Source organism: Flavobacterium sinopsychrotolerans (assembly GCF_900110375.1).
In the GTDB taxonomy this organism is placed as follows: Bacteria; Bacteroidota; Bacteroidia; order Flavobacteriales; family Flavobacteriaceae; genus Flavobacterium; species Flavobacterium sinopsychrotolerans.
On sequence record NZ_FODN01000004.1, the window covers coordinates 173,015 to 288,357 of the forward strand.

At 34.2% G+C, this 115,343-nt stretch carries 97 protein-coding genes and 1 pseudogene (1 of these 98 cut by a window edge); 66 read left to right on the top strand and 32 right to left on the bottom strand.

The window, feature by feature from the left end; all coding sequences use genetic code 11:
• Positions 1-1,405, bottom strand: the 5' portion of a protein-coding gene (gyrA, locus tag BMX64_RS09325) for a DNA gyrase subunit A (RefSeq protein ID WP_091170761.1). The gene continues 1,238 nt to the left of window position 1, outside the view; 1,405 of the gene's 2,643 nt are visible here — the first part of the coding sequence; its start codon is at positions 1,403-1,405; the stop codon falls past the left edge of the window.
• A 256-nt stretch (positions 1,406-1,661) separates the two neighbouring features.
• On the opposite strand from gyrA, the gene BMX64_RS09330 reads away from it, so the two are divergent.
• The 8 genes from BMX64_RS09330 (at position 1,662) to BMX64_RS09365 (ending at position 9,554) form a co-directional block, all read left to right on the top strand.
• Positions 1,662-4,208 carry an ATP-dependent Clp protease ATP-binding subunit gene (locus BMX64_RS09330; RefSeq protein ID WP_091170764.1) on the top strand — a complete coding sequence of 849 codons (2,547 nt, stop codon included), beginning with the start codon at positions 1,662-1,664 and terminating at the stop codon, positions 4,206-4,208.
• Between the two features lie 139 nt (positions 4,209-4,347).
• A complete protein-coding gene (gene rimK, locus BMX64_RS09335) occupies positions 4,348-5,730 on the top strand; it encodes a 30S ribosomal protein S6--L-glutamate ligase (RefSeq protein ID WP_091170767.1) in 1,383 nt (460 codons plus the stop codon).
• A gap of 83 nt (positions 5,731-5,813) precedes the next feature.
• Positions 5,814-6,329, top strand: coding sequence for a DUF421 domain-containing protein (locus BMX64_RS09340; protein WP_091170771.1), 516 nt, complete (start codon positions 5,814-5,816; stop codon positions 6,327-6,329).
• 60 nt (positions 6,330-6,389) lie between these two features.
• Entirely contained in the window at positions 6,390-6,986 is a 597-nt protein-coding gene (locus tag BMX64_RS09345; RefSeq protein ID WP_396180374.1) for a Crp/Fnr family transcriptional regulator, read from the top strand.
• A gap of 89 nt (positions 6,987-7,075) precedes the next feature.
• Positions 7,076-7,954, top strand: coding sequence for a pirin family protein (locus tag BMX64_RS09350; RefSeq protein ID WP_091170776.1), 879 nt, complete (start codon positions 7,076-7,078; stop codon positions 7,952-7,954).
• A gap of 32 nt (positions 7,955-7,986) precedes the next feature.
• Positions 7,987-8,874: a pirin family protein gene (locus BMX64_RS09355; RefSeq protein WP_091170780.1), complete on the top strand. Its 888-nt coding sequence runs from the start codon at positions 7,987-7,989 to the stop codon at positions 8,872-8,874.
• Positions 8,874-9,266 carry an OsmC family protein gene (locus tag BMX64_RS09360; protein WP_091170787.1) on the top strand — a complete coding sequence of 131 codons (393 nt, stop codon included), beginning with the start codon at positions 8,874-8,876 and terminating at the stop codon, positions 9,264-9,266. The genes BMX64_RS09355 and BMX64_RS09360 overlap by 1 nt, the downstream gene beginning before the upstream one ends.
• Before the next feature lie 6 nt (positions 9,267-9,272).
• Positions 9,273-9,554: a GNAT family N-acetyltransferase gene (locus BMX64_RS09365; protein ID WP_091170791.1), complete on the top strand. Its 282-nt coding sequence runs from the start codon at positions 9,273-9,275 to the stop codon at positions 9,552-9,554.
• A 71-nt stretch (positions 9,555-9,625) separates the two neighbouring features.
• Here BMX64_RS09365 and BMX64_RS09370 read toward each other — a convergent pair whose 3' ends face one another.
• The 3 genes from BMX64_RS09370 to hutH are packed head-to-tail and all read right to left on the bottom strand — an operon-like array spanning position 9,626 to position 13,150.
• A complete protein-coding gene (locus BMX64_RS09370; RefSeq protein ID WP_091170796.1) occupies positions 9,626-10,909 on the bottom strand; it encodes an inorganic phosphate transporter in 1,284 nt (427 codons plus the stop codon).
• Positions 10,910-10,940: 31 nt separating this feature from the next.
• Complete coding sequence (locus BMX64_RS09375) at positions 10,941-11,585, bottom strand: DUF47 domain-containing protein (protein WP_091170799.1); 645 nt, start codon at positions 11,583-11,585, stop codon at positions 10,941-10,943.
• A gap of 50 nt (positions 11,586-11,635) precedes the next feature.
• Complete coding sequence (gene hutH, locus BMX64_RS09380) at positions 11,636-13,150, bottom strand: histidine ammonia-lyase (protein ID WP_091170803.1); 1,515 nt, start codon at positions 13,148-13,150, stop codon at positions 11,636-11,638.
• Positions 13,151-13,873: 723 nt separating this feature from the next.
• On the opposite strand from hutH, the gene thrA reads away from it, so the two are divergent.
• The 4 genes from thrA to BMX64_RS09400 all read left to right on the top strand — a co-directional run bounded on the left by thrA (position 13,874) and on the right by BMX64_RS09400 (position 20,649).
• Positions 13,874-16,321 carry a bifunctional aspartate kinase/homoserine dehydrogenase I gene (gene thrA / locus BMX64_RS09385; RefSeq protein ID WP_091170807.1) on the top strand — a complete coding sequence of 816 codons (2,448 nt, stop codon included), beginning with the start codon at positions 13,874-13,876 and terminating at the stop codon, positions 16,319-16,321.
• 107 nt (positions 16,322-16,428) lie between these two features.
• Complete coding sequence (locus BMX64_RS09390; protein ID WP_091170810.1) at positions 16,429-17,355, top strand: homoserine kinase; 927 nt, start codon at positions 16,429-16,431, stop codon at positions 17,353-17,355.
• Between the two features lie 128 nt (positions 17,356-17,483).
• Entirely contained in the window at positions 17,484-18,773 is a 1,290-nt protein-coding gene (thrC, locus tag BMX64_RS09395) for a threonine synthase (protein WP_091170813.1), read from the top strand.
• 466 nt (positions 18,774-19,239) lie between these two features.
• Positions 19,240-20,649 carry a hypothetical protein gene (locus BMX64_RS09400; protein ID WP_091170816.1) on the top strand — a complete coding sequence of 470 codons (1,410 nt, stop codon included), beginning with the start codon at positions 19,240-19,242 and terminating at the stop codon, positions 20,647-20,649.
• A 107-nt stretch (positions 20,650-20,756) separates the two neighbouring features.
• Here BMX64_RS09400 and BMX64_RS09405 read toward each other — a convergent pair whose 3' ends face one another.
• Entirely contained in the window at positions 20,757-21,665 is a 909-nt protein-coding gene (locus BMX64_RS09405) for an SH3 domain-containing protein (RefSeq protein ID WP_091170820.1), read from the bottom strand.
• Positions 21,666-22,375: 710 nt separating this feature from the next.
• Here BMX64_RS09405 and BMX64_RS15775 point away from each other — a divergent pair.
• The 3 genes from BMX64_RS15775 (at position 22,376) to BMX64_RS09420 (ending at position 24,060) form a co-directional block, all read left to right on the top strand.
• Complete coding sequence (locus BMX64_RS15775; RefSeq protein ID WP_262987365.1) at positions 22,376-22,807, top strand: potassium channel family protein; 432 nt, start codon at positions 22,376-22,378, stop codon at positions 22,805-22,807.
• Positions 22,808-23,077: 270 nt separating this feature from the next.
• The gene (locus BMX64_RS09415; protein WP_143056072.1) at positions 23,078-23,416 is read left to right on the top strand and encodes a hypothetical protein; all 339 of its coding nucleotides are present in this window, start codon (positions 23,078-23,080) and stop codon (positions 23,414-23,416) included.
• Positions 23,417-23,574: 158 nt separating this feature from the next.
• Positions 23,575-24,060 (top strand): hypothetical protein, encoded by a 486-nt coding sequence (locus BMX64_RS09420; RefSeq protein WP_091170828.1) that lies wholly within the window; start codon positions 23,575-23,577, stop codon positions 24,058-24,060.
• Between the two features lie 69 nt (positions 24,061-24,129).
• On the opposite strand, the gene BMX64_RS09425 is transcribed toward BMX64_RS09420, so the two are convergent.
• Complete coding sequence (locus tag BMX64_RS09425) at positions 24,130-24,669, bottom strand: lipid-binding SYLF domain-containing protein (RefSeq protein WP_091170831.1); 540 nt, start codon at positions 24,667-24,669, stop codon at positions 24,130-24,132.
• 235 nt (positions 24,670-24,904) lie between these two features.
• Here BMX64_RS09425 and BMX64_RS09430 point away from each other — a divergent pair, with 235 nt between their 5' ends.
• The 3 genes from BMX64_RS09430 (at position 24,905) to BMX64_RS09440 (ending at position 27,494) form a co-directional block, all read left to right on the top strand.
• Positions 24,905-25,414 (top strand): GNAT family N-acetyltransferase, encoded by a 510-nt coding sequence (locus tag BMX64_RS09430; RefSeq protein WP_091170835.1) that lies wholly within the window; start codon positions 24,905-24,907, stop codon positions 25,412-25,414.
• A 148-nt stretch (positions 25,415-25,562) separates the two neighbouring features.
• Positions 25,563-26,066 (top strand): SRPBCC family protein, encoded by a 504-nt coding sequence (locus tag BMX64_RS09435; protein WP_091170838.1) that lies wholly within the window; start codon positions 25,563-25,565, stop codon positions 26,064-26,066.
• 237 nt (positions 26,067-26,303) lie between these two features.
• On the top strand, positions 26,304-27,494 hold the full coding sequence (locus BMX64_RS09440; RefSeq protein WP_091170842.1) for a BaiN/RdsA family NAD(P)/FAD-dependent oxidoreductase: 1,191 nt from the start codon (positions 26,304-26,306) through the stop codon (positions 27,492-27,494).
• A 264-nt stretch (positions 27,495-27,758) separates the two neighbouring features.
• On the opposite strand, the gene BMX64_RS09445 is transcribed toward BMX64_RS09440, so the two are convergent.
• The 7 genes from BMX64_RS09445 to nadC all read right to left on the bottom strand — a co-directional run bounded on the left by BMX64_RS09445 (position 27,759) and on the right by nadC (position 34,785).
• Entirely contained in the window at positions 27,759-28,142 is a 384-nt protein-coding gene (locus tag BMX64_RS09445) for a DUF3037 domain-containing protein (RefSeq protein WP_091170846.1), read from the bottom strand.
• Complete coding sequence (locus BMX64_RS09450; RefSeq protein ID WP_091170850.1) at positions 28,120-28,914, bottom strand: HipA family kinase; 795 nt, start codon at positions 28,912-28,914, stop codon at positions 28,120-28,122. Before BMX64_RS09450 ends, BMX64_RS09445 begins: the two co-directional genes overlap by 23 nt.
• Before the next feature lie 77 nt (positions 28,915-28,991).
• A complete protein-coding gene (locus tag BMX64_RS09455; protein WP_091170853.1) occupies positions 28,992-29,846 on the bottom strand; it encodes an NAD(P)H-hydrate dehydratase in 855 nt (284 codons plus the stop codon).
• Positions 29,847-29,931: 85 nt separating this feature from the next.
• A complete protein-coding gene (priA, locus tag BMX64_RS09460; RefSeq protein ID WP_091170856.1) occupies positions 29,932-32,397 on the bottom strand; it encodes a replication restart helicase PriA in 2,466 nt (821 codons plus the stop codon).
• A gap of 76 nt (positions 32,398-32,473) precedes the next feature.
• Positions 32,474-32,902 (bottom strand): DUF2147 domain-containing protein, encoded by a 429-nt coding sequence (locus tag BMX64_RS09465; RefSeq protein WP_091170860.1) that lies wholly within the window; start codon positions 32,900-32,902, stop codon positions 32,474-32,476.
• Between the two features lie 120 nt (positions 32,903-33,022).
• Positions 33,023-33,931: a YihY/virulence factor BrkB family protein gene (locus BMX64_RS09470; protein ID WP_091170864.1), complete on the bottom strand. Its 909-nt coding sequence runs from the start codon at positions 33,929-33,931 to the stop codon at positions 33,023-33,025.
• The gene (gene nadC / locus BMX64_RS09475) at positions 33,928-34,785 is read right to left on the bottom strand and encodes a carboxylating nicotinate-nucleotide diphosphorylase (protein ID WP_091170867.1); all 858 of its coding nucleotides are present in this window, start codon (positions 34,783-34,785) and stop codon (positions 33,928-33,930) included. The genes BMX64_RS09470 and nadC overlap by 4 nt, the downstream gene beginning before the upstream one ends.
• Positions 34,786-35,068: 283 nt before the next feature.
• Here nadC and BMX64_RS09480 point away from each other — a divergent pair, with 283 nt between their 5' ends.
• The 5 genes from BMX64_RS09480 to rlmH all read left to right on the top strand — a co-directional run bounded on the left by BMX64_RS09480 (position 35,069) and on the right by rlmH (position 37,399).
• A complete protein-coding gene (locus BMX64_RS09480) occupies positions 35,069-35,554 on the top strand; it encodes a hypothetical protein (RefSeq protein ID WP_091170873.1) in 486 nt (161 codons plus the stop codon).
• Positions 35,555-35,693: 139 nt separating this feature from the next.
• On the top strand, positions 35,694-36,185 hold the full coding sequence (locus BMX64_RS09485) for a CIA30 family protein (protein WP_091170878.1): 492 nt from the start codon (positions 35,694-35,696) through the stop codon (positions 36,183-36,185).
• A 101-nt stretch (positions 36,186-36,286) separates the two neighbouring features.
• Positions 36,287-36,514 (top strand): hypothetical protein, encoded by a 228-nt coding sequence (locus tag BMX64_RS09490; protein ID WP_091170881.1) that lies wholly within the window; start codon positions 36,287-36,289, stop codon positions 36,512-36,514.
• Positions 36,511-36,831, top strand: coding sequence for a type II toxin-antitoxin system PemK/MazF family toxin (locus tag BMX64_RS09495; protein ID WP_091170886.1), 321 nt, complete (start codon positions 36,511-36,513; stop codon positions 36,829-36,831). Before BMX64_RS09490 ends, BMX64_RS09495 begins: the two co-directional genes overlap by 4 nt.
• Before the next feature lie 94 nt (positions 36,832-36,925).
• A complete protein-coding gene (rlmH, locus tag BMX64_RS09500; RefSeq protein WP_091170890.1) occupies positions 36,926-37,399 on the top strand; it encodes a 23S rRNA (pseudouridine(1915)-N(3))-methyltransferase RlmH in 474 nt (157 codons plus the stop codon).
• Positions 37,400-37,442: 43 nt separating this feature from the next.
• Here rlmH and BMX64_RS09505 read toward each other — a convergent pair whose 3' ends face one another.
• Both BMX64_RS09505 and folP read right to left on the bottom strand, forming a co-directional pair.
• On the bottom strand, positions 37,443-38,075 hold the full coding sequence (locus tag BMX64_RS09505; protein ID WP_091170895.1) for a hypothetical protein: 633 nt from the start codon (positions 38,073-38,075) through the stop codon (positions 37,443-37,445).
• 2 nt (positions 38,076-38,077) lie between these two features.
• Positions 38,078-38,902, bottom strand: coding sequence for a dihydropteroate synthase (gene folP, locus BMX64_RS09510; RefSeq protein WP_091170898.1), 825 nt, complete (start codon positions 38,900-38,902; stop codon positions 38,078-38,080).
• A gap of 88 nt (positions 38,903-38,990) precedes the next feature.
• Between folP and BMX64_RS09515 the strand changes: the two genes are divergently transcribed.
• From BMX64_RS09515 to BMX64_RS09550, 8 genes are all read left to right on the top strand, one after another.
• The gene (locus BMX64_RS09515) at positions 38,991-39,539 is read left to right on the top strand and encodes a DUF1599 domain-containing protein (RefSeq protein ID WP_091170902.1); all 549 of its coding nucleotides are present in this window, start codon (positions 38,991-38,993) and stop codon (positions 39,537-39,539) included.
• A gap of 101 nt (positions 39,540-39,640) precedes the next feature.
• Positions 39,641-40,741, top strand: a complete 1,101-nt coding sequence (locus BMX64_RS09520) for a BT_3928 family protein (RefSeq protein ID WP_091170907.1) — start codon at positions 39,641-39,643, stop codon at positions 40,739-40,741.
• Positions 40,742-40,970: 229 nt separating this feature from the next.
• Entirely contained in the window at positions 40,971-41,465 is a 495-nt protein-coding gene (locus BMX64_RS09525) for a TlpA family protein disulfide reductase (RefSeq protein WP_091170910.1), read from the top strand.
• A gap of 57 nt (positions 41,466-41,522) precedes the next feature.
• The gene (gene tpiA, locus BMX64_RS09530; RefSeq protein ID WP_091170914.1) at positions 41,523-42,275 is read left to right on the top strand and encodes a triose-phosphate isomerase; all 753 of its coding nucleotides are present in this window, start codon (positions 41,523-41,525) and stop codon (positions 42,273-42,275) included.
• Between the two features lie 109 nt (positions 42,276-42,384).
• Positions 42,385-43,218 carry a 50S ribosomal protein L11 methyltransferase gene (gene prmA, locus BMX64_RS09535; protein ID WP_091170917.1) on the top strand — a complete coding sequence of 278 codons (834 nt, stop codon included), beginning with the start codon at positions 42,385-42,387 and terminating at the stop codon, positions 43,216-43,218.
• Between the two features lie 45 nt (positions 43,219-43,263).
• Positions 43,264-43,539 carry an ATP-dependent Clp protease adaptor ClpS gene (locus BMX64_RS09540; RefSeq protein ID WP_091170920.1) on the top strand — a complete coding sequence of 92 codons (276 nt, stop codon included), beginning with the start codon at positions 43,264-43,266 and terminating at the stop codon, positions 43,537-43,539.
• Between the two features lie 95 nt (positions 43,540-43,634).
• On the top strand, positions 43,635-44,906 hold the full coding sequence (locus tag BMX64_RS09545; protein WP_091170924.1) for a sterol desaturase family protein: 1,272 nt from the start codon (positions 43,635-43,637) through the stop codon (positions 44,904-44,906).
• Between the two features lie 9 nt (positions 44,907-44,915).
• Positions 44,916-45,587 carry a lysoplasmalogenase gene (locus BMX64_RS09550; RefSeq protein WP_091170928.1) on the top strand — a complete coding sequence of 224 codons (672 nt, stop codon included), beginning with the start codon at positions 44,916-44,918 and terminating at the stop codon, positions 45,585-45,587.
• Positions 45,588-45,631: 44 nt separating this feature from the next.
• On the opposite strand, the gene BMX64_RS09555 is transcribed toward BMX64_RS09550, so the two are convergent.
• The gene (locus tag BMX64_RS09555) at positions 45,632-46,048 is read right to left on the bottom strand and encodes a DUF6691 family protein (protein ID WP_091170931.1); all 417 of its coding nucleotides are present in this window, start codon (positions 46,046-46,048) and stop codon (positions 45,632-45,634) included.
• Between the two features lie 36 nt (positions 46,049-46,084).
• Entirely contained in the window at positions 46,085-46,645 is a 561-nt protein-coding gene (locus BMX64_RS09560) for a YeeE/YedE family protein (RefSeq protein ID WP_091170935.1), read from the bottom strand.
• Between the two features lie 443 nt (positions 46,646-47,088).
• On the opposite strand from BMX64_RS09560, the gene BMX64_RS09565 reads away from it, so the two are divergent.
• The 4 genes from BMX64_RS09565 (at position 47,089) to BMX64_RS09580 (ending at position 50,741) form a co-directional block, all read left to right on the top strand.
• Positions 47,089-47,538, top strand: coding sequence for a 2-dehydro-3-deoxyphosphooctonate aldolase (locus tag BMX64_RS09565; RefSeq protein ID WP_091170938.1), 450 nt, complete (start codon positions 47,089-47,091; stop codon positions 47,536-47,538).
• Between the two features lie 211 nt (positions 47,539-47,749).
• A complete protein-coding gene (gene kdsA, locus BMX64_RS09570; RefSeq protein ID WP_091170943.1) occupies positions 47,750-48,568 on the top strand; it encodes a 3-deoxy-8-phosphooctulonate synthase in 819 nt (272 codons plus the stop codon).
• An 18-nt stretch (positions 48,569-48,586) separates the two neighbouring features.
• Positions 48,587-49,432, top strand: coding sequence for a hypothetical protein (locus tag BMX64_RS09575; RefSeq protein ID WP_091170946.1), 846 nt, complete (start codon positions 48,587-48,589; stop codon positions 49,430-49,432).
• 214 nt (positions 49,433-49,646) lie between these two features.
• Positions 49,647-50,741 (top strand): PAS domain-containing sensor histidine kinase, encoded by a 1,095-nt coding sequence (locus tag BMX64_RS09580; protein WP_091170950.1) that lies wholly within the window; start codon positions 49,647-49,649, stop codon positions 50,739-50,741.
• 36 nt (positions 50,742-50,777) lie between these two features.
• Here the strand turns inward: BMX64_RS09580 and BMX64_RS09585 are convergent, their stop codons facing one another.
• From BMX64_RS09585 to corA, 5 genes are all read right to left on the bottom strand, one after another.
• Positions 50,778-52,157 carry a M28 family peptidase gene (locus tag BMX64_RS09585; protein ID WP_091170955.1) on the bottom strand — a complete coding sequence of 460 codons (1,380 nt, stop codon included), beginning with the start codon at positions 52,155-52,157 and terminating at the stop codon, positions 50,778-50,780.
• A 139-nt stretch (positions 52,158-52,296) separates the two neighbouring features.
• Positions 52,297-54,393 (bottom strand): glycoside hydrolase family 97 protein, encoded by a 2,097-nt coding sequence (locus BMX64_RS09590; protein WP_091170958.1) that lies wholly within the window; start codon positions 54,391-54,393, stop codon positions 52,297-52,299.
• A gap of 216 nt (positions 54,394-54,609) precedes the next feature.
• The gene (locus tag BMX64_RS09595) at positions 54,610-55,809 is read right to left on the bottom strand and encodes an acetate/propionate family kinase (RefSeq protein WP_091170961.1); all 1,200 of its coding nucleotides are present in this window, start codon (positions 55,807-55,809) and stop codon (positions 54,610-54,612) included.
• 1 nt (position 55,810) lies between these two features.
• Complete coding sequence (pta, locus tag BMX64_RS09600; RefSeq protein ID WP_091170965.1) at positions 55,811-57,904, bottom strand: phosphate acetyltransferase; 2,094 nt, start codon at positions 57,902-57,904, stop codon at positions 55,811-55,813.
• A gap of 54 nt (positions 57,905-57,958) precedes the next feature.
• Positions 57,959-59,029, bottom strand: coding sequence for a magnesium/cobalt transporter CorA (corA, locus tag BMX64_RS09605; RefSeq protein ID WP_091170969.1), 1,071 nt, complete (start codon positions 59,027-59,029; stop codon positions 57,959-57,961).
• A 308-nt stretch (positions 59,030-59,337) separates the two neighbouring features.
• Here corA and BMX64_RS09610 point away from each other — a divergent pair, with 308 nt between their 5' ends.
• On the top strand, positions 59,338-61,899 hold the full coding sequence (locus BMX64_RS09610) for a zinc-dependent metalloprotease (protein WP_208858968.1): 2,562 nt from the start codon (positions 59,338-59,340) through the stop codon (positions 61,897-61,899).
• 301 nt (positions 61,900-62,200) lie between these two features.
• On the opposite strand, the gene BMX64_RS09620 is transcribed toward BMX64_RS09610, so the two are convergent.
• Positions 62,201-62,926: a bacteriorhodopsin-like gene (locus tag BMX64_RS09620; RefSeq protein ID WP_091170976.1), complete on the bottom strand. Its 726-nt coding sequence runs from the start codon at positions 62,924-62,926 to the stop codon at positions 62,201-62,203.
• 111 nt (positions 62,927-63,037) lie between these two features.
• Between BMX64_RS09620 and BMX64_RS09625 the strand changes: the two genes are divergently transcribed.
• Positions 63,038-63,967, top strand: coding sequence for a Brp/Blh family beta-carotene 15,15'-dioxygenase (locus tag BMX64_RS09625; protein ID WP_091170981.1), 930 nt, complete (start codon positions 63,038-63,040; stop codon positions 63,965-63,967).
• A gap of 56 nt (positions 63,968-64,023) precedes the next feature.
• Here the strand turns inward: BMX64_RS09625 and BMX64_RS09630 are convergent.
• From BMX64_RS09630 to dnaK, 3 genes and pseudogenes are all read right to left on the bottom strand, one after another.
• Positions 64,024-64,443: pseudogene (locus BMX64_RS09630) on the bottom strand (Hsp70 family protein); the annotation flags it as partial.
• 14 nt (positions 64,444-64,457) lie between these two features.
• A complete protein-coding gene (locus BMX64_RS09635; RefSeq protein WP_143056073.1) occupies positions 64,458-65,057 on the bottom strand; it encodes a hypothetical protein in 600 nt (199 codons plus the stop codon).
• 170 nt (positions 65,058-65,227) lie between these two features.
• Positions 65,228-67,114 (bottom strand): molecular chaperone DnaK, encoded by a 1,887-nt coding sequence (dnaK, locus tag BMX64_RS09640; protein WP_091170992.1) that lies wholly within the window; start codon positions 67,112-67,114, stop codon positions 65,228-65,230.
• A gap of 436 nt (positions 67,115-67,550) precedes the next feature.
• Here dnaK and BMX64_RS09645 point away from each other — a divergent pair, with 436 nt between their 5' ends.
• From BMX64_RS09645 to BMX64_RS09655, 3 genes are all read left to right on the top strand, one after another.
• On the top strand, positions 67,551-69,122 hold the full coding sequence (locus BMX64_RS09645; RefSeq protein ID WP_091170997.1) for an SIR2 family protein: 1,572 nt from the start codon (positions 67,551-67,553) through the stop codon (positions 69,120-69,122).
• A gap of 188 nt (positions 69,123-69,310) precedes the next feature.
• Positions 69,311-70,384 (top strand): ligand-binding sensor domain-containing protein, encoded by a 1,074-nt coding sequence (locus BMX64_RS09650; RefSeq protein WP_091171001.1) that lies wholly within the window; start codon positions 69,311-69,313, stop codon positions 70,382-70,384.
• Positions 70,385-70,423: 39 nt separating this feature from the next.
• Positions 70,424-71,938 carry a serine hydrolase gene (locus tag BMX64_RS09655; RefSeq protein ID WP_244273276.1) on the top strand — a complete coding sequence of 505 codons (1,515 nt, stop codon included), beginning with the start codon at positions 70,424-70,426 and terminating at the stop codon, positions 71,936-71,938.
• 95 nt (positions 71,939-72,033) lie between these two features.
• Here BMX64_RS09655 and BMX64_RS09660 read toward each other — a convergent pair whose 3' ends face one another.
• Positions 72,034-72,414: a hypothetical protein gene (locus BMX64_RS09660; RefSeq protein ID WP_143056074.1), complete on the bottom strand. Its 381-nt coding sequence runs from the start codon at positions 72,412-72,414 to the stop codon at positions 72,034-72,036.
• Positions 72,415-72,675: 261 nt separating this feature from the next.
• Here BMX64_RS09660 and BMX64_RS09665 point away from each other — a divergent pair, with 261 nt between their 5' ends.
• From BMX64_RS09665 to BMX64_RS15710, 11 genes are all read left to right on the top strand, one after another.
• Complete coding sequence (locus BMX64_RS09665) at positions 72,676-73,113, top strand: acyl-CoA thioesterase (protein ID WP_091171170.1); 438 nt, start codon at positions 72,676-72,678, stop codon at positions 73,111-73,113.
• Positions 73,114-73,117: 4 nt separating this feature from the next.
• Positions 73,118-73,432, top strand: coding sequence for a hypothetical protein (locus tag BMX64_RS09670; protein ID WP_091171008.1), 315 nt, complete (start codon positions 73,118-73,120; stop codon positions 73,430-73,432).
• Positions 73,433-73,590: 158 nt separating this feature from the next.
• Positions 73,591-74,175, top strand: coding sequence for a cytochrome b/b6 domain-containing protein (locus tag BMX64_RS09675; RefSeq protein WP_091171011.1), 585 nt, complete (start codon positions 73,591-73,593; stop codon positions 74,173-74,175).
• Between the two features lie 107 nt (positions 74,176-74,282).
• Positions 74,283-74,843 carry a helix-turn-helix domain-containing protein gene (locus BMX64_RS09680; RefSeq protein WP_091171014.1) on the top strand — a complete coding sequence of 187 codons (561 nt, stop codon included), beginning with the start codon at positions 74,283-74,285 and terminating at the stop codon, positions 74,841-74,843.
• A gap of 75 nt (positions 74,844-74,918) precedes the next feature.
• A complete protein-coding gene (gene chrA / locus BMX64_RS09685) occupies positions 74,919-76,049 on the top strand; it encodes a chromate efflux transporter (protein ID WP_091171018.1) in 1,131 nt (376 codons plus the stop codon).
• 117 nt (positions 76,050-76,166) lie between these two features.
• Positions 76,167-77,849, top strand: a complete 1,683-nt coding sequence (locus BMX64_RS09690; RefSeq protein ID WP_091171021.1) for a Na/Pi cotransporter family protein — start codon at positions 76,167-76,169, stop codon at positions 77,847-77,849.
• Between the two features lie 165 nt (positions 77,850-78,014).
• The gene (locus BMX64_RS09695) at positions 78,015-82,988 is read left to right on the top strand and encodes a translocation/assembly module TamB domain-containing protein (RefSeq protein WP_091171025.1); all 4,974 of its coding nucleotides are present in this window, start codon (positions 78,015-78,017) and stop codon (positions 82,986-82,988) included.
• Positions 82,989-83,068: 80 nt separating this feature from the next.
• Entirely contained in the window at positions 83,069-85,363 is a 2,295-nt protein-coding gene (gene tamL / locus BMX64_RS09700) for a translocation and assembly module lipoprotein TamL (protein ID WP_091171028.1), read from the top strand.
• Between the two features lie 262 nt (positions 85,364-85,625).
• Entirely contained in the window at positions 85,626-87,053 is a 1,428-nt protein-coding gene (locus BMX64_RS09705) for an L-serine ammonia-lyase (protein ID WP_091171175.1), read from the top strand.
• A gap of 234 nt (positions 87,054-87,287) precedes the next feature.
• On the top strand, positions 87,288-88,118 hold the full coding sequence (gene lgt, locus BMX64_RS09710) for a prolipoprotein diacylglyceryl transferase (protein WP_091171032.1): 831 nt from the start codon (positions 87,288-87,290) through the stop codon (positions 88,116-88,118).
• A 190-nt stretch (positions 88,119-88,308) separates the two neighbouring features.
• Positions 88,309-88,479: a hypothetical protein gene (locus BMX64_RS15710; RefSeq protein WP_167543047.1), complete on the top strand. Its 171-nt coding sequence runs from the start codon at positions 88,309-88,311 to the stop codon at positions 88,477-88,479.
• A gap of 90 nt (positions 88,480-88,569) precedes the next feature.
• Here BMX64_RS15710 and BMX64_RS15840 read toward each other — a convergent pair whose 3' ends face one another.
• Together BMX64_RS15840 and BMX64_RS15845 are read right to left on the bottom strand one after the other, a co-directional pair.
• Positions 88,570-88,716: a hypothetical protein gene (locus BMX64_RS15840; RefSeq protein ID WP_244273277.1), complete on the bottom strand. Its 147-nt coding sequence runs from the start codon at positions 88,714-88,716 to the stop codon at positions 88,570-88,572.
• 26 nt (positions 88,717-88,742) lie between these two features.
• Entirely contained in the window at positions 88,743-89,012 is a 270-nt protein-coding gene (locus BMX64_RS15845) for a hypothetical protein (protein WP_244273278.1), read from the bottom strand.
• Positions 89,013-89,114: 102 nt separating this feature from the next.
• Between BMX64_RS15845 and panB the strand changes: the two genes are divergently transcribed.
• The 11 genes from panB (at position 89,115) to BMX64_RS09770 (ending at position 103,735) form a co-directional block, all read left to right on the top strand.
• Positions 89,115-89,933: a 3-methyl-2-oxobutanoate hydroxymethyltransferase gene (gene panB / locus BMX64_RS09720; protein WP_091171036.1), complete on the top strand. Its 819-nt coding sequence runs from the start codon at positions 89,115-89,117 to the stop codon at positions 89,931-89,933.
• A 93-nt stretch (positions 89,934-90,026) separates the two neighbouring features.
• Positions 90,027-90,716 carry an RluA family pseudouridine synthase gene (locus BMX64_RS09725; RefSeq protein WP_167543048.1) on the top strand — a complete coding sequence of 230 codons (690 nt, stop codon included), beginning with the start codon at positions 90,027-90,029 and terminating at the stop codon, positions 90,714-90,716.
• Between the two features lie 64 nt (positions 90,717-90,780).
• Positions 90,781-92,121 (top strand): hypothetical protein, encoded by a 1,341-nt coding sequence (locus BMX64_RS09730; RefSeq protein ID WP_244273279.1) that lies wholly within the window; start codon positions 90,781-90,783, stop codon positions 92,119-92,121.
• A gap of 27 nt (positions 92,122-92,148) precedes the next feature.
• On the top strand, positions 92,149-93,477 hold the full coding sequence (locus tag BMX64_RS09735; RefSeq protein ID WP_091171047.1) for an aldehyde dehydrogenase: 1,329 nt from the start codon (positions 92,149-92,151) through the stop codon (positions 93,475-93,477).
• Positions 93,468-94,205 carry a nitroreductase family protein gene (locus tag BMX64_RS09740; RefSeq protein ID WP_091171050.1) on the top strand — a complete coding sequence of 246 codons (738 nt, stop codon included), beginning with the start codon at positions 93,468-93,470 and terminating at the stop codon, positions 94,203-94,205. The genes BMX64_RS09735 and BMX64_RS09740 overlap by 10 nt, the downstream gene beginning before the upstream one ends.
• Before the next feature lie 28 nt (positions 94,206-94,233).
• On the top strand, positions 94,234-95,016 hold the full coding sequence (locus BMX64_RS09745; protein WP_091171053.1) for a DUF2189 domain-containing protein: 783 nt from the start codon (positions 94,234-94,236) through the stop codon (positions 95,014-95,016).
• 183 nt (positions 95,017-95,199) lie between these two features.
• Positions 95,200-99,168 (top strand): PAS domain S-box protein, encoded by a 3,969-nt coding sequence (locus BMX64_RS09750; protein ID WP_244273280.1) that lies wholly within the window; start codon positions 95,200-95,202, stop codon positions 99,166-99,168.
• A gap of 79 nt (positions 99,169-99,247) precedes the next feature.
• Complete coding sequence (ypfJ, locus tag BMX64_RS09755) at positions 99,248-100,108, top strand: KPN_02809 family neutral zinc metallopeptidase (RefSeq protein ID WP_091171059.1); 861 nt, start codon at positions 99,248-99,250, stop codon at positions 100,106-100,108.
• 166 nt (positions 100,109-100,274) lie between these two features.
• On the top strand, positions 100,275-101,564 hold the full coding sequence (locus BMX64_RS09760; RefSeq protein ID WP_091171063.1) for a DEAD/DEAH box helicase: 1,290 nt from the start codon (positions 100,275-100,277) through the stop codon (positions 101,562-101,564).
• Between the two features lie 445 nt (positions 101,565-102,009).
• Positions 102,010-103,095 carry an SMEK domain-containing protein gene (locus tag BMX64_RS09765; protein ID WP_091171067.1) on the top strand — a complete coding sequence of 362 codons (1,086 nt, stop codon included), beginning with the start codon at positions 102,010-102,012 and terminating at the stop codon, positions 103,093-103,095.
• A gap of 160 nt (positions 103,096-103,255) precedes the next feature.
• A complete protein-coding gene (locus BMX64_RS09770; RefSeq protein ID WP_091171071.1) occupies positions 103,256-103,735 on the top strand; it encodes a hypothetical protein in 480 nt (159 codons plus the stop codon).
• Between the two features lie 223 nt (positions 103,736-103,958).
• Here BMX64_RS09770 and BMX64_RS09775 read toward each other — a convergent pair whose 3' ends face one another.
• Positions 103,959-104,657 carry a pseudouridine synthase gene (locus BMX64_RS09775; RefSeq protein ID WP_091171074.1) on the bottom strand — a complete coding sequence of 233 codons (699 nt, stop codon included), beginning with the start codon at positions 104,655-104,657 and terminating at the stop codon, positions 103,959-103,961.
• Positions 104,658-104,807: 150 nt separating this feature from the next.
• Complete coding sequence (locus BMX64_RS09780) at positions 104,808-106,343, bottom strand: YifB family Mg chelatase-like AAA ATPase (RefSeq protein WP_091171077.1); 1,536 nt, start codon at positions 106,341-106,343, stop codon at positions 104,808-104,810.
• Between the two features lie 234 nt (positions 106,344-106,577).
• Between BMX64_RS09780 and BMX64_RS09785 the strand changes: the two genes are divergently transcribed.
• From BMX64_RS09785 to BMX64_RS09800, 4 genes are all read left to right on the top strand, one after another.
• Positions 106,578-109,568 carry an amidohydrolase family protein gene (locus BMX64_RS09785; RefSeq protein WP_091171080.1) on the top strand — a complete coding sequence of 997 codons (2,991 nt, stop codon included), beginning with the start codon at positions 106,578-106,580 and terminating at the stop codon, positions 109,566-109,568.
• A gap of 72 nt (positions 109,569-109,640) precedes the next feature.
• On the top strand, positions 109,641-110,948 hold the full coding sequence (locus BMX64_RS09790; RefSeq protein ID WP_091171083.1) for an amidohydrolase family protein: 1,308 nt from the start codon (positions 109,641-109,643) through the stop codon (positions 110,946-110,948).
• Between the two features lie 9 nt (positions 110,949-110,957).
• Positions 110,958-111,335, top strand: coding sequence for a PH domain-containing protein (locus BMX64_RS09795; protein ID WP_091171087.1), 378 nt, complete (start codon positions 110,958-110,960; stop codon positions 111,333-111,335).
• 328 nt (positions 111,336-111,663) lie between these two features.
• Complete coding sequence (locus tag BMX64_RS09800; RefSeq protein ID WP_091171091.1) at positions 111,664-112,980, top strand: ammonium transporter; 1,317 nt, start codon at positions 111,664-111,666, stop codon at positions 112,978-112,980.
• A gap of 247 nt (positions 112,981-113,227) precedes the next feature.
• Here the strand turns inward: BMX64_RS09800 and BMX64_RS09805 are convergent, their stop codons facing one another.
• Positions 113,228-115,075 carry a CocE/NonD family hydrolase gene (locus tag BMX64_RS09805; RefSeq protein WP_091171094.1) on the bottom strand — a complete coding sequence of 616 codons (1,848 nt, stop codon included), beginning with the start codon at positions 115,073-115,075 and terminating at the stop codon, positions 113,228-113,230.
• Positions 115,076-115,343 lie beyond the last annotated feature (268 nt).

The following is a 115,343-nucleotide window of genomic DNA, read 5'->3' on the forward strand; positions in this document are numbered from 1 at the left end:
ACTCTTCTTTAATCAAAGCTATTCTCAAGTTTACATCCGCTAATAAAGCTTTCAAATGCTCAATTAACTTCATGATTTCGTCGTATTCCGTTCTTAACTTATCTTGTTCCAGACCTGTTAATTGACGTAAACGCATTTCTACGATAGCACGAGATTGAATATCTGATAATTTGAATCTTTCGATTAATTTTTCTCTTGCTTCTTCAGTACTTTTTGAAGCTTTGATTAAAGCAATTACTTCATCAATATTATCCGAAGCGATAATCAAACCTTCTAATATATGCGCTCTTGCTTCCGCTTTTTTCAATTCGAATTGCGTTCTGCGAGTTACCACATCATGACGGTGTTCGATAAAATAATGAATCAGTTCTTTCAGATTCAACATTTGCGGACGCCCTTTTACAATGGCAATATTGTTTACACTAAATGAAGACTGTAATTGTGTAAATTTATAAAGTGTGTTCAAAACTACGTTTGGTGTTGCATCACGTTTTAAAATATAAACGATACGCATTCCATTTCTATCCGATTCATCACGAATATTTGCAATTCCATCAATTTTTTTATCATTCACCAAATCAGCTGTACGCTTAATCATGTCAGCTTTATTGACTTGATAAGGAATTTCGGTAACGATAATACATTCTCTTCCATCAACTTCTTCAAAACCAACTTTGGCACGCATCACAATACGCCCTCTACCTGTTTTGAATGCTTCACGAACGCCTTCATATCCATATATAATTCCACCAGTAGGAAAATCCGGGGCTTTAATATGCGTCATCAACTCGTCAACCTCAATGTCATTATTATCCATGAAAGCTAACGTACCGTTAATCACTTCCGTTAAGTTGTGAGGTGGCATATTAGTCGCCATACCTACTGCAATTCCTGTTGCCCCATTTATTAATAAGGTAGGAACACGCGTTGGCATAACCGTTGGCTCTTCTAGAGTATCATCAAAATTTAATTTAAAATCAACCGTTTCTTTATCTATATCCGCTAAGATTTCTTCCGAAATCTTACGCATTCTAGCCTCCGTATAACGCATCGCTGCAGGACTATCACCATCTACAGAACCGAAGTTACCCTGACCGTCTATTAATAAATAACGCATACTCCATTCCTGCGCCATACGAACCATGGCATCATAAACAGAGGTGTCACCGTGAGGGTGATATTTACCAAGAACTTCCCCAACAATTCTTGCAGACTTTTTGTGGGCTGATCTGGAGTTAACTCCTAAATCATGCATTCCAAATAGTACTCTTCGATGTACTGGTTTCAAGCCATCTCTAACATCTGGAAGTGCTCTTGATACAATTACTGACATCGAATAATCGATGTAAGCCGTTTTCATTTCATCTTCTATGTTAATAGGAATTAACTTTTCTCCTTCAGACATAAGTTGTTATATTAAATAATTATATTAGTTTCAAAACGTGCCAATATACGCTTTTTTGAAATTTTTAAACCAATTTTAAAATACTTATTTCAATGATTTATTAACAAATTAAACTTCGCTTTTAGTTAATAATTTAAGGGAAATTTAACTTTAATATTATGATTATTTTTGTCTCTTAGCTGACACGACTTCTTATAGGAATGGTTTTTGTTTTTCTATCACTAATTCACTAAATTTACGATATCAAATATATATTATGGATGATAATTTTTCACCAAGAGTAAAAGACGTTATTACTTACAGCAAAGAAGAAGCTTTGCGACTCGGGCATGACTTCATAGGAACTGAACACTTAATGTTGGGTATTTTAAGAGACGGAAATGGAAAAGCAATTCAAATATTGAATAACCTAGATGTTGATTTAGACCATTTACGCAGAAAAGTGGAAATCCTAAGCCCAGCAAGTCCAAGCCTGGAAGTAAATGTTGAAAAGAAAAACCTACACTTGACACGACAAGCAGAAAGAGCCTTGAAAACCACTTTTCTGGAAGCTAAAGTATTTCAAAGTTCTTCCATCAGCACCGCACATTTATTGTTGTGCATATTAAGAAACGAAAACGATCCAACAACCAAGCTATTGAATAAACTGAAAATTGATTATGACGTAGCTAAAGAACAATATCTAAACATGACTCCAAACGAAGAAGATTTTATAGAAAACTTGCCACGAAATGAATCGTATAATGACGATTCAGGACAAGATGACAGTCTCAAAGAAGGTACTTTTAACAATCCGGCCAATAAATCAAATAAAAAATCTAAAACACCAGTTTTAGATAATTTTGGAAGGGATTTAACTGAAATGGCCGAAGAAGGAAAACTAGACCCTGTTGTAGGACGTGAAAAAGAAATCGAACGTGTTTCTCAAATTTTGAGCCGTCGTAAAAAGAACAACCCTTTACTTATTGGAGAACCTGGAGTGGGAAAATCAGCCATTGCCGAAGGTTTAGCGTTGCGAATTATTCAGAAAAAAGTATCGCGTACTTTATTCAATAAACGTGTCGTTACCTTGGATTTAGCGAGTCTTGTTGCAGGTACAAAATACCGTGGACAGTTTGAAGAGCGTATGAAAGCAGTAATGAATGAACTGGAAAAAAATGATGATATCATTCTTTTCATAGATGAAATTCACACTATTGTGGGTGCTGGTGGCGCAACAGGTTCACTGGACGCTTCTAATATGTTTAAACCAGCATTAGCTCGTGGAGAGATTCAATGTATTGGTGCAACAACATTAGACGAATACAGACAATACATAGAAAAAGACGGCGCATTAGAAAGACGTTTTCAAAAGATAATTGTGGAACCAACATCTGTTTCCGAAACAATTACTATTTTGAATAACATCAAAAACAAGTACGAAGACCATCATAATGTTACCTACTCGCAAGAAGCAATTGAGGCGTGTGTAAAATTAACGGATAGATATATGTCGGAACGTTTCTTACCAGACAAAGCCATTGATGCATTAGACGAGGCAGGTTCTAGAGTTCACATTACCAATATTGAAGTTCCTAAACAAATTTTAGATCTCGAACGTCAATTAGAAGACGTACGTGAATTGAAGAATGTTGTGGTAAAAAAACAAAAATACGAAGAGGCTGCTAAACTTCGTGATGATGAAAAACGCATTGAAAAAGACTTAGCTATTGCTCAAGAACAATGGGAAGAAGACGCTAAGAATAACCGAATTGAAGTTACTGAAGACAATGTAGCCGATGTCGTTTCGATGATGAGCGGAATCCCCGTAAATCGTATTGCTCAAACAGAAAGTAACAAACTGGCTAAACTTCCAGAACTAATAGAAGGGAAAGTTATTGGACAAAAAGAAGCAGTAATGAAAATTGCTCGTTCTATCCAAAGAAATCGTGCCGGATTGAAAGATCCGAATCGTCCAATTGGTTCTTTTATTTTCTTAGGACAAACAGGTGTTGGTAAAACCCAATTAGCCAAAGTATTAGCTAAAGAATTATTCGATTCTGAAGATGCATTGATTCGTATTGACATGAGTGAATACATGGAAAAATTTGCAATCTCTCGTTTAGTTGGAGCGCCTCCGGGATACGTAGGATATGAAGAAGGTGGTCAATTAACGGAAAAAGTTCGCAGAAAACCATATTGTGTTGTTTTATTGGATGAGATTGAAAAAGCCCATCCTGATGTTTTCAATATGCTATTGCAAGTTTTGGATGATGGTTATTTGACAGACAGTTTAGGTCGCAAAATTGATTTCAAAAACACTATAATTATCATGACTTCGAATGTTGGAGCCAGACAATTAAAAGATTTTGGACAAGGTGTTGGTTTTGGAACTGCTGCCAAAGTCGCTCAGGCTGACGATAATTCGAAAAGCATTATTGAAAACGCATTGAAAAAAACTTTTGCTCCTGAATTCCTTAACAGAATTGACGATGTAATTGTTTTCAATGCTTTAGAAAAACATGATATCGATTTGATTATCGAAATCGAATTGAAAAAATTATTTGCTCGTGTTGCTGAATTAGGCTACCAATTGAATCTTTCTGATAAAGCAAAAGCTTTTATTGCAGAGAAAGGTTTCGATAGACAATTTGGCGCAAGACCACTAAAAAGAGCTATTCAAAAATATGTTGAAGATGCGCTTGCCGAAGAAATCATCACTTCGAAAATTAGTTCCGGAGATGAGATTTTCATGGATATTGAGGAAGGCTCACAAGAGTTAACAGTGCAAATTCATAAAGCTGGAGAGCCTACAAATCCTTAAATTCATTAAACAATTATAGTAAAATAAACCCGTTACGTTTTTATAACATAACGGGTTTATTCTTTACAGCAAACATACTTTTTTTGAAAACAAATATTTACATTTGGTCTTTATAAAAAAGGTTAAACAAAATTAATTTATGTCAGATAACAAAGTTATTCTAGGTAGTGAAGAATGGTGTTCTTTTCCAGAATTAGGGATCCCTACCATTAAAGCCCGAGTAGATTCGGGTGCAAAAACATCCGCTTTACATGCTATAAACATTGCTCCGTTTATCAAAAATGAAAGCAACTGGGTGAAATTTGACATTAACCCAATTCAAAATAATTTAAAAACGGTAATTCATTGTGAAGCACCATTAATTGATAAACGCATCGTTAAAAGTTCGAGTGGTTTTAGAGAACAACGCTATGTAATTCAAACAAATCTACAAATTGGAACTTCTCAGTGGCCAATAGAAATGACGTTGACCAATCGAGATTCAATGGGTTTCCGAATGCTTTTAGGTCGTGAAGCCATGAGCGGAAGAGTTCTGGTTGATCCGGAACAAAAATATCTTTTGGGACAGCCTACTTCTGATAGTTTAAAAGAATTATATAAAAATTCCGAGAAAGCAAGTTCTGGTTTACGAATCGGACTTTTGGCAAGTAATCCTGAATTGTACAGCAACAAGCGTATTATGGAGGCAGGCGAAATGCGTGGTCACGAAATGCATTTTCTGAACATCAAGGAATGCTATATGAAACTGGATGCAAAAACGCCAGAAATTCATTATCGTGGCGGTAAAATACTAAATCAATTTGACGCCATTATACCAAGAATCAGGCCTAGCATTACATTTTACGGTTGCGCATTGACCAGACAATTTGAGGCATTAAAAGTCTATTGCTTGAATTCATCGAACGCCATTACGCAATCACGCGATAAATTATACTCTTTACAATTACTGCTGAATCACGGTGTAGAAATTCCTACTACTGGTTTTGCCAATTCTCCTTTGGATACCGATGACTTGATAAAAATGGTTGGCGGTTCTCCATTAATCGTAAAATTACTGGAAGGAACACAAGGGAAAGGTGTCGTCTTAGCCGAAACAAAAAAAGCCGCAGAAAGTGTAATCAATGCATTCAAAAGCTTAAATGCCAATATATTAGTTCAAGAATTTATCAAAGAAGCTAACGGAAAAGATATCCGTTGTTTTGTAATTGACGGAAAAGTAGTTGCCGCCATTCAGCGTGAAGCGATGCCCGGCGAATTTAGAGCCAACATCCATCTTGGAGGAACAGCATCAGTTATAAAGGTAACCGCAGAAGAAAAACGTATTGCCATAAAAGCTACGAAAGCTATGGACCTCAAAGTGGCAGGTGTAGATATCATTCGTTCCGCTAAAGGCCCGTTATTATTGGAAGTAAATTCATCGCCAGGATTAGAAGGAATTGAAGGAGCTACCAATAAAGATATTGCCGGTGAAATGATAAAAGCAATTGAAAAGAATTTTAAACAAAAAACAGATTTAAAATAACCAATAATTCGGCATTACTGTACTACAATATATTTAATTATTGACAGTAAAGTAGTTTAGCAAATGTATTAAACCTAAAAAAAATGAACGAATATCTTGATATAATTCTTCGAAGTATTACCGTTTATTTTTTTATGGTTATTGCATTACGCCTTTTTGGCAAGAAAGAATTGTCTCAACTGAACACTGCTGATGTAATATTAATTCTACTCATCAGTAACTCCGTTCAAAATGCAATGGTAGGAAACGATACCAGTTTATTGGGAGGTTTAGCTGCGGCAACTGTATTGTTTAGCATCAATTTTATTTTAAAGAAATTGATGTTTAAGTACCCAAAATTCAGTGATTTCATGCAAGAAAAACCAGAAATTCTTATACACAACGGCAATTTGGATTTTAAGACTCTTAGTAAATTAAACATCACTTCTGATGAATTAAAAGAAGCCATGCGGGAACATGGAATTGAATATTTTAAAGATGTAAAATTAGCAATGCTAGAAATAGACGGAAATATTAGCATTATATCTGGAGACACCAATTTAAAACAAACCCATTACAAACGCAGACGCATTCATAAAAATTTAGGTGGAATAAATTAGACTTAAAGAACTCAAAATATAGCTAAAGGGTTTTAAAAACAAACGAATTGCATCAAAATAATTATGCTCGATTCTTTCAAAACATACTTTCAATCCAAAACGAATCTAACGGACGAACAGTTTCTTTCGATTACAGATACATTGCAATCCAAAAAAGTAGAAAAAGGAACAGTCCTACTCCATCAGGGCGATATTTGTCAACACTCTTTTTTTGTTTCCAAAGGTTTATTACGTTCGTACACCATTGATGAAAATGGAAAAGAACATATCATTCAGTTTGCGGCTGAGAATTGGATTATTTCGGATAGAAGTAGTTCTTATTTCAATGAACCTTCTGAATTATTTATTGATGCTATTGAAGATACTGAAATTGTGTTCATCGACAAAAAATTCATTAATGCTGCTGCAGAAATAAGCATTTCTTTTCGAGAACAAGACAATACTGCGCTACACAATCACATTCGACAACTTCAAAAACGAGTCAACTTATTATTAGGAGCTACTGCTGAACAACGCTATTTAGATTTCATAACCATTTACGCAAGTCTTACTTTACGAATTCCACAATGGATGATTGCTTCCTATCTAGGTATTACGCCTGAAACTTTGAGTAGGGTTCGCAAAGAATTAGCTAAAAGGAATTTTAAGCCGTATTAATTCTTAACAAATTCATTTCTTATCCTACATCAATGCATCTGATTTTAATCCATAGTAAATTTGTACTATAATTAAAATAAGACATCACAATGAAAACAAAAAATATTGAATTAGTATTGGCTCCACCTCCACCACACATGGTTGGTGACGGTTTTAGAGTACACAATTTTATCCCGAGCGGATATCATTTAGACATGAAAAGAATGAGTCCATTCATCATGATGGATTATAATTCTAAATTTTATTTTCCGCCAACGGACCAACCCAGAGGCGTAAGTGTCCATCCACACAGAGGTTTTGAAACCGTTACGATTGCCTACAAAGGAAAAGTAGCGCATCATGACAGTTCCGGAAACAGTGGCATTATTGGTGAAGGAGATGTACAATGGATGACTGCAGCTTCGGGAATTTTACACAAAGAATACCATGAAGAAGAATTTAGCAAAAATGGTGGTGATTTTCAAATGGTACAGCTTTGGGTCAACCTTCCGGCAAAAGACAAAATGTCAATACCAAAATACCAGGGAATTACTAACGACCAAATCAATAAATTGGAACTTCCTGATAATGGCGGCGTGATTGAAGTGATAGCTGGAGAATATGAAAATGCAAAAGGTTCTGCTTCTACTTTCACACCCGTACATTTACTAAATGCCAAATTAAGTAAAGGAGCAAAAGCATCTTTTCATTTTCCGGCAAATTACAACACTGCTTTACTTGTTATTGAAGGAAGCATAAAAGTGAATGATAGCAAAAATGTTCCTGCTGACCACTTTGCATTGTTCGAAAATGAAGGCGAAGAATTTACCATTGAAGCAACTGAAAATGCAATCGTTTTAATTTTAAGCGGTGAACCTATCAATGAACCTATTGCAGCACACGGTCCGTTTGTAATGAATACCCAAGCCGAAATCATGCAAGCATTCAATGATGTGAATATGGGGAAATTCGGTTATTTAGAAGAATAATTCGTTATTTTTATATTTTAAAATACATCAAAATGTCAAACATCAAACTGATAATAGAAGAACGCCCGAGTAATATTGGTAACTTTATGGTTGGGCGATTGCTTCCCTTTCGTGAAAAAAGAATGGTTGGACCATTTGCATTCATCGATCATATGGGACCAACCTGTATGAGCGATTACGAAAATCTTGATGTTCCGACACATCCACACATTGGGCTTTCCACTTTAACCTATTTGTTCGAAGGAAGCATTATGCACAAAGACAGTTTGGGAACTGAAATGGAAATCAAACCCGGGCAAATCAATTGGATGACTGCAGGAAAAGGAATCGTTCACTCGGAACGAACGCCTGAGTATTTGCGTAGTTCTAATAAAATGTTGCACGGACTTCAAATTTGGGTGGCATTACCGAAAGAATTGGAAGAAATGGAGCCTTCTTTTTTTCACGTTCCTGAAAATCAAATACCAGAATGGGAAACGGATGATATTGCCTATAAACTTATAGCTGGCGAAGTACTTGGTAAAAAATCACCTGTCCCGGTTTACAGTCCGCTGTATCTTTTAGAACTAAAAAGCACTACGAGTCAAACCGTTACAATAGGCGAGTATTTATTTGGAGAAAGCGCTTTATACATTTTAGAAGGCAGTATTGAAAGTGAAGGAAATGTATTTGGTCCAAAGCAAATTTTGATTGCCAAAGACAGCAAACTCTGTACTTTTGACATGGTAGCAAACACCACAATTTATATTTTTGGAGGAGAACCCTTTCCAGAAGAACGAATTATCTATTGGAATTTTGTCGCTTCAACTAAAGAACTGATTGAAAATGCAAAAGCAAAATGGTTGACACAAACGTTTGATACAGTTCCTGGCGAAACTGAATTTGTTCCACTTCCGGAGCAAAATAAAAAAGACAAATAATGGGTAAGATAACAGCAAGCATTGGTACTGAACTTTACAAAACGGAAATAGAATCCGAAACAAATTTGATCATTTCTGATGAACCTGAAAGTAGCGGAGGAAAAGATTTAGGCTTTGAGCCAAAAGAATTACTGGCTTCTTCCCTAGCTGCTTGCACGTGTATTACTTTGCGCATGTATGCCAACCGAAAAGGTTGGAATTTAACCGATGCAAAAGTTGAAGTCACTTTTGAAACTGATTCAGTGGAAAATAAATTCAAAATAGTACGTAACATTCAGTTATTCGGAGCTTTAGACAATGATCAAAAAACCCGTTTATTAAACATTGCTGATAAATGTCCGATACACAAAATTTTAACCAACCCGATCGAAATAACAACAGCATTAAATTAGAAATTCATGACAATTGAACAAATAAATGAAATAAAAAACGGCTACTTTAGAGCCGTTGATAACGACATCGAAGCTGGAAGAATGACCTATACCTTGGCAGGAACTGATAAATTTATTATTGACCACACCGAAGTAAATCCTGATTTTGCTGGACAAAGTGTAGGCAAAAAAATGGTAATGGACGCCGTACAATATGCCAGGAAAAACAATCTTAAAATTTTACCATTATGTCCTTTCGCGAAAAGCGTATTTGATAAAACGAAGGAAATACAAAATCTTCTATTTTAGAAAATTCAATTTTAGAGCATAAAAAAAACCATTCTCAGTAAGAATGGTTTTTTATGATTGTTATCTTAGTATTAAATAAAAATACTAAAGATATAGTAAATGATTGCTGCTAATATTGCTGAAATTGGAATAGTCAAAACCCAAGCCCATAATAAACTTACGGTCATTCCCCATCGTACTGCAGAAACTCTTTTAGTAAGTCCAACTCCAATGATAGATCCAGTAATAGTATGCGTTGTACTTACAGGCACTTTAAAATGCTCTGTAAAATATAATGTCAATGCTCCAGCAGTTTCTGCGGCAACACCTTCAAAAGAAGTCACTTTCGTGATTTTTGATCCCATTGTTTTCACAATTTTCCATCCTCCACTTAACGTTCCAGCTGCAATAGCAGAATAACATGCTAAAGGAATCCAAGCGGGCATTTTGAATGCTCCTTCGTCATTTGGCAGAACAACATCTAACCAAGCTGGAAGCGATTCTTGAGCAACTCCACTGGTGTGAATGTAAACAGCAACAGCAGCTGCAATAATACCCATAACTTTTTGGGAGTCATTTCCACCGTGTCCTAAACTAAAGGCTGCAGAAGATAGTAATTGCATTTTTTTCAACCATGCCGTAGCTTGATTTAAATTTAAACTACTAAATATCAAACAGAATGTGCTTATGGAAAGAACAATGAATGCTACCAAAAACCATTTAATATTGTGTGCTTCAAAAGCAACACTCCAAAAAGGAGAATCAAAACGAGGTTTTTCGATTTGATCGTAATAAATCATTTGGCTTTCTACAAACCAAATTGTCAAAATCATTAAAGAAGCTGTGAATATTTTTGGATAGATGCTTTTTTTAGAAGCATTAAGTAGCCAAATCGATATTAAATAAGATATTAATGCTCCTAACAATGGGGCCAATATAATAAAAGCAACAATGATTAAAACCCCTGAAGGCATTCCTCCATCTTTTCCTTCTTTGTACCAAGAAACAACACCAAATCCTGCATGAGCTATTGCTGCTCCTGCAAATCCTCCAATTAGGGTATGGGAGGAACTGGAAGGAATTCCTTGCCACCAAGTAAATAAATTCCAAATAATTGCAGCGATTACACCTGCAAGGATTACAACTAAATTAATATCCATTGTGTTAGCCGTTTTTGCAACAGTATCTGCCACACCAAAACCAAAAACCCAATAGGCCAAAAAGTTAAAAAACGCTGCCCAAACTACTGCTTGAAAAGGACTTAATACTTTTGTGGCAACAACGGTTGCTATAGCATTGGCTGCATCATGAAAACCATTAATGTAATCAAAAATTAAGGCCAGAACTATAATAACTATAAGCAGAGTAAATTCCATAAATTATAATTTCAGAATGAAATGGATTAAATTAAGAGTGTTTTACAGAAATTGATTCTAAAACACTGGCTACACTTTTACATTTATCCGTTGCCGTTTCTAAAACTGACAATACTTCTTTGTATTTGATAATGTTTTTAGCATCCGTTTCATTTTCAAATAAATCAAGAACTGCTTTATCATAAACATTATCAGATTTATTTTCTAACTTATTAATTCGAAGACAAGCATCTGTGATGTTCTTCATTTTTTTCAAATCTCTCAATTCTCTTACCGCAACATCAATGTTCTGACATGCTTCAAGATTAATTTCGGTCAGTTTTCTGATAGATTTTGTAATTTTATCCACTTGATACAATCGCATTCTACTCGCAGCACCATGAAGATTACCAGCAACATTATCTATTGATGTTATTAATGAGTAAATATCTTCTCTATCAAACGGAGTAATAAAATTTCTACTCAACTCAAGATTAGTCTGACGAGCTATATCCTCCCCTTTTTGTTCTAAGACATCAATTTTTTGAAAAAGAGCCTCACGTTCCTTTAAAGGAAGATTTACAGCTTCGTGCAAATTTGTTGCAATATCAATTAAGTTGCTTGATGCTTCTTCAAAAAGTGGAAAGAACTTTTTGTCTTTAGGAACCAAAAATTGGAAAAAATTATTTATGTTCATTTTATTTTAAATTTAGAAGTGCAAAATTAGTTCATTATTTTACGCTAATGTTAAGCTATTGTTAACAAATCGTCTTCGATTTGAAAACTGTTTAAAAAAGAAACTGTCTTTTCAATATCATAATGCAAAATTCGGTCTTCTTTAATCAAAGGAACTTCTTCGCGATACGCATTTAAAAACATTTCAATAAAATCACTGGACTGCAATGGTCGTCTGTATTCTATGGCTTGAGAAGCATTCATTAATTCGATTGCTAAAATTCGTTCCAAATTATCCAAAACACGTAATGCTTTTGTAGCGGCATTTGCGCCCATACTTACATGATCTTCCTGCCCGTTACTGGAAACAATACTATCAACACTGGCGGGAGTTGCCAGTTGTTTATTTTGGCTGGCAATACTGGCAGCTGTATATTGCGGAATCATCAAACCAGAATTCAATCCTGGATTATCTACTAAAAATGCCGGAAGATTTCTAGTTCCTGAAATCAATTGATAGGTTCTTCGCTCCGAAATACTTCCCAATTCAGCTAAAGCAATGGCCATAAAATCTAAGGCTAAAGCCAAAGGTTGTCCGTGAAAATTCCCTCCGGAAATGATTTGGTCACTTTCAATAAAAATATTAGGATTATCTGTAACTGAATTGATTTCAGTCTTGAACACTTTTTTGACATAATCAATCGCATCTTTAGAGGCGCCATGCACTTGTGGCATGCATCGGAAGGAATACGGATCCTGAACGTGGTTTTTTGGCTGTTCGATAATTTCACTACCTTCCAAAAATCCTTTTATGCGGTTGGCTGTTACAATCTGTCCTTTGTGAGGTCGTATAAAATGGATCAATTCATTGAAAGGTTCAATTCTTCCATCAAAACCTTCAAGTGAAATTGTTCCTATCAAATCAGCCAAATAAGAAAATTTGCTGACTTTCATCAAAATATGCGCTCCATACGCACTCATAAACTGCGTTCCGTTCAACAAAGCTAATCCTTCTTTTGACTGCAAAACAATCGGTTCCCAATCAAAATGTTTCAAAACTTCGCTGGAATGCACTTTTTTCCCTTCAAAATGCACCTCGCCTTCTCCTAATAAAGGTAATGATAAATGTGCCAAAGGCGCTAAATCTCCCGAAGCTCCCAGTGAACCTTGTGTGTAAATTACCGGAAGAATATCATTGTTATAAAATGCAATTAAACGTTCCACAGTTTGCAATTGAATTCCGGAATGTCCATAACTGAGCGACTGGATTTTAAGCAACAACATCAGTTTCACAATTTCGGTTGGTACCTCCTCACCTGTACCGCAAGAATGCGATTTCACTAAATTTTCCTGAAGTTTTGATAGATTCTCGTTGGATATTTTTACATTACAAAGTGATCCGAAACCTGTATTTATACCATAAATTGGATCCGAATGGGAAGCCATCTTTTTGTCTAAATAATCGCGACATTTTTGAATATTTATTTTCGCCTCATCAGACAAAGCCAATGATTTATGATGAGAAACAATTTCCTCCAGTATTTCCAGACTAAGTAATTCAGTACTAATATAATGCGTATTATCCATTTTGATAGTGTTTAAAAGGTAAAATTGAATAAATCTTTATAATTACACAACATTTATTGACAATAATTTAAATTTCATAGTTAAACAAAACCAAATAATAGATTTCATGCAAATATTCTTATACGCTTACAATACTTTATTTGTAATTATCATATTTGTTCTCCTAAATAAGTAAACAAAATTTTTACGTACCAAAACAAACTGATTCTATGCAATTTTAATTTGATTAAGAACGAATTACACCATTCATACCTGATAAAATTATACTTCAATACTCATAATTATTTGAAAAATTTAGCGAATATTACGAATAGCTTTATTAGAGACTTGATATACCATACAATATTTCATAATCCGCAAATAGCCTCTACTATTTTCAAATATTCGCAAAAACGCCATTGAAGGCTTTATTTTTTTATAAAAAACTGTACTTTTGGAATATCAAAATGGTAAACAATAAAGCTACATATCACTCTTCGATAACAACTCAAATCTGGGTTGGCACTGCTGTTACGTTTACTGCAACAACTACAACTACCCCTTTGGGGTAAACATTCAACATATAATCCTATTCATTATATTTTTTTCTCAAGAAAAGAAAGTCCTTGGGTATATAATAAACATTACATTTTTCAAAAAAACAGCACACACTATTACATCGCCCGCGCTCCATTAATCAAGAAATGGCGATTTCCTATTACATTAAAAACAAATAACTTCGTTATGAAAGTATTAAAATTTGGCGGAACTTCGGTTGCCAATGCACAAAATATAAAACTGGTTTTAGACATCGTTAGTAACAAAGCCAAAGAAGAAAAATTAATCGTTGTGGTTTCTGCTTTCAGCAAAGTCACTGATTTGCTTCAACTTGCTTCGCAAAAAGCAGCCGCTGGAGACGAAAGCTTCAAAGATATTCTTGCCGACATAGAGAAAAAACATTTAGACGCTTTAAAAGAACTTATTCCTGTAAGCGAACAAAGCAGTCTTTTGAGCCATATCAAAAGAATCATCAATCATCTAGAAACCTTACTGGACGGCTGTTACCTTTTGGGCGAATTATCTCCTCGAACTTCGGATACTATTTTGAGTTTTGGTGAATTGCTGTCTTCTTATATAATAGCAGAAGCTTTAAAACAAAACCTAAAAAACAGCAGTTATAAAGACAGCCGCGAACTGATAAAAACCAACAACCATTTTGGGAAAGCAGTTGTTAATTTTGATGTTTCCAATGAATTAATTATCGATTTTTTTGCTTCGAATGAGAATCAGGTGGTAGTGATGCCGGGATTTATAGCTGCTTCGCTTGACGGAATCAACACTACTTTGGGACGCGGTGGATCGGATTATACAGCCGCTATTCTTGCAGGCGCTCTTGATGCAAATGACTTGGAGATTTGGACTGACGTCAACGGAATGTTTACTGCCAATCCAAAAATTGTAAAACAAGCACAACCTATCGCCTACATTTCCTATCAGGAAGCGATGGAGTTGTCTCATTTTGGTGCCAAAGTTTTATATCCGCCGACAATCCAGCCGGTATTGAGAAAAAATATTCCAATTCTGATCAAAAATACTTTTGAACCAGCAGCTGAAGGAACGTATATTTCCAATCAGGTTTTTGCGCAATCTAATCCCGTAAAAGGAATTACACATATTGATGCAATCACATTGATTACGCTTGAAGGCTCAGGAATGATAGGTGTTTCCGGTTCTTCCAAAAGACTTTTTGAAGTTTTATCCAATAAAAATATCAACGTAATTTTCATCACTCAAGCCTCATCAGAGCATTCTATTTGTATTGGAATTCTAAATTCGGATGCTGATGTGGCGGAAGAGGCCATCAACAAAGCTTTTGAAGTGGAAATTTCACAAAATAAAATAGAACCTTGCATTGTTGAGAAAAACCTTTGCATTATTGCTTTGGTGGGCGAAAACATGAAAAACCATCAAGGTTTAAGCGGAAGAATGTTTAGCACTTTGGGTAAAAATAATGTCAATATACGAGCGATTGCACAAGGTGCTTCCGAAAGAAATATTTCGGCAGTAATCAACGAAAGAGATGTAAAAAAGGCATTGAATACGCTACACGAAAACTTTTTCGAAGAAAATACCAAACAGTTGAACCTATTTGTGATGGGCGTTGGAAATGTAGGAGAAAAATTCATAGAGCAAATTCACCAACAAAAGAAATTCCTGAAAGAAAATCTAAAAATAAACCTGCGCGTTATTGCATTGTCCAATTCCAGAAAAATGTACTTTGATGAAGATGGAATCGCTTTAAAAGAATGGCAGTTCTTATTAGAAACTGGAGAACCAGCTGACAAAGAAAAGTTTATTTCTAATGTAAAAGAACTCAATTTACGAAACAGTATTTTTGTGGATATAACAGCGAATGAAAGCGTCTCTAAAACCTACGAACAGTATTTAAAACGAAACATAGCTGTTGTAACTTGCAACAAAATTGCGTGTGCTTCCGAGTACGATAATTACAAAAAACTGAAGAAATTATCCAGACAGTTCAATGCGCCTTTTCTATTTGAAACGAATGTTGGAGCGGGATTACCAATTATTGATACCGTAAAAAACCTGATTGCTTCCGGTGATAAAGTGAATAAAATTCAAGCGGTTTTATCCGGAAGTTTGAACTTTATCTTCAATAATTTTGACGAAAACAATACTTTTCATGATGTTGTAAAAGAAGCAGGAGTACAAGGATTTACAGAACCAGATCCTAAGATTGATTTAAGCGGAATTGACGTTGCCAGAAAGATATTAATCTTGATTCGTGAAAGTGGCTATAAAATGGAAATTGACGAAATCACAAACGAATCGTTTATGCCTGCAGAGTGTTTGAATACGACTTCAAATGAAGCATTTTTCGAATCTTTACAGACACATGCCGCTCATTTTGAAACTATTTATAAAGAAGCGTTAAGCAAAGAATCTCGTTTGAAATACGTAGCGCAATTCGAAAACGGAAAAGCAAATGTTGGTTTAAGATTCATTCCGAAAGACCATTCGTTTTACAATTTGGAAGGAAAAGACAACATCGTATTATTCTTCACAGATCGTTATGTGGACCAACCTTTATTGATAAAAGGTGCCGGTGCCGGAGCTGCGGTTACCGCTTCAGGAATATTTGCTGATGTAATTAGAATTGGAAACGTATAAATTAGTCGTAAGGTCAAATGTCATAAATTCTGAAAGTTAACCACTTGATTTTATGTTCATTCCTAAGACTTTACCACTTTATGACTTTAGACTTTAAGACTACTATTATGAACGAAATAAAAATATTTTGCCCTGCTACAATCGCTAATCTTTCCTGCGGATTTGATGTCCTTGGACTGTGTTTAGAAACTGCGGGAGACGAAATGATTATTCGAAAATCAGATATAAAAGGGATTCGCATCACTAAAATTGTGGGTGCCAACTTACCTTTGGAAACCGAAAAAAATGTTGCCGGAGTATCCGCTTTAGCGATGTTGGAAGCGATAGAAACCGAATTTGGATTCGAAATCGAAATCTACAAAAATATCAAAGCCGGCAGCGGAATTGGAAGCAGTGCCGCAAGTTCAGCCGGAGCTGTTTTTGGAATCAATGAATTATTGGGACGACCATTCACGAGAAAAGAATTGGTTTTATTTGCGATGCAAGGCGAAAAATTAGCCAGTGGAAATGCCCATGCCGATAACGTTGCTCCTGCCCTTTTGGGTGGTTTTACGCTGGTGAGAAGTTCGAATCCTTTAGATATTATCAAAATAGAAAGTCCATCTGAATTGTACGCTACCGTGGTTCATCCTCAAATTGAGTTGAAAACATCTGATGCACGTTCCGTATTAAAACAAACCGTTTCCTTGAAAAGTGCTATCACACAATGGGGAAATGTAGGTGGATTAATCGCTGGACTATATACCAAAGATTATGATTTAATCGGGCGTTCGTTGCATGATGAAATCGTGGAACCGTTACGAAGTGTTTTGATTCCCGGATTTGATTTAATCAAGCAAACGGCTTTAGAAAACGGGGCTTTAGGTTCCGGGATTTCGGGCTCAGGCCCTTCTATTTTTGCCTTAAGCAAAGGAAAGGAAACCGCTGATAAAATCGCCAAAGCCATGAGCGCCGTGTACGACGAAATGAATTTACCGTATGAAATTCACGTTTCTAAGGTGAATGATGAAGGGATAAAAATAGTATCCCCCTAACCCCCGAAGGGAGAATAAAAGGAATAAGATTATTGATTTTAAAATTACAACAACACATTCTGAATCCAGTTTCGTCTCCCTTCCCTTTGGGGAGGGTTGGGGTGGGGATTCTACAATTACTAAACACAATGAAATATTACAGTTTAAACCATAACGCACCCAAAGTTTCTTTTCAAGAAGCCGTAATACAAGGATTAGCCACTGATAAAGGATTGTATTTCCCGGAAGAAATTACACCATTACTACAAGAGTTTTTTGACACTATCGAAAATTTAAGCAATGAAGAAATTGCTTTTAAAGCGATTCAACAATTTGTGGGTGACGAAATCCCGGAAGCCACTTTAAAACAAATCATTGCCGAAACCTTATGTTTTGATTTCCCTGTTGTCGAAGTCGAAAAAGGCATTTATTCCCTTGAATTGTTTCATGGCCCAACGATGGCTTTCAAGGACGTAGGCGCGCGATTCATGTCACGTTGTTTGGGTTATTTCAATAAAGACAAAAAAGACAGCAAAAACACGGTCCTTGTAGCGACTTCCGGCGATACTGGCGGTGCTGTTGCAAGTGGTTTCCTTGGTGTAAAAGGCGTGGAAGTGATAATCCTATATCCATCCGGAAAAGTGAGCGATATTCAGGAACGACAATTGACCACTTTAGGACAAAATATTAAAGCGCTTGAAGTAGACGGCGTTTTTGATGATTGCCAAGATATGGTGAAGAAAGCATTTTTAGATGAAAGTTTAAAACATAAAAACCTGACTTCGGCAAATTCGATAAATATTGCGCGCTGGTTGCCGCAAATGTTTTATTTCTTCTTTGCGTACAAAGCATTAAAGAAACAAAACAAACCGTTAGTTTTCTCTTGTCCAAGTGGGAATTTCGGGAATATTTGTGCAGGTATCATTGCTAAAAAAATGGGATTGCCTATTGAACATTTTGTAGCTTCAACGAATGTAAATGATACGGTTCCGAGGTTTTTAGAAAACGGAATTTACGACCCAAAACCTTCTATCGCTACGATTTCAAATGCGATGGATGTGGGAAATCCAAGTAATTTTATCCGAATTCAGGAAATGTATCACAATGATTTAGAGCAATTCAAAAAAGATTTTTCTTCGTTTACGTTCTCTGATGCAGAAACGATTGAAGCCATGAAAACCATTTATAATACCGATGGCTACATCGCAGAACCGCACGGAGCTGTTGGTTATTTGGGTTTGAAAAAAGAATTACAAAATCACCCGAATGCGATTGGTGTTTTCTTAGAAACTGCCCACCCAATTAAGTTTTTGGATACGGTTGAACCAACATTAAACGTAAAACTGCCGATTCCTACCCAAATTGAAAGTGTTTTAGGAAAGGAAAAAGTGAGCGTAAAAATTAAAACATATGAGGATTTGAAAGCTTTTCTGGAATAAAAAATGTCTTTCCAATCAAATAAAAAAACGACTGAGAATCTCATTTTAGTCGTTTTTTTTTGTGGCTAAGCAAGTCTATTTATAAAGTAGTTCTAAACTTGTATTTTGGAACCACAAAACAATTCTACGCATTTTAGACTTCCATTTTAAATATATAATTATGAGTATTTTACAGAGAAGCAAAACAATACATTACGCCACAAAAAAATAAAATTCCATATCTGAAAATATAGCTTGAATATGATTTAAATTATACCTAGTTTTGCAAAAAAATTGAGTTATCTCTATTCAGGTCTTTTGCGAGTGAAAAAACAAACCTGAACCCCATTAAAAAAACAACTAAGTATTTAAGAAACTGTTTGAATCTTAACTAAAATCAACCGATTAAAAAATACTTCAAAAAAACTACCTGATAAAGTAGCTTCCCATATCAACATAATTTATTAAAAGAAGGAGAAAAAAGTTTATGACGGATCATAGCATGAATGCTGTTAGTTTTGAAATTGAATTATTGGATAAGCACAAAGATTATAGGAATCAATATAAGTCAAATGATTTGTATTGGGGCGTAGGAATCGAGAATGAATGTTATTTAGAATTTGAAAACCATCGTGTGGTAGACAAAGATTTTTTGCTAACTAAAGGACTTCATGAAAAGTATAGTGTCAATCATTTTAAGAATTACAAAGAAAACATATATCAGAATTCATTACTAAAAATATTATCCGATAAAGAATATTATTTGCCTGTATTGATGAATTCCCATTCGTTTACAAAAACGGACATCAACAACCAGCATAAGACTTTTGACCCCATAGACAATGAACCAAATCCTGAATATTCAGGGGAAAGTATCTTTGAAAAATTACAAAAAAACAATCCTTATTTTATAGACGAGCTTCAAAAAGAATTCATTTTTGACGGTGACACAGTTGAATTTGTTACGCAAAAATTTTACAAAACAGATATTGACTCCGCCATTGCTGAACTAGCAAAAATAAAACAAGGTTTTATAAATAACTTACAAAGCGCCTTTGATAAAGATAAAATCTTTACGGAATATGGCGCCATAAAAATATGCTCTAAAAACCATCCTTTTGCCATTTTTATTTCAAACAATACTAATTATTCTGTTTTTAATAATATGACCTATCATTTCAATTTAACTATTCCTACTGAGTTAAATAAGGACGGTGAAATTAAGGACAAAATAGGTTTTATAAAAAAACACCAGAGAGCCATTCGATTATTCCAATGGTTGAGTCCATTATTTATGATAAAATTCGGTTCTTCTGATTATTTATCGCATAATGACAGCAGCGTCAATTTAACAAAAGCATCACAACGATGTGCCATGTCAAGATACATTGGGGTAGGAACCTATGACACCAATGTGATGAAAACCGGAAAAATCGTCCAGATGAATTTTGACGAACACCCGATGCACGATAATCCGTTGTGGTGGGTGAACCGTTATTCTGAAATATCAGATTATGAAAAAATTGATAAAATTGGGCTTGACATCAATTTTCACAAGCACAAAAATCATGGCATTGAGTTTCGAATATTTGATTATTTCGACGAAAAACACCTACAGGAGGTTTTGAATTTTCTTGTTTTTATTATGGATCATGCCCTGTTAAACGAAATCGAAAATCCGATTTGCGATTTGGAATGGAATAATTTTGTGTACGAATCTATTATCCATGGCAAAGAAACACATGTACCATCAAAATTCATCGGCTTTTTAGAAAACATATTATCTATTACGATAAAATCGAATGATCCTTTAGAAATTTACGATCAAATATACAGCAGTTTACACGCTACCTATTATGAAAAAGGCTTTTGTAGCTCTTTACTAATTAAAAAATAAACATGCATCACAAATGCAAGGTGTCTTTTTAGAATACCCTCTATATAATTACCCTTCTTGTTGACAGTAGCCCGCAAGAAGGGTATTTATTTATATGTTTTTTTAAACTACTCATGGTAATAAAAGATAGCAGCCGCATATCCTTTTTCCGGATCTTTATTGTCCCACCAATCTTTTCTGATTTCTGAAAAATAATTATAATTATCAGCTCCTGCTTGGGACTGCAACGGATAAATGACTTTGCCGTCTTTCCTAAAGGCTTTATCAGTATCCGTTTCCGGAACGACCACTACAATATGTCCTGATTTATTCAGGATAAATCTTTTGGCACAGATGATTCCTACTCCTCCGGTAGCATTTACTTTCTTTTGAAGTTCATCAACATCATCGATTCTTTCCCAACCAAACTCACTCCCCGATTGTAAAAACCAATCATAGATATAATTGGAATAAAAAGGCCTTACTGTTTCATCAAAAACCAATGCTACTTCGTTCCCTTTCTCCAGTTGCTCGATTGCCGTATCAGTCCATCTTAATCTGGGGATATAGACCTTGGCAAAAAAACAATAATCAAAAGTATAAATATTACAGTAGGTATCCGATGCGTCTTTCTGATATCGGAAACTTTTTGAAACATCCAGCGCCTTGATGATGTTTTGAATTGACGTAAATTTAGACTCTAGACTCGTTAAATCTCTAAACGGAATTGAAGGATCGCCAATAGGTTTGTACGTTTCCTCTTTACTGTCCAGACTTGCTTTTGTACCTGGCTCAAAATTGGGCACTTCAATATCCATACTTTTTTGATTCGTTTCATCAACAAGCTCGATATCTTTTGAAAACACAAAACCTTCTTTTTCAGTGTTCAAAAGTTTTACTTTCCACCAATCTGATGCTGTTTTTTCAATTAATTTAACAGTATGCCTAAAAGGTATTTGTATTAAAATTTTGGAATTATCCTGCGTTGCCGGAAAATCTCTTAGATTTAATGACGGAGTAGCGACTCTATATTTCATACTAATCAGTTAATTATAAATGATTCTACTGCCAAAATACTAAAAAACAACCAAGAAAGCATCACAGGAAACCATTATTTTTTAGATTATTTTTAAACAAATTCTAAAAAATAATAGCCCCAAATAGCATTAATGAGTACTATTTAGCCTGAAGAAAAAGGGAGTTTGCACATTAAGATTTAGAAGGAATTGAAAGTCTATTGGTATTGGATTTAAAGGTATATTCTAAAAAGCAAACCGACTGGAAAGTAATTTTTAGTCGGTTTTTATGGAAATAATTTGATTCAATGTCAAATCGATCGCAGTCGAGATTCTTTTTATTCTAAATTAGTTTTCTGTAAGTAAAGTCATTAATTTTGCTGAACGTAAAAAACAAATTACAGCACGAATTCACCAAAACATGGGTGTATTTAAGCTACTTTGTAAAAAATATATAAAAGTAACCAATTAACACAATCGATAAAATGACAAATGAAAAACCCAAAAGCTTAGAGAAACTTGGATTATTAAATTTGATTGTATTAATTTTATCAATTTATGTTTTAGGTGCATTAATTGTCGATTCTGTATATATTCTGCCTACTGAAACTTCTCTCCTATTAAATTATATTGACTATTCGATTTGCATATTTTTCTTTGTTGAATTTTGTATTCGTTTTAGAAAAGCGGAAAACAAATTAAAGTTTATGCGCTAGGGTTGGATTGATTTAATTTCATGTATTCCAATGATCGAAACTCTACGTCCAGGACGTTTATTACGACTTATTCGATTATTACGAATTATAAGAGCATTCAAAACAACAAAAAATATTGTCGATCATATTTTTGCAAATAAAGCAGAAGGCGCTTTTACTTCAGTTTCAGTTATCGCAATATTATTGGTAATCTTTTCAGCAATTGGAATTTTACAGGTTGAAAACGATCCAAATAGTAATATTAAAACTGCCGAGGATGCAATTTGGTGGGCTTATGTTACCATTACAACTGTCGGTTACGGAGATAAATTTCCAGTTACAACCGAAGGTAGGATAATTGCGGCTATTTTAATGACTGCAGGTGTTGGGCTATTTGGTACATTTACTGCATTCGTTGCTTCTTGGTTTGTCATTGATAACAAACAAAATATAGAATCTGAAAAATAATTAAGTTCGTGACAGGTAACAGTTATTTTGTTTGATTACTGGGTTTGTTTTGTGTTTGAAGATTCTATAAACTTTATAAAAGAATTATGTAGTTGTACTCTTTTCAACAAAATTTATTTAATCCCACAAAACTTCAAGATGTTGTTCATAATGCAAAAAAAAGAATAGCATAAACAAGAAATATAAATTATTTAAATTACTATTATGAAAAAATTATTACTCCTTTTGACATATGTCCTATTTACTTCATGTGTTACAAATTATTATTTTGTGAATATTGAGGAAGACACACCAATTTATGAAAATACTAATGGTGGTAGCGAATCGATTATTGTAATTCCAAAAGGCAATAGTGCATTTATAGCTTCCGGTACAAAAAGACACAGAAAAGTCAAATGGAAAACATATAAAGGTTGGGCAATAAATCCTATATATAGTAGTCCAACAAATTCTAATTATTCTAGCAAGTCTAATTCATCAAGTACAAATTACAATAATCCTTCAACAAGAAGTTCTTCTGGCGGAACAGTCCACGTAAAAGGATATACAAGAAAAGATGGAACTTATGTTAGGCCTCATACCAGAAGTGCTCCAAAAAGAAAACATTAACATAATTACTCGGATATACACAATATCTATTAGTTTGATAGTACGGAAATGTTTTCCGTGCCCACAACAACAAGATAAAAAAACAAAATAAGCTACTGACTTAAAATGATATAGCTTTTTTTATACCTTGGCTAAAATAAAAACCAAACAGAAAAATTATGAATACAACAGAGCAAGCGCCACTAAAGCAGAAGCCATCAAAGTTCAGTATCAAAAACATTTTTGTTCCGGACTACGAAAACTACGAAGGAGTTCGCAAAATCAATATTTATGTGATGCGGCTGTTTTTCGCTTTAATGTTTGTTTTTGTTGCCACTGATTCCTGGACCGTTATTCTTACCCATGAAGGTGCTTGGGATCCTACAAGGGCGGTTGCTTGGTGCACTTGGGCTGCTTACTCAACACTGGCGCTTTTAGGCATGTTTCATACGTTGCGTATGCTACCTATTATGCTTTTTATGATTTTTTATAAAGGACTTTGGCTTGCGGTAGTGGCTTATCCCTTATGGTCCGCAGGAACGCTAAAAGGTTCACCGGCCGAAGAAATGGCGTATATGTTCTCCGGAATTATCATACCAATACTCTTTGTGCCTTGGAAATATGTATTCAAAAAATACATTTTATTCGAAACTAAAAAGAAATAATTATAGCATTTCAATATACCTATTAAAAACCAAAACGGCTGAAAAATTTTTCAGCCATTTTGGTTTTTATCACAATTTATTAAATTTAAACTTCTGTCCGCCAACTGATGCCTCGTACATGAGTCCGCCTTTTTGCATGGTAAACACCATCACGCCATCCGTGTATTTTACATTTGCGGAGGCGCCCTCGGTTACCGCTACTGCGGAGGCTTGTGCGGAAAACTCGAATCGGCTTTCTTTAAACCGGTCCATTTCATTTTTTGTTTCAAAAAATATCACCTCCCGATACGCTTGTCCACCGGCCTGAAATCCTATACTCACTTGCGACAACTTGGCCATGCCCACTCTCTTGTTCTGTTCATAGGCTACTCCGTTACCAGCCGCTCCTCCAATACCCAGTCCTCCCTTGCCTACATTAGGAAAAATAACATAACCGTAGGCTTTATCAAAAAGTGCTTTCATCAGCGGGTCACTTTTGATGAACTCAGCCTTTGCAGTCTGGCTGTCCGCAATAATTTTATTCTTTTTGGCAGTCGATTGCCCATACATTGGCGCTATGCTTAATAAACAAGCCAACACTATTACCCAAATATTATTTAAATTTTTCATAATTTTACCTATTAAATTGTTTGTTTAATTTCTATATCCAAAGTTAAAAAAAAATTGTCATTAAAATCATATAATATTGATTATCAGTATTTTATTTTATCATTGAAATTAACTCCTAACGCAAATGCTACTTGTTTTGATGACAATTTAGACCGAAACAAGAACCCGATAGAAATGCTATGGTGTATTCCTTTTTTCTACCTTTGAAAAAGACAAAAACACAAGACAAATTCGCATGATTACAAAAGCAACACTGGAGAACATTTCACAATTAAACACCTTAATCAATTCAGCGTACCGCGGGGAATCTTCTAAAAAAGGATGGACTACTGAGGCGAACATTTTGGAAGGACTCCGAACTACTGAACAAGAACTGACTGAAGTCCTTCAAGACCCTAAAAATACGATTCTAAAATTTACGGACAACAACCGGATTATAGGTTGCGTATTATTGGTAGAAAAAGAGCAACAATTGTATTTAGGCATGCTGACTGTTTCACCTGAATTACAAAACAGTGGCGTAGGGAAACAATTATTGCAACAGGCAGAACTTCATGCCCAAGCATTAGGATTACCGAAAATTGTTATGACTGTAATTTCCGTTCGGGAGGAATTAATTGCTTGGTACAAGCGCAACGGTTATATCGATACCGGCGCAAGAGAACCCTTTCCGGCAAGTGTTGTTCATATTCCAATTACGGAAGAGCCCTTGGAATTTATTGTTATGGAAAAAAGTATTAATTAACTTAAACAATTGATTTGTATTTAATTATATTTTTAAAATAAAATTAATTAACTTTATTAATTCCTTTTCATTACCAACAGAAAAGCAATAATAACTTCAATCTATTAGTATTCCTATTCTCAATTTATAAATCTTAAATCAAAATAAGATGGCAACTACTCCCAAAACACTTGTTATAAAAGATTTAGAAGAAAAATCAATTTTGGTTTCCAGAACATTTTCTGCTCCGCTAGAAAAAGTTTGGCGTGCCTATACGGAAAGTGAATTATTAGAACAATGGTGGGCACCAAAACCTTGGAAAGCCGAAACCAAAACGATGCAATTTTCGGTTGGCGGTCATTGGCTTTACGCCATGGTGGGTCCTGAAAATGAAAAACATTGGGGACGCATGGACTATACTGCCATAACACCGCATTTGAGTTTTGAAATTAAAGATAGTTTTTGTGATGAAGAAGGAAACGTAAATTCTTCGTTGCCGGTTGCTACAGGAACTATTGTTTTTACACCAACAGCATCGGGCACTTTGGTGGAATTCAAGATGTTTTATTCCAATGAAAAAGAGATTGAAACCATGATTGAAATGGGTTTTGAACAAGGTATTACCGCTTGTTTGGAGCAATTGGAAACGTTATTTCTAGAAAATAAAATATAACAATCTTCTATGAGAAGATATAGATTTCTAAGTTTCTTCGGGCGGCTCGCGTAAGGGATTGCGGTGGCATCCTTTATTTTTTTTCTTTAAAAAAATAAAGATACAGCCAAAAGCCCGACCCCAAAGCTGCAGATACGTAAATGGAAAAAAGAATTTTCTGCTTTGGGGTTACGCCCAATCCCTAATATAAAATCCAATATCAGGGAATATGGGTAAAACAAAACCTATTTTTGTGACGTGAAAAAATCAGTTTCAATTATTGGAGGAGGACCCGCAGCGCTTATACTTGCTGCATTATTGGATTGTAAGAAATTCAAGGTTACCATTTACGAAAAAAACAAAACACTGGGAAGGAAATTTCTGGTGGCTGGAAAAGGTGGATTTAACCTCACTCATTCGGAACCTATTGGGGAGTTGATTGCGCGCTACACTCCGCCTCATTTTCTGGAAAAAGCACTCCTTGATTTTGATAACGAAGACTTTAGACAGTGGATTGATTCCATTGGTATTCCAACGTATATTGGCAGCAGCAAACGGGTTTATCCTGAAAGTGGTATCAAACCCATAACGGTGCTCAACGCAATTCTGGATGTTCTGGATAAGCAAGGTGTTGCCATTCAATACCAACACACTTGGACGGGTTGGACGAGCAATGATGCACTTATTTTCAATACGGATACAGCAATAAAATCTGACTATACCATTTTTGCCATGGGCGGCGGGAGCTGGAAAGTCACCGGTTCTGATGGCACTTGGCTAGATTTATTTGAAAGGGAAAGTATTCCTATCGTTCCTTTTCAATCTTCGAATTGTGCGTATCGCGTGAACTGGCCAGAAGATTTTATCTTAGAACATGAAGGCAGTCCGCTTAAAAATATTGCTATCAGTTGTTTAAATAAAAGACAAAAAGGGGAAGCGGTTATCACGCGTTTCGGTTTAGAAGGCAATGCCATTTATGCGCTTAGTCCACAAATTCGGGAGGAATTGGAGAGCCATCAAAAAGCGACAGTTTTCTTGGATATGAAACCAACCTTACTTTATAATGATTTACTTCAAAAGATTAAAAAATCAACTTTTAAAAAGACAAGCGAAACATTACTGAAAGAAGTAAAATTAAGTCCTGCACAGATTGGACTTTTGAAAAAATACCTTTCCAAAGAAACCTACCTGAATTCGGAATTATTGTCACAAAACATAAAAAAATTGAGTATTGAAATCACAGGTTCTGCCTTACTGAACGATGCAATATCTACAACAGGAGGCATTCAACTGATTGCTGTGGATGAAAATTTCCAACTAAAAAATAAAAAAAATAATTATTGTATCGGTGAAATGCTCGACTGGGATGCGCCCACTGGCGGTTATCTTCTGCAAGCTTGCTTTAGTATGGGAATGCATCTTGCGCGTCACCTGAATAAAGTTCCTTAATTTTTTGCCAATATTTTCCTTAAGTAATACATATTAAATCTTGTATCAATGCTTTTACAAATTAGCCACAGATTCACAGATTAAAATTAGATTTTTGGCAAAAAAAAAACATAGCTATTCAACAATTTATAAATCTGTGAATCTGTGGCCAAAAAAAAAATGCTTGGAATGTTTGCGGACAGTCGTAACTTTTAATATTCTATTGTTGAAAGCATAAAAGTATTTTGATTACGAAATGACTTTCCAACAGCTTTTAAAATTTATTTACAATACCATTTCTTCAAACAAGCGTTGTGTGGTTTGTTCCAAATCATCACACAAACCCGGATGCGGTCTTGAGGTTTGAATGGCAGAACTGCGAAGCGCTGTCAACCAACGGAAACGGGATGGAATATCAAATTGCGCTATGGGTCCACCTGATTTTTCGCCAAGTGCCACTTTTGCAAATGCCTGCACATTTAAATGCAATTGTTCCACATCCAAATCATCTGAAAAAAGTTGGAGTTTGGCTTCATTGACCGAATACAGCACCTTAATAAACTTTGCTTTTTTACAAAAAAGAATAATACCCACATTGAGGAATTCTTCGCGTTCTACCCTTGGCACAACCCGGATTACGGCATACTCATATAAGTGCTTCTCTTGCATTTTGCGCTTCGTTTATAAAAATTTCTGAATGGTTCAAACGTGTGGATAAAAACTGAAAATAGACTTCCCGAATGGCTTCGGGAGTTTCATCGGTATCTTCCCAATTCAGCCATACTTCAGGAATCAGATTCACGATATTCTGTACTACTTCGTTCGTCAATATTTTTTTGAATGCTACATCAGTTTCTATTAATAACGAAGCCTGAGGTAACAATACATGGTCTTTTATCAATGCAAAAGGACTTTGTGCTTGCTTTTCCCAATTGGTCCACGAATGATGAAAATAAAGACTGGCGCCATGATCGATCAGCCATAATTCTTTATGCCAAATTAACATATTGGTGTTTCTAAACGTTCTGTCCACGTTTGTAATAAAAGCATCCAACCAAACAATTTGGGAAGCTAATTTTGGATCAACCAACGTGACAACAGGATCAAAATTTATGGCTCCCGATAAATAATGCAAAGCTAAATTAAGGCCTTGACTCCCTTGAAGCAAGTCCTGAATTTCTTCATCGGCTTCACTGCGACCAAAAGCTTCGTCAAGATTCGCAAAAACGAGTTCGGGCATTTTCAGATTTAAAATACGAGCAATTTCTCCTCCTATTAATTCGGCAATTAAGGCTTTTACGCCATGTCCGGCACCTTTGAATTTCAAGACGTATTTAAAATCATCATCGGCTTCAGCGAGCGCAGGCAAAGAACCTCCTTCCCGCAAAGGAGTGATGTATCGCGTAACATTTACGGTTCTAAGATGGGGTGTTTTTTCCATAATTGAATTGGATAAAGCAATTTTGCTTGGATACAAACTTACAAATAACTGAGGTAAAATTCATTTATGAGTACTATTTACTCCAATTTTTCTAAACTCAGAAAGGCTTTCCCAATATTCGCAATCACATCTGAAGCGATAAAAGACTGGTAACCTGTTTCCGGTAGCGCAATATCAGCCGTTAATCCGTGGAGGTAAACACCAAGAATTGCAGCGCTGATGGGTTCATAGGATTGTGCCAATAAGCTGGTAATCATTCCTGTCAAAACATCGCCACTTCCGGCGGTTGCAAGCGCAGCATTTCCGGTGGTGTTTTCATAAACAGTTTCGCCATCTATGATTCGGGTAGGTGCGCCTTTCATTACTATTATAATTTCATACTGTTTGGAGAAAGAGATTGCTTTACTCATTTTCTCTTCTTCGGAATCCCATTTTCCAATCAATCGTTCCAGTTCTTTGGGATGTGGCGTGATAATCGTTTTGGGTTGTACTAAAGATAATAATTTTTTATTTTTGGAGATTATATTCAATGCATCAGCATCTATTACTAAAGGAATTCTATTCGTTTTCAAAAATTGATAGAGCGCATTTTGGGTTTCTACGGCCTGACCCAAACCGGGACCAATTCCGATGGCCTGCGGTACTACATCAAAAGTTATTTCTGAAATTATTGCGTCCTGAATATCTGTAAGAACCATGACTTCGGGAATCGCTGTTTGCAGAATAGTGTACCCACATTTTGGAATAAAAACAGTGACTAATCCGCAACCAGTTTTTAAACAAGCTTTGGAAGATAAACTTACTGCTCCTATTTTGCCATAACTTCCGCCAATGATTAAAGCATGTCCTTGAATTCCTTTATGCGTATGTTGATCCGGTTGTTTATAGCGTTTCAGAATTTCGTTTTGGTCGATGTAAATACAACTATTCATGGAAATTTGTTTGCTTAAAATTACGTATTTAAAAGCTCATATAGTAATTCAGTACGGATGTTTTTCATCCCCAAGACATAATTTCTTAATAAAAATCCACATTTGAAATCACTTTTATGGCTCTGTACTGAGCAACAGCCTCAAAACTATTCAACATTTTCTGAATCGTTTTTTTGGTGTTTCCAATAGACACATTTTGAGGAATTTTGATAATAATCGTACGAATATATTCATTTCTGATTCTGCTTATTGCCGGTTCCTCCGGACCTAATACCGGCATATTCAAGTTCTGGCTCATCACTTGGTACAACCACATAGAACCTTCCTTCAACTTATCAAAATCACGCTGTTTCAAAGTCAGCTTAATGATTCTGAAATACGGTGGATATTTATAAATTTGTCGGTCATACAACTGTTCGTTATACATTCCCAAATAATCATTATTAGTCACCTGTTGTATGGTATTGTGATTGGGATTATAGGTTTGTATGATTACTTTTCCTTGTTTTTCTGAACGTCCCGCTCTACCGGCAACTTGAGTCATCATTTGAAAACTTCTCTCAAAAGCCCTGAAATCAGGATGGTACAACATATTATCCGCATTCATGATTCCCACTAAACTAACGTTATCAAAATCCAATCCTTTAGCGAGCATTTGAGTTCCTACAAGAATATCCATTTCTCTGTTTTTGAAACTATCAATGATTTTTTCGAAACCAAATTTTCCTCGTGTCGTATCCTGATCCATTCTCCCAATTTTTGAATTTGGAAAAATAGAAATTAATTCTTGTTCGATTTGTTCCGTTCCAAAGCCTTTGGTAGTCAAATCAATACTCGAACACGCGTGACAATGCGTAGGTTTTGCCATAGTGTACCCACAATAATGACAACGCAACTGATTTTTATGCTTGTGATACGTCAAACTTACATCACATTGCTGGCATTGTGGCACGTGACCGCAAGTGATGCACTCAACAACGGGCGAATATCCTCTACGGTTTTGAAATAAAATCACCTGTTCTCCTAAAGACAATGCATTTGAAATTTCTTCAATTAAAACATCGCTGAAATGTCCGGTCATTTTTTTACGAAAGTATTTGTCTTTCAAATCCACCAATTCGATATTAGGCATCATTACGTTTCCAAATCGTTTCGTAATTTCGACCAGACCAAATTTATCAGATTTAGCATTAAAATACGTTTCTATACTTGGCGTAGCTGAACCCAAAAGTACTTTTGCCTTGTGCGAATGTGCCAAAACAATAGCCGCATCTCGTGCATGATATCTTGGAGCCGGATCTACTTGCTTGAAGGTTTGTTCATGCTCTTCATCTATAATTATGAATCCCAAATCATGAAATGGCAAAAATAAAGCGGACCTCGCTCCTATTACCACTTGTGCTTTCTCCGATTTTTGCAAGACTTGATTCCAAACTTCAATGCGCTCATTATTGTTGTATTTCGAATGAAAAACAGCTACTTTATTCCCGAAATATGCTCTTAAACGCCCTACTAATTGAGTCGTCAAAGCAATTTCCGGCAATAAATAAAGGATTTGTTTTCCCGTTGCCAAATACTCTTCAATGAGTTTGATATAAATTTCGGTCTTTCCGCTGGAAGTTACGCCATGCAACAAACAGACTTCTTTTTGAGTAAAACTTTGTTTAATTTCCTCAAAAGCGGTTTGCTGATCTAGGCTTAATTGCAATTCACCTTCGTTAATTTTTCCATTGAAATTTACTCGGTCTTCTTGAAGAAAATAATCTTCGAATATCTCTTTTTCGATTAATGCTTTTACAATCGCAGCAGAAGAATTAGCTTCCTCAATTAGTTTTTTTACTGTAATAGGTTTAGCGGCGCCTTGGGTCTTTTCTGTAGCACACAATTGGAAATAACGCATCACGATTTCCTTTTGTTTATTGGCATTTTTCAATGTTTCCAATAACTCGCCTAAACCTTGATTGGATTCATATTTAGGATGTAACCTTAAGTATCGAACTAACTTAGGTTTATAACTTTCTTGAATTTCTTCCTGAAGTACCAAAATATTCTTATCGACCAGTTTTTGAATAACAGGAAAAATATTTTTCTTGTTTAAAATAGCGATAATATCTTGGACTTTTAATGAACTTTGCTGCTGCAAGGCTTCATAAACCAGAAACTCATCATCTGAAAGAAGACTGGTATCAATAAATGAATCGGTTTTTTGAGAAATAAGGGTTTCGCTTTCCAGCAAAAGTGCACTTGGCATGGCGCCACGATACACATCCCCAATGGCACACATATAATAAGAAGCAATCCATTGCCAATGTCTAATTTGGATTTCAGTTACAATGGGCCTTTCATCGAGAATTTGATGAATTTCCTTGGCTTCGTATAATGCGGGTTTGTTTTGATGAATTTCAATAACTAAAGCCGTATAAATTTTACTTTTCCCAAAAGGAACCGCCACCCGCATTCCTTTTTTGATGTAATGAAATTCCGCTTCGGAAACACTATAGGTAAAGGTTTTGTCTAGGGAAAGTGGTAAAATTACTTCTACAAAATACATTTAATAGTAATTAAGAGTTATGAGTTGCGAGCTATGCTTAGTTTTTTACTTTGAACTCATAACTCTTAATTTATAATTATTTTACTCTATTCCAGGTTTGTGTTCTTCCAAATAATGCTACACCAATATATCCTCGAACCTTTAATTTATCATTTCCGTCCAAAGCTAAAAAGCATTTGTATTGTTTCCCCGTAGTTGGATCAAGAATTTTTCCTGAATTGTATTCTTTACCTTCTTTTACAAGTCCTTTGATAATAACTAGTCCTATAACTGGCTTGTTTTTTTCATCACCAGAACAATTAGTACATAAACTTTTTTTCTTTTCAACATCTATTATGTCAATTATTTTTCCATAAACTTTTCCGGAACGCTCATAGATTTCAACAATTGATTTGGCTTTGCCTGTCTCATCGTCAATTGTTTTCCACTTCCCGAAAACAGTTTGATTTTGACCATAGAAAGCCATTGAAATAAATAAGGACAGAATTGTAATACTTTTTTTCATAGTTTTTGTTTTAGCCCTGATAGTAGTGGAAATCCTTTTCTTTTTTTCTTTAAAAAAGAAAAGATTATAACGAATAGCAGGAAATAGCTCCTAATTTTGAAACTATTTTAATTTAATAATTTACTCTTTTTTGGTTTTTAGTTTGTTTACCGTGGCGTTCAATTCAAAACCCAACAGCAATATCATACAGTTGATCCAAATGTAAAACATCAGAATCAATAATGTGCCAATTGATCCATATAATTCATTGTATTGTGAAAATTTTGTGACCCAAATCCCAAAAAAATACGAATCCAAAATAATTAAAATGGTTGTAAACACCGAACCTATCGAGATAAATGCGCGGTTTTTGTCATGTTTGGTACCAAATTTGAAAAGTATCGAAGTGGTCATCAAAATCATCAAAATAACAAAAGCATAACGACCAATTACGATTAATTGAATTTGATCACTAAAAACTGTTTTTTGAATCAAAACCTCAAAAACTACGATTATTGCCACTGTCACTAATAACAGTAAGGACAGTAATAATGACATTCCCAATGCAACTACATATTGACGCACAAAACCTCTTTTGATAAGCACATGACGAGAGGTTTCAAAGCCTCCCAGAATTCCATTTAAACCATTCGCCATCAGGAAAATCGACAATATAAATCCCGAGGATAATAATCCGGAATCACTATTATTCAGAATATCACTGATGATTTTGTAAATTGCATCGTAGGTATTTGGCGGCACTCCGTCCTTGACAAACATCAAAAAATCTTCTTGAAAACCTTCAATAGGGATGAAAGGAATTAGATTTAGAATGAATAATGCAAATGGAAATAATGCCATGAAAAAACTAAACGCAATGGCACTGGCGTGATACGTTAACGCACTTTCGATGATTCCCAAGCCATATATTTCCATTAAATCATACAAAGACAAGCCTTCCAACCAAGGAAGTTTTATCTTTTTTAAACCAAACATAAGATTCCGTACAATTGGAATTCTTCGTAGTTTCAATTCAATTTCTTTACTCATAATGCTTTCAAGCTCAAATCCATGTTGTATACGGAATGCGTCAACGCGCCCGAAGAAATATAATCTACGCCGCATTCGGCATAGTTCCGAATCGTGTTTTCATTAATATTCCCTGAAGATTCTGTTTGGCATTTATCTCCAATTAAAGCTACTGCTTTTCTGGTATCCTCAAAATTGAAGTTGTCAATTAAAATCCTGAAAACGCCTTCGCTCTGCAGAATTTCTTCAATCTCATCCAAATTTCTGGCCTCGACAATAATTTTAAGATCCAGATTATTTTCTTTAAGGTATGCTTTTGTTTTGGCTATAGCCAAAGTGATTCCACCTGCAAAATCATTGTGATTATCCTTTAGCATTATCATGTCATACAATGCAAAACGATGGTTTTCGCCACCGCCGATTTTGACAGCCCATTTCTCACATGCTCTAAAACCTGGCGTTGTTTTGCGTGTGTCTAGAATTTTAGTAGTTGTTCCCTCTAATAAACGAACATATTCCTTAGTTTTAGTAGCAATCGCTGACATTCTTTGCATTGAATTCAAAACTACGCGTTCTGATTTCAAAATGGATTGTGAACTTCCGGAAACATGAAAAACCACATCTCCCTTTTTTACTGGAGTTCCGTCCTCAATAAAAGTTTCTATCTGAAGGTTAGCATCTACAAATTTAAAAACCATTTTAGCAAAAGCTACACCAGCAATAATACCGTCTTCCTTCACCAATAATTTTGCTTTTCCTTTTGCTGATTCCGGAATACAAGCCAACGAACTGTAATCACCAGAGCCAACATCTTCCCGAATGGCATTTTTTATTAGTATTTGTAACTCGTTTTCGAACTGTGCTTCGCTAATCATTTTATAGGAAATTTATGAAATGCTAAAGTAAGATATATTTTGTGAAATTGAAAATTTGTAGGCTTGGTTCTTTGGAAAAAAGAAGCAAACAAATCTATTTTATTAAAAAAAACTGCAACTGAAAGATCAAAGTCCAGAGAATTATTCAGTTCCTAAATACAATTTTAACTTTAAACATTGACTATATACTATCCGGAAATCTATATTTAAAAATCAATTGTTTTATTTAGGGCATTATTATTTAAAATCTTATATTTGAATTTAGTAATTAAAAACACTTTTTATGAAATCTTTTTTAAGCCTACTTTTTATATCGTCATTACTTTTGACTTCTTGTAAAAAAGAAGTAGAAACACCAAATAACACCGCACCAACAAATATCGTTCCTTTCACGGAAGTTGGTAAACAGATGCAGAATCAACAAGCTTTGACCGCTACTCAGTCTCAGCAAAATCCAAATATTACAAATCAGAACACTGCGGTAACAACTTCAGGTGCAGTTGCAACAGGTATGAATCCTGCTCATGGTCAATCTGGGCATCGTTGTGACATCCCTGTTGGAGCACCATTAAATTCTCCGGCGGCGGCTACTGCTCCAGCAACTCCACAACAAAACAAACCAGTTCCTGCTGCTACTGTTACAACGACGACAACCCCAACTGTTACAACTACTGCTCCAACAACTCCCACTCCAGAAGGGATGAATCCGCCACATGGTCAAGAAAATCATCGATGTGATATAGCCGTGGGTGCACCATTACCGAAATAGAAATTGAAATGATTCCTCAAAATAAAAACTGGCGTAAATTCTAAAGAGTTTACGCCAGTTTTAGTTTTTTGGATTAATACATTTTAAAAAATAAAACAAGAACTTTTCTAGAATAAAATAATTTGCAAAATCAACAACAATGAATACCATAAAAATTTTTGATTTTAATTTAAAAAGCGACGTTGTAAATTGGAAAGTTGTAAATGACGCTGTAATGGGCGGAGTATCCGAAAGTAAATTTTATCTGAATACAAATGGAATTGGGACTTTTGAAGGCAAAGTTTCTTTAGAAAATAATGGCGGATTTTGTGCTGTAAAATATACTTTTGAGCCATTAATTTTAAAAAACACTACACATTTTTGCATTCGGCTAAAAGGAGATGGTAAACAATATCAATTCAGAGTCAAGACCAATCGAACTGATTCCCATTCGTATGTATTTCCTTTTCAAACTTCCACAGATTGGCAAACGATTGAAATTCCAATCATGGAATTGTATCCTGCATTCAGAGGACAAAAATTAAATCTACGTAATTATGACGGTTCTCATTTAGAAGAAATCACTTTCCTGATAGGCAATAAAAAAGAAGAGTCATTTCAATTGCTAATTGATAGCATTGAGGTCAAATAAATCATGAATTTTAAAATAAAAGCAAAAAAAATAACTGAAAATCAATTATTTAGAAATACGTTTTAAAATAAATTGTAAATTTGTTAATAAATAATTTCACAATGATACGAGAAGCAATAATAGAACGAACCATTCAAATCATTAACCAACTCCCAGAAGATAAAGCGTTGGAAATAGCTGATTTTGCTGATTTTATTATCAAAAAATACGAAGAACAATTATTAACAGACAACATTCAAAAAGTTGTAGTTGAGAGTGAAACTTTTAATTTTTTAAATGAAGAAGATAGCATTTATTCAGTATCGGATTTGAAAGAACGATACCAATGAAAAAAGGCAATATCATTCTGATTCCATTTCCTTTCACAGACTTATCAGGTAAAAAATTACGCCCGGCTGTAATTTTGATAGCAACGGATTACGATCTTACAGTGAGTTTTATCACTACACAACTAAAATGGAAAGAGAATACTGATCTTGAACTTTTACCTACTAATTTAAATGGCATCAAAATGTCTTCTTTGATTCGATTATCCAAAATTGCAACTATTGACCGATCATTAGCAATTGGAAAATTAGGCGAACTTCATCAGAACGAGATAATTGATTTAAACAATAAACTGAAAATAATCTTTCAGCTTGAATAAAAGGAAATTTGTTTTTTGTACAATCCAATTCAAAGAAAAAGACACATTGAAACTGTTAATTTTTCTATCTTTGCGCCTCTGAAATCCAACAAAAATGAACATCAAATTGATTGCTATCGGTAAAACTGATAACAAAGCCTTACAATCTTTAATAGATGATTACACAAAACGTTTGTCTTTTTATATCAAGTTCGATTTGGATATAATCCCTGATATCAAGAACGTAAAAAACTTATCGGAAAGCCAGCAAAAAGAAAAAGAAGGCGAACTGATTTTATCTAAAATCTCGCCGACAGACCAACTTATTTTATTGGACGAAAACGGAAAAAACTTTTCCAGCGTCGGTTTTTCAGAAGAATTACAGAAAAAGATGAACTCCGGAGTTAAAACTTTGGTTTTTGTTATTGGCGGTCCTTATGGATTTTCGGATATGGTTTATAGCAAGGCACAAGGAAAAATATCGTTATCTCTAATGACTTTTTCGCATCAAATGGTGCGGTTATTTTTTATCGAACAGTTGTATCGTGGATTCACGATTTTGAGAAACGAACCGTATCATCACCAATAAAATTAAGTATTCAGAAATCAATCTCAGTTTTCAGTTAATTTGATTAAAAAATAAACTCTTCCTGTTTAATATTAAATTCCGACGATGGCAACTTTAAACTATTAATGAAAATTTTATTTTGAATATAACTACCAAAAGTTGTGTTTTTGTCAAAGCAAAAAACATATTGGACAGCTTTATTATTTGGTAACTTATTTAAATAGGCTTGCAATTCTTCTTGTTTTACTATAATATCATCCACTAAAACTTCATTGTTTTTGGTAAAAAATACAACAACTCCTGACTTTGGTTTTTCTAGTTTGTAATACACATTAGTAAAAGGAATAAAGGCTAAATTTTTACCAATCGTATCAGCGTAGGAATAATAATTTTCGGCATTTTCATTCTTGTGTGCTTTTTCTTCGCGCTTCTTTTGTTGCAACTTCATGATTTCCGGAATTGCAAGTCGTAATGGCAGACGTTTGTCAACATTTAGAATCCAATTAGTCGAAATAATACTGTTTTTCCGGTTTACTTCAGCCAGCGTATCTTTTTCTTTTGTTCTGAAAAAAATATAGATTGGCGAAAGATCATCTACACTTTTGACAATTGAAGTATTGGCTTTTGGTAATAAAACATCTTCCTTATTTCCACAAGAAAACAGCGTAAAAAGAACAATCAGAGTAAAATATTTCATCTTTATAAATTGATTTTATTGAATAATGTAACGCATTCCATAGCTTCTTTTACATCGTGAACACGCAGGATTTTTGCTCCTTTGGTCAATGCCAAAGTATTCAAAACCGTAGTTCCATTTAATGCATTTTCTATTGTTGTTCCAAGCGTTTTATAAATCATGGATTTTCTGGAAATCCCAACAAGAAGTGGTAACTCCAGCATGTTAAATAATTCCATTTTTTGAAAAACTTCGTAATTTTGAGTTATTGTTTTGGCAAAGCCAAAGCCCGGATCGATTATTAAGTCATTGATCCCAAAACTTCTGGCCATAGCTACTTTCTCCGAAAAATAGAACAACATTTCTTTTACAATATCATCATAATCCGTGAGTGTTTGCATCGTTTGCGGATTGCCACGCATGTGCATCATGATATATGGAACATTGTATTTTGCAATTATCTCCATCATTTTATCATCCAGATTTCCCGCTGCAATATCGTTGATGATAGCCGCGCCGCTTTCAATTGAAGCTTTGGCTACTTCACTTCTAAAGGTGTCAATCGAAATTATCGTTTCTGAAAAATGTTTTAAAATCAAATCTACAACAGGAACAATTCTCGAAATTTCTTCTTGTTCCGAGACAAATTCTGCATTTGGTTTGCTGGAATAAGCGCCAATATCTATAAAAGTTGCGCCATCAAGTACCATTTTTTCGACTTGAGAAAGTATTTCAGTTTCATTTTTATACTTTCCACCATCAAAAAAAGAGTTGGGCGTCACATTCAAAATCCCCATTACTTTGGGAGTTGATAAGTCAACAAGTAATCCTTTGCAGTTAATAGTCATTCGTTTACAGTTTTAAAGACTTCAAAATTCGACATTCAAAAAAATTATCTTATTTTTGAAAAAATTTCAAGACAAATATACACCAATAATGAAGAATACTTCAAAGGAATATGATACGGTGATTGCGACTTGTCGTGCACTGTTTATCAACAAAATGAAAGATTACGGATGTGCTTGGCGCATTTTAAGATTGCCTTCATTGACGGATCAAATCTACATTAAAGCCCAAAGAATTAGAAGCCTACAAGAAAACGAAGTTCGCAAAATTGATGAAGATGAAACGGGTGAATTCATCGGGATCATCAATTATTCTATCATGGCATTGATTCAATTAGAATTAGGCGTTGCGGATCAACCTGATTTAAGTGTTGAAAAAGCGACTGAATTATACGATGCTAAAGTTAAATTGACCAAAGATTTAATGGAAGATAAAAATCATGATTATGGGGAAGCTTGGCGCGAAATGCGTGTGAGTTCACTAACCGATTTGATTTTACAAAAACTACTTCGTGTCAAACAAATTGAAGACAATAAAGGAAAAACATTAGTTTCTGAAGGAATCGACGCTAATTATCAGGACATGATAAATTATTCGGTTTTTGCTTTGATTCTAATGGGTTTTGGAAATAAACAATAAAAAGCAATAACTAAATATGAAATCGCCAGGATTCCAAAATCACAAACTGGAATCAAGAATGGTGATACCATATTCCATTAAAAAACAAATATTATCTTCATATGAAAAATATAATTACTCAATTTTCTAAAATTTTCGTTGGAATCCTATTCATTATCTCCGGATTAATCAAGCTGAATGACCCAATTGGGTTCTCTTATAAATTAGCGGAGTATTTCAGTGAACCCGTTTTTAACATGCCGTTTTTTGTTCCATTTGCATTAGGAATCGCTTTATTTTTAGTAATTCTTGAAGTAGTTCTGGGTATTATGTTGCTCATTGGTTATAAAACCAAATTCACTATTTGGAGCTTACTAATCCTGATTGTATTATTTACTTTCCTGACTTTTTATTCTGCTTATTACAATGTGGTAAAAGATTGTGGTTGTTTTGGAGATGCTTTAAAACTAACGCCTTGGCAATCGTTTACTAAGGATATTGTTTTACTTTTCTTTATTCTGATATTATTTTTCAATCAAAAACTGGTAAAACCGTTGTTTAGCAACAACGTACAAAACATAGTTATTTACGCCAGTATCGTTTTATCCTCGCTTATGGGAGTTTGGGTTTTAAACCATTTACCAATAATAGATTTTAGACCGTTCAAGGTTGGAAATAACATTCAAAAAGGAATGCGAATTCCTGATGGAGCAGAAAAATCTGTGGTGGAAATGGTTTTTATTTACAAAGTTGGCGGTGTCGATAAAGAATTTACTGAAAAAGATTTGATGGCAATTCCGGAAGGCGCTGTATTTGTAGATCGAAAAGACAAAGTCATTACAGAAGGTTACGTTCCTCCTATTCATGATTTTACAATGGAAAAAGACGGTTCTGAATATAAAGATGAATTTTTAGAAGCGTCTAAAGTAATATTGATTGTAGCATACGATTTAGTAAATGCAGATAAAGATGGTTTAGCTAAAATGGAAAAACTGAGTCTGGAAGCTAAAGCAAAAGGATATAAAGTAATTGGAATGACATCTTCTACTCCAGAACAAATAGTTGCAGCTAAAAAACAATTTGGGATGACATTTGATTTCTACTTCTGTGACGCCATCACTTTAAAAACGATTGAAAGAGCTAATCCAAGTATTGTAATACTTGAAAAAGGAACTGTAATTCAAAAAGTACATCACAATGACATTGCAGATTTAAAATTTTAAATAAATCATACTGTTCAAAGTCGTAAAGTCTCACAGGAAAACTTTACGACTTTATACTTAACAAGAATAACAAATACTTTCTAAATAATCTGGCGAATCCAAATCATTCGATTATTTTCAAACTATAACGATATTGCTTTGTCATTTTCGAATTAAGCTTTCAAAATTTCCTATTCTACATAACTCATTCGAATTGTTTGCTTAACTTTGTTATAAAAACAACTCAAAAATGAAAAGAATAATACTGCTCCTAATTGCTTTTGCAACATTTTCTTGTACAAAAGCACAAAAAACTGAATTCTCCAAAGAAGCTTTAACCGAAACCCTTTTAGCCACTGATGGAAGTCAAGTTGCTTTTCAGGATATTTTAAAAAAATACAAAGGAAAAACTTTGGTAATCGAAGTTTGGGCTTCATGGTGTGGTGATTGTGTAAAAGCAATGCCCAAACTAAAAGAATTACAAGCTAATAATCCCGATGTCGCTTACTTGTTTATTTCGATGGATAAAACCGCCGATAAATGGAAAGCTGGAATTGAAAAACACGAATTGAAAGGGGATCATTTCATGGCAAATGACCAAATGAAAGGTATATTTGCAAAAGCCGTTGATGTCGATTGGATTCCAAGATACATCATCGTAGACAAAACTGGAAAAATAGCATTATACCGCGCTATTGAAACCGATTTTGATAAAATTAACGATACCTTAAAAAGTTTGAAATAATTATTTTTCAAATAGTTATAAAATTAAAAACCAAAACCTAAATATAACACAACGAAAATGAGAAAGAAGATTGTTGCCGGAAACTGGAAAATGCATAAAAATGCAGAGCAAACAGAGGATTTATTAAATGAATTAATAGCAAAAATTCCAACAGACACAGCTGTTCAAGTTATTGTAGCTCCTACTTTTGTGAACTTAGCTTCCGCTGTAGATCATTTAGAATTCACTAATATTGATGTTGCTGCACAAAACGTTCATGAAGCAGAAGGTGGTGCTTTTACAGGTGAAATCTCAGCAGATATGCTAAAAAGTGTTGGTGTAGATATTGTAATTTTAGGTCACTCAGAACGCAGAGCTATTTTTCATGAAACGGATGCTTTGATTGCCAATAAAGTAAATACAGCTTTAGAACATGATATGAGAGTTATTTTTTGCTTTGGAGAAGAATTAAAAGATCGTCAATCAAAAAATCATTTTAATGTGGTAGAAAACCAATTACGAGATGGTTTATTTCATATTGAAGCAAAAGACTGGGGAAATATTGTTTTAGCTTATGAGCCAGTTTGGGCAATAGGAACTGGAGAAACAGCTTCTCCGGAACAAGCCCAGGAAATGCATGAATTTATCAGAGAAACCGTTCGAAAAGCATATGGAAATGATATCGCTGACAATGTATCCATCCTTTATGGCGGGAGCGTAAAACCTGATAATGCAAAAGAAATATTCTCTAAACCAGATGTAGATGGTGGTCTTATTGGAGGAGCAGCACTAAAAGCCGATGATTTTGTAGCAATTGTAAATGCGATATAAATTCAAGTTTAGATTATAAAAAAAGCGATGATTGATTTCATCGCTTTTTTTATATGCCAAATTTATCATGAGAATAAAGAGAAATAGTACCTTTGCAAAAAAAATAAGCATGTCAAACATTTATATCGGGTATCATTTTACTATTGAGCCTAAAGAATTAGGTTCTGAAATATTAATCGCAGAATTAGGAGAAAAAGCATTTGAGAGTTTTACAGAAACTGAAACCGGGATTTCTGCTTTTGTACAAAAGGATTTATGGGATGAAATGATTCTTGATGACATTCATATTTTACAATCAGAGGAATTTACAATCGATTATACATTTGAAGAAATCGAGCAAGTCAACTGGAATGAAGAATGGGAAAAGAATTTTGAAGCGATAGATGTTGATGGAAATTGTCATGTACGTGCGCCTTTTCATCCAAAAACGGATGCCGAATTTGACATTGTAATTGAACCAAAAATGAGTTTTGGAACGGGACATCACGAAACTACACACATGATGATCCAGCATTTGTTGGAGATGGATGTTGCCGGGATGAAAACATTGGATATGGGATGCGGAACAGCAATATTAGCGATACTTGCTGAGATGAAAGGAGCGCAACCAATTGATGCCATTGACATTGACAACTGGTGCTACTTAAACTCGATTGAAAATTCGGAACGCAATAATTGCAAACACATTACAGTTTATGAAGGTGAAGCTGCTTTATTAGAAGGTAAAAAATACGATTTGATTATTGCTAATATCAACAGAAACATTTTGTTGAACGATATGCAAAGTTATGTAGACAGTTTAAATCCTAATGGAACGCTACTTCTAAGCGGTTTTTATCAGGAAGATATACCATTTATAGATGCTTCTTGTACTGAAAAAGGATTAACGTATGTTAAAAAATTTGAAAGAAACAATTGGGTGTCTTTAAAATATGTAAATTAGTGGTACTATTTTTTTATTAATTACGAAAGTACAAAAACCTACAAAATGAGTACTAAAGAAAAAGTAAGAGAAAGAGTTAGTGTTAAGGAAGCTATAAGTTTAGACAATGAAATAGTGGTTTACAACGATGATGTAAATACTTTTGACCATGTCATTGAAACTTTGATTCGCGTTTGTGATCACACTCCGGAACAAGCAGAACAATGTTCGTTAATCGTACATTATAATGGGAAGTGCACCGTAAAAACAGGTCCTTACGAAAAATTGAAACCACAATGCACTCAATTATTAGAAGCAGGATTAAATGCGGAGATAATTTAAAAATAATAAGAACTTCCCATTAAAAAATAAATTACTGTGAATAATTCAAAAAACATTCTCTTTTATTCTATATTTGAATAAAAAAAAGTGTTTTTATGGAAGAATACGGTAAAATTTTAGTTTTTGTAATGCCCGTCTTTTTGATATTGATTATCATCGAGAAAATTTATGGGCATTACAAAGGGGAAGATACGTCACCTAACATGGATTCTGTTTCGAGTGTGAGCTCCGGAATGGTTAACTCCCTAAAAGATGTTTTGGGACTCAGCATTACGCTGGTTTCCTATGATTGGATTGTCTCTAAAATAGCTTTATTCGATCTTCAAGCAACCTTTTTTACATATTTTATTGGATTTATCGCTATCGATTTTTATGGCTATTGGAGCCATCGTTTGTCTCATCAAATTAATTTTTTATGGAACAAACACGCCATTCATCACAGTAGTGAGGAATTCAATTTGGCTTGTGCCCTACGCCAACCCGTTTCCAGTTTTGTTAATCTGTTTACCTTTTTATTGATTCCGGCTGCTCTTTTAGGAGTTCCCTCCAAAGTAATTGCAATAACTTTACCGATTCATTTATTCCTCCAATTCTGGTATCATACCAAGCACATTAAGAAAATTGGTTTTCTGGAAAACATACTGGTTTCTCCTTCCCACCATAGGGTTCATCATGCCATAAATCCAGAATATATGGACAAGAATCATTCACAAATATTCATTGTTTGGGATAAATTGTTTGGCACTTTTCAAGCGGAATTAGAAAGTGTTCCACCTGTTTTTGGAATCACACGACCAGCGAGAACCTGGAATCCAATTCGGATAAATTTTCAGCATTTATGGTTGCTGATTACAGATGCTTGGCGTTCCGAAAACTGGAAAGATATGTTTACCATTTGGTTTAAACCAACAGGCTGGCGTCCAGAAAATTTTGAAGAAAAATATCCCGTTACCAAAATCACCGATGTCTATAATTTTGAAAAATATGGCGTTCAACATTCTAAAAAACTGATGTACTGGTCCTTATTTCAAGCTATTATTACATTGTTACTTATTAGTTATATGTATAATTCTATTGCGCTAATAGGTTTGCCAAATGTATTTATTTACGGCGCATTCATCTTCCTGACCGTTTACAGTTACACGGAATTAATGGATACCCGTAAAATTTCTATATTCTGGGAAAGTATTCGCTTTGCATTCGGAATTGGGCTAATTCTCTATTTTGGAGATTGGTTTGGAATGGATCAACTCTTTCCTTTTGCGAGTTATGTTGTTGCAGGATATCTCATCTTGTCATTGATAGTAACCATTTATTTTGTTAACAGTAATTTTGAAAAAGAAACAATGATTGTAGCTCAATCTTAAAAATAACGTATGAAAAGCAACATAATAGTAAATAGTTTTATTGGATTTAGTCTTGTTTATCTTTCGTTTCTATTTTTTGGGAATGAAAATACAGTTTGGTTTTTGAAACCCTTTTTATTACCATTTTTACTTTTAGCTGTTTATTTTCACGAAAGATTCACTACCAAAAAAATTCTTTTAACCGCTTTGACTTTGTCTTGGATAGGTGATATTATTTTGATGTTTGCTGACAAAGGAGAATTATATTTTATAGCAGGGTTGATTGCTTTTCTTCTTTCGCACATTTCTTATATTATACTATTCAGCAAACAATTAAAGATTTACTTAAAGAAAAGTAAAATCATTTTTTGGGTTGGAGTAACAACTATTGCCTTTTATTTAATAGTGATGATGTTGATCTTATTACCAAGTTTAGGTGATTTAAAAATTCCGGTTTTTGTTTACGCGCTGACAATTTCAATTATGTTGTTATTTGCACTTAAAGGTTTTTTAAATTGGCAAAAACCCGCCAATATTTACATTCTAATTGGCGCTATCATTTTTGTAGCTTCTGATAGTCTTTTGGCTTTTGATAAGTTTTATACGCCATTGCAATACAGTTCCTTCCTGATTATGGCAACCTATTTACTTGCACAATATTTGATTGTTATGGGCATTTTGAAATTAAACAAAAAAAAGTAGCATTTTCATACGAGAATGCTACTTTGATACAAGCTATTTTTCGATTAATGAGGCAATTTATTTTTCAATAATCCATATAAATAAGTTCCTAAAAGAGCTCCAAAAAGTACTATAGAAACGGTCCAAAAACCCGCCCCAAGCAAGATAAATATTGGTCCAGGGCAAGAACCTACCAAAGCCCAACCCAATCCAAAAAACAATCCACCAATCCAATAGCGAGCAGAACCTTTTTCTTTATCCGGAATTTCTATAGATTCTCCTTTGATGTCTTTGATGTTATTTCTTTTTATGATTTGAATCCCAATAACTCCAGTCAAGATAGCCACAGCAATAATTCCGTACATGTGAAACGACTGAAATTGGAACATTTCATAAATACGATACCAAGAAACGGCTTCAGATTTAGTCAGTACAATTCCGAAAATAAATCCAACCAATAGATATTTTAGTATATTTTTCATGCTTTTTATTTTAAATTTTAAATGATGATTGCTTACCTAATTTACAATTAATGGCAATAAAAAATGCGCCATGATCAACCCACCAATGAAGAATCCAATTACCGCTTTCAAAGAAGGAATTTGTAAATTACTCAAGCCTGAAATAGCATGTCCAGAAGTACAACCACCGGCATAACGAGAGCCAAAACCAATCAAAACACCGCCAATAAGCAGTATAAAAATACTTTTTGGAGATTCTAAAATGGAGATTCCAAAAAGAGCATCTGGCATTAATTTTCCGTTTGGAGCCTCAATACCCAGTGTCGCTAATTGTGCAATTGTTTTAGGGTTTATAGCCACATTTGAAGCATCACTCATAAAATGAACAGCAACAAAACCACCTAACATAGCTCCAAGAATGACTACTAAATTCCAGCGTTGTGCTTTCCAATCGAAATCAAAAAAGGCTACTCGTTTTCCTAAACCCGCCATCGAACAAAGTGACCGCAAATTAGAAGACATTCCGAAAGACTTTCCAAAATATATAAGTGCTAACATAATCAAGCCGATTAAAAAACCGGAAACATACCAAGACCAAGTTTGAAAAATAATATCCATGTTGTTTTTTTTGCAAAGATAAGAAGCATTTGATGAGATTTTGGAAGAAATGCTACTTTCGCTAAAAAAGTGCGAATCCAAATTATTGCAGGAACACGCAGTAAGGTCTAAAGTTCTGTTTATATTTGTATTATTTAAATTGCATGGTATTGTAATTGCTATTTAAATTTTACTGCCATATCCTAAAATGAAAAGCATTTAATTTTAAACATATAAGTCATGTAAGCTAAAAAGTTTGTTTATCAAATTAGGGTTAAAAAGTAAATATAAGTTAAAAATATTCTTTGTAAGGTAAAGAGACTTTGCTTAAATGAACTACAAACTTGACTCGATTTTATTCAAATTAAAAAACTTATTTGTCTTATATGTTTAAAATATGTATTCAACACAATGCTGTTATTTTAAGACTTAAGCGAATTTAAACAATAAATTTATTTTAAAACATGAACAAATCAATCCTCCTTATTGCTTTAGTTATTAGTTTAGCTTCTTGCTCCAGTACGCAATCTACTTTGAAAAATACAGATGATAATGCGCCAAACCTTACCCTTTCAAAAGACAATACTTTTGTGATTACTGCATACAGTAAGGACAAAAAATATGGCTACGATAAAGATTATCCCATCAATATTTTCTTTAATAATACTAAAAATGAAACGATTAATCAAGACCGGTTTTTGAATGCTTTAGCAGGTCCCAAAGGCGAAAAAATCACGTTTACCAAACTAGAAAGCTGCTGTCCGTTTCCAACAAAAAGAAGTGAGTTGGGTGCCGGATTTTTGGATGTTTATGAATTAAAATGGGAAGGTCAAAAGAAACCGGTTCTACTGTACTTAAACATCTATGAAAAAGGAATTTTGATGGTTCCAATGGGACTTTCGTTAAAAAAATAATCACTTTAAAATCCCATAACATACATGTTTACCAAATCCCTAGCCCTGATGATAGTGAAAATCCTCCCGTTTTTCAGGGAGATTGTAATCTCGTCCTAATGACGAGACAGGAAACAGCTCCTAAAAAAAAGTTAATGCCCAAAATTATTTGCAAATCATAAATCGTAAATCGCAAATCATAACTACCTTTGCAACTTTAAAAAATCATATTATGAACCTACAACATATTCCACAAATCAAATATACTGACAGTGGTAATTTCTTCTTGCTAGCTGGGCCATGTGCCATTGAAGGGGAAGAAATGGCCATGCGAATTGCCGAAAAATTAGTTGGAATTACTGATAATTTACAAATCCCTTTCGTTTTTAAAGGTTCTTTCAAGAAAGCAAACCGTTCTAGAATTGATAGTTTTTCAGGAATTGGAGATGAAAAAGCACTGAAAATCCTTAGAAAAGTTTCGGAAACATTTAAGGTTCCTACTGTTACTGACATTCATACAAATGAAGATGCTGATATGGCGGCTCAATATGTTGATGTGTTGCAAATTCCCGCTTTTTTAGTGCGCCAAACCGATTTAGTCGTAGCAGCTGCCAATACCGGAAAAGTGGTCAACTTGAAAAAAGGACAATTCATGAGTCCGGAAAGCATGAAGCATGCGGTTCAAAAAGTATTGGATTGTCACAATGAAAACGTGATGGTTACAGATAGAGGAACGATGTTTGGCTATCAAGATATGATTGTTGATTTCAGAGGAATTCCTACGATGCAACAATACGCTACCACTGTTCTTGATGTTACCCATTCGCTGCAACAACCCAACCAAACGGCTGGCGTAACAGGTGGAAGACCAGACATGATTGAAACTATTGCCAAAGCTGGTATTGCTGTAGGCGTAGATGGAATTTTTATTGAAACTCATTTTGATCCTGCTAATGCAAAAAGCGATGGTGCTAATATGTTGCATTTGGATTATTTCGAATCCTTAATGACCAAGTTAGTCGCTATCAGAAAAACAATTAATACATTTTAAATTTAGGCCCCAAATTCATTGAAACACTTTTTATTATATTCCGCATTCCTTACTATTTTATTTACCAATAACACAATTGCACAGGAAACTACAGAAATTCAAAATAAATATACAACTCATAACAAAGGAAAATTTTTTATTTCATGGGGAGGAAACAGAGACAGTTACTCCAAATCAGACATAACCTTTCGAGGTAAAGATTACAATTTTACTTTAGAAAATGTTCAAGCGCATGACAAACCAAAAGGTTGGCATGTAGACTATATTAATCCCGCCAGAATGACTATTCCTCAAACTAATTTTAGAATGGGGTATTTCATAAGTGACCATTATAGTGTTGCAATAGGTGTAGATCACATGAAATATGTGATGTCGCAAAATAAGGCTGTGGACATCAATGGGTATTATCCAAATCCGGGATCTTATGATGAATTGTTGGCGAATAACCAAGTGCTTTTGACTGAAGAATTTCTAAAGTATGAGCATACCGATGGTTTGAATTATGTGAATACAGAGTTTTCTCGACATGATGATATTTCGTCTATTTTCAAAATTGAAAATACCGATAAAATTCAAATCAATTTAACTGAGGGAGTTGGTTTTGGTCTCTTATATCCTAAAACTAATACAACTTTATTGGGAAAAGAACGTCATGATGATTTTCATGTTTCGGGTTTTGGAACTTCTTTGAAAGCAGGATTGAATGTTACTTTTTTCAAACACTTTTATATTCAAGGAGAACTTAAAGGTGGCTATATTAATATGCAAGACATTCGAACTACGCAAAGCACCGAAGACAGTGCTTCACAGGATTTTTTCTTTTTTCAGAGAATCATTGCCGTGGGTGGAATTTTTAGAATTTAATTCATCCTCAATCAAAAATTATCAAAGCTATCATTTATGATGGCTTTTTTTTATGAATTTACATTTAAAATTATCAAAATCTACAGAATCAATAACAGTAGAATTGTTTTTCTTTTTTTTCTTTTTTTAAATTATAATTAGCTAAATTTATCCATTAGACTTATTTATTTAAAGTCGGATTTCTTTAGCACTAAATAATTTTTTAAAATTATAAATGACCGAAAATAACGCCTCAATTTCTTCTTTAAAAACGGACTATCACTTTGATAATTTCTTTAACATCTCAGCAGATTTTATTTGCATTGCAGGATTTGATGGCTATTTCAAAAGAATAAATCCCGCTGTTTCAAAATTATTGGGATATACTGATGATGAATTGTATGCAAAACCCATAAGCAGTTTTGTTTATGCTCCAGATCTTAAAATTACTATCGAAACTAGGGAACAAGTATATAAAAATAAGCCGCTTTTGAATTTTGAAAACCGCTATTTGACTAAAAGCGGCGAAATTGTCTGGTTATCTTGGACATCAATGCCTGTCGAGTCCGAAAAATTAGTGTACGCAATTGCAAAAAATATCACCCATAAAAAAAGAATCGAAGAAGAACGTAATCTACTCCTTGCAAATTTGACCCAAATCAATAAAGAACTTACCGTTTTATCTCATAAAACATCCCATGATTTAAAGTCTCCGATCAATAATATGCTTTCGGTTTTTAGTTTGATTGATAGTAGCAAAATACACGATCCGGAAACACTGGAATTAATCAACATCCTTAAATTAACCAGTGAAAATTTAAAACAAACATTAAGCGATTCCATTGACGAATTAGTAGAAAATGAGAGTATCAATACTCAAATAGAAGAAATAAATTTAAATGAATCACTGAAAGAAGTCCTAATTTCCATAAATTCTTTAGTCCAAGATTCAAAAGCAGTAATTAAAGTTGACTTTTCAGCTTTTGAAAATGTTACTTTTAACAAAGCATATATCAAAAGTATTTTTTTAAATTTAGTAACCAATTCTATTAAATATGCAAAACCACATCATGTACCAGTTATAACTATCCACTCAAAAAAAGTCAATGGAGTAAATCAATTAATTTTTTCTGATAATGGACTTGGTTTCGATATGGATAAAGTGCGGGATAAGATTTTTGGATTGTACGAAAAATTTCATAGCAATAGCGACAGTAACGGTATAGGACTCTATTTAGTTTATAATCACATTACGAGCTTAGGTGGCCGAATTGCAGTGGAGAGTAAAATTAATGAGGGTGCTAAATTCACTATTTCTTTCAAATATTAAAAAAATGATTTTAGCACCTTCAAATTAAAGTTTTTTTTATTTTACTATACCATTCTGATCCATCAGATAAAGTAAGGAAGCCATAGCTGCTGCTCCCAGTTCTAACTCTCTTTTATTGACAGCATCAAAAGTGTCATTTGCAGCATGATGATAATCAAAATAACGCTGAGAATCCGGCTGTAATCCCACTTTTACGATGTGATTGGATTGTAACGGACCAATATCAACTCCGGAATGTCCTTTTACAAATTTGTGAATTAAATAGGGTTCAAATAATGTTGCCCAACTACTGATTTTATTAAAATTAGCTTCATCAGCTTCAATTGAAAATCCCCTTGGAGAAAATCCACCCGAATCACTTTCTAAAGCAAAAATGTGATTTTCATTGTTTTTATTGGACTGTTTTTCATATTCTTTTCCGCCTCGAACACCGTTTTCCTCGTTCATAAACAAAACCACACGCAACGTATTTTTAGGCTTGTATCCAATATTTTTGAAGATATTCAACACTTCCATACTTTGGACACATCCTGCGCCATCATCGTGAGAACCATCTCCAAGATCCCAAGAATCAAGATGCCCACCAACGACCATTATTCTTTCAGGATGCTCAGAACCGGTCATTTCGCCAACAACATTATAGGATAAAACATCAGCAAATGTTTCACATGATTGTTTGAAATAGAATGCTGCATTTGGATTTTGTTTTAAACTTTTGCTTAAAATTTCGGCTCCATTTGTACTAATGGCAGCAGCCGGAATTCGTTGTTCTTTGGCAATTTCTCCATAATTAGTTGCACCGGTATGCGGTAAATCATCCAAGCGCAAATTCATGGATCTGACAATTACGGCTAATGCCCCTAGTTTACCGGCTTCTCTGGCTCCAGAGGATCTTTGGTCCACACAACTTCCATACGCTTTGAAAGTTTCTATGAATTCTGGATTCATGGGTCTGTTAAAAAAAACTATTTTTCCTTTTACTTTGGTTTCGCCAAGAGCAGCTAATTCTTCTAAACTATTTACTTCCAGTATTGGCGCTTGCAATCCTTTTTTAGGAGTGGCAACGGAACCGCCTAGCGCACATATTGGGAAATTGATCTTTTGTTTTCCAACTTGTAAATACCCGATTTCTTTTTCGCCCCGAACCCATTTGGGCACCATTACTTCCTGAAGGTAGACTTTATCTAAACCCAGTGTTTCCAATTGTGCTTTGGCATACAAAACCGCTTTTTCTGCTCCTATGGAACCTGATAATCGGGAACCAATGGTATTCGACAAATGGTCCAGCCACGGGTAACATTTAGCATTGGTCAACGATGATTTGTAAATTTCCTTTAAAGTTTGTTCATCTTTAGTTTGCGCAAAAGCAGTGATTCCACTAAACAAAAGCGCAGCTAAAACAATTGATTTTTTCATAATAAATTTAGGCTTTCTGGGTATTCTTATTTATAATTTTGGTTTTGGTTGCTGTGGCAATTTCGTAATTCTTAACGAATATTCTATGTTAGATTAAAAAAAATCCTGCAAGTTTTAAAGCTCTTGCAGGATATCCTTATTAATTTATTGGTTCAAAACTGATTGCCGTTCCTCCTCCCGGAGCCAAATTCAACTTAATTTTTGATTTGCTCGTCACTGTCATTGTTCTTATTTTATAAGCAATTGGATTGTTCTTCCAATCGGCATCTTTCGCATCTTCATAAATAATAGCTTTATATTTTTTTCCTTTGGTCAGGAAGTCTAATTTTATTTCTGATGTTCTGGCATTCTCATCTGTGATTGCTCCTAAAAACCAAGTTTCTTTTCCTTTGGTTTTTCGGGCAACCGTAAGATAATCGCCTGGTTCCGCTTCTAAATATTTGCTTTCATCCCAATCAGTTTCAACGTCTTTGATAAACTGAAACGCATCTGGGTATTTCTCGTAATTTTCTAATAAATCGGCCGCCATTTGCAACGGAGAATACATTGTAACGTACAAAGCCAGTTGTTTGGCTAAAGTGGTATGAACCTGCTCCGTTTTATTTTTATCATAATAACTCATTTTGATTTCGAAAATTCCCGGCGTATAATCCATAGGTCCACCCAGTTGTCTTGTAAAAGGCAAAATAGTTTCGTGCATAGGTGGATTTCCAACGCTCCATGCATTGAATTCATTCCCACGAGCTGCTTCGGCAGCGATATAATTAGGATACGTTCTTCCAAAACCGGTTGGTCTTGACGATTCATGGGAGTTTATCATAATCTTATAATCTGCAGCGCGTTTAACCACAAAATTGAAATGATTCACCATAGATTGTCCGTCATGAAACTCGCCACGCGGAATGATTTTGCCCACATAACCCGATTTTACTGCTGGATATTCGTATTTTTTCATCAAATCAAAAGCACGATCCAAATGTCTTTCATAATTACTAACAGAACCTGATGTTTCATGATGCATGATCATTTTGACATTTTTTTCTTTGGCGTAAGCCGAAAGAGCGGCAATATCGAAATCCGGATAGGGCGTTGTAAAGTCAAAAACTTCCTCTTTCCAGTTTCCGTTCCAGTCTTCCCAACCTACATTCCAACCTTCTACCAATACGCCATCAAAACCGTTTTTTGCGGCAAAATCAATGTATCGTTTCGTATTTTCGGCAGTAGCACCGTGTTTCCCCGATGCTTTTGGTACATCCGCAAAATTAGTGGCATTTTGAGAACCTGCATAATCCCAAGTAGATTTCTCTACGTGCATTTCCCACCAAATTCCAACATATTTCATGGGTTTAATCCAAGAAGTATCTTCTAATTTTGACGGTTCGTTTAGGTTCAGAATCATTTTAGAAGCCACAATATCTCGGGCATCATCGCTAATCATGATTGTTCTCCAAGGCGATACACAAGGCGTTTGTAAATAGGCTTTGTCACCAATTGCATTCGGAACTAATTCGGCTTTTAATTTGTAATTTGTCACATCAGCATTCAAATGCATTACAGGATAATTGACTACTGCCGCTTCAAAAATATTGAGATACAAACCTGATGGTGATTTCATCATCAATGGCGTTTGAACCATATATTTTCCTGGAATGGACTTTACTCCAATTCCGTTGTTCATATTGATTTTGGAGTTATCAATTTCAGAAAATGAAGTTTCATTGTATTCGTATTCATTACTGTCGAAATCTCCTGGAATCCAGAATACTTTGTTGTTTTCGATTAAATTAAATTGGGTAACCTCATCAGAGATGATGAAATAATTCAATTCCGCTTGTTTTGGAAAATCATATCTGAAAGCAACTCCTTCATCAAAAACTCTAAAAATGATATTCATTTTCACCTTAGTTTCCTTGTTGATCAGCGAAACATTAAGTTCATTATAGTGATTTTTAATACTGGATTGTTCCCCTAAAACTGGTTTCCAAGATTCGTTGAAACTAGAAGTTTTTGAAGTCAGTATTTCAAAATTTGCGCCTAAAGCTGGTTTTTCCTTTAATTTTATACCCAAAGCACTTTCCAAAACGACCGCTTTGTTTTTGTAATTTACAGAATAAAAAGGTTGACCATTTGTCCCTAATTTGAAATTTAAGGCAATTTTACCCGATGGCGATTGAACGCTTTGGGCATGAAGTAATCCCGTTGCAAAAACGAAAAAAACAGAAAATAAATATCTCATCTGGTTATTTGTTAATTTATTAAATCAAAACTAATTATTAATCTAATACTATTTTATTAAAAAAAAACTACAACCTTGTAGTGGTAATAAATTGTTTTTAATTTTAAGAATTAACTTAATAAAAATTAAATTTAACCCATTAATATCTATTTAAAATATAATTTAACTGTATATAAAAAGTCTAAATCAAGGAGCTCTTATTATATTGTTCTTGTTTTAATTCAACAGCAAATGGTGAACCTGATTGGCAATTTCGATTTCCTCATTGGTAGGAATTACCAATATTTTAGTCTTGGATTCTGCTGTGTTGATTTCTCTAATTTCTTTAGAGCGAATTTCATTTTTGGAAGCATCCAATGCTATTCCAAAATAATCCATATCCGTACACACTAATTTCCTGATGTAAGAAGAGTTTTCTCCAATCCCAGCCGTAAAAATAATGGCGTCGAGTCCATTTAAAACGGCTGAATAAGAACCAATATATTTCTTAATTCGATACGCATTCATGGCCAAAGCCAATTGACAATCCGCATTTCCGTTCTCCGCATTGGCTTCTATATCCCGTAAATCGCTGTAACCGGTAAGCCCCAGCATTCCGCTTTGTTTTTGCAACATTGTATTCACGGCTTCAAGCGAATAACCCAAAGTATTTACCAAATAAAATATAACGGATTGATCCACATCTCCGCTTCGGGTACCCATAATTAATCCGTTCATTGGACCAAAACCCAATGTATGATCAATACTTTTTCCATCTTTTATTGCGGTCATACTGCAACCGTTCCCTAAATGTATCGTGATAATTTTAGACCCTTTATTCTTCGTGTTTTGTTCTAAATAACGAATCGCATTTTCCGAAACGTATTTGTGACTTGTACCGTGAAATCCGTAAACACGAATCTTATTTTCCGTCAAAAGATAATTTGGTACCGCATATTTATGCGCTACAACAGGAATTGTTTGATGAAAAGCAGTATCAAAAACGGCCACTTGTTGTGCTGAGCTAAAAATTTCTTCCGCCACATTTATCCCTTCTAAATTGGCAGGATTATGCAGAGGCGCTAAATCAAAAAGCTGCCTGATTTTGTCTTTTACTTCAGTGGTAATAATAACAGTATTCGAAAAAGCGCTTCCGCCATGTACCACACGATGTCCGACCGCCTCTATTTCTTCCGTGCTTTTAATCACTCCCACTTTATCATCCATCAGGAGCTGAGCAATTTTTTCCAAACCAATTTTATGGTTTGCAATAGTTAAAATCTCTTCAAATTTAGTAGTATTGGTCACATAGGTTAGATTTGAAGTTTCCAATCCTATTCTGTCAATCATCCCCGAACAAATCACTTCATTCGCCGGCATGTTAATCAATTGGTATTTTATGGAGGAACTCCCTGAGTTTATAATTACTATTTTCATTTTATAATCCTTGTGCTTGAATCGCCGTAATCACGACTGTATTTATAATATCATCTACCGTACAACCACGGCTTAAATCATTAACCGGCTTGTTCAATCCTTGTAACATCGGTCCAATTGCTAAGGCACCAGTTTCCCTTTGCACTGCTTTATACGTATTATTTCCTGTATTTAAATCCGGGAAAATTAGAACGCTGGCTTGCCCTGCCACTTCTGAATTTGGCATTTTACTTTTTCCAACAGCCATATCAACCGCAGCATCATACTGAATAGGACCTTCAATCTTTAAATCAGGGCGTTTTTTTCTCACTATTTCAGTTGCAGTCCGCACTTTATCTACTTCATCTCCTTTTCCTGAAGAACCGGATGAGTAGGAAAGCATGGCGATTTTTGGTTCAATTCCAAAAGCCAAACTAGAATCCGCAGATGAAATGGCAATTTCTGCCAACTGTTCCGCAGTAGGATTTGGGTTAATGGCGCAATCTCCAAAAACTGAAACTCTGTCCTCTAAACACATGAAAAATACCGATGAAACTACTGATGAATTTGGTTTTGTTTTAATGAATTGCAACGCTGGTAAAATGGTATGTTGTGTAGTGTGCGCCGCGCCGGAAACCATTCCGTCAGCGTGGCCTTTGTAAACCATCATCGTTCCAAAATACGAAACATCTTCCATCAAATCTTTCGCCATTCCTAAAGTAACATTTTTCGCTTTTCGCAACTCATAATACGTGTTTACATAATCGTCATAATGCTCAGATTCTATAGGATTAATGATTTGCACTTTGGAAAAATCAAAAAACAAACCTAATTCCGCAACTTTACTTTCTATTTGTTTTTTGTTGCCAATAATCGAAATATCCACCACATTCATTTCTAATAAACGGGATGCCGCCATAATAATTCTATCGTCATTCCCTTCCGGCAGAACAATGTGTTTCCTGTGTTGTCTGGCTCTTTTAACCAAATTATACTGAAACATTTTTGGCGTCATTCCCTCCGCTTCAAAAGTAATCAGCTTTTCAGCCAAGTTGTCTAAGTCTACATATTTTTCGAAAGTCGTAATCGAAATTTCAATCTTCTGCTTGTTGTTTGCATAAATTTTAGATTTAATCGATCCTATTTTATTGGTGATAAAATACGTCCCTTCTTCCACGGCAATAATCGGAACAATCGTCGAAAGTCCTTCTATCAATTTCAAAATACTGATCTCCGGCAAAATATTTCCTGTCAAAACAATTCCGGAAATAGTTGGATAATTAAGGGATTCATTGGCTTGCAAAGCTCCTAAAATAATGTCGGCACGATCTCCGGGAGTAATCACCAGACTATTCTCTTTTAAATGCAACAAATAATTACACAATTGCATGGCGCCAACGCTAAAATTTCCAGTTTGGTTGTTTAAGTGAGCGGAACCAAATAAAACTTTGGCATCCAACTCATTTACGATTTCCTGTACTGTTGGATTATTCAAATTATGGATTAAGGGAATCGCATTTACCATCACGCTTTCAGGCAAACTTTTTCTTAAACCAGTAGTTACTATTTCTATATTCTCCTGTTGTACTTTATTGGCAATCACGGCCAATACCTCCACATCCTTCACTTTGAAAGAATCATAAGCCAGATACAAACTGTCCAATAATTCTTCCAGTGTTTTGCCTACTCCGGAACCTACAATAATCGTTGGGATTCCAAGATTTTTAGCAATCAGAACGTTCATGTCTAATTCTATCACCGTTCCTTCCCCACTGAATCCCGTTCCTTCGACCAAAACAAAATCAAAACGTTCCTCTAATTTCTTATATTTTTCAATAATTAAATCGAGAACTTCTCCTATTTTTCCTTTATTTTTTTTCTTAATTAATTTACTTTTTGTGATGGCAAACGCATCTTCAAACTCGATATCCAAACCAAAATGACCAATCACCGTTTCGATATGATTGTCAAATCCTCCTTCTTCAGTGTCCTCAATAATTGGCCTGAAATACCCCACTTTGGCAGTTTTGCCAATAAGCATACTCATCAGTCCTAATGTGATGATCGACTTACCGCTATTTTGTTCGCTTGTTGCTATATAAATGGCCTTGTTCATTTTTTTATTTTTTATTTAATTCCAAAAAAAATTGGATATATTGCTTTTTATGTATTAAAACCAACGACGTTTTTTAAAATAGACAATCATTCCTATTCCTATCAAAATCATAATAGCCATTACCGTATGGTAGCCGTATTCGCGCCTAAGTTCTGGCATATTCTCAAAATTCATTCCGTAAACTCCCACGATAAAAGTAAGCGGAATAAATATTGCCGAAACGATGGTCAGCGTTTTCATTATCTCATTCATCTTATGGGTTTGTGCCGAAAAAAAGAAATTAGAAGCACTTTCCAATGAACCCATATCCGATTCAATTTGTTCCAAAAGCTCTAAACTCTTTTGATGTAATCGTGCAAAAAAGCTAAAATTTTCACTTTCTATTGCATTAAAAACATTGTCATCTTTAATACTTTTTATGTTGTACAAAGATTCTCTTAACGGAATTATGGAACGCTTCAAAAAGTTAAAATTATCTCTGTGTTTTTCAATTTTTTCCAAAATTATGGGGTCAGCACTTTGCTTGGAAAGATTAATCAGTTCTTCTACTTTGTCTTCTTCATTTTCCAGGGTAATATAAAAATTTTCCATAATGGCATCCAAAAGAATATACAAAAGATAGTCGGCTTTTTTTGTTCTTACAATACCTGAATGTGTTCTTAATCGTTCTCGAATGTGAGTAAAAAAGTCGCTTCTTTTTTCCTGAAAAGAAATTAGAACCCCATCTTTTATCAAAAAACTTATTTGCTCGACTGTTATATTATCTGAATCTCCTAAAGGCAAAAGTGATTTTATATTGAAAAATAAAACATCCGATAACTCCTCCACTTTAGTCCTTCTTGTCGTATTCAAAATATCGGCCAACATGAAATTGTCGATTTTGAAATAACTTCCAATAGACTTCATCAATTCTATGTTATTCAAACCATGTATATTCAGCCAATTATTCTTATGGACATTCATATATTTATCTAAATCTGAAACCATAAAACCTTCATACTCTGTCAGATTTAAATTATCGTATACAAACAACTGCATTTCCGATTCGTTTTCTTTATGAATTCCCGTGTATTCCAGATTATTGGGTTGGAGTTTTCTTCCTTTTTTGTATTTAATTTTTCTCATTCAAAAATCATTTATAGAGTAATATTACGAAAAAGTTTTACAAAAGCCCCAATCCTTCTGGCTTTTGACATTTCGAAAAACAAAAATAGGTAGAAATAACAATCCCTTTTATGAGAAAAATCATGTAAGGATTATAAATCTGTAATTAATGAACGATTGTTAATTATTGTTAATTATTTAAAATCGTTTTTTGAAATAATATGTTTTTAAAAATATATCAATAGATTTGAAAATTAATAGTGAATAAATAGAAGATTCTTTTAATTATTTACTAAAAACTTATTATTAACTATTATATGTTTAACCAAATGATCAAAAAAAACCTAACCTTATTTATTGTATTGCTGTTGATTTTTTCTGCCCAAGACACATTCGCACAAAGCCGAAAAAAAAGAAAAGCAGATAAAGATGCTATTGCAAAAGTGGATGCTAAAGCCGCTGATGCCAAAAAAGAACCCAAACCGTACAAAAAAGTAATTGATTCGAGTGCTGTTACACAAAGAGGATTAATCGATGTTCATAAAATAGACAACAAATACCTTTTTGAAATTCCAGATTCTATTATAGGAAGCGAAATGATGACTATCACCCGATATTCTAAAACACCGGCCGGAGGAGGGATTTTTGGTGGAGAAGAAATCAACAGACAAGTGGTGCGTTGGGAAAAAGGTTTGAATAACAATATCTTATTGAGATCTATTACCTATGTTATTATGTCTCCGGATGAAGACAAACCAATGGCTCAAGCAGTCAAAAATTCAACTTCAGATCCAATTATTGGAAATTATGATGTTCTGGCGTACAAAAAAGATGATGCTGGAAAAATCACAGGTTATGTAGTCGATTTATCCACTACTTTCGATGCTGATGTTCAAACTTTTTCTTTGGATCCAATTAAGAAACAATTATTAAACATTCAAACGTTTCAAAAAGACAGATCATTTATCTCAAAAGTAAGCAGTTTTCCAATAAACACTGAAATTAGAAGTGTAAAAACCTTTACGACAACACCACCGAAAATCAATACTACCCCAACACCAAAAATAGGAGTTGATTTACCTTCTGCTTTAGATGCAGGCGTAATTACTGTAGAAATGAATACTTCTATGATTTTATTGCCAAAAAATCCGATGCGCAAAAGAGAATTTGATGCGCGTGTAGGGTATTTTGCAAACCAATATGGTGTATTTGAAGAAGAATCTCAAAAATCAGATACCAAAGTATTTGCGGTAAGATGGCGTTTAGAACCTAAATCTGCTGAAGATGCTCAAAAACAAAAAAAGGGTGAATTAATTGAGCCTTTGAAACCGATTGTATATTACATTGACCCGGCGACTCCTGAAAAATGGAAAAAATTTATCAAACAAGGTATTGACGATTGGCAAATTGCCTTTGAAAATGCAGGTTGGAAAAATGCCATTCGTGGAGAATATTGGCCAGAAAATGACCCTACAATGAGCTTGGAAGATGCTCGTTTTTCTGTTTTAAGATACTTCGCTGCTGAAATTCAAAATGCTTATGGTCCTAATGTTCACGATCCAAGGAGTGGTGAAATTTTGGAAAGCCACATTGGTTGGTATCATAATATCATGAGTCTTTTAAGAAATTGGTATTTGATTCAAACTGCAGCGGTTGATCCTGCTGCAAGATCTAAAAAGTTTGACGACAAATTAATGGGAGAATTAATCCGATTTGTTTCTTCTCATGAAGTAGGTCATACTTTAGGTTTACGTCATAATATGGGAGCAAGTTCTGCTACTCCAGTTGAGAAACTAAGAGATAAAGAATACCAAGCGAAAAACGGACACACGTCTTCTATCATGGATTATGCACGTTTCAACTATGTTGCACAACCGGAAGATGACGTTACTACCTTATTTCCTAGAATTGGAGATTATGACAAGTGGGCTATTAAATGGGGATATTCTTATTTTGAAGACACTAAAAATGAAGCACAAGAGAAAGCTTTCTTGAATGAAATGACAAAAGAAGCGTATAAGAATAATCGTTTATGGTTCGGTACGGAATCCAGTCCTTATGATCCGAGATATCAAACGGAAGATATTGGTGATAATGCCATGAGAGCCTCTGAATACGGAATCAAAAACTTGAAAAGAATTTTGCCTAATTTATTAGAGTGGACTAAAGAAAATGGAGAAAGTTATGCTGAACTAGACGAACTTTACGGCGCACTTACAGGACAATTCAGAAGATATATGGGACATGTCACTAAAAATGTGGGAGGAATCTATGATTCGCCAAAAACGTATGACATGACCGGAAATCAATTTGAAGTAGTTCCAAAAAGTATTCAAAAAGACGCTGTGGCATTCTTGAATACTCAATTGTTCAACACTCCAAAATGGTTATTGGATCAAAATGTCCTTTCGAAAATTAACCCGGAAAGCGGTGTTGAAGCAATCAAAGGAATGCAAGATGCAACACTAACTAGCTTGTTAGCCGGTGACAGAATGGTTCGCCTTTTAGAAACCTCAACTGCTAGTAAAGACAATTATTCTGTAGACGAATTAATCAGTGATTTGAATAAAGGAATTTTCTCTGAATTAAAAAGCAATAGTTCTATTGATATGTATCGCAGAAACATTCAAAAATTGTATGTAGACAAGATGATTGGTATGCTAAAACCCGGTAATGCAGAAGTAAGATCGGTTCCGGTTGGTGTAACGTATGGTTTCAATACCAGAAGAGTGAATTTAGCACAAACGGATTTACCTTCTATTGCCAGAGGTCAATTGAATTCTCTTAAAAATGATTTAAAAATGTCTTCAGCTAGAATGTCAGACCGAATGAGTAAATATCATGTACTCGATTTGATTTCTAGAATTGGTGAAGCTTTAGATCCAAAATAATAATAAAAAAGGGAAAATGTTTTAAGAACATTTTCCCTTTTTTTTTGTGATGTGTTTGATGTGGTTTCAACGTGAATAAACACATTTATAGAATACACATTATTCTATAAATGCACGGTGGAGAGACGCATATTGTAAATACGCACTGCAGTGCGTCTCTACGTAATAAATTAATAATAACAAAACCCGACTTGTTTCAAAAACAGGTTGGGCATTTTGTTAGCTATAATTCCATAAAAAAAACCGAACTATCACTAGTCCGGTTTTTAAATCAAATATTAAAAAAAAATAATAAAAGTAATTAATCTTTAGACGATTTTACGGCTAAACTGTAGATTACCAATCCAAAACCAATTTTGTTAATCGCATCTGCAATGTTGTAGGCCACGTCAATATTACCAGCTGGTATAAATCCGTTGTACCATCCTGATGTGCCCATCATATATCCTAATGGATAGATTGACCATCCAACAAGAACAAACCAGCATAAGATTTTGTGTGCTTTTTGAATTTCTCCACCAGCTGATGCAGCTAATTTCGCAGCTTCACCTAACCAAATCTCGTACACAATTGCAAAGTAAGCTAATCCAGAAATGAACCCCCATAAAGCAGCGCTTTCTGGTGCAATAACTTCACCAATATAACCTGTTACTAACATGATTACTGAATAGATAATCATTTTCCATAATAAGGACTGTTTTGCTCCAGCTACCTTTAGTATTAGGTAAAATTCTAAACACATTAACGGCACCGTTAGCACCCAGTCAACGTAACGAAAGAAAGTTGGTGACTCCCCAAAAGAAGCCCAATAATCTCTCATGTAGAAATAATGTACAGCAGCAATAAAAGTGATTAATCCTGACACCAATACTGAAGTACGCCACTTTTTATCAAACTGGCTTAAGGATAAAAAGAAAAATGCTGAAGCGGCCATCATTGCCATACAGCCTACAAAAAAAGTAAACCCAACGTAATCAGTTGGCAACATTTTCCCAACTAATCCTGAAATAAACATAAAATTTGTCATAAATAATTATTTTAATGGTTTTTTGTTCAATCAAATATAGCAAAAGTTAAACAATAAAAAATCATTTTTGTTTAATATTTTTTAACTAATTTTAAACATTAATTAAATTTCATGAAAAATTATTCAAATATTGCAATTGTAGCAAGCTTTTTCGGGTTATGGATGGATTCATTTCTTTCGACTCAACTTCAGATAGTTTTAGGTTTCTTCTTGATTTTTACTTTTGGAATATTACATGGTGCAAACGATTTACTTCTAATTCAAAATATTAAAACCGTAAAACAGTCCAATTCCTGGTTTAAAATACTCGGATATTATTTAGTAGTGGTTTTAACAGGTGCCTTTCTGTTTTATACAATTCCGCAAGTGGCGTTACTATTATTCATACTTGTAAGCGCCTATCATTTTGGCGAACAGCAATGGCAAGATCTACAACATGACTTTCCCAAATGGCTGGTAATAATATTCCAATTTATATATGGATTAGTTATTCTTCTTTTACTGTTTAATTTTCACTTGATTGAAGTGCAAAATATCATTTTAAACATTGCAAATATCAGCATTTTTGATAGTTACTTTACCATTATACTGCAGGTTTCAGGAATTATTTTTATTAGCTTAAGCGCATATTTGTATTGGAAATCAGAAAATATCAGAAAAAAACTAATTTTAGAATTCTTTTATTTGGTTCTATTTGCAATCCTCTTTAAGTCTTCCAGTCTGATATGGGGATTTGCCATTTATTTTGTTTTATGGCACAGCATTCCTTCAATAATTGACCAAATTAAATTTTTGAATGGTTCCTTTTCAATAAAATATTTTTTTGCCTATTGTAAAGCGGCAGGGATTTATTGGTTACTATCTATAGTAGGAATTACACTGATCTATTATATATGTAAAGAGGAACAATTGTTTAATGCTTTGTTTTTCTCCTTTTTGGCCGCCATAACCTTTCCACATGCGGTAGTAATTACAAACATGTTTGGCACAAAACAGCCTAAAAAAATAGAAACGCATAAAAAAACCGTTTACCAACGGTGAACGGTTTTCTATATTAACAATAAAGACGGACAACAGTCCGTCTCTTCGGGGAATTATTATTTTACATCTTCGAATTCAACTTCTTCAACATTGTCTCCTTGAGCAGCATCCCCATGAGGTTGTGCTTCTCCTTAACCTTATTCTCCTTAAACACACATCGCTTCAGTTGCTTTTTTCCAAGCAGCGTTGATGTTATCAAAAACCATTTGAATTGCAGGAATGTCTAGAGATTGAGCCATTCTCAATTCAATCAATGCATATGCTACAGCGACTTTGTTTTCATCAGATAATTTAGACCCTAATTCATTCAATTGAGTTTCAGTTTGGAAAATCATTCCGTCCGCTTCGTTCAATTTTTCTGTTCTTTCTCTTAAAAGTTTGTCAGAATCAGCATTAGCTTCTGCCTCTTTTTTCATTCTTACGATTTCTTCAGCTGCTAAACCCGACTCATTTCTGAAAAGAATCGGGCTAAATTTTAAAACTAAACTTATTATTTTTTCTTAGATGGTCCGGCAGAAGCGAATACAAACTTTTTATCCGCAGGAACGTAAATCATTTTATTTTCCTTTGCTTTATTTTTCAATACCACATCTCCTGATTTGTTTACGATACATTCAAAACCTTCATTTCGAATTCGGTCTATTGTTTCAGAAACCGTTTGCTTGTCATCCAAAAAATGTATTTCAGTTATTTTTGTAGTTGTTTGTTCATTTGTCAGCACTTTTGTTTTAGAAGTTATGTCACAAATTACAGAAACGGTAGTCACTGCAGCCTCTGTTTTTAATTTGCTTTGCGCCGTCTTTTTTTCCTGCCACGTTATTTTATGCAAAGAAGTTCCTTTGGTCGTAAAGGGTTCAATTTTACATTCTAATGGCAACTTATCTACCTCAAAAATTTTCAATAAAATCGTGTCTTTTTTGGCTCCTTTATTCGTGATAAAAAAATAAAATTTATTCTTAATCATTTCCGCAGAAACATTATCTGATTTTGCAAAAACGGATGAAGCTGTTAATTTTTTGGCTTTGTTGCTCTGACTGAAAAGAGCCGTACAACAAAATGCCATAACAAGAAGTAATATTGTTTTTTTCATAATTGCTTTCGATTTCAAAGAGATTGAAAAGTACAATAATATTTGATACAAAATAGGCGCATCCATTTTAAAAAAAAAATAAATTCCATAAAAAAAACCGTTCACCAATGGCGAACGGTTTTCTAAATCAACAATAAAAACGGACAACAGTCCGTCTCTACGGGAAATTATTATTTTACTTCTTCGAATTCAACGTCTTCAACATTGTCTCCTTGAGCAGCATCCCCTTGAGGTTGTGCTTCACCTTGACCTTGTTCTCCTTGAGCATACATCGCTTCAGTTGCTTTTTTCCAAGCAGCGTTGATGTTGTCAAGAGCCGTTTGAATTGCAGGAATGTCTTGAGATTGGTGCGCCATTCTCAATTCAGTTAATGCATATTCTACAGCAACTTTGTTTTCATCAGATAATTTAGAACCTAATTCTTTCAATTGAGTTTCAGTTTGGAAGATCATTCCGTCAGCTTCGTTCAATTTTTCTGCTCTTTCTCTTAAAAGTTTGTCAGAATCAGCATTAGCTTCTGCATCTTTTTTCATTCTTTCGATTTCTTCAGCTGTTAATCCAGAAGAAGCTTCGATACGAATATCGTGAGATTTTCCAGTTCCTTTGTCAGTTGCCGAAACTTTGATGATACCATTAGCATCAATATCAAAAGTTACTTCAATTTGTGGAACACCTCTTGGAGCTGGTGGAATACCATCTAAATGGAAACGACCGATAGTTTTGTTGTCAACTGCCATAGCTCTGTCTCCTTGTAAAACGTGGATTTCAACTGTTGGTTGAGAATCTGCAGCTGTAGAGAAAACTTGAGATTTTTTAGTTGGAATAGTTGTGTTAGACTCAATTAATTTAGTCAAAACACCACCCATAGTTTCGATACCTAAAGATAAAGGTGTAACGTCAAGTAACAATACATCTTTTACATCTCCAGAAAGAACTCCACCTTGAATAGCTGCTCCAATTGCAACAACCTCATCAGGGTTAACTCCTTTAGACGCTTTTTTACCAAAGAATTTTTCAACCTCTTCAGCAATTCTTGGCATACGAGTAGAACCACCCACCAAGATAACTTCGTCAATATCAGAAACAGTTAAACCTGCATCTTTCAACGCTTTAGCAACTGGTGCCATAGAACGTTTTACTAATGAATCAGTTAATTTTTCAAATTGAGCTCTAGTTAATTTTTTAACTAAGTGTTTTGGTCCTGAAGCCGTAGCAGTTACGTATGGCAAGTTGATTTCAGTTTCAGCAGAAGAAGACAATTCAATTTTTGCTTTCTCAGCAGCTTCTTTCAAACGTTGCAATGACATTGGATCAAGACGTAAGTCAATACCTTCTTCAGCTTTAAATTCGTCAGCTAACCAGTCAATAATTTCGTGGTCAAAATCATCTCCACCTAAGTGAGTATCACCATTTGTAGACAATACTTCGAAAACTCCGTCTCCTAATTCAAGAACAGAAATATCAAATGTACCTCCACCTAAATCGTAAACAGCAATTTTTTGATCTTTACCTTTTTTATCCAAACCGTAAGCAAGTGCAGCTGCAGTTGGTTCGTTGATAATACGCATTACTTTAAGACCTGCAATTTCACCCGCTTCTTTCGTAGCTTGACGTTGTGCATCATTAAAGTAAGCTGGAACAGTAATAACTGCTTCAGTAACAGTTTGACCTAAATAGTCTTCAGCTGTTTTTTTCATTTTTTGAAGTGTCATAGCTGACAATTCCTGAGCTGTGTATAAACGACCATCAATATCCACACGTGGTGTATTGTTGTCCCCTTTTACTACTGAATAAGAAACTCTCTTTGCTTCAGCTGTAATTTCTGAAAAAGAGTGACCCATAAAACGTTTGATAGAAGCAATAGTCTTAGTTGGATTAGTTACCGCTTGTCTTTTAGCAGGATCTCCTACTTTAATTTCTCCACCTTCAACAAAAGCGATGATAGATGGTGTTGTTCTTTTTCCTTCTGCATTAGGAATAACAACTGCTTCATTACCTTCCATTACAGAAACACAAGAGTTGGTCGTACCTAAATCAATTCCGATTATTTTACCCATTTTTAATATATTTAATTTTATTGTATACTTGTTTTAATGACTCGAAGTCGATAAGTCAATCTTTGTGCCAATACAAAACCAACTATTAAATTGTCAGTTTATGTTAAAATTGGCGTAAAAAAATCTGACAAGATGACATTTCAGAGGGTTTGTCATTCTGGCGGAAGTCGGAATCTGGAGCTGATTCCCGCTATTCGCTGTATCTTTATGATCTTAAAGAAAGAACATAAAGGATGCCGCTACTATCGGGGCTAGGAAATCTGATTCCTAACTTCATTTGTTTCTATTCGATTACTTAAAAATTTCAATACCATTAATTCGTAATAAATAAACTACATTAGCAGAACATATACAATGATATTTGTAGCGATTATATACAAGTTGGTGGCAATTTTACCGAGCCATAAATAAATAAACACCTTATAAAACCTAAAATATGTTTGCAAATCAATTCAAACAACACATTTCAAAATTTTCAACTTCACCTTTCTTATTTGTTGGTTCAGGTTTTTCAAGGAGATATTTGGGACTTCCTACATGGGAATTATTACTCATGGAAATATGCAAAGATTTGAAACTGAATAAACCTTATAACTTTTATAAATCAAATGCTGACTCAAAACTACCAAAGGTTGCATCAATAATCGGTCAAGATTTCAATGAAATTTGGTGGTCCAGTCCAGAATTTGAAGAAAGTAGAACACACTTTGCCTCGCTTGCAGAAACAAAATTTTCTCCATTAAAATTTGAAGTTGCAAAAATGATTAATTCGAAAATTGAATTAGTGCAAAATGAAACGATTGATAAAGAATTAAAACTATTAAAAAAAATTAATATTGACGGAGTGATTACTACAAATTGGGATCAGTTACTAGAACGCACATTTCCCGATTTTAATAAATTCATTGGACAAGAGGAATTAATTTTTTCTGAATTATATTCTATTGGTGAAATTTATAAAATTCATGGTTGTTCATCAAAACCTAACTCTTTGGTAATAACAGAAGAAGATTATTTAAATTACGAAGAACGCAACGCATATCTTGCTGCAAAACTTTTAACTATTTTTATTGAAAATCCAATAATATTTATTGGTTACAGTTTAGATGATAAAAATATTCAATCAATTTTAAAATCTATAATAAAATGCTTAACCAAAGAAAAAGTTGAAAAGCTCAAAGATAGACTAATCTTTTGCCAGTGGAATCCTGAACCAATAGAACCAACGATAATTGATAGTACATTACTTATTTCAGATACTGTTATTCCAATTAAATTAATTATTTTACATGATTTCATAGATATATTTACTGTATTAGCGAATAATAAGAGGAAATTACCGATAAAAATTCTTCGTCAAATGAAAGGAATGGTCTATGATTTTGTAAAATCGAATACTTCGAAATCAAAAATTTATGTAACTGACAATTTAGAAGATATTGAAAAGTTACATAATGCAGAATTTGTTTATGGAGTTGGTTTAAAAGATAAATTTGCTGAAGTTGGAATAAAAGGTATTGAATTAAAAGATATTCTTACTGATACAATTAACTCTAGAGAATGGGATCCATCTAAAATATCGCAATTATGTTTGCCCTATTTAAATGGAAAATATATTCCTTATTTTAAGCATTTGAAAAATGCAGGTTTTTTAAACGAAAATGGAAAAATTGATGAAGATAACGAGATAACAGAATTTTCTCCTGGATTTATAAAAAAAGTTAATGAGGTTCAAATCGAAAGCTTTTATCCCTCTGCTAGCTATATTAGAAAAAAAGAAGAAATTAATATTACTTATCAATCTTTCAATGAATTAAAGGCAACCGCAAACCAGTTACATATTTTATTTTACACACCTTTGCTTTTAGTCGAAAAAATAAATTTAGAAGATTTAAAACAATATTTAGAAGAAAACATTGAACTCTTAAATAATAGTTCAATGGGAACACATTTTAGAAAATTAATTTGTCTTTACGATTACCTAACACATACAAACAACCATAGCTAACAGCCGTTTGGCAAAATTTGGGTTTTAGGCTTGATTTGAAGATGGTTTTGTACTTGGAAAATTTGTGCATAATGGAAAAAACTTTCAACTTTAATCCCAAACCTCTTGTAGCGCCAGAAAGTTAGCCGCCATTGCAGAGCGACACCCAAACCAACAAGTAGATAGAAATCTTAATGCCAATTTGAACAATGAAAAAATATTTCTCACAAGCCCGAGTTTTTACTTTTCTGATACTATTACTTTTTGGCTCAGCCTGTAACGGTCCAGCTAAAAAAGACGTACCAAAAGAAAAGGGAAATGAATCAAACATACTAGCTGTTGCACATCCTAAACTTATAAAAACCATAGGCTCGCCTAAATATGGCAATGTACAATCTGTGCTGCAGGACAAAGCCGGTAACCTTTGGTTTGGCACCACAGAAAATGGTCTTTATAAATATGACGGAAAAACCTTTACCCAATTTTTAGTAACCGATGGTCTAAACAGTAATAATATTAATACCATTTTAGAAGATAAAGATGGTAAAATTTGGATAGGTACTCCAGCGGGAGTTTGTCTTTACGATGGTAAAACATTTACTAAAATCCAGATTCCTTTACGAAAAAACCTGCCTCCCAACAAGTTTAGAAAAACGCAGGAGGTATTCAGTATAATGCAGGACAAAAGCGGAAAACTATGGTTCGCAACAATTGATGGTGTTTACATCTACGATGGCAAATCCTTTACTCCGTTTATAATTAATGAGGGCGGAGTTGGCTATATGAGCAGTAACAATAACGTGGAATATATTTTAGAAGATAAAGCTGGTAACATTTGGTTTGGTGGACGAGGTAATAAAGGTGTGTTTCGTTACGATGGAAAATCTATAACTAATCTTAAACCAAATGGCGACAATTGGGCTTGGCCCGCATTGCAAGACAAGAACGGAAATATTTGGTTCAGCAATTGGAGCGGTGCCTACCGGTATGATGGAAAATCATTTACAAGTTTTACAAAAAGCGATGGCTTGCCAAATGATCATTCGGTCATGCGAATTATAGAAGACAAAAACGGCAACATTTGGTTTGGTGGTGGCGGTGGCATTTGCCGTTACAATGGAAATTCTTTCACTTGTTTTACAAAAAAAGATGGACTAATCAATCAGGGAATTTGGGCAATTTTGGAAGATAAAACTGGAAATCTTTGGGTGGGTACGAGAGAAACAGGTCTCTACCTTTACGATGGAAAAACATTTATTAATTATTCGGAATATAAACACTAGCCTGTAACGGACAAACAAAATTTGCAACAACAGACAAAAATGAACAAAAAACAACATCAATCACTAAAACCAACAATCATCATGAAACAACGTTCCAAACATTTTGCAGTAAAAACAATCCTAATTGGTCTATTCATCCAGCTAATTACAATATCAGTTTCCTTTGGCCAAACCAAAGCAGAACAAATCGATAAATTGATGAATCTATATTCAGAATACGGGCAGTTTAACGGCTCCATTCTTGTCGCTGACGCAGGTAAAGTCATTTATAAAAAGGGATTTGGAATGGCAAATATGGAATGGAATATTCCGAACCAACCGGATACCAAACACCGATTGGGTTCTGTTACCAAACAGTTTACCGCTATGTTGATACTTCAATTAGTTGAGCAAGGAAAATTAAAGTTGGATGCTCCTATTACAACCTATCTTCCTGATTATCCTAAAGCATTAGGCGATAAAATCACTATTCATCATTTACTGACGCACACCGCTGGAATTCCTAATTACACTTCGTTTCCTAATTTCGTGAAAGATATAAGTATCAATCCGTACAGCCCGGAAGCATTTGTAAAAAAATTCGCTGACCTACCGCTGGAGTTTACGCCGGGTGAAAAATTTGCGTACAGCAATTCCGGTTATTTTTTATTGGGTTACATTATAGAGATAGTTTCCGGTAAAACCTATGAGAAGTTTTTGCAAGACAATATTCTTACACCACTCAAAATGAATAATACAGGATTCGATCACCATGAAACGATTCTGAAAAACAGAGCTTCCGGTTATGAGAAAAACGGTAAAAACTACAGCAATGCCAGTTACCTTGATTTGTCTATCCCCTACGCTGCCGGTTCTTTGTATTCCAATGTAGATGATTTGTATTTATGGGATCAAGCACTTTACACAGAACAGTTACTTTCGACAAAAAATAAAGAGCTGTTATTTAATTCCTATATTCCTGCAGGACCAGGACAATATGGTTATGGATGGTTTATCAATATGGCTTTCAATGGAGAAAAAAATGAGAGTATCATAGTTACTGAGCATGGCGGTGGAATAAATGGATTCAACACCTTGCTTTCCCGTATTCCGTCTGACAAAAATCTAGTGGTATTGTTAAATAATACTGGCGGGACCAACTTAAACGAGATGAATAAAGCAATTAGAAACATCCTATACAATAAACCGTACAGTTTGCCTAAAAAATCATTAGCAAATGCTTTCGTAGATGTTATTCTGGAAAAAGGAATTGCATCTGGAATCGAGTATTTCAAAGAAAATAAAAATTCAAATACCTATGCTGTCAACGAAAATGAAATGAATAGCGCAGGATATCAATTGTTACAAACCGGAAAAGTAAAAGAAGCAATAGAAGTTTTTAAACTAAATGTAGAAGCGTTTCCAAAATCAGGAAATGCCTACGATAGTTTGGGAGAAGCCTATTTGAAAAACGGAGATAAAAAACTGGCGATTATCAACTATAAAAAATCAGTGGAACTGGATCCAAATAATGTAAACGGGAAAAAAGTATTGGAAGAAATTTCAAAGTCCTAAATTAGTAGACCTGTTTAAAAAAAACCGCACGGATCATGTTTGATTTCAAAAACATGACCGTGCGGATAATAAACTCCTACTTGTGAGTTATGTGTCTAATTCACCCCCTTAGTTGACTTCCCAACGGTCAAATAAACATGCGTATTGGGATACAGGAATTCAATTTTAGTATTTTGCTTGTTTATCCGCATTGCTACTTGACCTTTCTCATTTTCTAAAGTATAGAACGTATAATTCCTATCGGGAGCAAAAATGCCCGAGTCTACAATTTTATATTTCATCTTTGTAGCTGTGAGAAAGAAAACCACAGTACGCTTTTGAGTGTCAAGAAACACAAAAGAGTATTCATTTCCTGCTACATTGCATTCGCCTTGTTTAAAAGGTTGCTCATCTATGCAATAGCGTTGCACATTAAATACTTGTTCTTGAGCATACATACAACCCGATAGCAACAACAGTAGAATTATTTTTTTCATACTCTTTGGTAATTTTATAAGATCCGGAATTGGACAATTCTTTTTCTTATGCAAAAGACACGCCACAATATTTTTTGAAGAAAAAGAAACCACAAAATCCCCAATTACTTTTGGTAGCATATCCTTAAAAAAGGATTAAAAAGGTTCGTGAGTTCCTTTTCATTCCACATATTATTCGTAGTTTTGACCGTAATAATGCGTACTAAATTTCTGTTAAAGCAATCCAAAAGAATAGCGCAAACAACTTTAAAAAAAATTACAATGACTTCATTTAGCAAAGAATTATCCTTTCGTTGGTCAGATCTTGACCCTAATTTTCATGTTCGACACAGTGCATATTATGACTTTGGTGCGCAACATCGTATCGAAATTCTGGAAAATCTTGGTTTAACCATAAAGGTTTTGCGTTCACAAAATTTTGGTCCTATATTGTTCCGAGAGGAATGTATTTTCAGAAAAGAAATACTGCTTTCGGATAAAATAGTTATGCATACCAAAATTTCTAAAATGAAACCCGATGCTTCGCGGTGGTCAATAGTCCACGAATTCCTAAATAACGAAAATAAACTTTGTGCCGTAATAACCGTGGATGGAGCCTGGATGGACACAAAACTACGCAAAATAGCCGACCCAACACCCGAAATAGCGATGGACGCTATTCGTAATTTTCCAAAAACTAATGATTTTCTAGAACTTTAAATTTATGAAACAATTTTTAAAAATTGCCAGCTGCTTACTAATTGTATTGGCGCTGGCTGTAAGTTGCAATCCGTTGCTAAACGCAAATACCACTGAATTCACCACCGGAAAAGTGCAGGAAATCGTTGTGGGCAAAGACGGCTATACCGCCAAAATAGCAACAACCGAAAATTCAATTTATCTGGTGACTATCAGTCGGGTCAATTTATTAGAACCAACACAATATAGACAGGTTTCAACTGGCGAAACTATACAAGTGAAAGGAGATATTTTTAAAATTTCAGGCGTTAATCATATGACCGTGCGAATACTGAAATAGCAAAGAACTATCTTTTCGTTGCACTGGAAGCCTTACGTATTTTTCCAAAGAGCGATGGCTTTTTAACTGCTAAAAAAAACCTCGGGATATTAGGAATCATTTTCGCATTTCAAATCAAATAAGAATCAAAAGCATAACGTTATTAGCATTCAAAAATCATGAAAAACAGAGAATACTCCGCCATTTACAGAATAATGCATTGGTCAATCGCCATTTGCATGACTTTATTGCTTGTCACGATTTTTCTACGTCTGACGTGGATGAATAAAAATAATGTTGCGCTAATTATTCAAGACTATTTAGCGACTACAGATCAAAAGTTGACACAAGACCAACTCATTACGCTTGCTAAAAAAATAAGAAAACCCATGTGGGACTGGCACATTTATATTGGTTATGCTTTGGTAGGTTTGTATAGCATTCGAATTGCGCTTCCATTTTTTGGACAAATGAAATTCTCTAATCCGTTCAATAAAGATTTGGGCATTAAAGAGAAATTTCAATATTGGACGTATTTAATTTTTTATGTTTGTGTCGCTATTTCGTTGATTACCGGTTTAATTATTGTTTTAGGTCCAAAAAATCTAAAGGAACCGATGGAAGAAATACACGTACTTTCTATTTACTATCTATTGACGTTTATCGTGATTCACTTGTCAGGCGTTTTCTTCTCTGAATTAACAACACAGCAAGGACTAATTTCCAGAATCGTAAGCGGACCAACAAAGAATAAAGAAAATTAGAAACAAAAAGCACTCTTTTTTGATTAACAATTATTCGGTTTTTATTTAATGTCAAACGATTTCGGATAAACGATTGAATCCAAAAATAATTAATGTAAAATTGGTCTATGAAAATATATGTCAAAAACATGGCTTGCGAAAGTTGTAAAATCTTTGTAAAAGAGGCTTTAGAAGAACTCGACATCGCTGCAATAAAAATAGATCTTGGCGAAATTGAAGTTAAAGAAGAGCTTACTACGACTGAAAAAAAGAAATTAAACAGTAAGATTAAAAAAGCAGGATTAGAATTATTAGAAAAAAAAGAAGGCATTCTGATTGAGAAAATCAGAAGTGTAATAATTGATTACGTGTATAATTCTGATGAAAAACCAGTCATCAAATTCTCTGTTTTGCTAAGCGAAAAATTAAATCACAGTTACACCTACTTAGCCAATTTTTTCTCTGAAATAGAAGCCAGTACAATTGAACAGTATGTGATTTCACTCAAAGTAGAACGTATAAAAGAACTTATCATTTTGGAAGAACACACCCTTTCAGCCATAGCTTTCAAGCTTCATTACAGCAGTGTTTCCCATTTGTCTAATCAGTTTAAAAAAGCAACCGGATTGACACCTACTCATTTTAAAAATTTAAAAGAAAAAAGAAGAATAACCATTCAAAACATTTAACAAAAGAACTTCCGTTTTATAAAACCGGATGCCTTTCATTCGTTGCCTTTCCTTTAACAAAAAAGATTCAGAAAAATGAATCCAAATTCCGAAATAAAAGAGCTTGCCAAACTATTCCTTAAGTTGGGACTTACCGCTTTTGGTGGTCCGGCGGCACACATTGCGATGATGCAGGAAGAAGTCGTCCAGAAGCGGAAATGGCTTTCAGAACAACATTTTTTAGATCTCATAGGTGCCACAAATTTAATTCCGGGACCCAACAGCACTGAAATGGCAATCCATATTGGCAATGAACGGGCTGGTTGGAAAGGTCTGATTGTAGCTGGCCTCTGTTTTATTCTGCCAGCGGTTTTCATCACCGGATTTTTTGCCTGGGGTTACAAACAATATGGACAATTACCGGAAATACAACCTTTTATTTATGGCATAAAGCCCGCGATTATAGCCGTGATTCTGGCTGCCGTTTATCCTTTGGCCAAGAAATCCCTGAAATCAATACTATTAGCCGGAATCGGAATTGCTGTCTTAATCCTGTCCTTACTTGACTTCAATGAAATCTATTTGATGTTTGGAGCCGGATTATTTGCCTTGTTCTGGTATTTCATCCGAAACCAAAGAATAAAAAATACGACTGTTTTTCTCCCCATAACCGTTCTACAAGTTTCAAGTACAACCGTTCTGACTGCAACCAACATGAATCTATTTTGGATTTTTTTTAAAATTGGCGCAATCCTTTATGGCAGCGGTTATGTACTTTTTGCCTTTCTTGATGCTGAACTGGTAGCCACCGGACTGCTAACCCGTCAACAATTAATCGATGCAATTGCCGTAGGACAATTTACGCCCGGTCCCGTTTTTTCATCGGTTACTTTTATTGGCTATCAAATTAATGGTTTATCCGGCGCCGTAGTTTCTACAATTGCAATTTTTCTGCCTTCCTTTATTTTTGTGGCACTTCTCAATCCATTAGTTAAGAAAATGAGAAACTCAAAACCTTTTTCGGCATTCCTCGATGCGGTAAATATTGCTTCGGTAGCCATTATAATTTCTGTATGTTACGTCATGGGAAAAGACACCGTTACGGATTGGCGTACGATTCTAATTGCAATAATAAGCCTCGCTATTACTTTTGGTTTCAAAAAAATAAATAGCGCATTTATCGTTTTAGGTGGCTCAATAATTGGATATGTTTTGACTCTTATTTAAAAAACAGAAGCGTTTCGCATTCCCAATAGTCCAATGCCTTTTCATCTTATTTGTATTACTGCATAGCGATTTTATTATTACTAATAAATTTAAGTATCTTTAGTGCTATTTATAACTATGGAGACGTTAAATTCAATACTAAAACTGGCTGCTGGCATTGGCTTATTCCTTTTTGCCATGTATCTGGTGGAGGAATCCCTAAAGAATCTTTCCGGCAGAAGTTTCAAACTATTTTTGCAGCGTATTACAAAAAATAATATCGGTGCTGTAGCTGGTGGAACAATCGTTACTGGTGTCCTTCAGAGCAGTTCCATGGTTTCATTGATGGTTTTAGCGTTTGTAGGTGCCGGTGTTTTTACGATGAAAAATGCCATGGCAGTTATTCTGGGTGCCAATCTAGGAACAACAATAGCCAGTTGGCTGGTTGCCACTCTTGGCTTTAAAACAGACATTGAAGTGATAGCTTATCCAGCCGTTTGTTTAGGTGGTTTTTTTCTTATTCTGCTTGGAAATCGTAAGAAAATCAAATACCTATCTTATTTTCTTCTCGGTTTTGGCTTAATGTTTATAGGACTTTCCTTCATGAAAACAGCAATGGAATCTCAGGCACAGTATTTTGATCTTTCGAAATATGCATCCATGCCAATGATTATTTTCCTGCTCATTGGCTTCTTAATTACGTTAATTGTTCAATCAAGTTCCGTAACCATGGCGCTGACATTGAGTGCACTCAACGCTGGAGCTATAGGTTTTCCAATGGCTGCCGCAATTGTGCTGGGTAGCGAAACCGGAACTATAATTAAGATTTTGGTAAGTGCCATAGGTGGAAATGCATCCAAAAAACGAGTGGCATTGGGTAATCTGTTATTCAACATCTTCATTACTGCCATTGCTTTTGCTTTGCTGAAACCCATTCTGCTACTGATCACTGATGTCATAAAAATTAAAGATCCACTCATTGGACTAGTCACGTTTTCGACTTTGATCAACTTACTGGCAATTGTATTGTTTCTGCCTGTTCTTGATATTTTTACTAAATTTTTAGAGCGTTTTTTTAAAAATACCGATAGTTCAGCTGCGGCATTTATAGGGCATGCTTCAATCGCTGAACCTGAGACGGCTTTAGATTTATTTCAAAGAGAAACAAAATATTTTATTCATAATTCGATGCTCTTTAATCTGGAATTATTCGCAATTAATACATTGTCTCTTATAGAAAATAGTGCTTTTAAGGACATTGATGAGGAAAAAAAATTCTACTCAAAAACTGAAGAAGAAAAATATCAATTTCTCAAACAATTGCAAGGCGAGATTCATGCCTTTTATTTGAAACTGAGAACAAAATTACAAGATGAAGAGCAAGTAGAACTCAACCAAATGATTTCAGCTGTACGAAGTTCTATGCATGCCGTAAAAAGTGTCAAAGACATTGGAACTAACATTATGGATCTCAGAAATTCCTCAAAAGACATTAAATATAATTTTTTTATGCACCACAAAAAAGAAACTGAAAATTTATACCTTCAACTGAATGCTTTCCTGCTGCAAGATAAAAAAGCAAACTTTGAAGAACTGCAAAATATATTTAATTCCATTCAGAACAACTATAGTTCCGCTCTGAATAATTTTTACACTGAAGCCCAACAAACAGCAATAGAAGATATTGATATTACAACTGTAATTAACTTTAATCGAGAACTTTTCACTTCAAATAAAGCAATGCTTATGGCCGTTAAAGAAATTGTATTGGATGAAAAACTAGCCGAGAATTTCAATGAAATCCCTACGTATAAAACATAAATTAAGCATTCAAAACAGCAATTGCAATCCAAAAATTTTACAACACTATTTTAAAATTTTGTAAAATATTTCATTAAAAAAATCAAACCTTTGTTGCAAATTCTGTTTGGGAGTAAATTGCAATTTTGATTTAAATTGGTTATTTTTAACCAAAAAATACATCATTTGAAAAAATATTTAAAGAAAAGTTTACACGTTTTCCTTTGGATAATGGGATCACTACTCCTATTGTTCCTAATATTACTTGTGGCTATTCAAATTCCCTCCGTTCAGAATTATGCCAAAAATAAAGCAGTAACGTATCTGGAAGGGAAAATCAAAACCAAAGTGAGGGTTGATAGTCTTGCAATTGAGTTTCCTAAAAAAGTAATTCTTAAAGGCGTTTATTTTGAAGACCAAAAAAAAGACACTCTTTTTGCGGGTGAAAAGTTGGCTGCCGATATCAGTTTGTTTCAATTGATAAACAATAAAGTCGAAATCAATTCCTTAGAATTAGTAGGGATTTCAGCTAATTTAAATAGAGATTCCAAAGCTATTTTTAATTTTGATTACATCATAAAAGCCTTTGCTTCGCCAGAAAAACAAATGAGTGATTCGCCACCCATGCAGTTTTCTGTAGAAGAAATAATGCTCGACCGCATCCAGTTTAAGTATACTGATGCCGTTACAAAAAATGATATTTATGCCAATCTAAAGCATTTTGAAACGAAAATTAAAACTTTCGATTTAAATGAAATGAACTTTGAAATTCCAAAAGCAAAAATCAATGGATTAAAGTTCAAATTAAAGCAAGGTTTGGTTCAAATATCCAATGCGACTAAAGTGGCAGCAATAAAAAATGAACCGGAATCTATCTTAAAATTAAAATTAGGTGAAATTGATTTAGCAAAAATTGATTTCGATTATAAAAGTGAGGAAACTAAACTTTCCACAAATTTTTATTTAAAAAAACTGCTCGCCAAAATTGATAAAATTGACCTTAACAATCAATTCGCAATTATAGAAAGTCTTGATTTAACGGGTGTAGAAGGTGCTTTGACTTTTGACAAATTAGATAAAATCAGACCTAAAAGAGAAGCTGTAAATACCGAATCGAACAATTGGGATGTCAAAATAAAGAAAACGGAATTCAAACGGATAAATTTCCGTTATGACAATAATACTATTGCAACAGTTCAAAAAGGAATCGATTACAACCATTTGAATATTACCAATTTAAATTTGCAAGTAGATTTGTTGAATTACAATCCCGAAAACATTTCAGGAATTGCCAATTCATTAACCGTTAAAGACAAAAGCGGCTTGAACATTCAGTCCTTTAATGCGGAATTTTTCTACGGTAAAAAGAATGCTTTTCTTAAAAAATTATATTTAAAAACACCTCAAACAGAACTGAAAGATGAAATTAGAATTGGATATCCTTCCATAGCATCTTTAGCCAAAAATCCGGGAGAATTAGGACTTATTGCTAATTTGAAAAAAAGTAAATTGGGAATTAAAGATATTATGCTTTTTGCTCCAACGCTAGTCAATGTAAACCCGTTTATGAGCAATCCAAATGCGATCTTGCTGGTTAATGGAACTGTAAAAGGAAAATTAAAAAACATTGAATTCCCAAGTATAGAAATCAGCGGTATTGGAACTACAAAAGTAGCAGCAAGCGGCAGAATCATAGGTTTACCAGATGTAAACAAAGCTTATTTTGATTTGAATATTAAAGATTTACAATCTGGTTCGAAAGATTTGGTTGGCTTTTTGCCCAAAGGGACCATTCCTAATTCGATTCAGTTGCCGTCAAAATTCAGCGCCAAAGGATTTTTTAAAGGAACCATTGCTAATTTCAATACTAATCTGAATATCGCAAGTAGTTTTGGAAATGCAAAAATCAAAGCTACATTCGACCAAAGCAGAAAAAATTACGAGAAATACGATGCCCAAACGGAACTTACTAATTTTGATTTAGGGAAATTTATCAAAAACGACTCCATTGGAAAAGTAACTTTAAAAGCCAACATAAAAGGAACTGGATTTGATCCAAAAACGGCAACCGCATCATTAAATGGAACTATTCTAAAAGCGTATTATAATAAATATACGTACCAAAATGTAGCTCTAAAAGGAACTATTCGCAACGGAAATTTCAATGCAACTGCTTTGGCAAAAGATCCTAATCTGACTTTTGACTTGGTGAGCAGTGGCAGTTTTAAAGACAAATATCCTACCGGAAAACTAAAACTGAATGTGGATATCGCTGATTTGGAAAAACTGAATCTTCACGCTGGCCCATTGAAAATAAGAGGCGTTGTAGATGCTGATATTCAATCGGCAAATCTCGATTACCTCAACGGAACGGTATATGCGCACAACATTACCATCGTAAATGCTAAAGAAGAATTTGTAATTGATTCCATTAGTGCAGTGGCAACATCTACTTCTGAAAAGAATACATTCGTGTTGAAATCTCCGTTTTTGGATGTGGATGCCAATGGAAAATACAAGTTATCAAAAATAGCGACTGCTTTGTCAAATTCTATTTCCAAGTATTATGACAGCAATCCAAGTTCCCGAAAAACAGTCGTTGAGAAACAAGAATTTGTTTTTAAAATTGGCGTAAAAGACAGTCCAATTCTATTAAAACTGATTCCTGAATTGAAAAGTCTGGAACCTATTAATATACAAGGAAGATACAACTCTGTTAACGATTCTATTGTTCTGAATGGTACAATTCCAAAATTAATTTATGGCGAAAACATCATTACAAACGCTGTTCTCAAAGTAGACACCAAAGACAATTCCCTTGTTTACAGCTTTATAGTTGATGACATCCAAAATAAACAAATTCAATTGCCCCACACCAGCATTTCTGGCAAAGTGCAAAATAATATTGTGAATTATACAGTGCAATTAAAGGATTCAAAAGACAAAGAAAGATACTTAATTGCAGGAACATTAAAAGCTACCAACGGAAACAACGATATCAATCTTGATCCAAATAATTTGTTGCTGAACTATGAATCTTGGAAAATAACACAAGATAATTTAATTCGCTTTGGCAAAAAAGGAATTTATGCTGATAATTTCGAATTGAGTAAAGACGGAAGTAAAATCCTTATACAATCACAATCTCAGGGAGCAAATGCACCAATGGCAATTGATTTCAAAGATTTTGACATAAAAACTATTACCAGTATTGTTGAAAAAGATGATTTGCAAATGAGTGGTAAAATCAATGGAAACGCATTGGTCAAAAATATAAGTACCACTCCTCTTTTTACTTCAGATTTGAATATTGAAAATTTTACTTTCAAAAAAGATACAATCGGAAACATCAGTATCAAAGTAAATAATGCGATTGCGAGTCAATATGATGCCGTAATTGCCATTACAGGTCAGGGAAATCAAGTCAATTTAGAAGGGAATTACAAGACGAGTGACAGCAGTTTTGACATGAATCTCGACATTGATAAATTGAACTTAAAAAGTATTCAGGGTTTCACTTTGGATAACATTACTGAAAGCACGGGATTCTTGACAGGGAATTTTAAAATAACAGGAAATACGACCCAACCCAAAGTAGTTGGCGAATTACAGTTCAATGAAATTGGTTTCAAAGTGAAGCAGCTTAATGCAAAATTCAAGTCTTTAAACGATAAAATTGTATTTACGCCAAATGCTATTCTTTTTGACAATTTTATTATAAAAGATGAAAAAGACAATGATTTAGCCATCAACGGAAAGATTGACAGTGCTAATTTTAGTAATTTTGGTTTTGATTTAGCCATCGATGCTGATAATTTCAAAGCCGTCAATTCTAAAGCAAAAGACAATGATTTGTATTATGGTGAATTGTACTTGGACAATCATTTGCAACTATCCGGAAATTTAGACAATCCTATTGTAGAAGGAAATATCAAAATTAATAAAGACACTAAGTTCACTATTGTTTTACCACAATCAGATCCGTCAATTACTGATAGAGAAGGAATTGTAGAATTCATTGACCAAGACAATCCAAAATTAGTCGAGACCATCGTCATGGACGAATTGAATAGTGAAATGGACATCAAAGGAATCAATGCTTCGGTAAATATTGAGATTGATAAAGACGCCGAATTATCATTGGTTATTGATAAAGCTAACGGGGATTTCCTAAAATTAAAAGGAGAAGCGCAATTAAACGGCGGTATTGATCCATCAGGAAAAACGACTTTGACCGGAAGATATGAATTATCTGAAGGGAGCTATGAAATGAATTTTAATGCGATCAAAAGAAAATTCGACATCAAAAAAGGAAGTTATATCCTGTGGACTGGAGAGCCTACAACTGCTGATGTTAATGTTACCGCGATTTATAAAACAGAAGCCGCGCCAATTGACTTAGTTAATGACCAATTAGGAGATGTAACTGCCGAAGTGAGAAATACCTACAAACAAAAGCTTCCTTTTGAAACTGTATTGAAAATGACTGGCGAATTAATGAAACCAACCATTGCTTTTGATATTGTTATGCCTGATGGGAATAATAGCGTTTCAACAGAAATTATCAACGCTACGCAAGCAAAATTAACCCAATTGCGTCAGCAACCGGATGAATTGAACAAACAGGTTTTTGCTTTACTGCTGTTGAATCGTTTTATTGGAGAAAACCCATTTGCCAGTGAAACCGGAGGAACAAGCGTTTCGTCACTAGCAAGAGAAAGTGCCAGTAAAATTTTGTCGCAACAACTTAATAATTTAGCGGGTGATTTAATTGAAGGGGTAGAACTGAATTTTGATTTGAATACTTCGGATGATTATACCACTGGTCAACGAGAAAATAAAACCGATTTGAGCGTAGGAATTTCAAAGAAATTATTGAATGACCGATTGAAAGTAACTGTAGGAAGCAGCTTTGGAATTGAAGGTCCGCAACAAGTGAATCAAAATGCTAATAATATTGCAGGCGATGTTTCACTAGATTACCAACTATCAAAAGATGGAAGGTATAAAATGAGGGTATACCGAGTGAACAAATACCAAGTGGCACTGCAAGGTGAAGTGGTTGAAACCGGAATCGCTTTCATCATTACTTTGGATTACAACAAATTCAGTGAATTGTTTCGCAAAAGTGAAGCAAAAAAAGCAAAGCAAAAAAATTAATAAAAGTTTTTGAACCATTAAGAAATTAGAACAATTTATTTTTTCTTAATGGTTTAATTTTTTAATAAATACTAAAATTGATGAACAAGAGCCATTTACTATATTTTATTTTTTTAGGATTGTTCATTTCCTCGTGCAGCAATACCAGATTTTTGCCTGAAGGAGAACTGTTGTACACTGGTGCAAAAGTAACCGTAGAAGGAAAAGAAGTCTCTAAAAAAGAAAAAAAGGCATTAAAAACGGAATTAAAAGAAGTGGTTAGACCAAAACCTAATTCCTCGATTTTGGGATTAAGACCTAAACTATATATTTACAATCTGGCTGGGACGCCAAAGAAAGAAAAAGGATGGCGCTACTGGTTGAGAACTAAAGTCGGTGAAGCACCCGTTTTATACAGTCAAGTTGACTTAGAATACAACAAAAGTGTTTTGCAAAATTTTGCTGAAAACAGTGGCTATTTCAACACAAAAACATCGGCAGATTCAACCCGACATGGAAAAAAAGCAACCGCAGAATATAATGTAAAACCCGGAAAACAATATAAAATTAAAGAAGTAAAATTCCCTACGGATTCTTCCATAATTTCGACTGCAGTTCGCAATACCAGACGTAGAAGTTTGCTAAAAAAAGAAGAAGGCTACAGTCTTGATGTCATCAAAGAAGAAAGAATTCGCATCGACGCCAGACTGAAGGAAAAAGGATTCTTCTATTTTAATCCGGATTATCTTAAAGTACAAGTGGACACAACTGTTGCAGATCATCAGGTGGATCTTATTGTAAAAGTAAAAGAGGAAGCTCCAAAACTGGCAGAGACGCCCTATAAAATTAATAAAATAATCGTTTACCCAAACTATTCTATTGGCGCTGACAGTGTGAAAACCAATATGGATTCCATCAAAAAATACAATGATTTAACCATTATAGACCAAGAGAATTTATTTAAACCACGAATTTTTGATCGAGCGCTATATTTCAAAAAGGAAGATTTATACAACCGTACCGATCATAATTTGTCCTTGAATAGATTGGTAAATCTGGGAACTTTCAAATTCGTGAAAAATCAATTCAGGGTTTCTGATACTACAGGAAATTATCTTGATGCGTATTATTATTTGACGCCATTACCCAAAAAATCGATTCGTATGGAAGTATTGGCAAAAACCAATTCTGCCAATTACACCGGAACCGAACTGAATGTAAACTGGAGCAATAGAAATGCATTTAGAGGAGCTGAATTGCTAACTATTTCTGCTTTTGGAGGTGTTGAGGTACAAGTTTCCGGGCAAAATAATGGATTTAACGTATACCGCATTGGAACCGAAGCAAATTTAGTTTGGCCAAGATTAGTAGCGCCTTTTAAACTAAATTCTCCAAGTGGTTTTGTTCCAAAAACGAAGGCAACATTAGGATATGAGTTCCAAAACAGAACCAAATTATATTCACTCCAAACCTTCAAAGGTTCGTTTGGTTATTTATGGAAAGAAAATGAACGAAAAGAGCATTTATTCAATGTTACTGAGATTACGTATGCCAGTCCGCAAAATGTAACGCCGTTGTATCAAGAGCAAATTCTGGCCAATAAATCTTTAGAAAAGGTGATTGAAAAGCAATTAATATTTGGACCAACCTACTCCTACACCTATACTAATACTTTAGAGAGAAGAAAGAAAAACACATTCTACTATAAAGGAACCATCGATTTAGCAGGAACCATTGCCGGATTAACTTCTGGAGCAAATATTCAAAAAGGAGATACCATTAAATTATTTGATGTTCCGTTTAGCCAATTTATAAAAATAGAAAACGATTTCAGACATTATTATAAATTAGGCCCCGATTCCCAACTGGCCAGCCGAATTATTGTAGGTGCCGGATTTGCTTACGGAAACTCAGCTGAAATGCCATTTATCAAGCAGTTTTTTATTGGTGGGACTAATAGTTTAAGAGCCTTTCGTGCACGTTCCATTGGCCCTGGAAGTTTTGATAGTGCTTCTGCAAATACCAATACTTTTTTACCAGATCAATCAGGAGATTTCAAACTGGAATTCAATACTGAATACCGTGCAAAAATATATGGTTTAGTAAAAGGCGCTTTATTCCTGGATGCAGGAAATATATGGTTACTAAAAGAAAATACCGATAAACCCGGTGCAAAATTATCAAAAAAATTCCTGAATGAAATTGCCGTTGGAGCCGGAGCCGGATTACGTTTCGATTTCTCATTTCTGATTCTGAGAACAGATCTCGCCTTCCCAGTCCGGAAACCGTATTTGCCCGATGGCGACCGTTGGGTATTAGATCAAATCAATTTTGGAAGCGGTTCTTGGCGCAAAGAAAATTTGATTTTCAACTTGGCCATTGGTTATCCTTTTTAAAAAAAACAATCTATCATAAAAACTAAACAAGTTTTTACAAAAAAATACCCTTAAAGAACTATAGCCCCGAACGCACGAATTTTTTAATTAGAATCGTGTCTTCGGGGCTAAAATTTACTTTTCTAAACCATCCATAATTCCATTTTTAGTTCACTGAAACAACAGCGATACATTTTTAGAAAAACCTATTTAATAATCTAATTTCAATCGGTATCATAGCAACATTCTATTATATTTGCAGATAAAAAAATTTACGATGAACATGGAGGAATGTATCTCAGTTTTTGACATGCTAAAAATTGGTGTTGGACCATCGAGTTCTCATACACTTGGCCCTTGGAGAGCAGCAGAACGCTTTCTGGGTGAATTACGAAACGAAAATTTTATTCATACTGTAAGCAGGGTAAAAATAGATTTATACGGTTCTCTTTCCTTAACCGGAAAAGGACATGCCACAGATTTAGCCGTAATGCTGGGTTTAAGTGGGCAAGATCCGGAATACATTCCTGTCGAAAATATTGATGTAATTATCAAATCCATTGAATCTAAAAACGAAATTAATTTAGGGAACGAAAAAATAATTCCTTTTTATTTCCTACAAGACATCGTTTTCAATAAAAACTTTCTTCCTTTTCATGCCAATGGAATGACTTTTACGGCGTATATGACGGATGACAGCGAATACGTTTCCACCTTTTATTCTATTGGTGGCGGATTTGTGGTCAAAGAAGAACGCATCAACGCCAAAAAGAAAATTCAGATAAAATGTGCTTTTCCTTATCCGATTGAAAAAGCAGCAGAGCTATTGGATTATTGCAAAAAAGAAAACAAATCCATATCAGAAATCGTTTATGAAAACGAAAAATCGATGCGTACTGAAGTCGTTATCGATCATGAATTGATACGCATTTGGAAGACAATGCTCGAATGCATGTACATAGGTTGCCATTCCGAAGGGATTCTTCCCGGCGGATTAAACGTGCGCCGACGTGCTTTTGATATGCACCAAAACCTCATCGGTTTAGCCAATTATGATTCGCCACAAACCTGGCTCGAAGAAATCAGGAAAACAGAAGTGAAATTTCGCCAAATCCTGAAATGGGTTTCCTGTTTTGCCCTTGCGGTAAATGAAGTAAACGCTGCTTTAGGACGTGTGGTTACTGCTCCTACGAACGGAAGTGCGGGTGTAATTCCTGCCGTTTTGATGTATTATTTAGTAATTGAAAACCACAATGCCGGAGAAAAAGAAATCAAACAATTCCTGATGGTTGCCGGAGAAATAGGAAGTATTTTCAAGAAAGGTTCTACAATATCCGCAGCAATGGGTGGTTGTCAGGCAGAAATAGGCGTTTCATCCTCGATGGCTGCTGCCGCTTTATGCGAATTGATGGGCGGAACTCCCGAACAGGTTTTAATGGCTGCCGAAATTGCTATGGAACATCACTTGGGATTGACCTGTGATCCTATTGCCGGCCTAGTTCAGATTCCGTGTATTGAAAGAAATACGATGGGCGCCATAAAAGCAATTAATGCTGCTGAACTAGCCCTAGAAACTGACCCAAAAAACGCAAAAGTACCTTTGGACAAAGTGGTAGACACGATGTGGCAAACTGCCAAAGACATGAACAACAAGTACAAAGAAACCTCTGAAGGTGGATTAGCCATTGCCGTGAATATGGCGGATTGTTAAATCTATTTATTTTAAAATCGCTGTTTTTGTAGGGATAAAACGATATATTTGGTTTAATAAAAATCTTTTTTATTAAAAATAAAATTGATAATACCAAAAAGCGAGATGCTTTTTCGTGTGTTTTTTAAGATGTAAAAAAATTATAATTCAATAGATTAGTTGAATTTAAAATTTTTGACCAAACCTGTGTTTATCAATTATGTGCTATACTATCAAAAATCGTAAATAGAAAAAATGAATACAATAATTAATTGGAATGTTGACTCTGAGATTTTTTGGATCACTAATAGTTTTCCTGTAAAATATTACGGTTTATTTTTTGCCTGTGGATTACTTTTAGGATTTTATATTGTTAAACGCATTTATATTAAAGAAGATATCCCTGTTCAAGATTTAGACAACCTTTTAGTCTATATTGTATTTGGAACTCTTTTAGGCGCAAGACTTGGACATTGCTTTTTTTATGAGCCTGCTTATTTCTTAAAAAACCCAATAGAAATACTTTTACCAATCAAAAAAGTTGGCGAAACATATAAATTTATTGGATACGCTGGTTTAGCAAGTCACGGAGGAACAATTGGAGTGTTTTTTGCAATACTAATGTATTGCAAAAAGTTCAAAGTAAATATGCTATGGATTTTGGACAGAATTGCAATTGGAGTTCCAGTAACAGCCGCATTTATAAGATTTGGAAATTTTATGAATTCTGAAATCTATGGAAAACCAACAAATGGAAATTGGGGTGTAATTTTTCAAAAAGATGATTTTATTCCTAGACATCCAACGCAACTCTACGAAGCGTTTTCCTACTTATTAATTTTTACAATTCTATTTATAATTTACAAATCAAAAATTGCAGCAAAAAATAATGGAATACTATTTGGCATTTTTCTAACATTATTGTTTTTAGCGCGATTTATAATTGAATTCTTTAAAGAAAATCAAGTCGATTTTGAAAATGGAATGACATTGAATATGGGTCAAATGTTAAGTATTCCATTTATATTAATTGGATTGATGATTATCATATGGAAATCAAGTACAGCACACAAGGATTTTGCATGATTGCGGTTTAGGTCTGAAAATTAAAAATGACATTGATTTATTGGTAACAAATTATTTTCCGAGTTTTGAACCAAACTTTGCTAAATATTAGAAATAGTTCTTTTATTTACATAACCTAAATTTAAAATACATACACTCTAAAATCCAACTATTAATAGTAGATTTCATTACTATTTTTAAATCAAATACTATGGAAATTAATTGGGTAATAGTTAGCATCGTAATCATCTGTGTGCTTATTTTGATTGTATTTATTATTAGAAAAAATCAAAAAGATAAAAAAGAGTATACTCATTTTTTAAATAATGATTTCAAAAAAGCAAAGGAAGAAGAATCAGATTTGAATGACGACACGTATTAATTTGTATTGTTGCACTCTTTTGAAAGCTAGCAAAAATCATTTCATTTTTCATGAAATAAAATTCATTATTTCATGAAAAGTGAAACAATACTACTTTCTTCTCGTATCAATAAGATGAACGATTTTCCATTCCGAAGTTTCGTAAGTATCTTTTTTGAAAAGCGTAAAGGCATTCACTCCTTTATGACTTAATTTACCATTCACGTAAAACTCATACGGCGTCCAAGCATGCGCCATACTTCCATCAATTTGGATGGAGTAACTCAGTATTTTTCGTGAAATTTCAATTCGGCAGGAATAGAAGCAATTGATTTAAAAAATGCTGTTGGTTTTTCATTGGATAATTTAGCTCCTTTTATATTCTCATTAATAGATTGTAAAATCATTGTTTCGTCGCAAAGAGCCTTTAATTTCAGAGTGTCTTTGGCATGAAAAGCCTCAAAAAAAGTTTCAATTACGTTTTGAATTTCTTGATTTTGAGCCTGAGAATTGGCCGATATGAACAATACTATCAATACTACTATTTTACGCATAATTACTTTTCTTAAATTAATTGGTACATTAAAAACATTACTGTTACATTTTTGAGTTAAAAATATACATTTTATTACCTTTACAATCTTAAAACAACAAATATGTCTGTCGCTAAAAAAGATTATAAAAGGATTACTACAAAATCACTGATTGAAATGAAAGCCAATGGGGAGAAAATTTCCATGCTTACCGCATACGATTACACCATGGCAAAAATCGTTGATACAGCCGGAATTGATGTAATCTTGGTGGGCGATTCCGCTTCGAATGTAATGGCTGGTCATGAAACCACCTTACCAATTACGTTGGACCAAATGATTTATCACGCTTCCTCTGTGGTGAGAGCTATAGAAAGAGCATTGGTTGTGGTAGATTTACCTTTTGGAAGTTACCAATCAGATCCAAAAGAAGCCTTGCGTTCTGCCATCCGAATCATGAAAGAAAGTGGTGGTCATGCCGTAAAACTGGAGGGTGGTAAAGAAATAAAAGACTCTATCAAGAAAATACTAAACGCAGGAATTCCGGTCATGGGACATTTGGGTTTAACGCCACAATCTATCTATAAATTTGGAACCTATACGGTTCGTGCAAAAGAAGAAGAAGAAGCGCATAAATTAATTGAAGATGCCAAATTGCTTGAAAAACTGGGTTGTTTCGCCTTAGTTTTAGAAAAAATTCCGGCACATTTAGCCGAAAAAGTAGCTCAAAGTATTTCGATTCCAGTAATTGGGATTGGTGCTGGTGGCGGTGTAGACGGACAAGTTTTAGTTATTCACGACATGTTAGGAATGAACAATGAATTTAGTCCGCGTTTCTTGAGAAGATACATGAATTTATACGAAGGAATGACAACTGCCATTGGTCAATATGTTGCGGATGTAAAATCAAGAGATTTTCCAAATGCGAATGAACAATATTAAATTTGACTTCTTAGATTCTTAGACTTTTAGATTGCCAGATTCCATTTCTAAAAATCTAAGAAGTCTAAGAAATCCAACCCTCTAAAAATCCAAATGAAAATAGTTTCGAATAAAAACAACCTTCAAGTGCTACACGAAGACAACCATCTTATTGTGGTAAACAAGCGTGTAGGCGATATTGTGCAAGGTGATAAAACGGGTGATAAACCATTATCCGATGTGGTCAAAGAATACATCAAAGACAAATACAACAAACCTGGAGAAGTATTTCTGGGAGTCGTGCATCGTTTGGACCGTCCTACGACCGGAATAGTCGTTTTTGCCCGCACCAGTAAAGCGTTGACGAGAATGAATGAGTTGTTCAGTAACCGTGAAACTCAAAAAACGTATTGGTGTATTGTGAAAAACAAACCTTCAAATACCGAGGATAAATTGGTCCATTTCCTGAAAAGAAACGAAAAAAACAACACTTCAAAAGCGCATTTAAAAGAAGTTCCGGACAGCAAATTAGCCAGTTTAGATTATAAAATCATTAAGGAACTCAATAATTATTTTGCGCTGGAAATTAATCTTCACACGGGAAGACACCATCAAATTCGGGCACAGCTCTCAGCTATTGGTTCACCCATAAAAGGCGATTTGAAATACGGTTTTGACCGAAGCAATCCGGATGGAGGAATCCATTTGCATGCTAGAAAATTAGTGTTCATCCATCCTGTCACTAAAGAAAACATAGAAATTACAGCACCCGTACCAGATGATGTGATTTGGAATGCTATTTAATCCTAAAAAACAGTATTTTACTTTTATACATTGACAAACCTAAAACTTCACAAAACCAACTTTTATGAAAAAACAATACCTTATTTTTTGTTTCATTTCCTTTTTGAACATGTCTGCTCAAGACCATTTTTCAGGAATAAACCTGTCTAACAGAGTAGGATTACTTAATGCCAGTGTCAATCCGGCAGAACTTTCTAATTTAAGTTCTAAATATGAAGTAAATCTTTTTTCTGCGAGTGTAAATGTTGCTAATGATAAAATAGGTTTTAGCGATATTATTAATGGAGAAAATATTGAAGATTTATTATTTAAAGGAAATGACCCTGTAAATATGCGTATTGATGCAGAAGTTTATGGCCCAGGTTTTGCCATGAGATGGAACAAATGGGCATTCGGTTTTTCAACAAAAGCAGCTGCAAAATTAAATTTTATAGATATTGATCCAAAACTTGCCGATGCGATTAATTCCAATAATATTGTTGGCTCTTCAACGGTAAGCAATAATTACAATCAACGTTTAAACGGGACAAGTTGGGGAGAAGTGGGATTTTCAGTATCAAGAAATATATTCGAAAATGAAAAACATAAATTCAATGCGGGTGCAACTCTAAAATTATTATTCCCAGGTTCTTACACTAATTTAGGGGTAGATAAATTTGCGGGAACCATCAACAACATTGGTGCAGAAGCTTATTTAAATGATTCACAAGCTAACATCAACATCGCTTATTCAGGAAACTTCAATGACGGTTTTACTGATTTCAATAATTATTCAGAATCTGTTTTTGGAAAATTAAACGGAGTGGCAACAGATTTTGGTGTAAATTACCAATGGAAAGATAAAGACAGTTACAAATTAAATGCAGGTTTGGCGGTACGAAACATTGGTGGAATGACTTTTGAGGATGATGCAAATTCATCCACTGATTACGCATTAAATATACAATCTACACTAGCAAATCCAAATGGTTTAGCTCTAAGCCAATTTCAAGATGCTACTAATTTACAAGAAGTGGAAACGATTTTACAAAACGATGGTTATCTAACTAAGACTGAATCCAATCAAAGCTTTAAGATAAACCTACCTACTGTTTTCTCTGCTTATGCAGATATAAAAGTAATTCCTAAACTTTTTGTTGCACTTTATACACAACAAAAACTCGGGGATGATAATAAAGACAATCAAATAACAACTCAAAATGTAGTTTCGATTACACCACGGTTTTCATTAAAAAACTATGAAATTTATTCGTCTTGGGCTGACAATGAAATTTCTGGAATAACCGGCGGTTTCGGATTTAGAGTATACGGTTTTTATATGGGATCGAGTTCTGTAATAACAGCTTTAACAAGTGACTCGAAACAAGCTGATTTTTATATAGGATACAGACTTGGATTAAAATAACGGTTCCACAAATTTTAAAATCAAACTATGAAGCACAAAACCGACATAAAATACCGAAAAGAATCCCTTAAAAAATTATTGCATGTCATCACAAAACATGAAGATGCAATTATTAAGGCATTATACGATGATTTTAAAAAACCTGCCTTTGAAGCTGTTTTAACCGAAACCAATTATGTGATCAGTGATTTAAAAGAAACAATCAAAAACATTGATTCTTGGGCGAAGCCAAAGAGAGTTTCTGCTTCTTTTTTAAATTTTCCATCATCTGATTTCATTTATAGTGAGCCTTATGGAAATGTACTGATTCTTTCTCCTTGGAATTATCCGTTTCAATTAGCCATGTGTCCATTAGTTGCAGCAGTTGCAACAGGAAATACTGTCACATTAAAACCATCAGAACTAACTCCAAACACGGCTGCTATACTCTCAAAAATAATTCGTGAAACTTTTGATATCAAACATGTAGTAGCCATTACAGGAGATGCCACAATAGCACAAAATTTATTGAGCAAACGTTGGGATTATATCTTCTTTACAGGAAGCGTAGCAGTTGGAAAAATAGTGGCGAAGGCTGCTGCCGAAAATCTAACACCGGTTACACTGGAATTGGGCGGAAAAAGTCCTTGTATTGTTGATGAAACGGCTAATTTAGAATTAAGTGCCCGACGAATTGTATGGGGAAAAATCCTAAATGCAGGACAAACATGCGTTGCACCTGATTATATTTTGGTACACCATAAAATAAAAGATACTTTAGTGAAATTCCTTATTCAGGAAATTGAAAAAGCACTTGGAACAAATCCGGAAGTATCCCCTGATTATGCACGAATAATCAATCTGAAAAACTGGCAACGACAATTAAGTTTATTGGAAAATCAAAAAATACTTTTTGGAGGACAATCCAACAGAGATTCACTGTTCCTCGCTCCTACTCTGCTAGACGAACCAGAGATGGATAGTTTAGTCATGCAAGAAGAAATTTTTGGACCAATACTCCCATTAATTTCCTACCAATCAAAAGCTGATGTTGAAAAAATAATTTTAAGCTTTGAAAAACCATTGTCCTTGTATTTATTCTCCCAAAACAAATCTTTTATTGAAGAAGTTTTGCAAAAATACTCCTTTGGTGGCGGTTGCATCAATGACACCGTAATTCATCTAGCCAACAATCGCCTGCCTTTTGGCGGTGTGGGGAATTCCGGAATGGGAGCCTATCACGGAAAATTAAGTTTTGATATTTTTTCCCATAAAAAAGCTATTGTAAAGAAAGGGACTTGGCTGGATTTACCGATGCGTTATGCTCCATACAAAGACAAATTAAAATCCATTAAAAAATTATTAAAATGGTTGTAACCAATGAAAAATCAGTTAGTGAGGCCATCAAATACAGACGATCTGTCCGAGTTTTTAAAAACGAGCCTATTGATGAACAAAAAGTAAAAGAGTGTATTCAGCTTGCAGCACTTGCTCCTACCAGCAGTAACATGCAGCTTTGGGAATTTTATCATGTTGTTTCTCCCGAAATGATAAAACAAATAGCTACCGCTAGTTTTGACCAGAATGCAGCCAAAACAGCACAACAATTGGTCGTTGTTGTCGCAAGAAAAGATTTATGGCGCAAAAGAGTGAAATCGAATATTGATTATTTAAAAAATCAGTACGGTAATAAACCAGAATCCGATTATTCGAAGAGAGAGAAATTTGCTTTAAACTATTACCAAAAAATTATTCCTTCGCTTTACTTTGATTTTTTGGGTATTATAGGAATGATAAAGTTTATTGCTTTTCAAATTATCGGACTTTTCAGACCGATATACAGACAGGCTCGTCAAAGCGATATGCGTATTGTAGCACAAAAAAGTGCCGGCCTGGCCGCACAAAATTTTATGATCAGTATGGCAGCTATAAACTACGATACCTGTCCAATGGAAGGTTTTGATTCGCTGAGGATAAAAAAAATATTGAATTTACCGGCTTCTGCAGAAATAAATATGATTTTAGGCTGTGGAATAAGAGACGAAAATGGCGTATATGGAGAACGATTCCGAATCCCTTTTGAAGAAATCTATTTTAAAAAATAAAAACTAACAAACCAAATTTACCAACCAAATGAATAAAAATATACAATACCGAATTGACGAAATAAGAAAGAGCGGATACGCATTAGATTTTGGAAATGTTTTCAACCATGCCTTCGAGAATTATAAAAAAATTGCACTGTATGGCGGTTTAATGTTGTTTGTTTTTATGATCCTGATGAGTATTTTTGCTATTGTAGCACTCTTTACGTTTTTTGACCCCGAAACTGTTTTAGAAAAATTAAAAGCTGAAAATTTACAACCCGAAAATTTAACTTTAAACTCCATATTAATATTCTCAGGAGTATCTATTTTATTATCGAGCTTGCTTAGTCCATTTTCAGCAGGATTAATAAAAATGGCGTATTGTGCCGAAAGAGATGAAGAATTTCATGTTTCAACCATGTTTGAATATTACAAAGCTACTTATTTTAAGGAACTATTTATAGCAACATTTTTAATTACTTTATTGAGTACAGGCCTTCCAAAATTATTTGACTATGCCCAAATACCGTTTGTTGGATTCATAATTACAGTACTTGTAACTTTATTTACGCTAATAACAATCCCGCTTATTATTTTTGGTAATCTGACAGCTATCCAAGCTATCCAAGCCAGTATCTTAATCGTTTCTAAACAACCTGTAGTCATATTAGGATTATTTGTTATTGGAATCATAGCCACTTTGGTTGGATTAATTGGATGCTGTATTGGAATCGTTTTTACCATTCCTTTCATGTATTCATTATATTATGCTATTTATAGTGAAATAATTGGATTTGAAAAGGAAGATGAACTTGAGGAAATGAAATAAAGGGCTAAATCATTTATTTTTTAATACAAACCAAAATTTATTTTTAAAATTTTGGTTTGTATTAAAAAATAAATCTTATATTGATTGTGATACAAAGATTGAATCCTAAATCTAATCTTTTAAACCTGATAAAAATTTCCTATCGTGTTGTACTATAGCCTACTGACTATTTTTAACTCAAAATTGATTTTATTTTGGGCGTTTATTTTTTTTACCTGGAATAATCTTTTACTGATTATCATACCTATTTTATTCATATTTTTAGGATCTGAGGTTTATAAAATAAAAGCAACTTTAAAGAGTAAATTATTAGAAAATGGGACCGAAACAATATACAAAAATAAAGAGTACCAACTTTATCTACTCTTTTTGGGTATCATACTGCCATCCTTTGAAATTATCTTTGAGATTTTTAAAATTAGACCTGAGAGTTTATTAATTCCCAATTGCAGTATTGGATTATTTCTGTTTATACTTTATCTGTTAAGTACTAAATATGCTATTGTTTTTAAAAACATTAAAACAATATTCATCACTTTGTTTCTGTTTTATTTTTGTTTTATCTCCAGAAACTTAATTCATTCGCCCAGCGATACGATTCCTATTGTAGGTTTTATAGTTAGTTTTTTCTTTTCGTACAGCATTTTAAAACCCAGAAAACTGTATTGGTATTTTGTAACGGCGGTTTTCACATTTTATGTAGTACTATTTCTTTTCGAATTGGTGCCTTTAAAAACTAATATCGCACTTGCCGTCTATTCTGTTATAATTCTGATTATCAATTACATTCAATACATATCGTTATTGAATGTTGAAGTCGAAACGCGTTTTAACAATCAAATCATTAACAAAGGAAATTCCCTTATTCTGGCAACAAATAAAAAAGGTGAAATTGTTTTTTGCAGTGAAAATGTAAAATCAATTTTAGGATATACCGTTGATGAGGTTATGGGTTTAGGTTATTGGGCAGCCACAGAAGACAAACATTTTTATGAGGAGGCTCATCAAACGAAAATTAAGGTTGATCGGATATTTATCCGTAAAATTAAATGTAAAAATGGAGAATACAAACACATACAATGGAACGATAAACAATTTTCCTCCAATTTAATTATAGGAATTGGTCAGGATGTAACTAATGAAATAAACGTACAAAATCAATATAAAAACTTAATTCAAACAGCAACTGATATTATTTTTGAAGTGGATGATGATGGTAACTTTACTTTTGTAAATGACTTCACCATGATGATTTTAGGTTATGAAGAGCAGGAAATCCTATTTAGAAATTATTGCGAATTCATAAGAACGGATTACATCGATGAGATGATGCGTTTTTATCGAAATTTAGAAGAAAACGAAAATGATTTTCCAACTATTGAAATTCCTATATTCAAAAAGAATGGAGAAATCGTATGGATTTCTCAAAAGGTAATTATCCGTAGAAATGATTCTTACAAAGTAATTGGCTACTCTGGAATTGCCAGAGACATTACAAAATTAAAAGACATCGAAGCTGAACATAAAATACGCCAGAAAAAAGTTGAAGAATACGATAAAACAATTAAAAAACTATCAACTACTAACTTTAGCAATTATAAAAACATAGATCTCAGTGTGATGCAAATCATTGAATCAGCGGCGAAAGTTTCTAAATGCAATCGGGTAAGTTATTGGAAATACTCTGAAGATCGTATTATTTGTGAAAATTTATATGATTTAGATACGAATGTGTTTAGTAAAGGATATGTTTTAGAAAAGGAAAAATATCCCATCTATTTTGAATCTATAAAAAGTAAAAAACAAATTAGTGCGCCAGATGTTTTCAATAAATTGGAACTGTCTGAATTTGTAGAGGATTATTTTTTAAAATATGATATCAAATCGCAACTTGATATTCCTATTTTTATTAATGGTGAATTATCAGGAACCATAAGCTTTGAAACAGAAAAAAACATCAGAAACTGGGATAATGATGATATCAATTTTGCCCGAACAATTTCGGATATTATATCCCTGACAATGATTTCGCACAGCCGATATGAAACCGAAAAGAAATTAGAATATAAGAGTGAACTGCTTTCTGCAATGACACTATGTGCAGAAAAATTTTTAAACAGTAACGATATTAATGCTATTTTCTCTGATGTCCTTGTTATAATGGGTAAGGCAACCAAATCCCACAGAGCGTATTACTATGAAAATGATGCAAACACTGGATTAATAAGTCAAAAATACAGATGGTTAATCCATAATTTAAAACTAACGGAAAACAATGTAAAGCTTCAGAATTTACCACACGAGTACTTTGAAGAATTATTAACTCCGCTTTTGAATAATAAAATTTATGAAGCAGTAATTCCAAAGATTGAAAATGTTTCTTTGAGAAATAAATTAGCTCATGTTGATGTAGTTTCTCTAATCCTTTTTCCAATTTTTGTAAAAAACAAATTTCATGGATTCTTAGGATTTGACGACACCAAAAATGAAAGGCTCTGGTCAGAAGATGAAGTCAATATTTTACAAACATTAGCACGTAATATTGCTTCTTCGATTGAGCGAATTAAAAATGAAACCAATATTTATGAAAGTGAAGAGAAATTTAGACTCTTAGCAAATAATATACCCGGCACCGTTTATCTATCAAATTATGATGAAAGTAATACAAAGATTTATATCAATGATGAAATTGAAAAACTGACCGGCTATCCAAAATCAGATTTCCTTAGTAACAAACTATCTTTCATCGATTTAATTCATCCAGAAGATAAAACAAGTACTATTGCAGCACAAAAAAATGCAACAGATAATAAAATAGCTATTCATTTAACCTATCGAATTATACACAAGAACAAGCATATTGTTTGGGTGGAAGAATTTGGAGATGTGATTTATAAAGAAGGAAAAATTGCATTTATTGAAGGTATTTTTATTGATATTACAGAAAGAAAACAAACTGAAACTGTGATTCAAGAAAAAGAATTAGCGGAAGCGGCGAACAAAGCAAAATCTGAGTTTCTGGCTAATATGAGTCATGAAATTAGGACTCCATTAAATGGAATCATTGGTTTTACTGATTTATTGATGAAAACGAATCTTGAAGAAACGCAAGAGAAATATTTAACAACCGTCAATCAATCGGCACATTCCTTATTAGACATTATTAATGATATTTTAGATTTCTCAAAAATTGAAGCCGGAAAACTGGACTTATATATTGAAAAATATGATATTAAAGAAATGTTGAGTCAGGTCATTGATTTGATATTATATGAATCAAACCATAAAAATTTGATTTTAGAACTTACTATCGCGCCAGATATACCCAACTATTTTTGGGTGGATAGTGTTCGTTTAAAACAAATATTGATCAATTTATTGGCAAATGCTGTAAAATTCACCAAAAAAGGCTCTATAAAATTAGAAGTTTCCGTTATTGAAAAAATAGATGAGGTGAATGCTACAATTCGCTTCGCAGTTATAGATACCGGAATCGGAATATTGGAAGAAAATAAAAAGAAAATATTTCAAGCTTTTTCTCAAGAAGATAGCTCAACAACGCGAAAATTTGGTGGTACCGGACTAGGGTTAACAATTTCAAACAAATTGTTAGGCCTGATGAATAGTCATTTACAATTGAAAAGCACTATAGAATTAGGCAGCACTTTTTATTTTGATTTAAATTTAAAAACTAGTAATCAACCAATAGTAAACAATACAATAGTTGATGCTAATGTTGATGCCATTAAAAAAAATGAAAGTGAAATTATCAAAAATATAAAAGGAACTACTGTAATGATTGTCGAGGATAATAAAGTAAATATGTTATTACTCAAAACAATTATTAAAAAACTACTGATAAATCCTGCTATTTTTGAAATTATAAACGGTAAAGAAGCTGTAGAACAATTTGAAACCATAAATCCAGATATTATTTTCATGGATATCCAAATGCCAATCATGAATGGATATGAAGCCACAAAATTGATTCGGAATTTGAAATCAGGACAGAACGTACCTATAATTGCAATAACTGCCGGTACAGAAAAAGAAGAAAAGGAAAAATGTCTTAATGCAGGAATGAATGATTACATTCCAAAACCAATAATCAAAGGAATCATTGAAGAAACATTTTTGAAATGGGTAAACTAACCCAATCAAAAAATCATTAATTATTGTTTTAAAATATGTAATTTTATATTCTAAAACACAACAACTAAAATAACAGATTATGAAATGGAGTGGCAGACGTCAAAGTGAAAATTTTGAAGACCGAAGAGGGATGTCTTCTGGTGGAAAAACAATTATAGGAGGTGGTATCATTGGTATAATTATCTTGTTACTAAACACTTTTGGTGGAGAAAACGTCCAAATGCTTACGCCAATATTGGAACAAATGAATGGAGGAAATGGCGCTCCTACTGAACAAAGAGACTTAACTGCCGCCGAAATTGAAGAAGGCAAATTCATAGAAGCCATATTGGTAGATACCGAAGATGTTTGGGGAAAAATATTTCAGGAAAATAATATGCAGTATGAAAGACCAAATTTAGTATTGTTCAACCAGGCTGTGGAAACGGAGTGCGGTAATGCTACCTCTGCTTCGGGACCTTTTTATTGTCCAGCGGACCAAAAAGTATATATGGATTTAACATTTTTTGAAGAACTGAAGACAAAATTTGGTGCGCAAGGAGGCGATTTTGCAACAGCTTATGTAATTGCCCATGAAATTGGTCATCACGTGCAAACCTTGCTTGGCACTTCTGCTAAAATGAGACAAATGCAGGAAGGAAAAAGCCAGGCTGAGGCCAATAAATTATCGGTTGCTCTGGAATTGCAAGCTGATTTTTATGCGGGTGTTTGGACGCATTACAATCAAAAAATGAATAATTTCTTGGAAGAAGGCGATATTGATGAAGCATTAAGTGCGGCTCACGCGGTTGGTGATGATGCAATTCAGGCCAAAATTCAAGGACATATTGTTCCGGAATCTTTTACGCATGGAACTTCGGCGCAACGTAAAGCGTGGTTTATGAAAGGATATAAATCCGGTGACATCAATCAAGGCGATACTTTTGCAGAAATAAGATAAATTTCAAATCAATAAGAATTTAAAAATCGGGATATAGTCCCGATTTTTTTTGGGCTATATTTAAACAAATCAAGGCAATCAAAAGCACATCGGAAAATTAACTGTACCTTTGCGCCCAATTAAAAAAGTAACCTAAATACTAGTGTTTACTTTATAAACACCATTTATGTCATTTAACTCATTAGGTTTATCTGATGCTTTACTTAAAGCCATCAGCAAAAAAGGGTACACAACTCCCTCTCCAATACAACAAAAAGCAATTCCCCCAATATTAGAAGGTAAAGATGTTTTAGCGTCTGCACAAACAGGAACAGGAAAAACAGCCGGTTTTACATTACCTATTTTACAAATATTATCACAGGGTCAACAATTGAGACAAAGACCTATTCGTGCCTTAATATTAACACCAACAAGAGAATTAGCCGCACAAATATTAGCCAACATCAAGGAATACAGTGTATTTTTAGACTTAAAAAGCACCGTTATTTTTGGTGGTGTAAACCAGAATCCCCAGGTAACGCAATTGCGTCAGGGTGTCGATATTTTAGTGGCCACACCAGGTCGGTTAATCGATTTGCAAAACCAAGGTTTAATATCACTTGCCAAAGTTGAAATTTTAGTTTTAGATGAAGCTGACCGTATGCTAGACATGGGTTTCGTACGAGACATTGAGCGCATTATAAAAGTATTGCCTACAAAAAGACAAAATTTACTATTTTCGGCAACCTTCTCAACAGACATCAAGAAATTGGCGATGGGCATTTTGCACCATCCCGTTCATGTAGAAGCAACACCGGAAAACACAACCGTGGATGCTATTACTCAAATAATATATCCTGTTGCCAAAGAGAAAAAAACTGAACTGATCATTAAACTGATTACCGAAGGAAACTGGAAACAAATTTTGGTTTTCACCCGTACCAAACAAGGCGCCAACAAACTGACTGAAAGCATGATTAGTGCCGGAATCAAAGCAGCAGCCATTCACGGAAACAAAGGTCAGGGAGCAAGAACCAAAGCCTTGGCGGGTTTCAAAGACGGAAGCCTAACCGCTTTAGTCGCTACCGATATTGCGGCCAGAGGTCTGGATATTCCATTGTTGCCGCATGTGGTCAATTTTGAATTGCCTAACATTCCTGAGGATTACGTTCACCGAATTGGTCGTACAGGAAGAGCTGGAGCCAATGGGGAAGCTATTTCGTTATTCAGTCCGGATGAAACGGTTTTTTTACGTGATATCGAAAAATTAGTGGGTTTGAATTTGCCTAAAGAAAACATCAAAGGCTTCGAACCCGATCCTAACGCTTCCAAAGAGCCAATTAAACAAGGACAAGGAAGACAACAACGCGATTCAACTCCGCGAAAACCAAAAACAGACACCACAAACCGAAGTAGCAATAACAGTTTTGGTCCAAGACGTCCGAGTCAAAGTAATGACAGACGTTCTAATAGATAATTAACTTTTGTTCTTTTAGGAGCAGAACGAGTTCGTTTTTTAATAACGTATTTCCCGCTATTCATTACAAACCTAGTAAGAGCTGAACACCAGCTCTTACTAGGTTTTTCATTTCTATCGGGGCTATTGAGAACGTTTTTACTTTCAAAATACCATTTTGCAAATTCATCCCTTAAATCTATTATAACTAGATGATTTGTAAGAAAAAAACAATATATTTGGGATAAATAGTATGACTGTCACAATACCTATCTACAGTAAATTGGGTGGCTTTGTATGATTTTGTTAGACCTATAAACTAGTGGCGGTAATTCAACATATTAATACCAAATTGACTCCTTCAGCTAACGGAAGAAAGTGAAAAATTTGGAAAAATATTAGAAAAAATTACTATTCAAAAATCATTGATTTTAAAAACTCAAAAAATGTTAGTTAGAATTATAATATGAGCGAAAGAGAAAAATATCTAAAAATTATAACAACTCAGTTTTCCATTTGGGAAGTAAGATTGCAAAATCTTTCTTCCCTTAATTTATATGATGCTCACAATATATCTGAGCATAGTATCTGCGAACTTTTGAATCTTATTTTCGATTATAAATTAAAAAATCTTAATAATCTGAAAATGAATTTTCCTGCAATAGATTTAGGAGACAAAACAAATTCCCTTTGCATACAAGTTACTTCAACTAGGTCTGGAAAAAAGATTCAAGAAACGATTGATAAATTCCTTGAAAAAAATTTGAATCAACAATATGGTGAATTGTTTATTGTAATTTTAGGAAAGAAACAAAAATCATATTCAATTGAGTATAATTTAGAGCATTTCAATTTTGATTCAAAAAATCAAATTCTTGATTTCAGAAATTTGTTGAATATTATTCAAAGCAAGCCAATAATTATTCTTGAAAAAATCTCTAAAATTCTTTTAAGTGAAAACTCAAACGAACAGAAAGCCAAATTAAATCCAAATGAGATAAAAATTAAGCGCAATATCGCATTAAAGAAAAGGTTGCAAAAAGCATTTTTAATAAAATTAGAAAAAAGTGATTGGGAGTATTCTTGCTTTGAACCTTGGATAAAATTCAATTACCACAAAGTTCTTATAAGATCTATTGATGATACATCATGGCCAAATTGTATTGATAATCCTTCAGATGAAATAAGTTCTTGGTTTAAAGGCGAATTTTATGATTTTTATGACAACGGAGTTGAACTAATTTCACATGGAGGAAGAGCGATTTTCGATAAAAATGACAATTGGGATTTACTTGATTGGCATAATGATCCAAGAGAAAAAAACACAAATTATACGATTACAAATTATAATGTTTTTTTACAGATTCCATATGACTACATTGTAGATTTTGATATGGATGTTGATCCATATGATGGTCTTCCATCAATATTTGTAAAATATGAAAAAGATGGAATGCCTTACGAAAACATTTTTTATGGAACACCAGGATCTTTTAAGTCCAAACGATTCAAATATTTATTTGATGAAAATAATAGAAAGGTCTTAAAATAACTACCTCTAATACACGCTACAAGCAATTTGGGTATTAGGCTTAATTTAAAATTGGTTTTGTATTTGGGAGATTTGGCATATCCGAAAATAGGGCTTAATTTAGCCCAAAAACCGCTGTAGTAGCGGGACTTACAGGAAATGGAAGAAAAAACAGCTCAAAATGAAGAAATGGATTTTAATATTATTTATAATTTTTGGTTTAAAATCAAATGCTCAAAATTCAATTCCTCGTTTTGTTAAACTTAAATTGACAGAAATCAAATCTATTGAAACAGAGTTTAATTGGCATAATGAAAATATATTGGTTATTAACTTCATAACACCGATAAATTTTTCAGATTCAGATTATGAAAAAAATATTACTCAAACAATTGATTATTGGAGTGAATTTTATAAAAATGTAGATTTAAAAAATGCTAAAAAAAAATTTGTTTATTCTGACTGCGTAGGAAGAAATCAAATGTCTAAAAACAATACTATTCATATTGACAAAAACGAAATCATCCGCAACATTTTTTTTCCTAAAGATAAAACTTGCTCAGCAATAGTTATTCTTAATAAAAATGGTGATTTCAAAATACTAACTGGAAAATATAATCAACAAGAAATTACTGATTCAATATCCGAAATGAAGAATTAATTGCAACTACTGGTAACAGCGCGCAAAACTTCATTCCTAAGTTTTCGGTAAGTTTTGCCACCGTTAGTGCGATCGTCCTACTCGTGAACACTAACAAAAGTAAATCACTATAAATTTCTAATAGGCACGAGAGGGAAGCTCGCGATAGCAATTGCATTATCGATTTTGCAGAAGTTAAATATCTGAAATCAAAAATCGTTAATCAAAAATCTGAAATCTGTTCCTATTCATAGGTATTCAAATCCAGATTAAGAATAGTACCTACTCTGCTAAACTCTTCATTAATCTTTGCATTCAAGATTAGTGGTTCATTTGTTATTGGATGATTAAAAATTAACTGATGTGCATGAAGCATCATTCCTTTCAGTTCAAAATGCTCCAACCATAATTTATTTTGTTTGTTACAACCATGTGGACGACTTCCTAAAATGGGATGAAAAATATGTTTAAAATGTTTTCGTAATTGATGCATACGTCCCGTTTCAGGAATCGCTTCTACCAAACAATATCGTGACGTAGGTTTATTGTTAAATGCTAACTCAATTTCGGTATTTTGCAAACGATGAAAGTAGGTTATTGCATTTTGTGTAATGCCATCATCATTGGTTAAATCATAATCAATCGTTAGTTCTTCGGGTGACCAACCACGTAAAATGGCTAAATATTTTTTTTCGACTTCGCGTGTGGCAAAACGATCATTCATAATTTTTAAAACTTCCTTATCCAACGCAAATAACAAAACACCGGATGTTTTGCGATCTAACCGATGAATAGGATAAACGTGTTGCCCTCCTATTTGATTTCTCAATTCTTGAATCGCATAAACTTTTGCATCGCGCGCGTAAAACGATTTGTGGACCAACAATCCACTTGGTTTATTAATTGCAATAATATATTCGTCTTGGTACAGAATTTCTAACATTTGGCAAAAATAAAAGAGATTTCTCTCGAAATCTCTTTATTGACTTATTTATTTCTATACTTTTCTTTTTTCCCCTGCTAACACAAGCGTATTCTCAATCTTGCAGCCGTGAAACATCTAAAATCGTTAATCAAAAATCTGAAATCTAATTTACCCCAACCAACCATCTCGATCCAAACTTCTATATTGAATCGCTTCGGCAATATGACTCGAAACCACTATTGGAGCCGCATCAAGATCAGCGATTGTTCTTGCTACTTTCAAAATCCTGTCATAGGCCCGAGCAGAAAGATTCAATCGTTCCATTGCCGTTTTTAATAATTGCTTGGAAACATCGTCCAAAGCACAATATTCCCGAATGTGTTTGGTGTTCATTTGAGCATTATAATGGATATTTTCCATTTGCTCAAAACGTTCGGTTTGAATTTCTCGTGCTGCAGTCACTCTTTTCCGAATATCAACACTGCTTTCTGCCTTTTGATCTTCGGATAGTTTGTCGAAAGGAACCGGAGTCACTTCAATATGAATATCAATTCTATCCAATAAAGGTCCCGAAATCTTACTCAAATACCGTTGCATTTCGTGTGGCGAAGAAGTTTGTGGTGAATCCGGATCGTTAAAGAACCCACTTGGACTTGGATTCATACTCGCCACCAGCATAAACGAGGACGGATAAGTAACCGTAAACTTGGCTCTGGAAATCGTTACTTCCCGATCTTCCAGCGGTTGACGCATCACTTCCAAAACGTCCCGTTTGAATTCCGGCAATTCATCGAGAAACAAAACACCGTTATGCGCCATAGAAATTTCGCCAGGTTGCGGATAACTTCCTCCTCCAACTAATGCGACATTCGAAATAGTATGGTGCGGACTTCGAAACGGACGTTGATTCATCAATCCCACTTCCTTTAATTTTCCGGCAACGCTGTGAATTTTGGTTGTTTCTAATGCTTCACGCAACGTCATCGGCGGCAATATACTCGGTAAACGTTTGGCAAGCATGGTCTTACCTGCTCCCGGCGGTCCAATCAAGATAATATTGTGCCCTCCGGCGGCGGCAATTTCCATGCAACGCTTGATACTCTCCTGTCCTTTCACATCCGAGAAATCGAATTCAGGAAAGTCTAATGTTTTATAAAATTCAGCTCGCGTGTCTATTGTTGTTGGTTCCAGAGTTCCTTTTCCTTCAAGGAAATCAATTACTTCCTGAACGTTTTCGACTCCATACACATCTAATCCAGCAACAATCGCTGCTTCTTTTACATTTTGCTTTGGAAGAAAAAAACCTTTAAAACCTTCTTCTTTGGCTTTAATGGCAATGGGTAGAGCACCTCTTATTGGTTGAAGGCTGCCATCAAGGGAAAGTTCCCCCATAATGATGTATTTATCAACGTCCTCGGCATTGATTTGCCCAGATGCGACCAAAATTCCGATGGTTAAAGTCAGGTCGTAGGCAGAGCCTTCTTTGCGCAAATCAGCAGGAGCCATATTGATGGTGATTTTTTTACCTGGCATGGCGTAGCCGTTATTTTTGAGTGCTGCTGCAATACGGTAACTGCTTTCTTTAATGGCATTATCTGGTAATCCAACTAAATGATAACCAATACCTTTATCAATATTTACCTCAACAGTAATCGTTGTGGCTTCGACTCCAAAAACTGCACTTCCAAAAACTTTAACTAGCATCTGTTTTTATTTGATTCTAAAATTAGAGAAAACTTTTCTTATTATTATTATAAATCCTACACAAATTCCAATAAAATAGTGAATAACCAAAATTTCATCAAAAAATACTTCAAATATTACATATTACAGTCCGATATGATACATTTTTCGCAAAAACAAAATGTTAAAATTAAAAAAATTGAAGGTATACTATTAGCATTTTTCTACTTTTAGAAAATAATTAGAAACCTTACTATGAAAAAAATCTTACTTCTGTTATTTTTCAGTTTTTTACTGCCAAAAACTTATGCACAGGAATACTTTCCTAACAATGAAAGTGTTCAAAACAAAACCAGCAATTTTACCGCATTTACCAATGCAAAAATCTATGTTACACCAACACAAGTTGTTGAAAAAGGTACTTTACTGATACAAAACGGAAAAGTAATTGGTGTGGGAACTAATATTTCAATTCCTAAAAACTGTACCACAATCAACTTAGAAGGAAGGTCCATTTATCCTTCTTTTATTGATATTTATACTAGTTTTGGAATCGAAAAACCAAAAGGAATTACCGAAAGAAACCCTTTATATGATACTAAAAGATCCGGTTTTTATTGGAATGAGAGCATACGTTCTGAGGTAAATGCCTACGAAGCTTTTAGATACGACCAACCTAAAGCCGAAGAATTATTGAAAGCTGGATTTGGTGTTGTAGGAACGCATATCCCAGACGGAATTGCCCGCGGATCAGGAACTTTAATCGCTTTGAATAACTTTGAAAAAAAGAATCAATTACTTTCTGATAAAGTGACCAATCATTTTGCTTTTACTAAAAGTGTAACCACAAATCAATCCTATCCAAGTTCATTAATGGGAATGATGGCATTATTACGCCAAATGTATTATGATTTAGACTGGTACAAAAAAGGAAATTCAGCAACCAAAGATTTGTCATTAGAAGCCATGGCAAATAATGAAAAGTTAGTACAAATATTTGCTTCTGAAGACAAATTAAACAGTTTAAGAGCGTCCAAAATTGCGAAAGAATTTGGTTTAAATTATGTTTTAAAAGGAAACGGAAATGAATTTGAACGCATTGAGGAAATCAAAAAAACGAATTCGAAATTTATTATTCCAATCAATTTCCCTGAAGCGTATGATGTTTCTGATCCGAATCAAGCGAACCAAATGGAATTGAAAGATTTGCGTTTTTGGAACCAAGCGCCTACCAACCTTAAAATTTTAGCTGATAATGGAATTGTTTTCGCTTTGACGACAGACAAATTAAAGAAGATGGAGGATTTCAGACCTAATCTTTTGAGAGCCATTAAACATGGTTTTGATAAAACCAAAGCGTTAGAAGCATTGACTACCATTCCTGCTGCTCTTTTAGGAAAAAGCAACGAAATGGGAACATTGAAAACAGGAAGTTTAGCCAATTTTGTGATTACATCCGGAGAAATTTTTGAAGAAAAAACAGTGTTGTACGAAAACTGGGTTCAAGGAAACAAATATGTTGTCAATGATATTGCTACGAAAGACATTCGTGGAAATTATGATTTGACCATTAATACCGAAAAATACAAATGGAAAATTGATGGTGAAATTACGGCGCCAAAATCAGAAATAACAACAGTAGATTCAAAAAAAATCAAGTCAAAACTGACGATGACCAATAATTGGATTTCGACCGTTATTAAACCAAATGACTCTACTAAAACGAGCTTCACCAGATTAATTGGATACATCGAAGACACACAAAATCTTTCTGGAAAAGCAGTTTTATTCAATGGAAATGAAGTAAAATGGACGGCTGTAAAAACATCTCCTTTTGTAAAAGCGATTGATTCTTCTAAAATTGAGAAAAACAATATGATTATCCCAACAACATTTCCAAATGTTGCTTATGGTAATTTGAAAAAACCAACTGCAGAAACCCTGTTATTCAAAAATGCTACTGTCTGGACCAATGAAAAAGACGGTATTCTGGAAGAAACGGACGTATTAGTCAAAAACGGAAAAATCGCATCCATCGGGAAAAATATTTCTGATGCATCCGCAACAATCGTTGATGCTAAAGGAAAACATTTGACTAGTGGAATTATTGATGAGCATTCGCATATTGCGATTTCAAACGGTGTAAATGAAGGCGGACACAATTCAAGTGCTGAAGTAACAATACAAGATGTTGTGAATTCAGAAGACATTAACATCTATAGAGATTTAGCTGGTGGAGTTACTACTTCTCAATTACTGCACGGTTCAGCAAATCCTATTGGAGGACGCTCAGCTATTGTAAAATGGAAATGGGGAGCACCTGCAGATGAAATGTTGTACAAAAATCAACCTGGATTCATCAAATTTGCTTTAGGTGAAAATGTTAAACAATCCAATTGGGGTAACGTAAACCCTACTCGTTTTCCTCAAACCAGAATGGGTGTTGAACAAGTTTTTACAGATTATTTCCAACGGGCTAAAGAATACGATATGGCTTGGAAAGCTTATAATACTGGTGGTAAAAAAGCAAAAGGAAATGCGCCAAGAGTTGACTTAGAATTACAAACATTAGCCGAAATATTAAATAAAGAACGTTTCATTACTTGTCATTCCTATGTTCAATCGGAAATTTTGATGTTGATGAATGTTGCTGAAAAATTTGATTTTAAAGTTAATACGTATACTCACATTCTTGAAGGTTATAAAGTTGCCGATAAAATGAAAGAACATGGCGTTGGAGCCTCTACTTTCTCGGATTGGTGGGCTTATAAATTTGAAGTGAATGATGCCATTCCTTTCAACGGACCAATTATGCATAATGCAGGAATTGTAGTTGCCTACAACTCTGATGATGCTGAAATGTCTCGAAGATTGAATCAAGAAGCTGCAAAAGCAGTAAAATATGGTAATATTTCTGAAGAAGATGCATGGAAATTTGTGACGCTGAATCCTGCTAAATTATTACATATTGATGATAAAGTAGGAAGTATAAAAGTGGGCAAAGATGCGGATATCGTATTATGGAATGCAAATCCTTTATCTATTTATGCTAAAGCTGAAAAAACCATGATTGAAGGTGTTGTGTATTACGATGCGAAAAAAGATGAAGCGCAAAGAGTAGCAATTGCTAAAGAAAGAAGCGAGCTTATAGGTCAGTTATTACAAGAAAAAAATAAAGGGATGACTACGCAGGAGCCTAAAAAGAAAGAAAAGACAGAATATCACTGTGATTCTATGGAAGAATAACGGAATAATTTGAATTTCAAAAAACCGGAGCTTTTATAAAAAAGCAAAGCAATTTTAAAAAAACATACAAATATGATTAGTAAAAAAATATATCTTTTAGTGTTGGTCTGTAGCATCTCAATACTTGCAAAAGCACAACAAACACCAGCCGCTAAGCAATCAAAATCTGTTTTGATTCTTAATGCAACAGCACACTTAGGTAACGGTGAAATAATTGAAAACAGCGCCATAGGATTTGTGGACGGAAAAATCACTTTGGTTGCAGATGCCAGAATAATCCGATTAGCTGCAGGAGCATACGATGTGACAATTGATGCCAGTGGAAAACATGTGTATCCGGGATTTATTGCACCTAACTCAACATTGGGACTTGTTGAAATTGATGCCGTAAAATCATCTGACGATGAAGATGAAATTGGAGCCATGAATCCAAATGTAAGAAGTATTATAGCGTACACTGCCGATTCTAAAGTAATAGAAACCGTAAGACCAAACGGTATTTTGATGGCTCAAATAACGCCTCGTGGCGGAACAATCTCTGGTTCTTCATCGATTGTTCAATTGGATGCTTGGCATTGGAAAGATGCAATTATAAAAGAAAATGACGGAATTCATATCAATTTCCCCACTACTTTTAGAAGAGGTGGATCACGATTTGAACCTGGAAATATTGAAGCCAATAAAGATTATTCGAAACAAATTTTAGAATTATCTGGATTTTTATCTAATGCAAAAGCGTATTTAGGCGATAGTTCAAAAGAGCGAAATTTAGTTTTAGAATCTACAAAAGGTCTATATGACGGAAGTCAAACGCTGTTTGTTCATGCCAATGAGGAAAAACAAATCATCGATGCGGTGCAATTTGCCAAAGAAAATGGTATTAAAAAAATGGTCATTGTTGGCGGATATGAAGCTTATAAAGCTGCTGAATTATTACAAAAAAACAATATTGGCGTCTTGTTAAGAAGAGTTCATGATATGCCCGAAAATGATGACCATGATATTGATTTACCATACAAAGCAGCAAAATTATTAACCGATAAAGGTGTTCTAGTAGGTTTAGAAAATAGCGGTGCACATGAAAGAATGAATACCAGAAATTTACCATTTTTAGCGGGAACATGTGCTGCCTACGGAATGGAAAAAGAAAAAGCGTTACAACTAATTACATCAAATACTGCTAAAATATTAGGAATTGATGCGCAATGTGGTACCTTAGAGCAAGGAAAAGATGCTACATTATTCATTTCCGAAGGCGATGCTTTAGATATGAGAACCAATAAACTGACTAATGCCTTTATACAAGGGAGAATGATTAGTCTTGAAACACATCAAACAAAGCTGAACGACAGATATAAAACAAAATACAATCAAAAATAAATTAATATAATGGGACTATTTAACGCCATCTTAGGCAATGCATCTGAAGTAAATATTGAAAATGTTTCGAATGAATTTGAGCCTATCTTAATTGATGGAGAAAAAATTGAAAAAGCGTATAAGCTTATTCGGGATATGTTTATTTTCACCAACAAAAGGCTGATTTTAGTCGAAAAACAATTGGTTGGAAGCAAAGTTGATTATATGTCGATTCCGTATTCCAGCATTAAGAAATTCTCTAAAGAAAGTGCGGGAATATTAGATTTGGATGCCGAATTAAAAATTTGGTTAAATCACGATAATAATCCAATTGTAAAACAATTTGGCAAAGGCGGAAATAACATCAATGAGGTTTATAAAATTTTAAGCATGCATACGTTAAAATAAATACATCATTTATAATTTGAAGGCACTAATTGTAATCCATACAATTAGTGCCTTTTTAAGTTTAATCTCTTTTTTCATTGCAAAAGACGGCGACAAATCAGAATAGGATTCTTAATTTTTTGGACAAAAGGCGTTTTTAGGTATCAAAACATAATATTCCTTTAAACTAACTTTAACAAATTATAAATTTTATCTTCATATTATATTATACCCACAATAAAAAGGGGTACACATTGTTTAAATCGTAAAAATAAAACATTCAATTACTTTTATAAAGGGGGTTGTTGATGATTTTTATATTTTTATCGAAATTTAAAACTAAAAAACAATGAGAAAAATTATTTTAAGTGTGATATTAATCACAATCTTGGTATTTACCCTTTTTTCAAATTATTTTCTAACAGATAGCCCTGCGCCCGCAGAAGCTGTAAAATTTGACACTGGCGATACCGCTTGGATGATTGTTGCTACAGCACTTGTATTAATCATGACTCCTGGTTTAGGTTTCTTTTATGGTGGTATGGTAGGTAAAAAAAATGTCATCAGTACCATGCTTCAAAGTTTTATGGCCATGATAATTGTAACCGTTTTATGGGTTGTTATCGCTTTTGGATTATCATTTGGACCAACAATTGGAGGCGTTATAGGAAATCCTATCCCGAATTTATTCTTTCAAGGTGTAGGTACTAATACATCATGGAGTCTTGCTCCAACAATCCCGTTTATGTTATTTGCTTTGTTTCAAGCAAAATTCGCTATAATTACCCCAGCTTTAATTACGGGTGCTTTTGCTGAAAGAATTCGTTTTTGGGCTTACTTGCTATTTATGGTTTTATTTATATTACTTATTTATACACCATTAGCGCACATGACTTGGCACCCAGATGGTATTTTCTTTAAAATGGGAGTATTAGATTTCGCCGGTGGAACTGTAGTTCACATGAGTGCTGGATGGGCAGCATTAGCAGGAGCCATTTTTTTAGGAAAAAGAAAAGCACAAAAACCTAATCCTGCACGTATCACTTATGTATTATTAGGAACTGGTTTATTATGGTTTGGATGGTTTGGGTTCAATGCCGGATCGGCTTTAGGTTCTAACGGCTTAGCAGTTCAAGCGCTAGGTACTACAACTGTTGCTGCTGCCGCAGCTGGAATGGCTTGGGTATTTCTTGACAAAATTCTTGGTCATAAACTTTCTGCAATGGGAGCTTGTATTGGTGTAGTTGTAGGTTTAGTGGCTATTACTCCTGCTGCAGGATTTGTGAGTATTCCACACGGAATGTTCATAGGAGCTTTTGCTAGTATCGTTAGTAATTTAGTAGTTAGAAGTTTTCACAAAGGAAAAATTGATGATGCTTTAGACGTATTTGCTTGTCATGGTGTAGGCGGAATGGTTGGAATGCTTTTAACTGGAGTTTTTGCTTCAAAATCAATTAACTCCGTTGTTGGTGATAATCAAGGTCTAATTTTTGGAGACGCTACATTATTTATTAATCAATTAACTGCTTTAGTAGTTGTTTCCATATTTGCTTTTGTAGGTTCCTATTTCCTTTTCTTTATTGTAAACAAAATTACTCCACTTCGTGTAAGTGAAGAAAAAGAAGAATTGGGTTTAGACATTTCTCAACATGGTGAATTTTTGTAAATCATCGTAATATAAAAAACTCTCTGAAATTCAGAGAGTTTTTTTTTGCACTGCAGTCACTCAAAGAAGGATGATTTTATGCAATCCGTCCCATTATCTTTAGACAAGAAGTAACATCGTTAAAAAACATTTTTTGCCAAACTACTTTTAGTCAATATCATTTAAAAACAAAATCCCAATCTTAAGAAAAAGATTGGGATTTTAGATTCAAATATAATCGAATGCTTTTAGTAAGTAAAAGGATTATCTATTTTAAAATAGTAAACTCAATTTTTGAATCATTATAAATTCTATGAGTTTGCTTTTGAAAATCTTCTGGTTTAGCATAAAAAATATTATCTACAAACGTTTGTGGATTCAAATCAATAAATGGAAACCACGTACTTTGAACCTGAATCTGGATTTTATGTCCTTTTTTGAATGTATGAAAAACATCTTGCAACTTAATATTTACAGGCGTTTTCTCATTAGCAACAAAAGGTTCAGGTTTTGAAAAACTGTTTCTGAAACGTCCTCTCATCACTTCACTTCTTACCATCATGTGATAATTACTCATCTTCAAATAAGGAGCTACATCTTTGGTCTCTGGCTCGTCATTAGGGAAAACGTCAACCACTTTTACAATCCAGTCCGCATCAGTTCCAGTAGTAGAAACTTGTAATTTGGCCAATATTTCTCCTGCTAATGTAGTATCGTCACTCAACACCTCGGTTTCAAAAACAATCACATCTGGACGTCTTGCAGCAAAACGTTGGTCATCCGTCATATATTTCCTTGGCGTAAGCCCTGCTTGTTTGATATCTTCAGAATAAGGAACCGGTTTCTTAGGATCACTGATAAATTCTTCAAAAGAAATATTTCCCTTCGCCATTTTTGTCAATTGATTTCCTTGCAAAAAGAAATCCTGTTTTTCAGTATTTTGAGGAGGCCAATTTTCATAAGTCTTCCACTCTTTTCTTCCAGTATCAAAAACATAGGCTTCAGGTAATTTATTTTCACCTCTACCGTTATTTTTTAAGAAATGACGGAAGAAATTAGCTTCTATATTTTTTTGATAATAACCGGAAATACTGTCTCCAAAATTAATATTACCAATTACTTGTTTTGCTGAATTTCTAGCCCAATCCCCGTGACTCCATGGCCCCATAACGATTGTGTTGTAATTTTTGCTGCTTTTTTCAATCGTGCTGTAGGTATTCAAAGGACCATATAAATCTTCGGCATCAAACCAACCTCCAACTGTCATTACCGCTGGTTTAATATTTTTTAAATTTTGTAAAATACCACGTTTTTGCCAAAAATCATCATAACTGGAGTGGTCTTTCAGCTGTTGCCAGAATTCATTGTCTTTACCATAATATTTATCTAGATTTGATAATGGTCCTGCATCCAAGAAAAACTGATAATCATCATTTGATCCTGTATTCGTGAATTTATACCAAGGTTCTGTAGTACGCTTTGTTTTTTGAGGTCCAAATAATGGCGTTACTTTCCAATAACTCAACAAGTATGCTCCATTATGATGAAAATCATCAAAAAAGAAATCGGCAATACACGCTTGAGGTGAAACCGCTTTCAAAGCTGGATGATTGCTCAACAAAGAATACGTAGCGTAAAATCCTGGATATGAAATTCCCCAAGTTCCAACATTTCCGTTGTTGTTCGCCACATTTTTGACCAACCAATCTATCGTATCATACGTATCCGAAGCTTCATCGATATCTTTTTTTCCTTTTTTATTTGGAATAAAGCCACGCATATTATCGTATAAACCATCGCTCATAAATCTTCCTCGTACATCTTGATAGACTACGATATATCCTTCTTTCATCATCGTTTCGCTAGGAGAAATACTTCTTTTGAGCTGACCTTCTCCATAAGGTCCGGAATTATAAGGCGTTCTTTGCATTATAATCGGGTATTTTTTAGAAACGTCTTTGGGAGTGTAAATTGATGTAAATAATTCTGCACCATCGCGCATCTTTATATGCACTTCTTTTTTAGTGTAATTTTCCGAAACATAATTTGCTTTATTGTCTTGGGCAAACAGAACTGCACCAATAAAAAAAAGAGAAATACTAAGTAGTTTTTTCATGAATTTTTTGAATTAAAATAGTTTTTAAAGATAAAAAATCTCACTGAATATAGTATCCTTATTCCAACTTTTTTAAAATTCACATATAGACTTTGATAAGATGAAAAAGTAGCTATTTTCACTCTTTATAGTATCACATTATTCAACGCTTTCACACCAATAATTTATTCATTTATGTATTCAAATTAGCAACTATTTCTGCCAGATAATCGTTTGTCTTTGCCTTGAATTATTTACAAAAGAAACCCATAAAAAGATCGTTTTTCCT

Bases quoted from the DNA above. Each gene is read 5' to 3' on its own strand.
- BMX64_RS09585 (WP_091170955.1), bottom strand. From the start codon at position 52,157: ATGAAAAAATCAATTGTTTTAGCTGCGCTTTTGTTTAGTGGAATCACT.
- BMX64_RS09520 (WP_091170907.1), top strand. From the start codon at position 39,641: ATGAAAAATATAATTACTCAATTTTCTAAAATTTTCGTTGGAATCCTA.
- BMX64_RS09350 (WP_091170776.1), top strand. From the start codon at position 7,076: ATGAAAACAAAAAATATTGAATTAGTATTGGCTCCACCTCCACCACAC.
- BMX64_RS09330 (WP_091170764.1), top strand. From the start codon at position 1,662: ATGGATGATAATTTTTCACCAAGAGTAAAAGACGTTATTACTTACAGC.
- hutH (WP_091170803.1), bottom strand. From the start codon at position 13,150: ATGGATAATACGCATTATATTAGTACTGAATTACTTAGTCTGGAAATA.
- BMX64_RS09490 (WP_091170881.1), top strand. From the start codon at position 36,287: ATGATACGAGAAGCAATAATAGAACGAACCATTCAAATCATTAACCAA.
- BMX64_RS09540 (WP_091170920.1), top strand. From the start codon at position 43,264: ATGAGTACTAAAGAAAAAGTAAGAGAAAGAGTTAGTGTTAAGGAAGCT.
- BMX64_RS09515 (WP_091170902.1), top strand. From the start codon at position 38,991: ATGAAGAATACTTCAAAGGAATATGATACGGTGATTGCGACTTGTCGT.
- BMX64_RS09610 (WP_208858968.1), top strand. From the start codon at position 59,338: ATGATCAAAAAAAACCTAACCTTATTTATTGTATTGCTGTTGATTTTT.
- BMX64_RS15710 (WP_167543047.1), top strand. From the start codon at position 88,309: ATGGAAATTAATTGGGTAATAGTTAGCATCGTAATCATCTGTGTGCTT.
- BMX64_RS09765 (WP_091171067.1), top strand. From the start codon at position 102,010: ATGAGCGAAAGAGAAAAATATCTAAAAATTATAACAACTCAGTTTTCC.
- BMX64_RS09805 (WP_091171094.1), bottom strand. From the start codon at position 115,075: ATGAAAAAACTACTTAGTATTTCTCTTTTTTTTATTGGTGCAGTTCTG.
- BMX64_RS15840 (WP_244273277.1), bottom strand. From the start codon at position 88,716: ATGGCGCATGCTTGGACGCCGTATGAGTTTTACGTGAATGGTAAATTA.
- BMX64_RS09595 (WP_091170961.1), bottom strand. From the start codon at position 55,809: ATGAAAATAGTAATTATAAACTCAGGGAGTTCCTCCATAAAATACCAA.
- BMX64_RS09655 (WP_244273276.1), top strand. From the start codon at position 70,424: ATGAACAAAAAACAACATCAATCACTAAAACCAACAATCATCATGAAA.
- BMX64_RS09785 (WP_091171080.1), top strand. From the start codon at position 106,578: ATGAAAAAAATCTTACTTCTGTTATTTTTCAGTTTTTTACTGCCAAAA.
- BMX64_RS09580 (WP_091170950.1), top strand. From the start codon at position 49,647: ATGACCGAAAATAACGCCTCAATTTCTTCTTTAAAAACGGACTATCAC.
- BMX64_RS09485 (WP_091170878.1), top strand. From the start codon at position 35,694: ATGAATACCATAAAAATTTTTGATTTTAATTTAAAAAGCGACGTTGTA.
- BMX64_RS09360 (WP_091170787.1), top strand. From the start codon at position 8,874: ATGGGTAAGATAACAGCAAGCATTGGTACTGAACTTTACAAAACGGAA.
- lgt (WP_091171032.1), top strand. From the start codon at position 87,288: ATGAATACAATAATTAATTGGAATGTTGACTCTGAGATTTTTTGGATC.
- ypfJ (WP_091171059.1), top strand. From the start codon at position 99,248: ATGAAATGGAGTGGCAGACGTCAAAGTGAAAATTTTGAAGACCGAAGA.
- folP (WP_091170898.1), bottom strand. From the start codon at position 38,902: ATGACTATTAACTGCAAAGGATTACTTGTTGACTTATCAACTCCCAAA.
- chrA (WP_091171018.1), top strand. From the start codon at position 74,919: ATGAATCCAAATTCCGAAATAAAAGAGCTTGCCAAACTATTCCTTAAG.
- BMX64_RS09390 (WP_091170810.1), top strand. From the start codon at position 16,429: ATGAACGAAATAAAAATATTTTGCCCTGCTACAATCGCTAATCTTTCC.
- BMX64_RS09735 (WP_091171047.1), top strand. From the start codon at position 92,149: ATGAAGCACAAAACCGACATAAAATACCGAAAAGAATCCCTTAAAAAA.
- BMX64_RS09620 (WP_091170976.1), bottom strand. From the start codon at position 62,926: ATGACAAATTTTATGTTTATTTCAGGATTAGTTGGGAAAATGTTGCCA.
- BMX64_RS09525 (WP_091170910.1), top strand. From the start codon at position 40,971: ATGAAAAGAATAATACTGCTCCTAATTGCTTTTGCAACATTTTCTTGT.
- nadC (WP_091170867.1), bottom strand. From the start codon at position 34,785: ATGATTAGCGAAGCACAGTTCGAAAACGAGTTACAAATACTAATAAAA.
- BMX64_RS09795 (WP_091171087.1), top strand. From the start codon at position 110,958: ATGGGACTATTTAACGCCATCTTAGGCAATGCATCTGAAGTAAATATT.
- BMX64_RS09550 (WP_091170928.1), top strand. From the start codon at position 44,916: ATGAAAAGCAACATAATAGTAAATAGTTTTATTGGATTTAGTCTTGTT.
- BMX64_RS09590 (WP_091170958.1), bottom strand. From the start codon at position 54,393: ATGAGATATTTATTTTCTGTTTTTTTCGTTTTTGCAACGGGATTACTT.
- pta (WP_091170965.1), bottom strand. From the start codon at position 57,904: ATGAACAAGGCCATTTATATAGCAACAAGCGAACAAAATAGCGGTAAG.
- BMX64_RS09740 (WP_091171050.1), top strand. From the start codon at position 93,468: ATGGTTGTAACCAATGAAAAATCAGTTAGTGAGGCCATCAAATACAGA.
- BMX64_RS09450 (WP_091170850.1), bottom strand. From the start codon at position 28,914: ATGGAAAAAACACCCCATCTTAGAACCGTAAATGTTACGCGATACATC.
- BMX64_RS09680 (WP_091171014.1), top strand. From the start codon at position 74,283: ATGAAAATATATGTCAAAAACATGGCTTGCGAAAGTTGTAAAATCTTT.
- BMX64_RS09675 (WP_091171011.1), top strand. From the start codon at position 73,591: ATGAAAAACAGAGAATACTCCGCCATTTACAGAATAATGCATTGGTCA.
- BMX64_RS09625 (WP_091170981.1), top strand. From the start codon at position 63,038: ATGAAAAATTATTCAAATATTGCAATTGTAGCAAGCTTTTTCGGGTTA.
- kdsA (WP_091170943.1), top strand. From the start codon at position 47,750: ATGAACCTACAACATATTCCACAAATCAAATATACTGACAGTGGTAAT.
- BMX64_RS09555 (WP_091170931.1), bottom strand. From the start codon at position 46,048: ATGAAAAATATACTAAAATATCTATTGGTTGGATTTATTTTCGGAATT.
- BMX64_RS09560 (WP_091170935.1), bottom strand. From the start codon at position 46,645: ATGGATATTATTTTTCAAACTTGGTCTTGGTATGTTTCCGGTTTTTTA.
- BMX64_RS09665 (WP_091171170.1), top strand. From the start codon at position 72,676: ATGACTTCATTTAGCAAAGAATTATCCTTTCGTTGGTCAGATCTTGAC.
- rimK (WP_091170767.1), top strand. From the start codon at position 4,348: ATGTCAGATAACAAAGTTATTCTAGGTAGTGAAGAATGGTGTTCTTTT.
- thrA (WP_091170807.1), top strand. From the start codon at position 13,874: ATGAAAGTATTAAAATTTGGCGGAACTTCGGTTGCCAATGCACAAAAT.
- BMX64_RS09670 (WP_091171008.1), top strand. From the start codon at position 73,118: ATGAAACAATTTTTAAAAATTGCCAGCTGCTTACTAATTGTATTGGCG.
- BMX64_RS09545 (WP_091170924.1), top strand. From the start codon at position 43,635: ATGGAAGAATACGGTAAAATTTTAGTTTTTGTAATGCCCGTCTTTTTG.
- BMX64_RS09650 (WP_091171001.1), top strand. From the start codon at position 69,311: ATGAAAAAATATTTCTCACAAGCCCGAGTTTTTACTTTTCTGATACTA.
- BMX64_RS09470 (WP_091170864.1), bottom strand. From the start codon at position 33,931: ATGAGTAAAGAAATTGAATTGAAACTACGAAGAATTCCAATTGTACGG.
- BMX64_RS09725 (WP_167543048.1), top strand. From the start codon at position 90,027: ATGAAAATAGTTTCGAATAAAAACAACCTTCAAGTGCTACACGAAGAC.
- rlmH (WP_091170890.1), top strand. From the start codon at position 36,926: ATGAACATCAAATTGATTGCTATCGGTAAAACTGATAACAAAGCCTTA.
- panB (WP_091171036.1), top strand. From the start codon at position 89,115: ATGTCTGTCGCTAAAAAAGATTATAAAAGGATTACTACAAAATCACTG.
- BMX64_RS09430 (WP_091170835.1), top strand. From the start codon at position 24,905: ATGATTACAAAAGCAACACTGGAGAACATTTCACAATTAAACACCTTA.
- BMX64_RS09370 (WP_091170796.1), bottom strand. From the start codon at position 10,909: ATGGAATTTACTCTGCTTATAGTTATTATAGTTCTGGCCTTAATTTTT.
- BMX64_RS09770 (WP_091171071.1), top strand. From the start codon at position 103,256: ATGAAGAAATGGATTTTAATATTATTTATAATTTTTGGTTTAAAATCA.
- dnaK (WP_091170992.1), bottom strand. From the start codon at position 67,114: ATGGGTAAAATAATCGGAATTGATTTAGGTACGACCAACTCTTGTGTT.
- BMX64_RS09445 (WP_091170846.1), bottom strand. From the start codon at position 28,142: ATGCAAGAGAAGCACTTATATGAGTATGCCGTAATCCGGGTTGTGCCA.
- thrC (WP_091170813.1), top strand. From the start codon at position 17,484: ATGAAATATTACAGTTTAAACCATAACGCACCCAAAGTTTCTTTTCAA.
- corA (WP_091170969.1), bottom strand. From the start codon at position 59,029: ATGAGAAAAATTAAATACAAAAAAGGAAGAAAACTCCAACCCAATAAT.
- BMX64_RS09635 (WP_143056073.1), bottom strand. From the start codon at position 65,057: ATGAAAAAAACAATATTACTTCTTGTTATGGCATTTTGTTGTACGGCT.
- BMX64_RS09690 (WP_091171021.1), top strand. From the start codon at position 76,167: ATGGAGACGTTAAATTCAATACTAAAACTGGCTGCTGGCATTGGCTTA.
- BMX64_RS09705 (WP_091171175.1), top strand. From the start codon at position 85,626: ATGGAGGAATGTATCTCAGTTTTTGACATGCTAAAAATTGGTGTTGGA.
- BMX64_RS09420 (WP_091170828.1), top strand. From the start codon at position 23,575: ATGAATACAACAGAGCAAGCGCCACTAAAGCAGAAGCCATCAAAGTTC.
- BMX64_RS09800 (WP_091171091.1), top strand. From the start codon at position 111,664: ATGAGAAAAATTATTTTAAGTGTGATATTAATCACAATCTTGGTATTT.
- priA (WP_091170856.1), bottom strand. From the start codon at position 32,397: ATGTATTTTGTAGAAGTAATTTTACCACTTTCCCTAGACAAAACCTTT.
- tpiA (WP_091170914.1), top strand. From the start codon at position 41,523: ATGAGAAAGAAGATTGTTGCCGGAAACTGGAAAATGCATAAAAATGCA.
- BMX64_RS09745 (WP_091171053.1), top strand. From the start codon at position 94,234: ATGAATAAAAATATACAATACCGAATTGACGAAATAAGAAAGAGCGGA.
- BMX64_RS09435 (WP_091170838.1), top strand. From the start codon at position 25,563: ATGGCAACTACTCCCAAAACACTTGTTATAAAAGATTTAGAAGAAAAA.
- BMX64_RS09775 (WP_091171074.1), bottom strand. From the start codon at position 104,657: ATGTTAGAAATTCTGTACCAAGACGAATATATTATTGCAATTAATAAA.
- BMX64_RS09565 (WP_091170938.1), top strand. From the start codon at position 47,089: ATGAACAAATCAATCCTCCTTATTGCTTTAGTTATTAGTTTAGCTTCT.
- BMX64_RS09730 (WP_244273279.1), top strand. From the start codon at position 90,781: ATGAAAAAACAATACCTTATTTTTTGTTTCATTTCCTTTTTGAACATG.
- prmA (WP_091170917.1), top strand. From the start codon at position 42,385: ATGTCAAACATTTATATCGGGTATCATTTTACTATTGAGCCTAAAGAA.
- BMX64_RS09780 (WP_091171077.1), bottom strand. From the start codon at position 106,343: ATGCTAGTTAAAGTTTTTGGAAGTGCAGTTTTTGGAGTCGAAGCCACA.
- BMX64_RS09375 (WP_091170799.1), bottom strand. From the start codon at position 11,585: ATGAACATAAATAATTTTTTCCAATTTTTGGTTCCTAAAGACAAAAAG.
- tamL (WP_091171028.1), top strand. From the start codon at position 83,069: ATGAACAAGAGCCATTTACTATATTTTATTTTTTTAGGATTGTTCATT.
- BMX64_RS09465 (WP_091170860.1), bottom strand. From the start codon at position 32,902: ATGAAAAAAAGTATTACAATTCTGTCCTTATTTATTTCAATGGCTTTC.
- BMX64_RS09480 (WP_091170873.1), top strand. From the start codon at position 35,069: ATGAAATCTTTTTTAAGCCTACTTTTTATATCGTCATTACTTTTGACT.
- BMX64_RS09340 (WP_091170771.1), top strand. From the start codon at position 5,814: ATGAACGAATATCTTGATATAATTCTTCGAAGTATTACCGTTTATTTT.
- BMX64_RS09365 (WP_091170791.1), top strand. From the start codon at position 9,273: ATGACAATTGAACAAATAAATGAAATAAAAAACGGCTACTTTAGAGCC.
- BMX64_RS09455 (WP_091170853.1), bottom strand. From the start codon at position 29,846: ATGAATAGTTGTATTTACATCGACCAAAACGAAATTCTGAAACGCTAT.
- BMX64_RS09425 (WP_091170831.1), bottom strand. From the start codon at position 24,669: ATGAAAAATTTAAATAATATTTGGGTAATAGTGTTGGCTTGTTTATTA.
- BMX64_RS09660 (WP_143056074.1), bottom strand. From the start codon at position 72,414: ATGAAAAAAATAATTCTACTGTTGTTGCTATCGGGTTGTATGTATGCT.
- BMX64_RS09400 (WP_091170816.1), top strand. From the start codon at position 19,240: ATGACGGATCATAGCATGAATGCTGTTAGTTTTGAAATTGAATTATTG.
- BMX64_RS09760 (WP_091171063.1), top strand. From the start codon at position 100,275: ATGTCATTTAACTCATTAGGTTTATCTGATGCTTTACTTAAAGCCATC.
- BMX64_RS09505 (WP_091170895.1), bottom strand. From the start codon at position 38,075: ATGAAATATTTTACTCTGATTGTTCTTTTTACGCTGTTTTCTTGTGGA.
- BMX64_RS09355 (WP_091170780.1), top strand. From the start codon at position 7,987: ATGTCAAACATCAAACTGATAATAGAAGAACGCCCGAGTAATATTGGT.
- BMX64_RS15845 (WP_244273278.1), bottom strand. From the start codon at position 89,012: ATGCGTAAAATAGTAGTATTGATAGTATTGTTCATATCGGCCAATTCT.
- BMX64_RS09790 (WP_091171083.1), top strand. From the start codon at position 109,641: ATGATTAGTAAAAAAATATATCTTTTAGTGTTGGTCTGTAGCATCTCA.
- BMX64_RS09645 (WP_091170997.1), top strand. From the start codon at position 67,551: ATGTTTGCAAATCAATTCAAACAACACATTTCAAAATTTTCAACTTCA.
- BMX64_RS09495 (WP_091170886.1), top strand. From the start codon at position 36,511: ATGAAAAAAGGCAATATCATTCTGATTCCATTTCCTTTCACAGACTTA.
- BMX64_RS09405 (WP_091170820.1), bottom strand. From the start codon at position 21,665: ATGAAATATAGAGTCGCTACTCCGTCATTAAATCTAAGAGATTTTCCG.